The 115,343-nt window shown below is 60.5% G+C and carries 91 protein-coding genes (2 of these 91 only partly in view); 57 read left to right on the top strand and 34 right to left on the bottom strand.

Features of this window, described 5'->3' with window-relative positions:
* The 4 genes from ACQK2L_RS12170 to ACQK2L_RS12155 form a co-directional block, all read right to left on the bottom strand.
* Positions 1–8 carry the 5' end (the start) of a hypothetical protein gene (locus ACQK2L_RS12170; protein WP_425397243.1) on the bottom strand. It extends 265 nt beyond the left edge of the window, so 8 of the gene's 273 nt are visible here — the first part of the coding sequence; the start codon lies at positions 6–8; the stop codon falls past the left edge of the window.
* A gap of 180 nt (positions 9–188) precedes the next feature.
* Complete coding sequence (locus ACQK2L_RS12165; RefSeq protein WP_425397242.1) at positions 189–1,508, bottom strand: phenylacetate--CoA ligase family protein; 1,320 nt, start codon at positions 1,506–1,508, stop codon at positions 189–191.
* Between the two features lie 136 nt (positions 1,509–1,644).
* Positions 1,645–2,859, bottom strand: coding sequence for a PQQ-binding-like beta-propeller repeat protein (locus ACQK2L_RS12160; RefSeq protein WP_425397241.1), 1,215 nt, complete (start codon positions 2,857–2,859; stop codon positions 1,645–1,647).
* Positions 2,860–2,957: 98 nt separating this feature from the next.
* Positions 2,958–4,799 carry a sigma 54-interacting transcriptional regulator gene (locus ACQK2L_RS12155; protein ID WP_425397240.1) on the bottom strand — a complete coding sequence of 614 codons (1,842 nt, stop codon included), beginning with the start codon at positions 4,797–4,799 and terminating at the stop codon, positions 2,958–2,960.
* Positions 4,800–5,023: 224 nt separating this feature from the next.
* Here ACQK2L_RS12155 and ACQK2L_RS12150 point away from each other — a divergent pair, with 224 nt between their 5' ends.
* A complete protein-coding gene (locus ACQK2L_RS12150) occupies positions 5,024–6,529 on the top strand; it encodes a S10 family peptidase (protein WP_425397239.1) in 1,506 nt (501 codons plus the stop codon).
* A 67-nt stretch (positions 6,530–6,596) separates the two neighbouring features.
* Here ACQK2L_RS12150 and ACQK2L_RS12145 read toward each other — a convergent pair whose 3' ends face one another.
* Positions 6,597–6,761, bottom strand: a complete 165-nt coding sequence (locus tag ACQK2L_RS12145) for a hypothetical protein (protein ID WP_425397238.1) — start codon at positions 6,759–6,761, stop codon at positions 6,597–6,599.
* Here ACQK2L_RS12145 and ACQK2L_RS12140 point away from each other — a divergent pair.
* Complete coding sequence (locus ACQK2L_RS12140) at positions 6,760–7,221, top strand: hypothetical protein (protein WP_425397237.1); 462 nt, start codon at positions 6,760–6,762, stop codon at positions 7,219–7,221. The two genes, ACQK2L_RS12145 and ACQK2L_RS12140, sit on opposite strands and share 2 nt — an antisense overlap.
* 29 nt (positions 7,222–7,250) lie before the next feature.
* Here the strand turns inward: ACQK2L_RS12140 and ACQK2L_RS12135 are convergent, their stop codons facing one another.
* Entirely contained in the window at positions 7,251–7,640 is a 390-nt protein-coding gene (locus ACQK2L_RS12135) for a hypothetical protein (protein ID WP_425397236.1), read from the bottom strand.
* Between the two features lie 272 nt (positions 7,641–7,912).
* On the opposite strand from ACQK2L_RS12135, the gene ACQK2L_RS12130 reads away from it, so the two are divergent.
* Together ACQK2L_RS12130 and ACQK2L_RS12125 are read left to right on the top strand one after the other, a co-directional pair.
* A complete protein-coding gene (locus ACQK2L_RS12130; protein WP_425397235.1) occupies positions 7,913–11,092 on the top strand; it encodes a PEP-CTERM sorting domain-containing protein in 3,180 nt (1,059 codons plus the stop codon).
* Positions 11,093–11,497: 405 nt separating this feature from the next.
* Entirely contained in the window at positions 11,498–12,775 is a 1,278-nt protein-coding gene (locus ACQK2L_RS12125) for a lysophospholipid acyltransferase family protein (RefSeq protein ID WP_425397234.1), read from the top strand.
* A gap of 6 nt (positions 12,776–12,781) precedes the next feature.
* On the opposite strand, the gene ACQK2L_RS12120 is transcribed toward ACQK2L_RS12125, so the two are convergent.
* A complete protein-coding gene (locus tag ACQK2L_RS12120; RefSeq protein WP_425397233.1) occupies positions 12,782–14,566 on the bottom strand; it encodes a FecR domain-containing protein in 1,785 nt (594 codons plus the stop codon).
* A complete protein-coding gene (locus ACQK2L_RS12115) occupies positions 14,566–15,120 on the bottom strand; it encodes a sigma-70 family RNA polymerase sigma factor (RefSeq protein WP_425397232.1) in 555 nt (184 codons plus the stop codon). The genes ACQK2L_RS12120 and ACQK2L_RS12115 overlap by 1 nt, the downstream gene beginning before the upstream one ends.
* Positions 15,121–15,568: 448 nt before the next feature.
* Here ACQK2L_RS12115 and ACQK2L_RS12110 point away from each other — a divergent pair, with 448 nt between their 5' ends.
* The 6 genes from ACQK2L_RS12110 to ACQK2L_RS12085 all read left to right on the top strand — a co-directional run bounded on the left by ACQK2L_RS12110 (position 15,569) and on the right by ACQK2L_RS12085 (position 26,995).
* A complete protein-coding gene (locus tag ACQK2L_RS12110) occupies positions 15,569–19,582 on the top strand; it encodes a hypothetical protein (RefSeq protein WP_425397231.1) in 4,014 nt (1,337 codons plus the stop codon).
* Positions 19,583–19,666: 84 nt separating this feature from the next.
* Complete coding sequence (locus tag ACQK2L_RS12105; protein WP_425397230.1) at positions 19,667–20,452, top strand: PEP-CTERM sorting domain-containing protein; 786 nt, start codon at positions 19,667–19,669, stop codon at positions 20,450–20,452.
* A gap of 116 nt (positions 20,453–20,568) precedes the next feature.
* Positions 20,569–21,612: a DUF1559 domain-containing protein gene (locus ACQK2L_RS12100; protein WP_425397229.1), complete on the top strand. Its 1,044-nt coding sequence runs from the start codon at positions 20,569–20,571 to the stop codon at positions 21,610–21,612.
* A 22-nt stretch (positions 21,613–21,634) separates the two neighbouring features.
* Positions 21,635–22,114, top strand: a complete 480-nt coding sequence (locus ACQK2L_RS12095; RefSeq protein ID WP_425397228.1) for a hypothetical protein — start codon at positions 21,635–21,637, stop codon at positions 22,112–22,114.
* Positions 22,115–22,530: 416 nt separating this feature from the next.
* Entirely contained in the window at positions 22,531–25,566 is a 3,036-nt protein-coding gene (locus tag ACQK2L_RS12090; protein WP_425397227.1) for a PSD1 and planctomycete cytochrome C domain-containing protein, read from the top strand.
* A gap of 13 nt (positions 25,567–25,579) precedes the next feature.
* On the top strand, positions 25,580–26,995 hold the full coding sequence (locus ACQK2L_RS12085) for a DUF1501 domain-containing protein (protein WP_425397226.1): 1,416 nt from the start codon (positions 25,580–25,582) through the stop codon (positions 26,993–26,995).
* 31 nt (positions 26,996–27,026) lie between these two features.
* Here the strand turns inward: ACQK2L_RS12085 and ACQK2L_RS12080 are convergent, their stop codons facing one another.
* The 3 genes from ACQK2L_RS12080 to ACQK2L_RS12070 all read right to left on the bottom strand — a co-directional run bounded on the left by ACQK2L_RS12080 (position 27,027) and on the right by ACQK2L_RS12070 (position 30,857).
* On the bottom strand, positions 27,027–27,806 hold the full coding sequence (locus tag ACQK2L_RS12080; protein WP_425397225.1) for a response regulator: 780 nt from the start codon (positions 27,804–27,806) through the stop codon (positions 27,027–27,029).
* 266 nt (positions 27,807–28,072) lie between these two features.
* On the bottom strand, positions 28,073–28,495 hold the full coding sequence (locus ACQK2L_RS12075) for a response regulator (protein WP_425397224.1): 423 nt from the start codon (positions 28,493–28,495) through the stop codon (positions 28,073–28,075).
* Positions 28,452–30,857 carry a sensor histidine kinase gene (locus ACQK2L_RS12070; RefSeq protein ID WP_425397223.1) on the bottom strand — a complete coding sequence of 802 codons (2,406 nt, stop codon included), beginning with the start codon at positions 30,855–30,857 and terminating at the stop codon, positions 28,452–28,454. The genes ACQK2L_RS12075 and ACQK2L_RS12070 overlap by 44 nt, the downstream gene beginning before the upstream one ends.
* Positions 30,858–31,204: 347 nt before the next feature.
* Between ACQK2L_RS12070 and ACQK2L_RS12065 the strand changes: the two genes are divergently transcribed.
* Positions 31,205–34,480 carry a chemotaxis protein CheB gene (locus tag ACQK2L_RS12065; RefSeq protein ID WP_425397222.1) on the top strand — a complete coding sequence of 1,092 codons (3,276 nt, stop codon included), beginning with the start codon at positions 31,205–31,207 and terminating at the stop codon, positions 34,478–34,480.
* A gap of 38 nt (positions 34,481–34,518) precedes the next feature.
* Positions 34,519–38,535: a chemotaxis protein CheB gene (locus ACQK2L_RS12060; protein WP_425397221.1), complete on the top strand. Its 4,017-nt coding sequence runs from the start codon at positions 34,519–34,521 to the stop codon at positions 38,533–38,535.
* 197 nt (positions 38,536–38,732) lie between these two features.
* Here the strand turns inward: ACQK2L_RS12060 and ACQK2L_RS12055 are convergent, their stop codons facing one another.
* The gene (locus ACQK2L_RS12055; protein WP_425397220.1) at positions 38,733–39,605 is read right to left on the bottom strand and encodes a response regulator; all 873 of its coding nucleotides are present in this window, start codon (positions 39,603–39,605) and stop codon (positions 38,733–38,735) included.
* Between the two features lie 813 nt (positions 39,606–40,418).
* On the opposite strand from ACQK2L_RS12055, the gene ACQK2L_RS12050 reads away from it, so the two are divergent.
* Both ACQK2L_RS12050 and ACQK2L_RS12045 read left to right on the top strand, forming a co-directional pair.
* On the top strand, positions 40,419–41,384 hold the full coding sequence (locus tag ACQK2L_RS12050; protein ID WP_425397219.1) for a carbohydrate kinase family protein: 966 nt from the start codon (positions 40,419–40,421) through the stop codon (positions 41,382–41,384).
* Between the two features lie 45 nt (positions 41,385–41,429).
* Entirely contained in the window at positions 41,430–42,518 is a 1,089-nt protein-coding gene (locus tag ACQK2L_RS12045; RefSeq protein WP_425397218.1) for a DUF2817 domain-containing protein, read from the top strand.
* Between the two features lie 9 nt (positions 42,519–42,527).
* On the opposite strand, the gene ACQK2L_RS12040 is transcribed toward ACQK2L_RS12045, so the two are convergent.
* On the bottom strand, positions 42,528–43,925 hold the full coding sequence (locus ACQK2L_RS12040; RefSeq protein ID WP_425397217.1) for a phenylacetate--CoA ligase family protein: 1,398 nt from the start codon (positions 43,923–43,925) through the stop codon (positions 42,528–42,530).
* A 17-nt stretch (positions 43,926–43,942) separates the two neighbouring features.
* The gene (locus tag ACQK2L_RS12035; RefSeq protein WP_425397216.1) at positions 43,943–44,803 is read right to left on the bottom strand and encodes a helix-turn-helix domain-containing protein; all 861 of its coding nucleotides are present in this window, start codon (positions 44,801–44,803) and stop codon (positions 43,943–43,945) included.
* A 164-nt stretch (positions 44,804–44,967) separates the two neighbouring features.
* Between ACQK2L_RS12035 and ACQK2L_RS12030 the strand changes: the two genes are divergently transcribed.
* From ACQK2L_RS12030 to ACQK2L_RS11990, 9 genes are all read left to right on the top strand, one after another.
* Positions 44,968–46,314 (top strand): L-rhamnose isomerase, encoded by a 1,347-nt coding sequence (locus ACQK2L_RS12030; protein WP_425397215.1) that lies wholly within the window; start codon positions 44,968–44,970, stop codon positions 46,312–46,314.
* An 18-nt stretch (positions 46,315–46,332) separates the two neighbouring features.
* Positions 46,333–47,790, top strand: a complete 1,458-nt coding sequence (locus tag ACQK2L_RS12025) for a purine-cytosine permease family protein (RefSeq protein WP_425397214.1) — start codon at positions 46,333–46,335, stop codon at positions 47,788–47,790.
* A 14-nt stretch (positions 47,791–47,804) separates the two neighbouring features.
* Positions 47,805–47,999: a hypothetical protein gene (locus ACQK2L_RS12020; protein WP_425397213.1), complete on the top strand. Its 195-nt coding sequence runs from the start codon at positions 47,805–47,807 to the stop codon at positions 47,997–47,999.
* 67 nt (positions 48,000–48,066) lie between these two features.
* Positions 48,067–48,327 carry a hypothetical protein gene (locus ACQK2L_RS12015; protein WP_425397212.1) on the top strand — a complete coding sequence of 87 codons (261 nt, stop codon included), beginning with the start codon at positions 48,067–48,069 and terminating at the stop codon, positions 48,325–48,327.
* Entirely contained in the window at positions 48,324–49,799 is a 1,476-nt protein-coding gene (locus ACQK2L_RS12010) for a rhamnulokinase (protein ID WP_425397211.1), read from the top strand. Before ACQK2L_RS12015 ends, ACQK2L_RS12010 begins: the two co-directional genes overlap by 4 nt.
* 12 nt (positions 49,800–49,811) lie before the next feature.
* Positions 49,812–50,606 (top strand): biotin--[acetyl-CoA-carboxylase] ligase, encoded by a 795-nt coding sequence (locus tag ACQK2L_RS12005; protein WP_425397210.1) that lies wholly within the window; start codon positions 49,812–49,814, stop codon positions 50,604–50,606.
* A gap of 154 nt (positions 50,607–50,760) precedes the next feature.
* Positions 50,761–51,090 carry an OadG family protein gene (locus ACQK2L_RS12000; RefSeq protein ID WP_425397209.1) on the top strand — a complete coding sequence of 110 codons (330 nt, stop codon included), beginning with the start codon at positions 50,761–50,763 and terminating at the stop codon, positions 51,088–51,090.
* A gap of 60 nt (positions 51,091–51,150) precedes the next feature.
* Positions 51,151–52,395, top strand: coding sequence for a sodium ion-translocating decarboxylase subunit beta (locus ACQK2L_RS11995; protein ID WP_425397208.1), 1,245 nt, complete (start codon positions 51,151–51,153; stop codon positions 52,393–52,395).
* Positions 52,396–52,500: 105 nt separating this feature from the next.
* Entirely contained in the window at positions 52,501–54,318 is a 1,818-nt protein-coding gene (locus ACQK2L_RS11990; protein ID WP_425397207.1) for a biotin/lipoyl-containing protein, read from the top strand.
* Positions 54,319–54,325: 7 nt separating this feature from the next.
* Here the strand turns inward: ACQK2L_RS11990 and ACQK2L_RS11985 are convergent, their stop codons facing one another.
* Entirely contained in the window at positions 54,326–54,910 is a 585-nt protein-coding gene (locus tag ACQK2L_RS11985) for a DUF6940 family protein (protein ID WP_425397206.1), read from the bottom strand.
* Between the two features lie 29 nt (positions 54,911–54,939).
* Positions 54,940–55,446: a DinB family protein gene (locus ACQK2L_RS11980; RefSeq protein WP_425397205.1), complete on the bottom strand. Its 507-nt coding sequence runs from the start codon at positions 55,444–55,446 to the stop codon at positions 54,940–54,942.
* Positions 55,447–55,565: 119 nt separating this feature from the next.
* Between ACQK2L_RS11980 and ACQK2L_RS11975 the strand changes: the two genes are divergently transcribed.
* Entirely contained in the window at positions 55,566–56,387 is an 822-nt protein-coding gene (locus ACQK2L_RS11975; protein ID WP_425397204.1) for a hypothetical protein, read from the top strand.
* 43 nt (positions 56,388–56,430) lie between these two features.
* Here ACQK2L_RS11975 and ACQK2L_RS11970 read toward each other — a convergent pair whose 3' ends face one another.
* The 4 genes from ACQK2L_RS11970 to ACQK2L_RS11955 form a co-directional block, all read right to left on the bottom strand.
* The gene (locus tag ACQK2L_RS11970) at positions 56,431–57,531 is read right to left on the bottom strand and encodes a PfkB family carbohydrate kinase (RefSeq protein WP_425397203.1); all 1,101 of its coding nucleotides are present in this window, start codon (positions 57,529–57,531) and stop codon (positions 56,431–56,433) included.
* Between the two features lie 137 nt (positions 57,532–57,668).
* Positions 57,669–58,301, bottom strand: a complete 633-nt coding sequence (locus tag ACQK2L_RS11965; RefSeq protein WP_425397202.1) for a bifunctional 4-hydroxy-2-oxoglutarate aldolase/2-dehydro-3-deoxy-phosphogluconate aldolase — start codon at positions 58,299–58,301, stop codon at positions 57,669–57,671.
* A gap of 131 nt (positions 58,302–58,432) precedes the next feature.
* Positions 58,433–59,215 carry a 3-ketoacyl-ACP reductase gene (locus ACQK2L_RS11960; RefSeq protein ID WP_425397201.1) on the bottom strand — a complete coding sequence of 261 codons (783 nt, stop codon included), beginning with the start codon at positions 59,213–59,215 and terminating at the stop codon, positions 58,433–58,435.
* Between the two features lie 48 nt (positions 59,216–59,263).
* Positions 59,264–60,652 (bottom strand): glycosyl hydrolase, encoded by a 1,389-nt coding sequence (locus ACQK2L_RS11955; protein ID WP_425397200.1) that lies wholly within the window; start codon positions 60,650–60,652, stop codon positions 59,264–59,266.
* 197 nt (positions 60,653–60,849) lie between these two features.
* On the opposite strand from ACQK2L_RS11955, the gene ACQK2L_RS11950 reads away from it, so the two are divergent.
* Both ACQK2L_RS11950 and ACQK2L_RS11945 read left to right on the top strand, forming a co-directional pair.
* The gene (locus ACQK2L_RS11950; RefSeq protein ID WP_425397199.1) at positions 60,850–62,184 is read left to right on the top strand and encodes a hypothetical protein; all 1,335 of its coding nucleotides are present in this window, start codon (positions 60,850–60,852) and stop codon (positions 62,182–62,184) included.
* 33 nt (positions 62,185–62,217) lie between these two features.
* Positions 62,218–63,249: a PmoA family protein gene (locus ACQK2L_RS11945; protein WP_425397198.1), complete on the top strand. Its 1,032-nt coding sequence runs from the start codon at positions 62,218–62,220 to the stop codon at positions 63,247–63,249.
* On the opposite strand, the gene ACQK2L_RS11940 is transcribed toward ACQK2L_RS11945, so the two are convergent.
* The gene (locus ACQK2L_RS11940) at positions 63,192–65,156 is read right to left on the bottom strand and encodes a RecQ family ATP-dependent DNA helicase (RefSeq protein WP_425397197.1); all 1,965 of its coding nucleotides are present in this window, start codon (positions 65,154–65,156) and stop codon (positions 63,192–63,194) included. The two genes, ACQK2L_RS11945 and ACQK2L_RS11940, sit on opposite strands and share 58 nt — an antisense overlap.
* A gap of 152 nt (positions 65,157–65,308) precedes the next feature.
* Between ACQK2L_RS11940 and ACQK2L_RS11935 the strand changes: the two genes are divergently transcribed.
* A complete protein-coding gene (locus ACQK2L_RS11935) occupies positions 65,309–66,199 on the top strand; it encodes a UbiA family prenyltransferase (protein WP_425397196.1) in 891 nt (296 codons plus the stop codon).
* A gap of 99 nt (positions 66,200–66,298) precedes the next feature.
* Positions 66,299–66,523 (top strand): hypothetical protein, encoded by a 225-nt coding sequence (locus ACQK2L_RS11930; RefSeq protein ID WP_425397195.1) that lies wholly within the window; start codon positions 66,299–66,301, stop codon positions 66,521–66,523.
* Positions 66,524–66,606: 83 nt separating this feature from the next.
* Here the strand turns inward: ACQK2L_RS11930 and ACQK2L_RS11925 are convergent, their stop codons facing one another.
* A complete protein-coding gene (locus tag ACQK2L_RS11925; protein ID WP_425397194.1) occupies positions 66,607–67,878 on the bottom strand; it encodes a C1 family peptidase in 1,272 nt (423 codons plus the stop codon).
* A 419-nt stretch (positions 67,879–68,297) separates the two neighbouring features.
* Between ACQK2L_RS11925 and ACQK2L_RS11920 the strand changes: the two genes are divergently transcribed.
* From ACQK2L_RS11920 to ACQK2L_RS11890, 7 genes are all read left to right on the top strand, one after another.
* The gene (locus tag ACQK2L_RS11920) at positions 68,298–70,781 is read left to right on the top strand and encodes a sucrose synthase (RefSeq protein WP_425397193.1); all 2,484 of its coding nucleotides are present in this window, start codon (positions 68,298–68,300) and stop codon (positions 70,779–70,781) included.
* A 66-nt stretch (positions 70,782–70,847) separates the two neighbouring features.
* Entirely contained in the window at positions 70,848–73,061 is a 2,214-nt protein-coding gene (locus tag ACQK2L_RS11915; RefSeq protein ID WP_425397192.1) for an HAD-IIB family hydrolase, read from the top strand.
* Positions 73,058–73,948 (top strand): ROK family protein, encoded by an 891-nt coding sequence (locus ACQK2L_RS11910; RefSeq protein WP_425397191.1) that lies wholly within the window; start codon positions 73,058–73,060, stop codon positions 73,946–73,948. Before ACQK2L_RS11915 ends, ACQK2L_RS11910 begins: the two co-directional genes overlap by 4 nt.
* A 366-nt stretch (positions 73,949–74,314) precedes the next feature.
* On the top strand, positions 74,315–74,941 hold the full coding sequence (locus ACQK2L_RS11905; protein ID WP_425397190.1) for a hypothetical protein: 627 nt from the start codon (positions 74,315–74,317) through the stop codon (positions 74,939–74,941).
* Positions 74,942–74,945: 4 nt separating this feature from the next.
* Complete coding sequence (locus ACQK2L_RS11900) at positions 74,946–77,009, top strand: ATP-binding protein (protein WP_425397189.1); 2,064 nt, start codon at positions 74,946–74,948, stop codon at positions 77,007–77,009.
* Between the two features lie 67 nt (positions 77,010–77,076).
* Positions 77,077–77,448, top strand: a complete 372-nt coding sequence (locus ACQK2L_RS11895) for a response regulator (RefSeq protein WP_425397188.1) — start codon at positions 77,077–77,079, stop codon at positions 77,446–77,448.
* 61 nt (positions 77,449–77,509) lie between these two features.
* Positions 77,510–78,433, top strand: coding sequence for a hypothetical protein (locus ACQK2L_RS11890; RefSeq protein WP_425397187.1), 924 nt, complete (start codon positions 77,510–77,512; stop codon positions 78,431–78,433).
* A gap of 38 nt (positions 78,434–78,471) precedes the next feature.
* On the opposite strand, the gene ACQK2L_RS11885 is transcribed toward ACQK2L_RS11890, so the two are convergent.
* Entirely contained in the window at positions 78,472–79,740 is a 1,269-nt protein-coding gene (locus ACQK2L_RS11885; protein ID WP_425397186.1) for an NAD(P)/FAD-dependent oxidoreductase, read from the bottom strand.
* A 728-nt stretch (positions 79,741–80,468) separates the two neighbouring features.
* Here ACQK2L_RS11885 and ACQK2L_RS11880 point away from each other — a divergent pair.
* Positions 80,469–80,861 carry a hypothetical protein gene (locus ACQK2L_RS11880; protein ID WP_425397185.1) on the top strand — a complete coding sequence of 131 codons (393 nt, stop codon included), beginning with the start codon at positions 80,469–80,471 and terminating at the stop codon, positions 80,859–80,861.
* Positions 80,862–80,918: 57 nt separating this feature from the next.
* On the opposite strand, the gene ACQK2L_RS11875 is transcribed toward ACQK2L_RS11880, so the two are convergent.
* A complete protein-coding gene (locus tag ACQK2L_RS11875) occupies positions 80,919–81,710 on the bottom strand; it encodes a DUF932 domain-containing protein (protein ID WP_425397184.1) in 792 nt (263 codons plus the stop codon).
* A 313-nt stretch (positions 81,711–82,023) separates the two neighbouring features.
* Positions 82,024–82,995, bottom strand: a complete 972-nt coding sequence (locus tag ACQK2L_RS11870) for a hypothetical protein (protein WP_425397183.1) — start codon at positions 82,993–82,995, stop codon at positions 82,024–82,026.
* A gap of 199 nt (positions 82,996–83,194) precedes the next feature.
* Here ACQK2L_RS11870 and ACQK2L_RS11865 point away from each other — a divergent pair, with 199 nt between their 5' ends.
* A complete protein-coding gene (locus tag ACQK2L_RS11865; protein WP_425397182.1) occupies positions 83,195–83,602 on the top strand; it encodes a hypothetical protein in 408 nt (135 codons plus the stop codon).
* Here the strand turns inward: ACQK2L_RS11865 and ACQK2L_RS11860 are convergent.
* Both ACQK2L_RS11860 and ACQK2L_RS11855 read right to left on the bottom strand, forming a co-directional pair.
* Positions 83,582–83,932, bottom strand: a complete 351-nt coding sequence (locus ACQK2L_RS11860; RefSeq protein WP_425397181.1) for a hypothetical protein — start codon at positions 83,930–83,932, stop codon at positions 83,582–83,584. The two genes, ACQK2L_RS11865 and ACQK2L_RS11860, sit on opposite strands and share 21 nt — an antisense overlap.
* A gap of 106 nt (positions 83,933–84,038) precedes the next feature.
* Positions 84,039–85,355 (bottom strand): sigma-54-dependent transcriptional regulator, encoded by a 1,317-nt coding sequence (locus tag ACQK2L_RS11855; protein WP_425397180.1) that lies wholly within the window; start codon positions 85,353–85,355, stop codon positions 84,039–84,041.
* A gap of 512 nt (positions 85,356–85,867) precedes the next feature.
* Here ACQK2L_RS11855 and ACQK2L_RS11850 point away from each other — a divergent pair.
* Positions 85,868–88,723, top strand: coding sequence for a hypothetical protein (locus tag ACQK2L_RS11850; RefSeq protein ID WP_425397179.1), 2,856 nt, complete (start codon positions 85,868–85,870; stop codon positions 88,721–88,723).
* 242 nt (positions 88,724–88,965) lie between these two features.
* The gene (locus ACQK2L_RS11845) at positions 88,966–90,063 is read left to right on the top strand and encodes an endonuclease/exonuclease/phosphatase family protein (protein ID WP_425397178.1); all 1,098 of its coding nucleotides are present in this window, start codon (positions 88,966–88,968) and stop codon (positions 90,061–90,063) included.
* Positions 90,064–90,198: 135 nt separating this feature from the next.
* On the opposite strand, the gene ACQK2L_RS11840 is transcribed toward ACQK2L_RS11845, so the two are convergent.
* The 4 genes from ACQK2L_RS11840 to ACQK2L_RS11825 all read right to left on the bottom strand — a co-directional run bounded on the left by ACQK2L_RS11840 (position 90,199) and on the right by ACQK2L_RS11825 (position 91,610).
* Positions 90,199–90,393 (bottom strand): hypothetical protein, encoded by a 195-nt coding sequence (locus ACQK2L_RS11840; protein WP_425397177.1) that lies wholly within the window; start codon positions 90,391–90,393, stop codon positions 90,199–90,201.
* Positions 90,394–90,583: 190 nt separating this feature from the next.
* Positions 90,584–90,727 (bottom strand): hypothetical protein, encoded by a 144-nt coding sequence (locus ACQK2L_RS11835; RefSeq protein WP_425397176.1) that lies wholly within the window; start codon positions 90,725–90,727, stop codon positions 90,584–90,586.
* Between the two features lie 100 nt (positions 90,728–90,827).
* The gene (locus ACQK2L_RS11830; protein ID WP_425397175.1) at positions 90,828–91,259 is read right to left on the bottom strand and encodes a hypothetical protein; all 432 of its coding nucleotides are present in this window, start codon (positions 91,257–91,259) and stop codon (positions 90,828–90,830) included.
* Positions 91,260–91,367: 108 nt separating this feature from the next.
* Positions 91,368–91,610: a hypothetical protein gene (locus tag ACQK2L_RS11825; RefSeq protein ID WP_425397174.1), complete on the bottom strand. Its 243-nt coding sequence runs from the start codon at positions 91,608–91,610 to the stop codon at positions 91,368–91,370.
* Here ACQK2L_RS11825 and pgsB point away from each other — a divergent pair.
* The 5 genes from pgsB to ACQK2L_RS11800 all read left to right on the top strand — a co-directional run bounded on the left by pgsB (position 91,609) and on the right by ACQK2L_RS11800 (position 96,732).
* Complete coding sequence (gene pgsB, locus ACQK2L_RS11820) at positions 91,609–92,805, top strand: poly-gamma-glutamate synthase PgsB (RefSeq protein WP_425397173.1); 1,197 nt, start codon at positions 91,609–91,611, stop codon at positions 92,803–92,805. The genes ACQK2L_RS11825 and pgsB overlap by 2 nt on opposite strands.
* A gap of 1 nt (position 92,806) precedes the next feature.
* Positions 92,807–93,286, top strand: a complete 480-nt coding sequence (pgsC, locus tag ACQK2L_RS11815; RefSeq protein ID WP_425397172.1) for a poly-gamma-glutamate biosynthesis protein PgsC — start codon at positions 92,807–92,809, stop codon at positions 93,284–93,286.
* 88 nt (positions 93,287–93,374) lie between these two features.
* The gene (gene pgsW, locus ACQK2L_RS11810) at positions 93,375–94,532 is read left to right on the top strand and encodes a poly-gamma-glutamate system protein (RefSeq protein ID WP_425397171.1); all 1,158 of its coding nucleotides are present in this window, start codon (positions 93,375–93,377) and stop codon (positions 94,530–94,532) included.
* A gap of 74 nt (positions 94,533–94,606) precedes the next feature.
* Positions 94,607–95,908 carry a protein kinase domain-containing protein gene (locus ACQK2L_RS11805; protein ID WP_425397170.1) on the top strand — a complete coding sequence of 434 codons (1,302 nt, stop codon included), beginning with the start codon at positions 94,607–94,609 and terminating at the stop codon, positions 95,906–95,908.
* Complete coding sequence (locus tag ACQK2L_RS11800; protein ID WP_425397169.1) at positions 95,875–96,732, top strand: PP2C family protein-serine/threonine phosphatase; 858 nt, start codon at positions 95,875–95,877, stop codon at positions 96,730–96,732. Before ACQK2L_RS11805 ends, ACQK2L_RS11800 begins: the two co-directional genes overlap by 34 nt.
* Positions 96,733–96,753: 21 nt before the next feature.
* Here the strand turns inward: ACQK2L_RS11800 and ACQK2L_RS11795 are convergent, their stop codons facing one another.
* Positions 96,754–98,361 (bottom strand): HD-GYP domain-containing protein, encoded by a 1,608-nt coding sequence (locus ACQK2L_RS11795; protein ID WP_425397168.1) that lies wholly within the window; start codon positions 98,359–98,361, stop codon positions 96,754–96,756.
* A gap of 368 nt (positions 98,362–98,729) precedes the next feature.
* On the opposite strand from ACQK2L_RS11795, the gene ACQK2L_RS11790 reads away from it, so the two are divergent.
* The 12 genes from ACQK2L_RS11790 (at position 98,730) to ACQK2L_RS11735 (ending at position 109,838) form a co-directional block, all read left to right on the top strand.
* Positions 98,730–99,143, top strand: a complete 414-nt coding sequence (locus tag ACQK2L_RS11790) for a type II secretion system protein (protein WP_425397167.1) — start codon at positions 98,730–98,732, stop codon at positions 99,141–99,143.
* A 292-nt stretch (positions 99,144–99,435) separates the two neighbouring features.
* The gene (locus ACQK2L_RS11785) at positions 99,436–99,834 is read left to right on the top strand and encodes a response regulator (protein ID WP_425397166.1); all 399 of its coding nucleotides are present in this window, start codon (positions 99,436–99,438) and stop codon (positions 99,832–99,834) included.
* Positions 99,835–99,865: 31 nt separating this feature from the next.
* Positions 99,866–101,698 carry an ATP-binding protein gene (locus ACQK2L_RS11780; RefSeq protein WP_425397165.1) on the top strand — a complete coding sequence of 611 codons (1,833 nt, stop codon included), beginning with the start codon at positions 99,866–99,868 and terminating at the stop codon, positions 101,696–101,698.
* Positions 101,695–102,030, top strand: a complete 336-nt coding sequence (locus tag ACQK2L_RS11775) for an STAS domain-containing protein (RefSeq protein ID WP_425397164.1) — start codon at positions 101,695–101,697, stop codon at positions 102,028–102,030. Before ACQK2L_RS11780 ends, ACQK2L_RS11775 begins: the two co-directional genes overlap by 4 nt.
* Positions 102,027–103,805 carry a GspE/PulE family protein gene (locus ACQK2L_RS11770; protein ID WP_425397163.1) on the top strand — a complete coding sequence of 593 codons (1,779 nt, stop codon included), beginning with the start codon at positions 102,027–102,029 and terminating at the stop codon, positions 103,803–103,805. Before ACQK2L_RS11775 ends, ACQK2L_RS11770 begins: the two co-directional genes overlap by 4 nt.
* Positions 103,806–103,849: 44 nt before the next feature.
* Positions 103,850–104,980 (top strand): type II secretion system F family protein, encoded by a 1,131-nt coding sequence (locus tag ACQK2L_RS11765; RefSeq protein WP_425397162.1) that lies wholly within the window; start codon positions 103,850–103,852, stop codon positions 104,978–104,980.
* Between the two features lie 69 nt (positions 104,981–105,049).
* The gene (pilM, locus tag ACQK2L_RS11760; protein WP_425397161.1) at positions 105,050–106,129 is read left to right on the top strand and encodes a pilus assembly protein PilM; all 1,080 of its coding nucleotides are present in this window, start codon (positions 105,050–105,052) and stop codon (positions 106,127–106,129) included.
* Positions 106,126–106,686, top strand: a complete 561-nt coding sequence (locus tag ACQK2L_RS11755) for a hypothetical protein (RefSeq protein WP_425397160.1) — start codon at positions 106,126–106,128, stop codon at positions 106,684–106,686. Before pilM ends, ACQK2L_RS11755 begins: the two co-directional genes overlap by 4 nt.
* Positions 106,687–106,713: 27 nt before the next feature.
* Positions 106,714–107,307 carry a type 4a pilus biogenesis protein PilO gene (gene pilO / locus ACQK2L_RS11750; protein ID WP_425397159.1) on the top strand — a complete coding sequence of 198 codons (594 nt, stop codon included), beginning with the start codon at positions 106,714–106,716 and terminating at the stop codon, positions 107,305–107,307.
* Positions 107,304–107,846, top strand: coding sequence for a hypothetical protein (locus ACQK2L_RS11745; protein WP_425397158.1), 543 nt, complete (start codon positions 107,304–107,306; stop codon positions 107,844–107,846). Before pilO ends, ACQK2L_RS11745 begins: the two co-directional genes overlap by 4 nt.
* On the top strand, positions 107,843–109,645 hold the full coding sequence (locus tag ACQK2L_RS11740) for a type II secretion system protein GspD (RefSeq protein WP_425397157.1): 1,803 nt from the start codon (positions 107,843–107,845) through the stop codon (positions 109,643–109,645). The genes ACQK2L_RS11745 and ACQK2L_RS11740 overlap by 4 nt, the downstream gene beginning before the upstream one ends.
* 22 nt (positions 109,646–109,667) lie before the next feature.
* Positions 109,668–109,838 carry a hypothetical protein gene (locus tag ACQK2L_RS11735; RefSeq protein ID WP_425397156.1) on the top strand — a complete coding sequence of 57 codons (171 nt, stop codon included), beginning with the start codon at positions 109,668–109,670 and terminating at the stop codon, positions 109,836–109,838.
* Positions 109,839–109,884: 46 nt separating this feature from the next.
* Here the strand turns inward: ACQK2L_RS11735 and ACQK2L_RS11730 are convergent, their stop codons facing one another.
* The gene (locus tag ACQK2L_RS11730; protein ID WP_425397155.1) at positions 109,885–110,757 is read right to left on the bottom strand and encodes a hypothetical protein; all 873 of its coding nucleotides are present in this window, start codon (positions 110,755–110,757) and stop codon (positions 109,885–109,887) included.
* 298 nt (positions 110,758–111,055) lie between these two features.
* Between ACQK2L_RS11730 and ACQK2L_RS11725 the strand changes: the two genes are divergently transcribed.
* The gene (locus ACQK2L_RS11725) at positions 111,056–113,428 is read left to right on the top strand and encodes a DUF1553 domain-containing protein (protein WP_425397154.1); all 2,373 of its coding nucleotides are present in this window, start codon (positions 111,056–111,058) and stop codon (positions 113,426–113,428) included.
* Between the two features lie 286 nt (positions 113,429–113,714).
* On the opposite strand, the gene ACQK2L_RS11720 is transcribed toward ACQK2L_RS11725, so the two are convergent.
* On the bottom strand, positions 113,715–115,343 hold the 3' portion of the coding sequence (locus ACQK2L_RS11720; protein ID WP_425397153.1) for a redoxin family protein. It continues 237 nt past the right edge of the window; the window shows 1,629 of its 1,866 coding nt (coding positions 238–1,866); its start codon lies beyond the right edge, outside the window — the gene reads right to left on this strand; its stop codon occupies positions 113,715–113,717.

Genomic DNA, 115,343 nt, shown 5'->3' with positions numbered 1-115,343 from the left:
GTTCGCAATCGGTAGCGCAAGACGGTCCTTTCATCGTTTACGGCAGGTGAAGCGCGGCCCGGTTGCGGTCTCGGCCACACGCCGACGGATAGAGAGTTCTCTCCTCGACCGCGGGGTCATCACCACCTTATCACCCCGCCGTAAACGACGGGGCTGATGTCCGCGATCAATGGTCGCGGCTTGTATCTCTATCGCTCGTCCACGAACCGGCGGCCTTTGCCTTCGAATCTGGGGAGCGACATCGCCGGCACCAGCTTCACTTCGATCGACAGGCCCAGTTGCTTTTGCAGTTCGGCGGCGATGCGGTCGGTTTCTTCCAGGCGGTCTTCCACTTCGATCAGCACGCTGTCCATCTGGCCGCGCTTCTTGGCGGTCAGGCGGTACTCGGTTACCTCGGGGAAGCTGCGCAGGATCTGCTCGATGCTGGTTGGGTAGATGTTCACGCCGCGGATGACCATCATGTCGTCGTTGCGGCCGAGCACTCCGCCTTCGAGCAGCACGAAGTGGTTCGACTCGGCGGCATTCCAACGGGGGCGGACCAGGTCGCTGGTGCGATAGCGAATGAGCGGTGCGCCGACGCGGCCGAGCGTCGTGAGGATCAGGTGCGACAGTTCGCCATCGGTCGCGGGTTCACCGGTTTCGACGCTGATGAACTCGGCGATGAACTCGCTCTCGGCGATGTGCAGCCCGCGGGCCTGCTGGTCGCCGTATCCCCAAGCGCCGATCTCGCTGGCGCCAGAGTGATCGGTCAGCTTGGCATGCCAGGTGTCTTCGATCCGCTGGCGAATCGACGGAATCGACCCGCCTGGCTCGCCGGCCACGACAATCTTCTCCACTGGCAAGTGCGATAAGTCAATCTGGTTCTGCTCGGCCACTTCGGCCAGGTGCAGCGCGTAAGTCGGCGTGCAGAATAGCGCGGTGGTCTGCAGGCGCTCCATCACGTCGATCCGCGCTAGCGTGCTCATCCCCCCGCCGGGCGCGACCAACACGTTACGGGCGACGAGCGAGTCGAACGCGGTCCAAAAGCCGATGAACGGCCCGAACGAAAACGCCAGCATGGCCCGATCCGCCGACGTGATATCGGCTGCGTCGAGCACGTACTGCCAACTGTCGATCCACCACCGCCAATCGTCGGCCGTGTCGAACACCGGCAACGGCCGACCACGCGTGCCAGAGGTCTGATGGAAGCGAACGTACTGCTCGAGCGGGTAGGTGAGATTCGCCGGCCGCGGCGGGTGCTCGCCGGTGGGCAATAGCTCGTCCTTGGTCGTAAAGGGAAGCTGCGAGAGTTGCTCAAGGCTATCCAATCGTTGTGGCGAGCCAGCCAGCTTTCGATCGTAGAACTGGTTGGTGGGCAGGATCGCTTCGAGCAGCGCATTAAGCCGCTCGAGCTGGTACGTTTCGAGGCTCGATCGATCAAGCGATTCGAGTTGACGTCGGTGAATCTCACTAACATAACTCGATCTTGAACCGTCCCAGTTGCACAGCTTGCATCGACCTTCCAACATACGATGTTCACAGCGTGGATAGTCGTATAACAGATGTGCGCATTCCGGGCACAAACTATCCATCTCAGAGGCAGCTTCGTAGTAGAGGCTACCGCATTCATCACACGCATTCAGATTGGTGTGCGGAAGCACGCGGCTACTTCTCCTGCAGACAATACAGCTTCGACGCGGTGCGGATGAACAGTCGTCCGTCGGCCACGGCTGGGGTGGCTTGGGTGCCTTCGCCCAGGTCGGTGCGGCCGAGTTCCTTGAACTCGCGGCCGGCCGACAGCATGATGGCTTCGCCTTCCATGGAGATGCACAGCAATCGGTCGCCCAGGAGGATCGGCGAGCAGTAGTACCGTCCGCCCAGGCGTTTGGTCCAGACCTTTTCGCTCGTCGCTAACTCCAGGCACGACATGGTGCCCCGCTCGTGAATCAGGAACAGCAAGTCGTCCACGACGATGCCAGTTGGCACGTTGGGGACATTGCGATTGAGTCGGTAGAGTTCCTGAGGACCGTCGGTGGTCATCTGGTACGCGATGAGTTGCTTGCCATTGGTGCCGCTACCGCACCCCGCCACCACGATGTCGCCAGCGACGATGGGCGAATTGACCGTGCGGTCGGGCAGGACGTCTTCGAACTGCCACAGCTTCTCCCCGCTCTTGGCGTCCACAGCCGTGATGCCGGAGGCTTGGCTGGTGAACACGATGGCCAAGGTGCCGTCGGGCATGGTCATCGTGGCGGGCGTGGAGTAGGCGTGGCGGTGCGCGCGACGTTCGACGCGCCATGCTTCGTCGCCGGTCTTGGCATCGAGCGCCAGCAGGTAACCCGAGTTGTTGTCCTCGTTCTGCAGGTACAACATACCGTCGACCACGATGGGCGAAATCGAGAAGCCATGCTCACCGGTGAAGTCGCCGAGGTCTTGACTCCAGACTTCCTGGCCGTCGAGCGTGTAAGCAACGAGCGTGACGTTGCCCGGGTTGTAATAAGTAAAGTACACCCGCTCGCCATCGACCGTGGGAGTGGTGGATGCAAACGCATTGAGCGTGTGCATCCCGAGCGCCGACGCCTTGCCGGTGTTGCGCCACAAGCGATCGCCGGTGGCGACGTTGTACGACTCGAAGTACACGTCGCCAGTTTCCTGATCACCCGAGGTGATGAAAAGCTGGTCGTCCCAGATAACCGGCGAACCATGCCCCGTACCGGGCAGCTCGATGTGCCAGGCAAAGTCCGACTCGGTCCAGGTGTCGGGGATCGCCAGCGGCGGCGCGACGCCGGTGCCGTTCGGGCCGCGGAACCTCGTCCATTCTTCGGCCGTGGCCGGCAGCGTGCATAGCAAGATAGCGATGGCTGTAAGCGTTGGGTGCATCGGGTTCGTACTCCCCCTGCAGGGTAACGGGTGGGCGAATCGGGCGGGACGGCGTGGCGGTGGATGCCAACGGTGTGCGATCAAGCCGGGCAGATAGACTACCTCTCGATCTTGTATTGCTCGATCTTACGATACAACGTGGCGCGGCCGATGCCAAGCAACTTTGCCGCTTCCGGAACGTTGTCCCCGGTGCGATGGAGGGCCTCGACAATGAGTTTTCGCTCCCAATCGTCGATTGCCAGGGTATCCAAGTTGTCACTTCCGGTATCGCGGAGCGCTAAATCGGAAGGCTCGATGGCGTCCCCCTCGGCCATGACCACCGCGCTGTCCACCACATTGCGCAGCTGACGGACGTTGCCCGGCCAGCGGTAGGAGAGCATCTTGTTGAGCGCCGAATCGCTCAACTCGAGTCCCGGCCGACCATGTTCGCGCCGGAAGTGGGACAGGAAGTGGTTGATCAGCAGTTCGATGTCGCCCTCGCGATCGCGGAGCGGAGGAAGGTAGAGTTCGAACACGCTCAGGCGGTAGAACAGGTCCTCGCGGAACTTCCCCTCACCCACATACGTTTGCAGGTCGCGATTCGTGGCCGCCACGACGCGGACGTCGACGGTCACTTCCTTCGTGGCGCCGACCGGGAGGAACGGGTGCCCTTCGAGGATGCGGAGCAACTTGGCCTGGCCTTCGAGCGTGAGTTCGCCAACTTCGTCGAGGAACAACGTGCCGAGGTCGGCCTGTTGAAAGAAGCCTTCGTGGTCGCGGTCGGCGCCGGTGAAGGCACCCGCCTTGTGACCGAACAGTTGGCTCTCCATCAAGTCGGCTGGAATCGCGGCGCAGTTCACGCTGACCATCGGCTGATCGGCACGCGTGCTGGCGCGATGGATCGCCCTGGCTACCAGCTCCTTGCCAGCACCGCTTTCGCCGCGCACCAGGACGCAGCCGGCCGCGCGGCTGACGCGCTGAATCTTATTCTTCAGCGCCAGCATGGGCTTGCTCTCACCGAGAAGCTCGTCGGTGGCAGCGGAGCTGCTCAGCAGTCGTTGGTAGTCCTTCTGCAAACTGGTAATCTCGCGTGCGCGCACCAGAGCGATGGCTACCAGATTGGCAACCGTAATGATGAAGTCGAAATCGGATTGCCGGAACCGGCCATCCTCGAGGTATACGTGCACCGCGCCCAAAATGTTTCGCTCGTTCCCTTCCTGTCGTTTGACTAAGGGAGCACAGATAGCATCGGCGAAGTGATCGACGCTCGAGTCTTCGTCCGCCTGGTTGGCCACCCACACCGCGTGGCCCCGATTGCTCACCAGCTTGGTCAGGTTCGGGCTTAGCGTCACCTGGTCGGCCGCGTCGGCGGGCAGCACCGCTTTGGGTTTGAGGGTGCCGTCGTCGCTCATCCATAAGAAGCCAACCACGGAGGCCTTGGTGCGCGAGCGCAACAGCTCCAACGAAACGTCGACCACGCGGTTGGGATCGCTGCACCCCAGCAGCTTGATGCAGAGCTGATAAAGCAACATCAGCTCCTTGACTTGCTCGGCGTCGGGCAGGCCGGCGAGCGCATCGCTGCTGGAATCCGGCGGGCTCACGGCAACATCCTGCACGATGGTCTGCACGAGCGAGGTGCCGGTATCGGCGCCGGCGGTAGGCGGTTCCTCCGAGAGCTGGAACTCCAGCTCCGAGTCGCCCAATCGTACCACGTTGCCGGGCGCCAGGATGGCCTCGTCGACCTTCTGGCCGTTGACGAAGGTGCCGTTGCGGCTGTGGGCATCGCGCACCAGCCAGCCGTCTTCGCACCACACTAGGCGCGCGTGGACGCGCGAACAGAGAGCATCGGCCAGGGCGACCTGACAGTTGGTGCCCCGCCCTAACAGCGTCTCGTGCGCGGCATCGAGGGCGTAGTTCGTCCCCGCTTTTTCGCCAGTAAGCAACGTCAAATATGCGTACACGTCGATCAATATCCCACGCGCGAGTCCATGCCCAATTCCCTATTATCGCTGGAAACTGCTGATAATGCTACACCGCTGCTGGAATCGGCCACTGGCGGGGTGCGTTGCTGGAGTTTCGTGCGTCGGGCGATTACAATCGGCACTCGACGCTCACCGCCGCGCCCCCTGCGTTCCCACCCGGTCGCGGCATCGCTTTCCTTGCCCCACGTCGGTGATATACAGTCATGATCCTTCCGCGCCCTCTGCACTTGTTGTTCGTTTTCAGCCTCCTGCTGGCCACCCCGCTCGCCCAAGCGGCGGATGAGAAGGAGAAGAAGGACGAGGACAAACCGCAGCCCCCCAGCGTCACCGAGCACGAGACCACCATCGGCGGCGAGACCTTCAAGTACACTGCCACGGCCGGCAAGATGCAGATGAAGGACGACAGCGGCAAGGTGAAGGCCGAGATCTTCTCCATCGCCTACACGCGGCACGACACCGACCTGAACAAGCGGCCCATCACCTTCTGCTTCAACGGCGGGCCGGGCTCGGCCAGCGTGTGGTTGCACATGGGCATGCTGGGCCCGCAAAGGGTTCGCATTCCCGACGACGCCAGCACGCCGACTCCGCCCTACACCACCGAGCACAATCCTCACTCGCTACTCGATGTGACCGACCTGGTGTTCATCGATCCGGTGAGCACCGGCTACAGCCGCCCTGCCGAAGGCGAAGACACCAAGCAGTTTCACGGTTATGAGGAAGACCTGAAGAGCGTTGGCCAGTTCATCCACGACTTTGTCACCAAGCACGAGCGGTGGACCTCGCCCAAGTTCGTGCTCGGCGAGAGCTACGGCGGTGTTCGCTCCGCCGGGCTGAGCGAAACGCTGCAAGACCGCTACCGCATGTACCTCAACGGCATCGTGATGATCTCGCCAGTGGTCGACTTCGCCACGATCCGCTTCGCAGACAACAACGAGCTGCCTTACATCCTGTTCCTGCCGAGCTACACCGCCACGGCCTGGTATCACAAGAAGCTCGACAAGAAGCTGCAAGACCTGCCGCTCGAGGAAGTGGTGGCCCAAGCGGAGAAGTTCGCCTACGGCCCTTACTCGCGGGCGATGCTGCTGGGCTCCTCGATGCCCAAGAAGCGGATGGAGCAAGTGATCGCTCGCTACGCGGAACTCACCGGCCTGGACGCCGACTATGTCCGCGACGCCAACCTCCGCGTGCCGATGTGGCGTTTCGGTCGCGAACTATTGCGTGACGAAGGCTACACGGTGGGCCGATTCGATAGCCGCTTCAAGGGCATCGACCGCGACAACGCCCGCGAAAACTACGAATACGACGCCAGCGGCGCGGCCATGACCGGGGCGTTCGGCGCCGGCATGAACGACTACTTGCGACGCGTGCTGAAGTACGAGGACGAGCGGGTGTACGAGTTGGGCGGCGCGGTGGGCCGCTGGAACTACGGCCGGTTCGAAAACCGCTACGTCGACGCCAGCAACACGCTCCGCCAGGAAATGAACAAGAATCCGCACCTCAAGCTGTTCGTGGCGTGTGGCTACTACGACCTGGCGACGCCGCAGTTCGCGTTCCGCTACACCAAGGACCACATGATGCTGGTGCCGGAATACCAGGACCGCATCCAAGTCGAAAAGTACGAAGCGGGCCACATGATGTACATCCTCGACCCAGCCGCCAAGAAGCTGCGCGACGACCTGGTGGAGTGGTACGACTCGGCGACGCCGTAGTATCTCGTCAAGCCGAGCTTTGCAGTTAGCGACAAAGCTGTGGTACTTGAGCAGTGCTGCTATTGCTTCAATCGCACAACCGACGCACGCCTGCGGCGAGAATTCGCACGTCGATGTGCGTTCCGGCACAGTTGCAGACCATCGCATCACGATTTACGGCGGATAATACGCGGCACTCGATTTGCACGCTGAGTACCTGACACATCTCCTTACAGAAAGGAGCGAAAGTCATGGCCAGCGAACAAGTAAGAAATGTGTTAAGGTGCACGCGCGGCATCCATGAGCGAGCCGCCATTTTCTTCACCCATTTGGCGAAGCGGTGCCAGCAGGAGCGGGCGCGAATGCTGCTCGACTACCTGGCGGGTCACGAGCGGCACTTAGCGGACGCCATCCTCGAAACCGAGGCCGGCGCCGGCGACAAGATTCTCGGCACCTGGGTCACCACCACCAAGCCGGTGGCACACTTGGTCGACCAAATGGACTGGGACGAGGCACATAACGAGGGCGCTTCGTTCGACGAACTGGTGGAGACGGGACTCGAGATCGCCAATCGTGTGATCGAAGTGTACGACGACCTCGCCCGCCGGGCCGAGCCCGCTTGGGTGCAAGAGATCTTCTTCCAATTGCTCGACATGGAACAACAGGAAGAGAAACTGATGGCCAAGCAAACACTGAGGGCGATGGATTTGTAAGGCGGCCGAGCAGGCCACACCACCGTGGCCTACTCGCCCACCTCTTCCGTGCCGACAATCTCGCGGCCGCAGTGGTCGCAGATGGAGGGATCGTAAAGCTTGCCACCGCAGGCGGTGCACTCCCAGTTGCCGTCGACGCGCTCGTTGGGCGAAGTGACGCGACCTCCGTAAGGCAAACCCGCCTGGTGTTTCAGCAGGCGAATGATCTCGGCCAAGGCACGCAGCACCACCCAGATGAGAATCGCATTGATGACGATTCCCACTGAGGCAACGAACCCAATTGGGTTGATGAACAGCACGACAAGGGCGAGTAGCAGGCCCAACCAAAGCAGTGTCCACGCCACCCCGTCGAGCTTCCCCTCCAACCCTCCCAGGTACACCGGATTGGCTGTACGCCGTTTTTTGGCTGTCTCGGGCAAGTTAGTCGCCTTTTGCAATCGAGAGAGTGATAGAAATCGCTGGAAAGCGTAACAGACCCACTATTCGCCCACAAGCAGTGAGATTGGGCAATGGCCGTGCTGCCCGCCCCAGCGTCGAACTCCCCAACACCCGCGAAATCAAGGGTTCACCCCACTGCTATGCACACGTGTTGCTGGTGCTACTCCTGCGGCGCTACTAGAATGGCAAGCTGAACCAGAAGCCTCCTGCTGAATGCTGCGTCAACGCGTTCGCCATGTCGGAGTTAGCATCCTTGAATCTTCCTACGCGCCACATCGTCGTCGGGCTACTCGCTTGGTGCCTTTTCACGTCGGGTGCATCCGCCGACACGGCCATCTGGACCGGCCCCGCAACGGGCGACTGGGACGATCCAGCAAACTGGTCGACGGGCGTCGTGCCGACCGCCGGCGACCTGGTGTTGATTGACGACAACACGGGGCAGATGAGCAACGTGACCGCTGGCACGGTGGCCGAAGTGGACGAACTGCGCGTCGATGCGGGCGATACGCTTAGCGTGCTGGACTTCACGACAAACTCTGTCACGCTGGCTGGCGACCTGCTGGTGCCCGACGGTGGCAACTTCCGCAACGACAACTCTTTGCTCATCGAAACAACGGGACGTCTGCTACTGGGCAAGGACATGTCTGAAACGCAAGCAACGTCTGCACCGGATATTGGTAGCATCACCAATCTTGGCACGATCGAAGGCGCTGGGGTACTGGAAAGCCTCGGTTCGCTGGCCAACGAAGGAGTGATCTCGGCAAACATGGCTGGCAAAGAGTTGCAGGTGATTGCGAAGGTCGATTTCCAAAACGAAGTGGTGTTGATGACCAACACCGGAATGCTGGAAGCCACGAATGGCGGTGAGTTGCGAATCGGCGGTTCCCACCCACTCGCTCGACTCATCAACGAGAAAGATGGAGTTGCCGGTCAGATTGTCGCCCACCCGCAATCGTTGATAAAGCTGCAAAATATCCAAGTGGAAGGGGGATCGATTGCGACTCTTATCGACGAAACGGGAAGTGGGGTGGTCCACGTAAGCGGAATACTAGTAGACACGACACTATCCGGCACCATCGTGGTATCGCAATCTGGACTTGGCGGGACTATCCACAACACAGGGAAAATCGTCGCTTGGAGCTTTGGCCCCGCGTCATTGGAGGGCGGCAATCTAGTCGGCGGAGGCGTCGTCGAGCTTGGAGATGATGACGTCGGCGGTGGGACAATCGGTGGCCCTTTCATCAACCACGACAATGCCATACGAGGCCAAGGCGCCATCGCCAAAGGATTTGTCAATCGAGGCCTGATCGAACCTGGATACGGAGAGGGCTTGGAGAGTCCCTATCGCATCACCTTTCGGGGGTACCCTGTCGATCCCGACTATGTGACGAACGCAGGGACAGCTCGGGCCACAGCCGGTAATACAATCGGTCTCTCCGAAGCGTTGCTACGCAACTACGAAGGTGAAACGGATGGCCTCATCGAGGCCGCACCGGGTGGAGTGGTCACACTCAATCGTTCAGAAGTAACAGGCGGTGTGCTGCGTGCGGTCCCCGCTCCGGATGGTTCACCTCTGGCCGATGGGAAGTTTGAGTTTCTGTACACTGAATCAAAACTCACCGATGTGAAGTTGGACGGAAACTTCGGCGATAGCAGTTCTCAACTGACGCTCGAGGGAAAGATTGAACTTGATGGTTCGCTCGAACTTGGCACGTTATATCTCGAACATGATTCGGAAACTGAGATCGTCGGCGGTCAGCTGATCATCGGTCGAGACGATGGACGGATAACAACCATTCCTCCGTTTCGCGGACCGCTGTCTACTCTGACACTGAGGGACACCACGCTTCGGCTATACGACGGGAGCGTTGATGGGTATTTCAACATGCGAATCGTCAACGAGGGCAACATTGTCAGCTCCCAGGACGGCGACTTTGGACTTTTGGCGCCCATTGAGAACGCTGGGCTAATTCATGCCGAGCAAGGATCGCAACTGAGTTTGGGTAGCGTTGTGACGCAGGAAGACGCTGCAGCAGCTCGACTGCAAGTGGACGAAGATGCCTATATCGTTACCGGACGGCTGATCGGAGGAACCGTGCACACCGCGCCCGGCATGGGAGAGCATCCCTACAGCGGATACGTTGTCGTGTACGGTTCTTCCATCCCCGATTACTCCACGTTTCAAGATGTCACGAACTACGGGCACATTCTTCTTGATTTTAATCGACATCTGGTAGCTGGCGAAATCAAGAACCATGGCCTCATTGAGGTCCGCGCAGACATCTACCAGGGCAGTACAGTTCTTACTTTTAGCGGCGATGGAGAGACTGTGTTGCATGAAGATATGTTTGCGCCACCCACGGAGCCGGACTACATATTTACTAATGGCGCGGGCCACACGCTGCGGTTCATGGATGGGGACCTGATCGATTTCTCTGCTGCGACATTCATCAATAAGGGCACATTCCAGATTGATGGTCGGCGACCTGATATATCTACTAACCAGGGTGGACGTTTCGAACAGAGAGGCGTGCTACAGGTCGAAGGGTCCACCGAACTCACGCTACTTCTCTCTCAAGAGTCCTTCGACAATGAGGGGTCGATAGACATCGCCGAGCTGGCGAGACTAGTGATCGATGGCACTCCGCTCGTCAACAATCAACCGGCAAGCTCGCTTTCCGTGGCAGGCACGCTCGACATCGAGAGCGCCACCCTTCGCAACCATGCCGATGCGACCATCACCGGTAATGGAACGATTTCCGGCTACACGCATACTAGTGGAGTGATGAATCTGGCAAACGACGGCTTGATCGCCCCGGGTCCGGCGTTGGGCACTTTGCAAATCATCGGAGACTTCTCGCAATCTGCAACAGGTCGACTCCAAGTCGACGTCGATGGCTTCACAATGCAGGCACATGACAGTTTGAAGGTCTACCATACAGACTTTTACTATGGCGGAAACGCGACCCTCGCCGGCGCGCTGGAGTTCCAGTTTGCCGACGGATTGACGCCGCAGCTTGGCGATGAGGTCGAGTTCTTCTCGGCGGACTCGATCACCGGGCAGTTCGACACCATCACAGGCCTGCCAACCCTCGAAGCGGGTCTCGCCTGGCGGCTGCTGTACGAACCGACCAGCGTCACGGCGGCCGTCACCCTGGCTGGCGATTTTAATCTTGATGGCATAGTGAACCTGGCCGACTACACCCTGTGGCGAAACAGTGTTGGGGCGATGGGGCCGGCCTTGGCGGCCGATGCCAATGGCGACTCGGTTGTCGACACGGCCGACTACGATCTGTGGAGGACGTACTTCGGCAACACCACGGCCGACTTCCCAGCCGCGGCAAGCCAAGCCGTGCCGGAGCCTGGCGCGGTGTGGTTGCTGCTCGCGGGGTTTGTTGCGATGGCGGTCGCAAGACGTCGGTCTGTTCAATAGCGCCTCGCTTACTCTGCATCCGTCACGGCCGCGCCCGCCACGGCCAGATCCAGCGAAAACGCTGTAGAAACTGGACACTCGGCGCGGTAGAACGAGGCGGGGCAATCCAAGTTTTGCCACCACGCGCCCGGGACTGGGAACCGGCTCGCCAGGCTTCGCAGGTCGACAGGGGGTTTTGTCGCACCTGCGGGGAACCGAGCGCCAAAACTCCCTCCGCCCGAACGGCCCTGAAATGAAAACTCCTCGTAAAATACAGACCCAAACGCACTTCGACCGGTGTCGCGGAGGGTGAGTTTTGTCGCAGTGAATCGTTTTGCGACAAAACTGCGACAAAACCCCTGCCTGCGACAAAACTCCACCCCGACCCGCGCGACCTCAGCCGCCAGCCCTCGACTCATCGCCAGGATGGATACCTCCAAAACGCCCGACCCGCACGCGCGGCCCAAGCCGCACTCGTTTTATGCTCCGAAGCCGAACTCGCTGATCATCTCACTGGTGCAGCGTACGATTCGTCGCAGCATGCGTCGCAAGCTGCACGTGACAGACGTGGAGATTTCGGACGACGACCTCGCGAAGCTGCGCGCGCTGCAAGGCCGCCGGTGCCTGCTGACGCCGAGTCATTCCGGTGGATGGGAACCGCACGTGTTGATGTGCTTGTCCGCGATGCTGGGCGACTATTTTCACTATGTCGCGGCGCTGGAGGTATTCGAGCAATCGGCCGTGAATCGTTGGATCATGCCCCGGCTCGGTTGTTACTCGATCCTGCGGGGCACGGTCGACCGCTCGTCGTTCAGCATGACGCGCAAGATACTCGCCGCCGGAAAGCGGTGGCTGGTAATCTTTCCTGAAGGCGAGGCCATCGGGCAGAACGCCATGTTGGTGCCGTTCCAGCAGGGCGTGTTCCAGTTGGCATTCAAAGGCCTGGACGACGCGAGGAATGACGACTCGACAGCGTCGCTGTACTGCGTGCCGATGGCCATCAAGTACGTCTACCTACGCGACATGACGCAAGAGATGAATGAGTCGCTGGCTCGGGTGGAAGAGTGCTTGACATTTGCCGACAACGATCGCCCAGCGGACCTCCACGCCCGACTGCGGCGCGTGTGCGAGGCGGTGCTGGCGGCCAACGAAACAGCGCGCGGCGTGAAGCCTCCGGCCGACAGCACGATGGACCAGCGTATTCAAGCCATTAAACAGCGCACCATCGAGAAGCTGGAACACCAGTTCGACATCAAGCCTCCGATGAAACAGATGCCGCTCGATCGGATTCGTACGCTGTTCAACACCGTGGATCGCATCGTGCAAGACGATCCCCCCACCTCGGCGTACGAACAGCAACTGCAAACCGAAAGGGCACGCATGGCACGTGCGACCTACGACGAACTGTGGCGGCTGCTGAAGTTCGTCGCGGTGTACGATGGCTACGTCAGCGAAGCGCTGACCGTGGAGCGATTCATGGACATCTTGGGGCTCTTGGAGCACGAAGTGCTGAACAACCGCCGCACTTGGGGGCCACGCAAGGCGATCATTCGCGTTGGCGAGCCGGTGGATCTGGCGGATCGCTGGGAGAGCTACGAGGCCGATCGCCGCACCACGGTAACGAACGTCTGTGCGGAAATCGAATCGCAAGTCCGCGAGCTACTGGCGGAAATCGGCCGCGAGCGGGAGACGCCTATGACGTAATAACAGCTATAGCGTTTCACCATCCAACTGGGTATCGATGGAATACTTTTCGGCCAGGTACTGCACCACCGCGTCGATCTGCTTCTGGCCGAGCGCGCCGTTGTAGATGATGACTTCGGACATATCGCCTTCGAAGTAAGCCTCGACCAGTGGCACCCTGCCGAGCATCTTCCGCGAGACAATCGCCTGACCACCCGGCGCGGTTGCTTCGCCTTGCAACTGGCCGTCGAGGTACATGCGTGCGGTGTTCGAGGAAGGATGGTAGGAATAAGTGATGATCGCCGGCTCGCCCACTTCGACCTTGCGTTGGCACTCGACCGAACCCATCCGGACCGGGAACCTCGGCCCCAGATGCTGAGCGTAGACGCGCCCCCAATAGACGCCCGGCTCGAGGCGATCGCCAATCATCATGATGCGCTTGCGATTAGGAATCAGTGTATGAGGCGGGCCGTCGTAGTTGATCAGTTGCCGCGCTGCACTCATTGGTTCGTCCGGATCGGGGAACGGATTCTCCGGCTCGGCGCCGCGCTGAAACACGATGAACAACGTTTGATCGTCGGTCGACGCCAGTGGCGTGGTGACCAGGAAGTCGGACTTGCCGTCGAATCGAATCGTCGGTCGCCCACCGATCCCCTCCTCCACGAACTGAGGGCGTCGCCAACTTTCCTGCTGCAAGGCGTCCTCGGCAAACTGATTGTCTCCCACCAGAATGTCCTGCCATGACAAGACACCTTTCTCCGCATCGGTACTCACCAGCACGTCCGCCGCCAGCCAGAGAGCAAGATCCTTCGTCTCCGGCAAGGCGGGTAGGTCCGCACTGGCCAGGCGAGGCGAAATCTCGCGAACAAACTTGTCGGGCTGCGCCGCGATGCTTAAGGGTTCGAGACCCTCGCGGTCGAACACCACGCCTTGCTGCTCGGTGAGTTGAACGAGGTGATCGGCCTTCTCTCCATTGATGCCCAACGCCCGAGAAACCACTTCGCCTTTGAACACATGAACTTCGGTCTGACCGCTACGGCCCACCTGCAAGCCAAACTCCGTTCCCAAGTCGACCACTTCGGCGGTGGGAGTATCGACCGTGAACCCACGCGCCCGCACTGGTACCAACGCAGTGAGCTTGCCAATGCCCATGGTGGCCTCGTTGGACGACCGCACAACAAGCGACGCTGGACCTTGCAACACAACCTTGGCACCGTCTTCGAAGGTGAGCTGCGCAAACCCGGAGTTCAGACGCAACAACCGCCCCGGCTCCAGATGTTCTCCAAAAGTGGGAGTCTCCATGCCGCTCCACCAAGTGCAGTCGACCATCCCGGTCAGCGTAGCGGCGACCACGGTACGGCGCATCGGCATAGCGGCAGAAGGGTCCTCACCACTAGCGGATAGTTCGGCGGAGTTTAGTCCCTCGCGCAGGCTCGTCCACCACAGAGTGGCCAACACACCAACCAGGCAGGCCGCCAAGAGCGGCGCCGCGCGCCGCATGGCCCGCTGTGGCCAGGCGCGCTTCGACCAGGCACTGGCCAATGGCCGTAGTCGCTTGGACGACGTTTGCTGCGACTGCTCTTCCAGCATTTCGTCGATCCGCTCCAAAGCTTGCCGCGCGTTCAAGTCCGAATGAACCATGAACCGCATGCCCGAATGCAACTCACAATAATCAAGATAAAGCTGTCGCGCGATGGGATCGGCGTCCAGGCGGTCGGCGAAGTCCTTCTGCTGCGACGGCGACAACGTACCACTGCAGGCACCTTCGATGAGCTGCCAGAGGCGGTCGTCTTGTGGGGGGCGGTCACACATCACACTTCCTCAGTCGCCAGCGACGAATCCACACATCGTAGCAAAGCTGCGCGAATTCGACGCAATGAATTGCACACGCTTTGTGACGAACGCCCAAGCATCGCAGCGATTTCCGATACTTTGCGATCCTGCATGTAGTTGTGTTCGATGAGTTCCCGATCGCGCGTTTGGAGCTTCCCGATACAACGCTGCAGTGCCGCGAAACGCATGTCGTCGTGATTATTGGAGATGGCGGTCGCCTGATCTGTGTATAGCTTTTCGACGAGCGATTCGCAGAAGTAAATGCGGCTACGTTGCTGATTTCGCCTATATTTTAGCACTTCCAGGTGGGCGACACGAATCGCCCAGGCGGCAAAATTGCTTCCCTGCTCGAATTGCCCGAACTTTTTCCACATCGCCAGCACGGCCTGCTGGAAGATGTCGTCGGTGTCTTCCCAGTGCTGCACGAGCGCGTAGATGTAGCCGTACAGCCGATTCTGATACTGCGCCAGCAGTTCCGCAAACACGCGGCGATCGTGTTGGTCACTGAGATCGTCGGGAGAATCGATTTTCATGTAGATCGAGATACTGCGAGTTACTGATTGGTCTGAGAAGTTACATCCGCTTCGCCCTCTAAGCCTCGAGTCCGCAGCAACGCAGCGCGCCCCCGCAACGGTAACCCCCGAACCACTGAAACCTACACGCGAAAAAGCTGGAAAAGTTCGCAAAAAGATGGCCCCGACTATTTGACCATCTTTCTTTGTCTGAATCGACACTTCTTCGATGTATCTCGCCACATCGCGGGGGTATCAGGGCTGTGACATTGCAACGTCTTGCGCGCACGCAACGACCGCGCAGCCTGAGGGGCCCGACCGCATTCAGCGCATTCGGTTGGAACAGGGGGCAGTTCCATCCGGACGTCGGGGGGCCTCGCCAATCGCACACAGAGTTGGCAGCAACGGCAGGCGCCGTGAGCAGCAGAAGAGACTCCACTGGTTGACTTAATACATTGGAAGGTGACGAATGAAGTCTGTACAAGCTTGGCTACTTCTTACCCTATTAGCTTTGCTAGCCATTGGGTCTCCCGCCGAGGCCATCGTCGTGGCCGATCTGGCCGACGACTATCAGAACGCCACCGCCGTGGGCAACACAACCGAAGACGCAGGAATGTTCGGCGGCACCTCTGGACTCTCGGGCACGGTAACCGGCGCGTGGAATTACTACTCGGACGACGATGGAGTGATCGACGGCGACGAGCTGCTGCTGACGTTCGTCAACGCGGTGGGTGGCACCGCCAGCAATGGTGCTCCTGGCTTTGTTGGAACGAACAACCTGTTCGCCCCGGGTAACGGGCTGGGCAACTTTCCCGTGGTCAGTTCCGGTTTGGTCTTCCTGCCTCAGTTTGTTCCGGCGCTCACTCCAGGTGTCCTGCAAGTGCATCCAGGCGACCCAGGCGTACAGGGCAATCCCATCTTGGCCATCAAGTACGAAGCGACAGCGGGCTTGCAGAATGTAACGCTCAACTACCAGGTTCAAGCTGGCGCCGACGGGATCGCCCACACCGACCACCGCATCATTCAGATCATCGGTGGTAACACCAGCACAATCGTTGACACAACCGCCGTGACTGGGGGCAACGGCACCGGCATCGTATCTGTCGGGGCACAAAACATGTCGCCCGGCGATAGCATCTGGATGTTGCTCGACAGTGGCTTCTCGGGCAACCCGATCCCCAACGCCGACGCTACCAACTTGGGTCTACAGATCGTGGCCGACCCCACCGATGTGATGAAGCTGCGTGTCGACACGAACTCAGGATTGGCAACTCTCGTTGGTCCCGACAATGTGGCGTTCAGCCTCAATGGTTACTCGGTCAGCAGTCCTTCGGGACAATTGGCACCCGGAGGCTGGAGCAGCCTGGCCGACCGCGTACCCGACTTCGGCAACGGCTCGGACAGCGACCTGGTGGGCTGGGACCCACTGGGCAGTGGCTCGGCCAATCAAGTGGGCGAGTTCCGTCACGACGGTAGCGACGTGTTTGGCCTGGGCGGCACCAGCGAAATCTCCCTGGGCAACATCTTCACACCGGGAGGAACCCAGGACCTGCAACTCTCCGTATCGATCGACGGCATCGGCAATGTCGTGCTGGGCGAAGTGGAATACGTCTCCAACCCAGGCGTTGTCGGCGACTACAACAACGATGGTGTCGTCAATCTGGCCGACTACACCGTGTGGCGAAACAACTTGGGTGGCTCGTCGCTGCCCAACGAAGGCGCCACGCCCGGCATCGTGGACCAACAAGACTACGACGTCTGGAAAAGCAACTTTGGCCAGTCGGCAGCCGCAAGCCTCGGTTCGTCCCAAGTGCCCGAGCCCTCCACGCTGCTGATACTGCTGCCGCTGGCGGCTATTGCGTGGCAACTATCGGGCCGCGGCACGAGCCGACACCTCGTGCGAACCATCGGCGTAACCGCGGCGCTCGTGCTGCTCGGTGGAGTGGCAAACGCCGCGCGCACGCTCGATCGCGACTACCAGCTGGGTGACGACTCGGCCGAAGGTGCCATGGTCAACACCACGCTGACCGAGGATACCTTCGACACCACCGGCACCCAAGGCGCCGGCGACTTTCAGGACATCAGCCCCGCGGGCGACCCGCGTTATGTCGACGTCAGCGGACGTCCCTACGCTGGGGCCTCTCAACTTGGCATTGAGTTCGACGGAACGGACGATTACTTGTTCGGCCTGCAATTGGACGGCATACCTGGGCTGGGCTATCCAGGTGCGGCCTCGCCCCCGAACCCGAATGCCGACTACACCGGCATTTCCGAGCGTGGAATCCAAGCGTGGGTAATGCCCACCGCATCGGGCACCGCGCAGCGGCAAGACATTATCAACGACACGTACCAGTTCGGCATCCACATCACCGACGACGACACCTGGGCGATGACCTGGGGTTCGGCATCGTTTGCGACCACCGCGTACACCTTCGAGTCGTCCGAAGCGGTCGCCTTCAACACTTGGACTCATGTGCAACAACATTCGTTCGGCAACACGCTGGGCGTGCTGTACGTCGATGGACAAGCCGTGTTGGCTTCGTCGCAGGGGCTGACCTACTCGCTGTTCGCCGTAGCGGAGGCATCGTACGACATCACCGTTGGTGCAAGCCTGGCGTTGGACGGCGCACAACCGTTTACCGGCACACTCGACGACATCGAACTCTACGTCGCCGGCGAGAACACCGCCATGGACTACGGCACTTTCGACCCGGAAACCGACAACGAATACATCGCCGGCTTCCTGGCCGATGGGGGCTACTCGACTGGCGACCTGAACGGCGACGGACAGGTTACCGATGCCGATGTGAACATCTTCCTTAGCAACTGGAATAATCGCAACATGGTCAACGGCGCACAAGTGGGCGATCTCGACACCCGACTGGAGGGCGACTTCAACTACGACGGACTGATCGGTATCCAGGACTGGGCCGTAATTCGCGACAACCACGTGAACGCCGGATCGCTGGCAAGCCTTGGTCAACTTCTCAGCGGTCAACAAGTTCCCGAACCGGGCACGGCCGCGATTGCCGTTGTGGCCCTGGCCGCGGTGCTATCCGTGAGCCGATGCAAGAGGCTCGTCGTCGCGCTGCTGGCAGCGGTTCTCTGCGTCGCCGCTGTCGACAACGCTCTGGCGATTGACCTGTGGAACGTCGATTTCCAGGGCAATGCAGGGGGAACTACCTTCGGGCAAGACGGCCTGGCGCATCCCTATGGCCCCGACCCTCAGTACGGTGTGTTCAACCACTTTGAAGTAGAGTCGCTGAACATCGACGAAGGAACGGGCCAGCAAATTGCACTCTCCAACAACCCTTCGTTGAATCTGGTGGATAGCACCGGAGCCGCATCGAGCGTCACTGTGACACTTAACGGGATGGTCGGCGGCTGGAACGGCGCGGCAGGCCAGGACTTTCTCTCGGGCGACTACTTCGCTGTGCTGCCCAGCGGCGGTGACATTGGGTTCCAGACCGGGGCCCAAATGATGACGATCACCGGGTTGATGCCGGGCGAGCTCTACACGGTGCGTTTCGACACCGGTCCAGCGCTCGGCCGCGACGTACGAATGACGCTCGATACCGACGGTGATGGCAGCCTGGCAAACAACACGCCCACGGTCGTGCCCAGCTTTACGCAACTTTACGACTCTCCGCTGTTCTCCTTTACAGCCGACGCGACCGGTTCGTTCATCGCGGAGTTCACCACTCCCGACAATGCAACGGGCGAAGCCGACATCTCCGGAATGCAGCTCACCCGAGCGACAGACTTCGACATGAAACTTACCGTCGATCGTTCGACGGGAGGCATGGTCTTGTCGAATAACACGGTCAATGAATACCAGTTAACCACTTACAGTGTTCGTTCGGACGACGTCGGCGCTCTCGATCCATCCACGTGGCTGTCGGTGGCCGAGAACTACGACAGCAACAACGGTGGCGAAGTGGATGGCACTTCCAGCTGGACCGAATTCACCAACCCCGCCGACCGCGACAACCTGTCGGAGGGTCAGGACATTGGAGGTGAAGGGGCGCTGTTCGCCAATGGCGACTCCATCGACCTGGGCAATGCCTGGATTCGAAATCCCACGGAAGACTTGACGATGCAGCTGCTCGTTGAGAACGAGTTGGGCGACTCGGAACTGGTGGAGGTCGCCGTTGAGTTCACTGGCAGCGCAGCCCTGGTCGGCGACTTCGACTTCGCCAACGGCGTCGATCCGGCCGACTGGGCCATCCTGCAGAGCGGCTTTAGCTCCGACGTCAGCAATCTGTCGCTGGCCGAGAAATATCAAATGGGCGACATCAATCAGGACGGCGCGATCAATCTATTGGACGCCAAACTGTTTGCCGTTGCTTACGACGACTTCAACGGTCCTGGCTCGTTTGCGTCGCTTGGCAGCAGCGCCGTACCCGAGCCGGCGACCGTGTTACTCCTGGCCACCACTGCAGCCGCCCTGGTCATTGCCAGGACGCGCCATACCGAGTGTTGAATCGACAGTTTTCTGAACCGAGACGCTAGGCACTTTGTTTCTTTTCCTTTGACGGGCGTTTACTAATTCTGGGAGGTAGTACTAATGAAGGCTGTAGTTGGGTTTATTGTTGCTGTGGTTGTTGTTTGCGTACCGGCTTACGGCGCAACGGTCGTTGCCAATCTGCAGGCCGATTACGATGCTCACGCACCCGCGGACATGGATCCCGCGACTGGCATTGCGGACACCGAGGGGAACGGCACTTGGGCTTACTCCTATGCAGACGCGGAAGATTTTGGCACTGCCACCGGATCGCTGACACCACTGTCCTATGCCTCGGCAGGACTCGGTATTCTCCAAGCCACCCAGTACCGCGGCGTGAACTCGGGCCTGCTGCTGCCGATCGTGACTTCTGCCGGCGCGTTCACCGTGCAGCCGGATGCAGCCTCCGACGAACTGGCCATTCATCCCGGATACGAAGGACTGGCAGGCGACGAATTGTGGATGAGCTGGACTTCTGGCGTTTCCGGAGTCGTCGACGTCGATGGTTGGATTCACAACATCTCTACCGATGCGGGCCCCACCGACGGGGTGCTGTTGAGCATCTACAACAACGCAGGCACGTTGCTGCAGACCTACGACGTGCCGTCGTGGGGTGAGGACATTGGCAACGGGCTGGACGAAACCACCAACCACACCTTCATTGATGTCAACGGGATCGCTGTCAACACCGGCGAGACGCTCTACTTTCACATCGATTCGAAGATCGACGCCAATGGCGACAACACCGGGCTTCAGATCGTCATCACGCAAGTTCCCGAGCCCGGCTCGGTACTGCTGTGCCTGGTGGGCCTCGGCGGAATCCTCGCTTGGCGAAAGGGCCGGAACTAGAGAACCGTAGGCAACCCACCGACGAGGGAGTGGCCAGGGGGCCGCTCCCTCGTCTACAAAACAAAAGCGACCAACGTGGTTCGTGCGAAGGGGAAATGATGCGAAAGGAGCTAGCTATGCGTGGTACGCGTAGGAGGACCTGTGGTTTTACTCTGGTCGAACTGTTGGTCGTCATCGCCATCATCGGCATCCTCGTTGGCCTGCTGCTGCCCGCGGTGCAAGCCGCCCGCGAAGCGGCGCGCAGGGCTCAGTGCACCAACAACGTCAAGCAGTTGTCGCTGGGGCTGATCAACTATCACGACGTGCATGGTTCGTTGCCGGTACAAAAGTCGTGGACCTGCACGCAGAGCGGCGGCCCGAACACCAAAGGACCGGCCGAGGAAGAGCATCGCAGCTGGATTGTGTACATCCTGCCTTACATCGAAGAGCAGTCCCGCTTCGACCTGATGGATCTCAACAAGAGTGGACTGGACGCAACCGGCAACAGTGGTGAGGAAGATCGGCGGGGCAATAGGACGGGCGCGTCGAACCGCAGCTTGATTCAAATGCCGCTTCCCACCGCGCAGTGCCCAACGGACGCTACCGCAGGAACGATGAAGATTAGCGCCGACGAGGCCTCGCGCGATCAATTCGACGCCTGGTACCCGAGCAACGGCATCGAGCTAACCCAAGGCAGCTACGGGTGCAACGTTGGCGACCACAACACCGGCGACAAGCCACACATCGGCCACAACCCGCCTTGGGGGCAGTGGGTATGGGGCAACTGCTCTCCCGACAACGCCCTCACTGCCCGCGACGTTCGCGGCGTGTTCAGTCGTTCGGGCTGGAGCGCTGCGTTCCGCCAGGTGTCGGACGGGACCTCCAACACGTTCATGGTCGGCGAGATCATCGCTTCGGTCTGCCCCTGGCAAGATATGGGCTTCCAGGCCTGGGGCATCACCGGAATTCCCTTGAACCACTTGAACCAAGTGTTGGAAGAGCGAGAATACGAGTGGTACTACTTCAGTGAAAACTGCATCTCGTTTCGCAGCCGACATCCGGGCGGGGCAAACTTCTCCATGTGCGACGGCTCGGTGCACTTCATCACCGATGCGATTGATATCGACGTCTACAAGGCGATCTCCTCTCGATCCGGTGGCGAGCCGGTCGGCAAGCCATAATCTTTCCCATTTGGTGGACCAGGTGAATCCATTCGAACTTGCAGTGCGTGGTGAGAAGATGCAACATCGCTGGCGAAGATTGCAGTGGTGCCTGATGATGCTGATGGCCGCGATGCTCGCTGGTTGTGGCACTCGTGGTCCGAAGACGGTGCCCGTGGATGGGTCGATTACCTTCGATGGTACGGCCGAATGGCCCACCGGCGGCGAGCTTTACTTCCTGCCCATCCAGGCAGCCGAGGGCTTTCCAAAACGGCCGGGCACCGCCGAGTTCGATGAACGAGGCCGATTCACCGTTACCACCTTCAAACCGGACGACGGATTGCTTCCCGGCACTTATCAGGTGCAAGTCAACTCCTGGAAAGTGCGTCCCACGGAACGCAAGCCGCAGGGTGTGTCGTTTGTGCCGCAGCGATTTCGCGATCCCACCACCAGTGGCATCGAAGTGACCGTCGACCCCAAACAGCACATCTGCGAGATGTCGATCGCCGTGGAAAGCGATTGAACCGCCAGAACATGACTGCACTCCGTGCAATCTCGACCGCCGATTGCCTTCGCCTTACGCTGCTGGAACTACACCGATCGCATGATTGGCTACGTGTGTTGTTGAGTCCCTCGATGAACGTCGCTCCGCCCCGTGCGCCGCGATTTGCAATGGCGTTGGCCAACTCCGAAAAAACGTTGTCGGAGGACTTGAATATCGACAACACCAGTACGAATTTGCGACCGTTGTGGTCCCCCAATCCAACTGGATGCCTGGCCACGTTTAGAATACTGTATATTGCATGCTTCGGCCGATTTCCGTTCCTTGAATCAAGATTGAGTCAGTAGGCAATCGTGAGTTTGTTCAAGCTTTATCGAAACGAGTCTCTGCGCCGTTTTGCTCCCCGCTTCTGCGTCGTCGGTTCACTTCTGCTGCTTATGGCAGCTGCTCGCTCGGCAAGTGCCGATGAGCAGGAGACGGTTTCGTACGCGATGGACGTGCGCCCCATCCTGTCCGACAAGTGCTTCGCTTGCCACGGCCCGGATCCAAACTCCCGCGAGGCCGACCTGCGTCTCGACACCGCGGACGGCGCCACCAAAGACCTTGGCGGCTATGCGGCCATCGTATCGGGCGATCCCAAGGCTTCCGAAGCCCTCACGCGCATGCTGTCGGAAGACGAAAACGACCGCATGCCACCGGCCTATTCGCACAAGACCATGACGCCTGCCGAGATCGAAGTGGTTCGGGCGTGGGTTGCTCAGGGGGCGCGTTACCAGCAGCATTGGTCGCATCGCCCATTGAATAGACCTTCACCACCAGAAGTCGCAGGGCCACGGCCGTCCAACGAGATCGACGCATTTGTACGAGCCGCGGCCGAATCGCACGGCATCACGCAAATGGCGCCTCAGGCCGATCGCACCACGCTCGTTCGGCGGCTGTACTTCGATCTGCTGGGAGTTCCTCCAACGACCGAGCAGGTCAATGCGTTTCTGGCCGACAAATCCCCCGACGCCTACGAGAAGCTTGTCGATCGATTGCTGGCCGATCCGCGGTTCGGCGAGCGGATGGCCGTCTACTGGCTCGACCTGGTGCGCTACGCCGACACGATTGGCTACCACAGCGACAACTACATGGAAGTTTCCGCCTACCGCGACTACGTCATCGATTCGTTCAACGAGAACAAACCCTACGACCAGTTCACCATCGAACAACTAGCAGGCGATCTGCTGCCGTCGGCGACGCGCGAGCAGCTGATCGCCACGGGCTACAACCGATTGCTGCAGACCACCGAAGAAGGCGGCGCCCAACCCAAGGAGTACATTGCGATCTACGCCGCCGACCGGGTTCGCAGCTTTAGCGAAGTTTGGTTGGGATCTACGATGGGCTGCGCCCAGTGCCACGACCACAAGTACGACCCGTTCACCCAGCGCGACTTCTATTCGCTGGCGGCATTCTTCGCCGACGTGGCCGAGCAACCGATCGGGTCCCGCGACCCGAATCTAATGGTGCCCACCGCCGAGCAAGAAGAGCAGCTCGAGGAACTTGAGCAGCGTTTGCAAGCATCGAGCCTGGAGAACACGCTGCAATCCGACCCCAAGCTACGCGAAACGCTGGAAGCAGCCCAAAACGCGTGGGAAGAAGACTTCCGTCGCCGCGTTCGCGATAGCGAGTTCGCTTGGCTCAGCCCCGAGTTGGTTGCGTTCTCGAACGACAGTCGTCTTGAGATGGAGCAACTGCCGGACAACTCGCTGTTGATGGGCGGAGCACGACCCTACGAAGCCACCTACGAAGTCGACATCAAGGCGGCCGGGACGGTGCGGATGCTGCGTCTGGAAGTGCTGACGCATCCTTCCTTCCGTGGCGAGAAGCGGCTTTCGAACAACCATCGCGACTTCGTCCTGACGGAAGTGCGACTTTCGGTCGATGGCCAAGAGCTTCGATTGGCGAATCCGACCACCGAGTTTGAACAACCGGGTTACCCGATCGCCCAGGCCATCGACGGCAATGCCAAAACCGGTTGGGCGACGGCCGGCCGCCCGGCTGTGGATCGCATTGCCGCGGCCTTCGAATTGGCAGAGCCTCTAGAACTGCCAGAAGATGGCAAGACGCTGCGGATTACGATGGTGCATCGCTCCATCTTTGGCCAGCACCACATCGGTCGCTTCCGTATCGGACTGTCGGAAGAGACGGGCACTCCCGTGGACGGGCCAGACGCCGTGCCAGTGGAGGTGGTTCGAGCGGTCGAGACTGAACCATCCGCGCGTACCGAGCGTCAGCGTCAAGTGCTCGCGGACTACTATCGCACGTTCGCTCCTGAACTCGAAAAGTGGCGTGAAGATTACCACAAGCTTATCAAGGAGCGAGTGGCGCTCGAAGATCGGTTCCAAACCACGCTGGTCGCCGAATCGCTCAGCACGCCGCGGATGATGCGGATCCTCCCCCGCGGCAACTGGCTCGACGACTCGGGCGACATCGTGTCACCCGCCACGCCGGAGTTCCTTACGACCGGTGCCCCGTCGCAGGAACGACTCGATCGGCTCGATCTCGCGCAATGGGTCGTCGCACCGGAGAACCCACTCACCGCCCGCACGTTCGTCAATCGTGCGTGGATGTTGCTGTTCGGCCGCGGTCTCTCGCCTGACGTGGGCGACTTGGGCGGGCAAGGTCAGCCGCCCACGCATCCCGAGTTACTCGACTGGCTGGCCGTGGAGTTTCGCGATTCGGGATGGGACATCAAACGCCTGGTACGGCAGATGGTCACTTCCGACACGTATCGACGTTCGTCGGCGGCAGATGCGGAGCTAGTTGCCGCCGATCCCACGAACCGCTGGTTCGCGCGTCAGAACCGCTGGCGGCTCGATGCCGAGTTCGTTCGCGACACAGCGCTCAGCATCAGTGGGCTCTTGGACGACTCGCGAATTGGCGGGCTGAGCGTCAAACCGTATCAGCCCGAAGGTTACTGGCAGCATCTGAACTTTCCCACGCGTCGCTGGATTCAAAGCAACGGCGACGACCTTTATCGCCGCAGCTTGTACACGTTCTGGTGCCGAACATTCTTGCACCCTTCGCTGCAAGCGTTCGATGCACCCAGTCGCGAAGAGTGCACTGCTCGACGAGCCAAATCGAATATTCCCCAACAAGCGCTGGTGCTGCTGAACGACCCGATCTACGTCGAAGCGGCCAAGGTGTTTGCCGTGAATACCTCCGAGCAACCCGGTTCGAAGTCCGAGAAGATCGCCTGGGCGGTACAGCAAGCCACGTCCCGCGCGGCTCTAGACGAAGAGGTCGCCCTACTGGCCGAGCTGTTCGACGAGCAACTCAAAGTATTCCAAGCGCATCCCGATCGAGCAAAGCAGTTGCTCGCGGTGGGCGCAGCGCCCTCGCCGGAGACGATCGACCCGGCGGAACTGGCCGCCTGGACTCAGGTCACCCGCGCCTTGATGGCCATGTACGAAACAACGTCGCGAAACTAAAGAGAAGACTTTCATGCAGCCCCACCTATCGACCTTACTGAATCGCCGCACCTTCCTGCAGGGAAGCGCCGTGGGCATCGGCTCGCTGGCGTTGGCCGAGCAGCTCAAAGCCGCCGGCGGCGCGCAGATTGCCGCCCCAGCTGGCCCTCACTTCACTCCCAAGGCCAAGTCGGTCATCTTCCTGTGCATGGCCGGCGGTCCGTCGCACCTGGAGACACTCGACTACAAACCCGAGCTGGCCAAGCGCCACGGCCAGCCCATGCCCGAGTCGATCACCGCCGGGCAGCCGATCGCCCAATTACAAGGCGCAGTGCTTCGCTGCTTCGGACCACAATTCGGCTTCAAGCAGTATGGGCAGTCGGGGCAGTACTTCGCCGACCCGTTCCCGCACATGGCCAAGCTGGCCGATCAGATCGCCGTGGTGCGGTCGATGACTACCGAGCAAATCAATCACGACCCAGCCCACACGTTCATGAACTGCGGCACGCAGCTTTCCGGTCGGCCCTGCATGGGTTCGTGGGTACTTTACGGTTTGGGCAGCGCGGCGAAAAACTTGCCGGGCTTTGTGGTGCTGACCTCCGTGGGGGGCGGGCAGTCTCAGCCCATCGCCTCGCGGCAATGGCACAGCGGCTATCTGCCGAGCCGCCACCAAGGCGTGCACTTCCACTCCAAGGGCGATCCCGTCCTGTACATCAACAACCCACCGGGCGTGGATCGAGCCCAGCAGCTCAGCGTGATTGAAGCGACGAACAAGCTCAATCGACTCCGCAACACGGCGGTCGAAGATCCGGAAATCGCCACGGCGGTTTCACAATTCGAACTGGCCTTCAAGATGCAGGCGAGCGTGCCTGAATTGGTCGACATGTCAGACGAACCACAACACACGCTCGACATGTACGGCGCCAAACCTGGCGATGGCAGCTTCGCCAGCAACTGCTTGTTGGCCCGCCGGTTGGTCGAACGCGGAGTGCGCTTCATCCAGCTCTACCATCGCGGTTGGGATCACCATGGTGCAGTAAAGTCCGGCGTCGAGACCGTCTCGAAGTTGGTGGACAAACCGAGCTGGGCCCTGGTGGAAGACCTTCGCCAGCGCGGCATGCTCGACGACACGCTCGTCATCTGGGGTGGTGAGTTCGGCCGCACGCCGATGTCGCAAGGCGACCAGGGCGAACTCGGCCGCGATCATCACATCAAGGGCTTCTCGCTCTGGATGGCGGGCGGAGGTATCCGCCCCGGCGTCACTCACGGCGCTACGGACGAGTTCGGCTACAACGTGGCGGAAGACAAAGTCACCGTGCACGACTTCCACGCCACGCTACTACACTTGCTAGGAATCGATCACGAGCGACTGACCTACAAATTCCAAGGGCTCGACATGCGACTAACCGGCGTGGAGCCAGCCAGCGTCGTGCGGCCTTTGTTGGCGTAGCGCGATCGCATGTTCGCCAGCACGCCGAACTCTAGTTCAAGAGCGGCGCCACTTCAGTAGACTTGAACGGCTCGTGCATCGCCTCGAGCAGGAATTGCGGATTCACCGGCTTGCGGAACCACCGATCGATTCCTTCACGTCCCACTGGCAGCGGGCAGTCTTCCGGCGCACTGCCAGACACGGCGATGATCCAAGGCTGCGTCGCGCCGTTGGAGCGCAGGCAACTGACGATCTCCGAACCGTGCCGGTCGTGCAGCATCATATCGACCAGCACGATGGCCGGGGGAGCATTCGAGTTGATGTACTGCAGCGTATCCTCAACCGTGCCCAAACTAACCACGTGATAGCCACTCAGCCGCAGCAGACCTGAAAGCATCTCGCGTTCGTTGTCGTTGTCTTCGACCAACAGCACCGTACCCTCGACGGCATCGCCGCGACTCTTCTCGCCGTTGCGCAGAGCCTCGTTATCGTCGATGCGACGAATCGCATCCTGAATCTCGCTGAAAGTCAGATCGGCTTCTTCGATGTCGCCGTTGGCAACTTGCTGGCGATAGAGATGCATGCCAACGCTCACCATGTGAAGTTCGTTGCGAATTGCGTGACGAACTTTCTTCGGCAAGCGGAGCCACTTATCGCGAACCACCTTGGCCGGGGAAGAGTTGCCCGCCACCTCGTCGCGTACGATGTCGATATCGCGAGGCGCTTCGATGCCCACCTTTGCACCTCCGCCGCGTACACGGAGAAAATGGACAGTCACCCCGAATTGGGGGAAGGAGATCCGATCCGATGATCGTCGCGTAATGACCAACATAGCTCGCATCCTTTCCGGTCGAACAAAGCAACCATTGGAGCGTGCAGGCCAAACTCTCTTAGTGGGTGCGCTAACAATTCACGCTTAGCGCATCGTCTCTTCATAGAGACAGGGCCTCGACACAACACCTCTTGGTAGTGTGGAGATTCCATTTAACAACCTAAGCCTTTGGTGCTTGCACCACAATGTGCAAATCCCCATAATTCGCCGAAATTTACCCTTTTGGCCACCAACATTGGCGGCTGGGTCGACTATTAGGAAGCTAGCTAGTGCTCGGGTGGCAGCTCAACCACGCGCCAGTAGTGGTCCAAAAGCCCTATAAGCTTCATGAAGTCCTCACCTGCACGGGCCTTGACCATATACCCGGCAATTTGCTTTTCGTAAGCGGCCACCTTGTCGCGATCGTCGTCCGACGTGGTCAGAACAAATACGACGCTATCGTGAAGTTGATCGTCTGCGCGCAGTTCCTCGAGAAACTCAATCCCATTCATGCGGGGGAGATTCAGATCGAGCAATATCAAATAAGGCCTTGAAATATCACTTGAACGCAGCACCTCCAACGCCTCAATGCCGTCGATGACTCGTGTCAAAGGGTTCACAATCCGGGCACGTTGAAATGCCCTTCGGATACCCTCTGTGTCCACGTCATCGTCTTCGACCAACAGAATGTGCACCGTCTTGGTATCCATTTGATCGCTCCGAGTCCCCATTTTTGAACCAAGTCATCGAAACCGTTGTACCCCGCCCGGGAGCAGAATCAAGACAGACCTCTCCTCTATAGGTTTCGACGGTTTTCTTCAAGATAGTTAGACCGATTCCGCTTCCTTCAATCTGGTCACGCGATTGCAGTCGTTGGAAAATATCGAACACCTTCTCCTGGTAGGCCTCTTCGATACCGGGACCATCATCAGCGACTGAAATCCGCACCATGTCGCCTTCGTCTCGCACCGACACACAAACTGTTCCCTCTTGAGTGTCATGATGCTTGACAGAGTTGTCGATGAGGTTTCGAAGGCACATGGCCAGAGGGGCCGCGGGTGCGGTAATATCCGAAACTTCCACATCCATTTCCAACCGCATGGTATCCGACGCACCACAGAAGTCGTAGGCATCATTTATCATTTGGGGCAGATGAACCAACTCCATCTCGTAGTGAGCCGTTCCGACGCGACAGTAAGCCAGCAGGTCGTCGAGCAGGTGCTCCATTCGTAGCGCGCGGCTCTTAAGGAGTTCTAAGTGGCGATGCGAATCAGCCCCCAGCACCCCCTGAGTGTCGTCCAACAACCATTCGGCCAGGCTGCAGATGGCCCGGACCGGGGCTTTGAGGTCATGCGATGCGATGTAAGTGAAATCGTCCAGGTCTCGATACGCTTCTTCCAACGCCCCGGCGTACTTTCGAATTTTGTCCTCCGAACGCTGCTGCTCAGAAATATTGGTGATGGAACCCAGTAACCGCACGGCACGGCCCACTTCGTTGCGATGGATATGCCCGCGGCTCAGCACGGTGAGATAGTGCCCGTCGTTGTGCCGGATGCGAATGGTGTCGGTGTACTCCGCATCAGAACTTGCAAGCACTCGGTCCACTTCCGTTGTTACTCTCTCTCGATCCTGGGGATGGACCAGCTGGAGAAACTGCTCTTGAGAGTGGATCGGCGTACTCCGACCCAAGAGATCTCCCAATTGATCGGAAACAACCAGTTCGTCGCGATCTGGATACCAGTCCCACAGGCCAACCGTTCCGCCCGCCAGCGCCAGGTCGAGCCGCGCTTCGTCGATTACGCGCTGCGTCACATCGATCACGCTGGCGATCACAACTCTCCGCCCTTGCAGCGTGGTGGGGCTCAACCCTACCTCCACAGAAATCGAAGTCTTATCCGATCTGATACCGGTTAGATCCCTGTCACGTCCCATTTGTCGCGTTGCTGGGTGCTTTGAATACTCGAGGCGCTCTTGAACGTGGCGCTCGCGAAACTGCGGGGGGACCACGACCTCGATCGACTTGCCAACGATTGCATGGTCGGCATACTGGAACAACTTGCAGAATGCAGGATTAACCTGAAGGATCTCCCCGGATTCCGATACTACCACCAGGCCGATTGGCAACGCTTCGAAAATCCGCTCAAAACGGTCCTCGGTTTCAGCAACCTTCGCTCGCGCCTCCAACAACTGAAACGCTGCCCGACGTCGCCTTGCCAGATTACCTAGCCGTTCTTGTCCATTGAGTACGACGGCGAACCAGATGCAAAGCCCACCAACCAGGGCGCTAAATAGCACCCATGTGACATAGCGCACCGCCGAGCTGTCGAGGCCGACAACTACGGTAAGCACCCAGTACAAGGCGGCGTACGCTATCGGCAACACCAGAATCACCGGCAGCGCAATCCGCAACAGCAAGCCTCCGCCACGCGCCGAGTTGATGACCCCGAGGACACTCGAGCGGCCCGAACGAAGCATGACTCCCACCGACGCAGCCGCCATCGCGATTGCAGTGGGGATCGCGAGGCCGGTTGCGGGATTGTCGGGCAGACCCGACAACTCGACGGCTCCGCTCAAGTGACCGACACAGGAGGTCCAGGCAGTAATCAGTGCCAGCGTAGCAGCCGCGTCGGCCAACCAACGCACCGCAGGACCACTTAGCAACTGGACCATCACAACGCTACTGGCGACTAGAGCCAAACCAAAAGCTGTCTGCGGCGACGATCGACCTGGATAGACGGTATGGGCTTGATCGACCTGGAACGAGGCCCAGAGGCCCTCGGGCCCTGGGATAGCCGGAATGGCATAGCTTATCAGGGTCCAAATCGCCACCCATCCAACAAACACGGCAAAGGCACAGCCCAACACGGATACGCCCTCTCCGCGTCGGGGGCACCACCACAGGGCCGCAGCAAGCAGCAGAAACTGCGTCGCGGTAATTGGGGTGGTGGGCGGGAGACCTTTGCCAAATGAGGTAAGCCAAGTAAAGCCAGTCCACCAGCCCAGTAGAGTGAGCACCGCCATGGAAGCGACAATCGCGGAGGACCACCGCGTTTTCGTCTGTTGCTTGGGCACTGGGCTCTCAACCCACCTTTCACTCCGGGCGATATGGCAGCTACTAGGTAGTGTTTTGCGGCACTCGACTTTAATAAATCATATCGGGCGGCTCCGCCCGGCGACAGAGCTTCCCTGTTCTTTGCCGTGTGAAATGGTGATGCAAGTCTACTGGAAAGCCATTCTCGCGGCTTTTGTAGTCGCTAAGGCTTACCTCAACGAATCGAAATTCGTCGGAAGTTGCTACCAATTGGATGTTCATTGGCGACCAGAAACTCTAGAATCGAGGTCGCCGCAGTTGGAGTGGCGTACACCCTCATCCTTCGTCCTGTCCGAGCTTGATGGGATGCAACATACGGAGAGTCAACATGGCTCACGAGTCTGTCGGGGAATCGACCCAGGACGCCAGCCTCCCCCACACCCCAACGGCCGCCTTTCACGTCGTGGGTATCGGCGCCTCGGCGGGCGGCCTGGATGCCATCGAACGGTTGTTCGACCAGATGCCGGTCGATACCGGATTGGCGTTTGTCATCGTCCAGCACCTGTCGCCAGACTACGACAGCCTGATGGACGAATTGCTGGCACGGCATACGTCCATGAACATCTACGAAGTGGAAGACGCCATGGAGGTAGAGCCCAACGGCATCTACCTCATTCCCCCCCGAAAGAACATGGTATTGTCGCAAGGGCAGTTGCTCTTGACCGACCAGGACAAGAACGGATCGCTCAACCTGCCAATCGACATCTTCTTTCGCTCGCTGGCCCAAGATGCAGGCGATCGGTCCATCGCGGTGGTGCTCTCCGGCACCGGCAGCGATGGTTCGCGCGGCATTCAAGACATCCACGACGCCGGCGGCCTGGTAGTGGTGCAGGACCTCGACTCCGCTGGCTTCGACGGCATGCCCCGCAGCGCTTTGGCCACTCGCTTGGCGGACGTTGTCTGCCCACCGGAGTTGATGGCCGAACAGATTGCAAAGTACGTCTCGAAGCCCGCAGAGTTCAGCCCCTACCACTCTCACCCACTCGACCAGTTCGAAGGAGACGACGATCGCGTACAGATATTCCGCTTGTTCCGACAGGAATTTGGCGTCGATTTCTCGTTGTACAAACCGGCTACCATCGAGCGACGTATCGAGCGGCGTTTGCAGATCGCCCATGCGGCCAACCTGAGCGAATACGTCGAATTGCTCAGCAGTGACCGGGAAGAATTGGACGCGCTATACCGCGACCTGCTGGTCGAAGTGACACAGTTCTTTCGCGATACCGATGCCTATGAGCAGATCCGGTCGGAAGTGGTGCCGAAGTTAGTGGACAATGCTCCGGAGCGGGCGGAGTTGCGGGTTTGGGTCCCTGGCTGTGCTACTGGCGAGGAGGCCTACTCGCTGGCAATGTTGTTCTACGACTACATCTGCCGCAAGAACGCCAACCGGACGGTGAAAGTCTTCGCCACTGATGTGCACGACCGCTCGCTCGAAAACGCCAGCGCCGGCGTCTATCCAGCAGCCGCCATTAGCAATGTTCCCGACGAGCTGCGCAGCAAGTACTTCACCAACAATGGCGACTTGTACCACGTATCGCGCGAACTGAGGCAACTGGTGATCTTCGCGCACAACGACATCACGCGCGATCCGCCGTTCACCAACATCGACTTGATCAGTTGCCGCAATGTATTGATCTATCTCGATCCTCAGGTTCAGAAGCGGGTGCTGACACTCTTCCACTTTGGCATGAAAGCCAACGGCGTTCTATTCCTTGGCCCCAGCGAGACCCTGGGAGACCTGGCCAACGAGTTCGAGACCATCGACCGACACTGGAGGATCTATCAAAAACAGCGTGACGTCCGCTTGCCGGTCGCCAGCAAATTGCCGGCTTCGCCCAAGTTATCGCAAGTGGTTCACGGTCGGGCGCCGTTCGTCGCCCGAAATCCCCGCAGCTACAACGAAAAACTAATGCTGGGAGCTTTCGAGAGCCTGCTCTCCGAGTATGTTCCCCCCAGCTTGCTGGTAAATGAGTTTCACGAACTGGTGCACACCTTCGGCGACGCACGGCGGCTGCTGGAAGTGCCGGCTGGCAAACCAACCACCGAAGTGCTGAAACTGGTGCCCAACGAACTGCGAATGGCCCTGAGTTCCGCCCTGCACAAGGCGTCGCAGGAAGATCGTCCGGTCACCTACAGCGGTCTACGCGTCTCAAAGCCGGATGTCGAGGGACTGTATCGGCTGCGCGTGGAGCCCTATCGCCGGGGACCCGATCGCTTGAGTTTGATTATCTTCGAGCGCAAGGAGATCCCATCAGCGGCCACCAGCCCAGCACCGGAAGAGTTCGACGCCGGCGAAGGGAGCCACGAGCGGATCACCGTGCTAGAGCAGGAGCTGTCCTATACCCGCGAGACGCTGCAATCCACCGTCGAAGAGTTGGAGACCAGCAACGAAGAACTCCAGTGCACCAACGAGGAGTTAGTCGCGTCGAATGAGGAACTACAGAGCACCAACGAGGAATTACACAGCGTAAACGAAGAACTCTACACAGTTAACGCGGAACATCAGCAGAAGATCGAAGAGTTGATTCAATTGACGTCCGATATGGACAATCTGCTGAAAAGCACGCAGATCGGTGTCGTGTTCCTCGATCGCCAATTGCGGATTCGCATGTTCACGCCAGCAATCTCCGACACGTTCAACATGATCGACCAGGACGTTGGCCGCCCCATCGACCACATCGCCCACAAACTCGATCACCCGAACTTACTCGACGAAGTGAACCGAGTTCTGGAGACAGGGCAGAACTTCGAATGCGAGATTCCCAGCCGCGACGGCAAGACCATCTATCTCGAACGCATTCGCCCCTACCGCGACGTACACAACGAAATCGGCGGCGTCGCCCTGACGCTAACCGACATTTCGGCCGTCAAGCAGGTTGAGTTGGCCCTGGAACAGAACCGAGAGTTGATGCGGATCAACAACGATATGCAGGAATTCGCCTATGCGGTCTCTCACGATCTGCAGGCGCCACTGCGGCATGTAAAGATGTTGACCTCCGAACTCTTGTCGCAATACGACGACCTGGAAGTCGACGAACAGACAAGCCGGCTTACCAAGATGCTTCATCTCGCGTCGGATCGCCTGACAACGATGATGCAAGGCCTGCTGAGCTACTCGCGGGTGAATACCCGAGGCAAGGACTTCCGCAAAGTGGATATACAAGCCTTGTTCGAAGAAGTGGTAACCGACCTCACCCCAGAAATCAATCGCACTGGAGCCACCATTACGTTTAGCGACCTGCCAACCGTCAATGGAGACGATGCTCAACTGGAGAGGGCACTAACGTATCTGCTAGACAATGCAGTGAAGTATGGTGGCGAAGATCCCCCCGTTGTGAGCTTGTCGGCTACCAAGGATCGCGACCACTGGCATTTCTGCATGACCGACAATGGTGTCGGTATCGAGAGCCGCCACCTGGAACGCATCTTCATCGTCTTTCAACGCCTGGGCTTCAAGCCTGAGGTAGAAGGAGAGGGTCTGGGTCTGGCTTTGTGTAAGCGAATCATCGAGCGACACGGGGGGCACATTTGGTGCGAATCGACCCCCGGCGAAGGCTCGCAGTTTCACTTCACACTTCCGAACGAGCCCAACAGGCGAGATTAAAGGATTTGAATTCGTAGTCCTCTAAGGGATCGTGGTACATGATGTCCGATACTCCATTTGGCGGTTTCGACACCCCAGCCCAAACCCCGTTCATCGTAGGCGTCGGTGCTTCTGCAGGTGGCTTGGAGGCGTTGGAGGCCTTGTTCGAACATGCCCCCGCTGACCAGGGTGTGAGCTATGTCGTTATCCAGCACCTCTCTCCCGACTTCGAATCACTGATGGATCAACTGCTGGCTCGCCGCACCAAGATGCCGATCCATCTGATCCGCAACGAAGTGCCGATGGAGCCGAATTCGGTCTACCTGCTTCCTCCCAACAACGAAGTCATCGTATCGAGCGGGCGACTGCTGCTGGCCGAACGCTCTTCGAAGAAGGAATTGCACTTCCCAATCGACAACTTCCTGAGATCACTCGGCCAGGACGCCGGTCCCCGCGCCATTGGAATCATCCTCTCCGGAACCGGCAGCGACGGTTCGCGGGGCATTCAGGAGATCCATCGCGGCGGTGGGTTTGTGATTGTACAGAGCGAGGAAAGCGCCAAGTTCGATGGCATGCCACGCAGCGCCTGCGACACGGGGGTCGCCGACCTGGTGCTGGCGCCCGAAGAGATGGGCGACGCCATCTTTCGGTACGTCAATAGCCCGCTAGCTGCGGTCGGCACCAGCAACCCTGATGTAGAACATGGTCGCGACGGGCCAATCTACTCAATACTTAGCCAACTGAAGAAGCGGTTCGAGATCGACTTCAACTGCTACAAGATTGGCACCATTGCGCGCAGAATCGAACGCCGATTGATGCTCAACGGCGACAGCGACCTCGGCACGTACGCCGCGCGACTGCGGGTCGACCAGGGGGAATTGGACCGTCTCTATCGCGACTTGTTGATCGGCGTCACTGGCTTCTTTCGCGACCCAGACGTGTTCGCCGCGCTGCAGGATGACGTACTCGACAAACTGGTTGCCAAAGTGGACGTGATGCAGGATTTTCGGGCTTGGGTAGTCGGCACGGCGACCGGCGAAGAAGCCTATTCCATGGCGATCATCATCCATGAAGCCTTGCAAAGAGCAGGCCGCAAGGGAGGCGTGAAGGTATTCGCCTCCGACGTGCACCGCGAATCGCTTGAGTTCGCCGGGCGGGGCATTTACAGCGAGCAAAATCTCGCCGGACTGCCAGAAGAGTACAGGGAAAAATATTTCAAAGAAAAGGCCGATGGATTCCATGCCATCGCCGAACTGCGGCGATCGGTGGTATTCGTACCACACAATGCCATTGCCAACGCCCCGTTTACGAATCTCGATCTGGTAAGTTGCCGGAATGTCTTCATCTATTTTTCACCAGTCACTCAAAAGAAAGTGCTATCGCTGTTCCACTTTGGGCTAAAGCCGGGTGGAGTGCTGTGCTTGGGGTCGAGTGAGTCTACGGGAGAGCTCAGACACGAATTTGAATCCATCAGCGACAAGCTGCGATTGTACCGCAAGCATCGCGACGTTACGCTGCCAGTCTCAATGCGCATGCCTGTCGGGATACTTCCCGCTCCGACACATGCGGCCGACCAATTAAACATCGGACCGTCGTCGCCCAGGCCGTCGGAGTTGCTCGAATCGTACGACAAGTTGCTGGCCATGTTCATCCCCGCTGGCCTGCTGTTGGGCCCCAACCAGGAACTGCTACATTCTTTTGGCGACGCCAAGCGACTGCTAACCTATCCAGCCGGACGCCCCCCTGAGAATGTCTACGACTTGATTTCTCCTCAGTTGCGGACGGTCATTTCGGCATTGGTACGCCGCACCCGAGAACAACCATCGGCCGCGGCCGAGGTACCCGAGTCGGATTCGGACGGACAAGTAATGCGCGTCACCGTAGAGCGACTGGCCGACGCGGACGAGCGTCGATTCGTGCGAATCGATGCGGCGGCGACCCATCATGAGTCGTCATCTCCCGTACACGTCGATGTCACCAGCTTGAATTCTTCCGACTACGAGGAGTTGGAGCGCGAACTCACTATGACGCGAGCCACGCTCCAATCCGCTGTCGAAGAGGCGCAAACAACCAACGAAGAACTGCAAGCCACTAACGAACAGCTGACCGCATCCAACGAAGAACTGCAAAGCACCAACGAGGAACTCCATAGCGTCAACGAAGAACTCTACACGGTAAATGCCGAACACCAAAGGAAGATTGATGAGCTAGTTGAACTGACCGACGACATGGACAACCTATTGAATTCGACGAACGTCAACACCATCTTCGTCGATCGTCAGCTTCGCATTCGACGATTCACCCCAGGTATCGCCAAGCTATTCAACCTGATCCAGCAAGATGTCGGGCGACGCATCGATGCGTTCACTCATAGCATTCGATACGATAGCCTGGTCACTTCGGTGTCGCGAGTGCTGCGCAACGGCGAACAACTGGAAGCAGAAGTAACCGATAACGACTCCAACTGGTACTTACTGCGAATCCAACCGTATATTTCTCAAAGTCGGGTTGAAGGAGCCGTTATCACTCTGATCGACGTGAGTACGCTCAAACGTACCGAACAACGCCTAGCGGAACTATCTGAAATCGTTGCTCATAGCGATGATGCCATTTTCCGCTGCAGCGCCGACGGGATCATCACCACCTGGAACCAAAGTGCTGAGCGAATTTTTGGACTCGAGGAGCAGCAAGTGCTCGACACCCCAGCGTCCGGGCTGCCCTGGACCTTCGCCGGAGGGACGTTCGAACAACTGATGCAGGGACTCCTCGCCGGCAAGTCGCTGGACAGCCTGGACGCCGAATTCGAGTCCCCTGAAGGCGGCAATGGCATGCTGAGCGTTTCCATTTCTCCTATATACGATATGGAGAACACAGCAGTCGGCGTGTCGGTGGTGGCTCGCGACGTGACCAAGCAGAAACAAGCCGAGCAACACGTTCGCGAAGCAATTCGTCGGCGAGACGAATTTCTGGCAATGCTGTCGCACGAACTCCGGAACCCATTGGCGGCCGTGCTGAATGCCACGATGCTGATCAAAGAGCCCGACGCCGAAGAGAAGGAACGCATCGACGCCTTCGATGTCATCGACCACAACGTGCGGCACGTGGCGCGCATCCTGGATGATGTTCTCGACGTCGCCCGTATCACCAACGACAAGGTGAAGCTCCACAAAGAGGCAGTCGATCTCACGGCGCTCTCCATGGACGTGATCGACTGCGTACAACATCAGGTCGAGACACGAAACCAAGAGCTTCATGTCGACATTCCCTATAGTCCGCTGTACGTCGAAGGAGACGTGGGCAGGCTGCAACAAGTACAAGTCAACCTGTTGGTCAACGCCAGTAAGTACACCGGCGAAGGCGGCAGGATCAACTACTACCTCGAACAGGATGGCGACGATGCGCTAATCACTGTAAGTGACGATGGAGACGGCATCTCCCCCGAACTCCTGGACAATATCTTCGAACCGTTCGCGCAGGGCGAACAATCGATCGAACGCGCGCAGGGCGGAATGGGACTCGGGCTGGCTTTGGTCAAGAAGGTCGTGGATGCTCACAACGGCGAAGTGGAGGCTAGCAGCGGGGGCGTTGGAAAAGGGAGCTTGTTCCGAGTCCGCTTGCCACTTACGATGCTCCGCCCCAGCAGCGATGCCCCCAGCGAAGGGGAACCCTGCGAAGGGAAACGGCTGCTGCTGGTCGAGGACAACGACGGTATTCGTAGAATGCTGGCCAGGACGCTTCAACTCAAGGGGTTCGAAGTCGAAACTGCTGGCAATGGCGTCGAAGCGCTTGCACAACTCGAAGACTTTCCCGCCGAGATCGCGGTGATCGACATTGGGCTTCCCGATCTGAACGGATACGAACTAGCCGGTCGAATCCGTCAGACCGAGCAACACAAGAACATGCTGCTAGTGGCCCTCACCGGATATGGACAGTATCGAGATCGAGCCAAAGCAAAAGCAGCCGGATTCGATATACATTTGGTCAAACCCGTCGACCCGGTAGAGTTGATGCGGGCGATTCAGAGCTATCGCCCCGACACGGAGAGTGCCAATCCGACATCACCCACAGCCAGCTAGTGCGGGCGTGTAGCATCTATGGCGGCGAGTTTTGCTTAAATACACGCTACATTTACCTGTGCGCTCTATGTTGGTTGCGCCAGTGCAAACGGCACTCGCGTAGTGCAAATGAAGGGCGGAGGCCATGAGCAATCCCGCGCCATGGCCCCCGCTAATATGCCCGACCCGTTTCCCTGCGGAAATCGTGGCCTCCGTGCCTATCTTGGTATACCGGCCCCTTTCGCAAGTTCGCCTTCACCAAGTCCGCCTGCATGTTGGTATGCCGAGTCGGACAAACGATCGTTTTTTCTTACACCGCCGCGTGGCCTTGCCGAGTTATCAAACGCCACACGGAAGGCCAGCACGTCAGGATCGAGCGGCTTGGGAAACCACCCATCCACCCCTGCTGGCCCCAGTTCCAGTCCATAGCTTTGAGGATCACCACCACTCACAGCGTAAATTTTCAGGGACGAATGCCTCTCCGACGCGCGGATCCGCCGTACCGTCGCCGCGCCATCGAACACCGGCATCATCATGTCCATCAGCACCACATCGGGTGCCTCGTTTTCGTTTAGATAGTCCAACGCGCACCCGCCGTCGCCGGCCAGGGCGACATCCATGTTGCAATTTCGCAAGTACGCTGCCAGCAACCGGGCCTCGTTTACGTTGTCCTCCACCAAGAGCGCCTTCGTCCGCTGCGGCTCAGTCTTCGACACTGGCTCACTCAGCAATTCATTGGGCTGAGCGGCCTCGTCGATGACGCGCAACTGGCGGAAGAGCTCCATGATCTGCACTTCGTGGCTAGCGTCTAGCTCTCTGTCGACCAGTTGGGTCAGCTTCTGCAGAGCACTCATCGCGGACGCCACAGCTCCTTGAACCTTCGTGTTCGACTCCGCGTCAGCACCAACCTTCCGACTCTTGGCCAGTTGGTGTTCTTCGTGCGGCGTTAACTCGTGACGCAACACGGGCACTTCGCGCGGAGCATCGACACCCAGCCGCACCTTGTTTCCGCCCAACCGCAGAACGTGGACTGCCACCCCTAGTGTAGGGAAAACGATTCTATCTTGCTCCCTGCGCGAAAGGACTAACATAGAGGGTCTCCTTTCCAATCACTCGATTGACAACCGAGTTCTCCAAACCTGAACTGCAACTGAGGTGCAGACGATACCGCCGATCTAGTGCCGCATGAGCGGATCTAGCAAAGCGCCAAGCGGAAGCTGATGCTTTTTGCTCCCATCACTCGCGGGCTGACCGTCTTGAGGAACGGTGAAAAGACCGTCGGACGTCTTGTCCGCACAAACCGCGATGAATCAAGCACAAGGGACAAGGTTAATTCAGTACGTCAAGCTTTGGCAATACCAATAAACGAAAACTTCAAAAAACTCTACGCGATGCTGGCACACTTCGCCGCAAGCACCACCTCGGGTCTAGCCATTCGGCGGGCCTTATGCCACCGTTGCGATGGCACGAGGTGCGACGGGGTCGAATGAAGCGCGCAGACTCTGCGATTAAGTCAGGATCGCTCATAGAATATCTACGCACCATTCAAAACCGCGCTGGTCCGTACTCTGACCGATACCAGTTCGACTCTCCATCGGCAACGAGTTCGGCGATCATCCGACCAAGACCTGGGCCACGCGTAACGCCCCTTCTTGGCACACCGACATGAGATACTACGCACCGCGACCTCTCTGCCAAGAACTGCAGATGACCAGAAACTGCGGTAGAATTCCAGCTTGAACTTGGTCTATTGGCGGTACGCGGCGTGTGTGATGCAGTGGTTACTGTTTGGAGCGGTGTGAGACGGCAGATATATTCGCGCCACGCTGCAATCGGCTAAACCAGACAAACTCGCATCCAAACCTCTACGATTGGCCTTAATTCTACCAATGGAACCTTACTTCGTGGAAAAAACACTAGACGTGATTGCGTGTGGTTCGTGCGTCGTGGACGTCCTGGTGCGGCCGGTGGATCTCGACCGCGCCATCGGCCCAGGGCAACTGGTCCGCACCGAGCCACTGCTACTCACCACCGGCGGCATCGTCTCCAACGCGGGAATCACGCTCGCTCGACTCGGCATGCGCACCGCGGCGTTCACGTACCGAGGCAACGACGAGTGGGCGGACGTGATTCAATCCCGTTACGAAGCCGAGGGTATCGACACCTCGCACCTGCTCGCGCATCCTACGGCTCCCACCAGCACCACGGCCGTATTGATCGACGAAGCAGGCGAGCGGAGCTTTCTGCATGCGGTCGGTGCGCCGAAGCTGTTGGACAAGGACGCGTTCCTCTCGCAGCTTGATTTCTTTGCCCAAAGTCGAGCCATGCTGCTAGGGTACATTTCGCTGCTCCCTAACCTGCAAGATGATCTCCCCGAAGTGCTGCAGGCGGCGCGCGGTGTGGGATGCATGACGGCACTCGATGCCTCCGGCACTGGCGGCACGTTTGAAGAGATTGCCCCGGTGCTGCCACACGTGGATGTCTACGTCCCTAGCCTGAAGGAAGCCAGCCATCAGACGGCACTCTCGGACCCCGCCGCGATGATCGCCAAATTCCGTGCCGCTGGCGCCGCAGGAGTGCTGGGCGTGAAACTCGGCGAACGCGGCGCGCTGCTCAGCGACGCGGAAGGCAACTTGATTGAAGTACCACCGATTGCACCGCCGGGCCCAGTGAACGATACCACCGGAGCGGGCGACTCGTTCATGGGTGGACTGCTCTGTGGCCTTCTGCGCGGAATGACGCTTGCCGAGGCGGGTCGCTTGGCGGCCGCTTGCGGCGCAATCTGCGTCACGGCCCTCGGCGGGACTACGGCGGCAGGGGATTTCGACACCGCAGCCAAGCTTGCCGGCGAGGCGGAAGCGGATTCTTGAACTTGCACGGTTCGTTGTCCGCGCAGGACCGCACATAATAAGGTCGTGGCCACCACTCCTCCAACTCGCTACTTCTCAAGTGACTACTTCGAGTCGCGGCAACGCTTTATCGCAGCCTGCCAGGCGGTGGGCGCAGAGCATCACGCATTGGAGTTGTCGCTCGACGCGGCGATAGCGCAGCCACTTTCGATCGATGTTGCCGTGGTGGGCTCGCCGAACGCTTCGCGCGCCATCATCGTCTCCAGCGGCGTGCATGGCGTTGAGGCGCCGCTCGGTGCGGCCGTACAACTGGCGACGCTCGAGTGCCTCGATTCGTGGGGGCTGCGCCGCGATGGGCTCTCGCTCGTCCTGATTCACTCGGTGAATCCGTATGGCTTTGCTATGCGGCGACGCTTCAACGAAGAGAACGTCGACCTGAATCGCAACTTCCTCCTACCCAGTGAAGAGTACGTCGGTGCGCCGCCGCTGGCGGGCAAGTTCCGCAAGATACTCGGCCCGCCCACCAGGCCACTTCGCATCGCCACATCCACATTGCGGATGGGCTACCTTGCGGCGCGCCATGGGCACCGCTCGTTCTGGGAGACGCTGCCGGTCGGGCAGTACGAACACCCTGATTGGATCTTCTACGGCGGTCGGCAGCTCGCCCAGTCGGGCAGACTGCTCGAAGGTCTGCTCCCCAGTTTGCTGCCTGCGGTCGAACAGGTGATTCACCTCGACTTCCACACAGGGCTCGGCCGCTGGGCGAACCTGGAGTTGCTGCTCACCGAGCGCGAGTCGTTGGATGGCGCTACCTGGTGGCGCGAGAAGTTTGCTCCGTTCCAAGTGGTTGAGGCCGGCCAAGTCAGCCGGTACACGGTTAAGGGGAGTTTTGGCCCGTGGCTGCAATCGCTGTTTCCCAACACTCGCTACCACTATGCCACGGCCGAGTTCGGCACATACGCCGCGCTGCAAGTAGTCCGCTGCCTGGCCGACGAGAATCGTTGGACCCAGTCGCACAAGAATCTGCCACCGACCCACTGGTCGCGACAACGACTCTCCGAAGCTTTTGCCCCCAAGCGACCCAACTGGCGGGAAGCTTGCTTTACGACGGGCACGCGATTGGTGCAGCACGCCGCCGCGGTATTGAATCGATAAGCCTGCGTGTTACTGATCCGGCTCGAAGTTCGTGATCACCCGCTTGAACTTGCTCCCCTGGTCGTCGGAAACGAGCCGATCGACCACTTCGACCTGCACGTCGAGTTCGTTGAACCCCTCACCTTTCAACTCCTCGAGTACTTCCTGTCGCACCTGATCGGCATCGAGTGCCGCCGACCCGATCGGCTCGATCTTCACCTGCAACCTCTCGGGTTCGTCCTGCACGATCTGATACTCGCGTACTTCCATCGTCTGTCCAATGGCTTGCTCGACGATCGCGGGATGGACCGGCCGCAGCTGGCCATCGACCTTCGCGTAGAAGAGCTCTGAATTTCGCCCTTCGATCTCGGCGATCAGCGGCAGCGTCACCTCGCAGTCGCAATGCTCGCTGGCCATCACCACGATGTCGCCCACCTCGTAGCGAATGAACGGCTGAATGCGATTGGCCAGATTGGTGAGCAGAATCTTACTGCCGCGCTCGCCCGACGGGACCGGCCGGTTGTCGTCGTCCACCACCTCCAGGATCGCCCAGTCGGAGTTGACGTGCATCCCGCGGCTGGTCATGCAGCCGCTAGTGAGGAACAAGCACTCACCCATGCCGTAGTCGTCCAGAACCGGCGCGCCGAACAGCTCCTGGTATCGCTTTCGCGGCCCGGCCATGAGCTTCTCGCTGATGTTCACCACTTGCTCCAAGTGGTCGCCGAAGTCCAGCTCGCCCGACTCCACCGCCCGCGCGAGTTCGTGCAGGATGCTGGCGTAAGTCGTAAGGTGCGTGGGTTGGAACTCTTCGAGCCGAGCGATCAGGTTCTCATCGTTCAAACTGAGCTGCAGCACATCGATGAAGTTCCGCACACCGTCGGGCATGTACTGAAATGCCGAACCCGAGGGGAAGAATCCCGGCTTCAGCGTGACCGCCGCCAGTCGCACCGGTTCGGTGAAGCGAGTGATCATCTCCTTCAAGTCGAGCGACGTCCGGTGCCCGCGGGCGGCCTGCAGTGCGAACATCAACTCGAAGTCGATCGGCGACTTCACCAACAGGAGCGGCTGCCCCGTGCTACCGGAGGTATGACTGAGGACATACCGGTCCTTGAACAGCTTGCCGAGGTTCGCATCGTTGTCGAAGAACGCCTCGACTTCGTCCTGCTTCACATCGTCGACCGTCAGCCACCGATCGAAGTTCTCCATCACTTCCGACTTGTCGCACGTCGGCAGGTCCTCGAGCTGGCAGGTGTCGAGATCGACACCTGCGTACTTTTCGGCCAGGTAGGGCGAGTTCTCCTTGGCGTGCGCTACCAACCTCCGCAAGCGGGAAAGTTGCTTATGGGCGATTCGCTCCGGCGACGCGGTAGACATCGATTTCAGCAACAGCGCCCGAGCACCAAATCGAAGTGTTTCCCAAAGCTCCATCCTGCTGACTCCTGATGCTACTGCACTTGGCGATACGCGCGGGGCGAGGTTCCGTAGTGTTTGCGAAACTGTCGCGAGAAATAGTTGCTATCGTTGAATCCCACGGAGTAGGCGATGTCGGTCACGCTGTCGGTCGACTGTTGCAATCGTCGCGCCGCATAGGTCATCCGCAGTTGAATCAAATAGGCGATCGGCGTACAGCCAGTCGCGGCTTCAAACGCCCGCAAGAAGCTACGCCGTGACATCCCGGCCATCTCGCACAGTTCTTCAAGCCCGATCGTATCGGCAAAGTGCGTTTCGAGGTGCGTGATGCAGCGGGCGATTCGCAACAGTGCGCGCGAGTCGGAACTCTTCGATTGACCGTAGCATCGCGAAAGGTATCCGACCAGTTGCATGAAGCAAGCCATCGCGATGCAGCGGAAGCCGGGCGATCGTCGCAACAGTTCGTCTTCCAATTGTTCGACGTACCCCATGGCCACCGCCAATTCGTCGCGCGACAATCGCAATCGGCTTTGGAACTGGTGCCGCTTCCGCCAGGCGGGCTCGAGTCGGAACAATGCGTGGTAGCCGGGCAGCGAGCTAAGATCCATCGGCTCCATCGACAGACTGTTCTGGTCGAACATGATGTTCACCAGTCGCAGTTGGTCCATGTTCAAGTAGTCATGCGGCCGATCGCCGCCGATGGCGAACACGTCGCCGGTGGCCAGTTGCCACGAATCCTCGCCGGTAACGTGCAGCCCCTGCCCACCAGTGATGAGCACCACTTCCATGAACTCATGGGCGTGCAACCCGAAAGGCTCCTGCGGATCCCGCCGCTCGACGACGATGGGAAACCCATCGGGATGAAACCAGTCGTCTTTCTTCAGAGTGCGGATCATGTGTCCGTTGAACTACCTGCGACGAAGCTACCTCGCGGTGCAAAGTCTTTTACAGCAGCTACTTGCAGCAAGTATTGCAGTTACTGAGCCAAATCGGATGGCTGGCACTATTGTGCTAAACGCGGTCACGATCGTCAAGGTTTCGCCGCGCAGCGTGGGCTAGAATGCCAAATTCCAACTGGCGGCATCTCTTCACTTTCAACGTCTTGGCGGATTCTTCCATGCCTTCCGGCGATCAACGTATCGAGCAATCGTACAACTTGGCCCGCGACCTCTATGCCTCGTTGGGCGTCGACACCCAGGAGGCCCTCGCGCGGCTGCGGCGGATTCCCATCTCGCTGCATTGTTGGCAGGGCGACGATGTCGCGGGCTTCGAGCAGTCGGGCGACGAACTTGGCGGCGGTCTGGCCGTAACCGGCAACTACCCCGGCAAAGCCACCACGCCCGACGAGTTGCGCGCGGATCTCCAGCAAGCCTACTCGCTAATTCCAGGCAAGCACCGCTTGAACCTGCACGCCATCTACGGCGAGTTCGGCGACCATGTGCCCGAGCGAAACGAGATCGGCCCCGAACACTTCACTGGCTGGATCGACTGGGCCAAAGATCAAGAGTTGGGGCTCGATTTCAATCCCACCTACTTCGCTCACCCGCTGGCCGCCGACGGGCTGACGCTCTCGCATCCCGACCCGACGGTGCGCAGCTACTGGATCGAGCATGGCAGGGTCAGTCGCAAAATCGGTGCGGCCATGGGTGCCGCGCTCGGCACTCCGGCGGTGACCAACTCGTGGATTCCCGACGGCATGAAGGACACTCCGGCCGATCGCAAAGCGCCGCGCGAGCGATTGGCCGAGTCGCTCGATGCGGTGTTTGCCGAACCGATTGACCCCACCGAGAACCTCGATGCGGTGGAGTGCAAGCTGTTTGGCATCGGGTCGGAGAGCTACGTGGTCGGCTCGCACGAGTTCTACCTCGGCTACGCCATCACGCGCCAGAAGCTGCTGTGCCTCGACGCAGGACACTTCCACCCCACCGAGACGATCTCCGACAAGATCTCGTCGGTCCTCACGTACGTGCCGGAACTGCTGCTGCACGTCAGCCGAGGCGTCCGCTGGGATAGCGACCATGTAGTGACGCTGAACGAGGAACTGTTCGCTATCGCTACGGAACTGGTCCGCGGCGGCTACCTTGATCGCACGCACATCGGCCTCGACTTCTTCGACGCCAGTATCAACCGCATCGCCGCATGGGCCATCGGCACGCGTAACATGATCCGCGCGTTGCTCGCAGCGCTGCTCGAGCCGACCGACAAGCTGCGTGAGTTTGAGAGTCAGGGTGACTTTACGGCCCGGCTGGCCCTGATGGAAGAGATAAAGACTCTGCCGCTGGGCGCGGTTTGGGATTACTATTGTTTGCAGTCAGGAGTGCCGGTCGGCATGGACTGGCTGGAGCAAGTTCGCGAGTACGAGAAGAGTACACTCATCCATCGGTCGGCAAAGCCGGCCGCCCTCTAGTCTGCTGAGGAAACTTGCATGGCGGAAGAGCAATCGACAGGCGGGGAGTTCGAACGCGAGCCGGTGCCGGAATCCGCGCTCAAGGGCCCCGGCAAATTCTGGGGCATGTACGCAGGCGAGCACGCCGCCGGCACCGAGTTCATGATCGGCCCCTTGTTCCTGGGAGCGGGCGCGAGTCTGCAAGATCTCATCGTTGGTCTGCTGCTGGGCAACATTCTGGCGGTGCTCACGTGGCGGTTCCTGGTAACACCAATCGCGATGGCCAAGCGAATGACGCTCTACTATCAACTCGAGCGCATCGCAGGCGGTTCGGTGGTCAAGCTCTATAACGCCGTAAATGGAGTGCTGTTCTGTTTCTTGGCAGGAGCAATGATCACCGTGTCGGCCACGGCAACGGGAGTTCCGCTGGGCGTTGAGTTCGCGGTGCCAGATGAATGGTACGGACTGGGCAAGCCTTCATTCACTTTGCTGGTGTTTGTCGTAGGTGCAGTGATCGCCGTGATTGCGGCCGCCGGCTACGAGATGGTCGCCCGCGTGGCAAACATCGCCGCGCCTTGGATGATCGCCATTTTCGCTGCTTGCGGATTGGTATCGCTCGCTCAAATGGGCGTGAGCGACTGGGGCTCGCTATTGGGTAACTGGGATAGCGCCGTGGGCTTTGTTCAAGAACGCGATCCGCAGAGTTTCAGCTTCTGGCAAATCGTCGTCTTCGCTTGGCTGTGCAACGGCGCGATGCATTTTGGCATGGCTGACTTGTCAATCTTCCGCTTCGCCCGCGATAAGTCGTCTGGCTGGGCGCCGTCGATCGGCATGTTTCTCGGACATTACATGGCCTGGATTGCAGCCGCCTTGATGCTGGCAGCGGCCATTAAACTAGGTCAGCAATCAGGCCACCTCGAAGCTCTACTCAACAAGGATGGCAAGGTGGTGGCCAACCCCGGTTGGCTTGCCTCAGAGGCACTAGGGTGGACTGGCATCCTGTGCGTAATTATCGCCGGCTGGACCACGGCCAATCCCACGATCTACCGTGCAGGACTGGCGTTTCAGGGCATCTTCCCGAATAGTTCTCGTGTCAGGATGACTCTGCTTGCCGGCGGTGTTGCAACCGTTGCCGGAGCGTTTCCTAATCTGTCTGGGCAGTTGCTGGGCTTCGTTGGAACGTACGGCACCGTCTTGGGGCCGATGGGCGCGGTGATCTTCGTCGACTTCTACTTGATGCGCAAGTTTGGCTTGTCCGACGAGTACGCGACGCACGCTCACTCGAAATTCAACGTGGCGGTGTTGCTCGCTTGGGCGCTGCCCGTAGCAGTCGGGCTAGCATTTATATACGTGCCCGGACTCATCTACGAGAATGAGAAGGTCTTCCCCGCCTATATGGTCATCCCCTGCTGGATTGCTTGCGGTGTGCTGTACCTGGTGTTGTCGAAGTTCACCCAGCGGCCGGTGCCGCGGATTGATGAATTGGCGTCTAACTGAGCGGAGAATCGAACGTGAAAGTACTGAAACTAGTTTCGCTTGTCGCGCTCGCCGCTACGCTCGTACCGAGCCTGCTGTACCTGACTGGGGCGCTCTCGCACGATGTGGTAGGTTGGACGGCAATCGTTGGCACGGTCGCGTGGTTCGCTACGGCTCCGTTGTGGATGGACCGCACGCCAAAAGTCGACGACGCCGAAGTGCAAATCTGACATCCGCCAGACAAAACCTGAGTAGCTGTGGCAGCCATTGTTGCCGAAGGCCGGAGCAATCCTAGCTATGCCTGCTAACCTGAGATTTCGCGTTTGGCACTTGATCTTGGCGATGGCCTTGGTAGCCGTCTGGCTGCCGATGGCCAAGTGGTTGCTTGCCTTAGAAGCCCTGGACCACGCCAATCGACCGCACACCACCATGGACTTTGTCGGCTTCTATATCGGCACTGCGGCATTGGTTGTAGTTCCAGTTGCACTGGCAATTGCACTCTTCAGAAAATTGAACCTAACCGACTCGTTACTTAAGCGGCGCAAACAACTGCCATGACGCACCATTACATCGCTTGCGACCTGGGCGCCGAGAGCGGCCGTGTGATTCTGGGCACGCTCGAAGGCGACAGACTGTCGCTCGACGAAGTGCATCGCTTCGCCAATCACGCGGTCCGCATTGCCGGCACGATGCGATGGAACATTCTCGGCATCTTCGAGCAACTCAAAGAAGGCCTGCGACAGATCGCGCAGCGCGGCGTTCAACCAGCCGGCGTGAGTGTTGACTCGTGGGGCGTCGACTATGTCTGGCTCGGCGATGGTCAGCCGATGCTTACGCTGCCGCATCACTACCGCGACCCGCGCACCAACACCACGTACGAAGCAGCCCAACAGTCCATCGGCCGCGAGACCATCTTTGCCGAGACCGGCATCCAGTTCATGCCGCTCAACACGATCTATCAACTGCTGGCCGATGTGCAGCAAAGCCCCCAGGTGCTGCAGGTCGCCACGCAGTTCCTTCCCATCGCCGACTACCTGAACTACTTGTTCAGCGATGTCGCCAAGTGCGAAGTCAGCCTCGCCAGCACAACGCAGATGTACAATCCCGCCACCGGCGACTGGTCCACCAAGCTGATCGAAGCTTGCGGGCTGCGACGCGACGCGTTTCCCGAACTGGCTGGCTCCGGCACGAAGCTCGGCCCGTTGACCGCGGAACTGCAGGATGAAACCGGCCTCAACACCACACAAGTGATCGCCACTTGCTCGCACGACACTGGCGCCGCGGTGGCCGCGGTGCCGGCCGAAGGAGACGATTGGGCGTACTTGAGTTCCGGTACCTGGTCGTTGATTGGGGTGGAGTTGCCACAGCCACTCGTGAACGACACAGCTCGCGAAGAGAACTTCACCAACGAAGTCGGCTACGGCGGCACCATTCGGTTCCTTAAGAACATCATCGGCTTGTGGCTGCTGCAAGAGTGCCGTCGGGCGTGGCAGCGCGAAGGCCAAACGCTCGACTACGCCGAACTCAACAACTTGGCTGCCGAAGCCGAGCCGTTTCGATCGTTGATCAATCCGAACGATCCACGATTCCTGCAGCCCGAGCACATGCCGACGGCCATCACCACTTTCTGCCAGGAGACCGGCCAAGCTGCGCCAGAGACACCCGGTCAGTTCGCGCGGTGCATTCTCGAGAGCCTTTCGCTCATGTACGGCCAGATGCTCAAGACGCTTCAAACGCTGACGGGCCGCGAGATTCGCAAGCTGCATATCGTCGGCGGGGGGAGTCAGAGCAAGCTGCTCAATCAGTTCGCCGCCGACGCGACCGGACGGACGGTGCTGGCTGGCCCCGTGGAAGCGACCGCCATCGGCAACCTGTTGATCCAAGCCATCGCGCTGGGGCAACTCGACGACCTGTCAGCCTTGCGACGGGTCGTACGGAGTTCATTCGGCATCGAAACCTACGAACCATCGAATCGCGAAGCGTGGAGCGCGGCGCAAGCACGCTTCGCCGCCTTGCCAACGGCCCGCTAAGAGAACTTCGCGATGCTCGACAACGACTGCGAACCAATCGACCTGGCGCGGGTGACGCAGGAAACCGGCATCGAGCGAGTTCACTTCTTCGACGAGACCGACTCGACCAACACACAAGCACTCGCCCACGCTGCGCGGTCCGCTGAGCCACTGACCGAATTGTTCATCGCCGAACGCCAGACCGGAGGGCGAGGTCGCGGGCAGAATCGCTGGTGGTCTGCGTCCGGCGCGCTCACTTGGTCGGTGCTCACCCGTCCGCTAACGGTCCCCCCTGCCCACTTGCCGCAGGTGTCGCTCACCATGGGCCTGGCGATCTGCGAAGCGGTAGAGCAATTCGCGCAAGGCGACATCGCCCTGAAATGGCCCAACGACGTTTTCCTCAACGGCCGCAAAGTAGCGGGAATCCTCATCGAACTGCCCAGCGGCACGCCACCTCGGCTGGTGGTCGGCGTTGGCCTGAACGTGAACAACTCTGCGAACAGTGCTCCCGAGGAGTTGCGTGAAGCCGCGATCGCCATGTGCGACGTGCTGCCGACGAGTGGAATGTCTCTCGATCGGACGGCGGTGCTAGTGGCGTGTTTGTCGCAAATCGAAGTTCAGCTTGCGCGATTCGAGCGAGGCGATCCAACGCTCGCCAGCGATTGGCGCGGCCGATCGTTGCTCACCGGCCGAAACGTCCAGGTCGAAACGCCCCGCCAGAAAATTACAGGCGTTTGCGAGGGTCTGGCCGACGACGGCGCGCTCCGCGTGCGAACCTCCAGCGGCGTCGAGCAGCTATACGGCGGGGTGGTCATCGGTTTTCGATAATCACCCCTTGCCCGGATTCAAATTCGCACGGCGGGCGACTATCCTAGTGGTTCTAGTGCCAGGGAATTCCGAGTCGCTTGGGGGCTTGGAGCACTCGAATCACACGCAACTACCACCTTCCAACGGGATCGACCACGTGGCGGCAGTTCAGGAAATGGCCTTATCCACCGGCGTCTTACTCGCGCAAGCAGCGAACGAGACAACGAAGAATGGTTGGCAGGCAGTGGTCGATGGCAACGGCATCGCCATCTCGCTGATGGGTATGACCATTGTCTTTCTGGCATTGGTCCTCATCACGCTGTTCATTGCTTCGGTGCCCACGCTGCTGGCGTGGCTCGACCCGATCCTTCCCAAAGGCCATAGCCACCACCACGCGCCGCCTACTCCCGAAGAACAAACACCGCTGGACCAAGAAAAAGTCGTCGCGGCCATTGGCATGGTCTTGCATACCGAGTTTCAAAAGACGCTCAGCAATTCCAAGTAAGTTCCCTCGTCGATCCTCCTTCGTCACCGCCCACCACTCGCACCCAGCAAGCCCGACCAGATGGATATCCTCCAGCAGTTTCTCGATACCACTGGCTTTGCCAACATGACGTGGGGCAACGCCGGCATGATTTTGATTGGGCTGGTGTTCATCTCTTTGGCAATCATCAAGGACTACGAACCACTGCTCCTGGTGCCAATCGGATTCGGCATCCTCATCGGTAACATCCCCACTACTGCCGATATGGCGCTCGGCGTTTATGACGTGGGTGGCATCGTCGTCGAAGAAGGCCAACTGCTCACCGAGCGGCTGGATGAAGGAGGCAACGCGATCCCAGACGGCGGGTCGGCAGAGACGGTCGGCGAGCGAGTAAAGTACAACCCTGGCAGCGTCCTCAGCTACATCTATTTCGGTGTAAGCCAAGGTATCTTCCCGCCGCTGATCTTTCTGGGCATCGGGGCGATGACCGACTTCTCCACGATGCTCTCCAACCCCAAGCTCGTGCTCTTGGGCGCGGCAGCGCAGATGGGCATCTTCCTGACGCTCATCGGCGCGCTTTACCTTGGCTTTAGGCCCGATCAAGCCGGCGCCATTGGCATCATCGGAGGGGCGGACGGGCCAACTGCTATCTTCCTTGCTTCCAAACTGGCGCCAAACCTGCTTGGTGCAATCGCCATTGCTGCCTACTCTTATATGGCGCTGGTGCCAGTGATTCAGCCGCCCATCATGAAACTGCTCACCACCCGCGAAGAGCGGCTTATCCACATGAAGCCGCCGCGGCACGTGTCGCGTCGCGAGAAGATCATCTTCCCGATCGCTGCGTTCCTGATCTGCACGATGATCGCACCCGGCTCCATCGTCCTGATCGGCATGCTGTTTCTAGGCAACCTGCTAAAGGAAAGCACCGTGACCGAGCGGCTCGCCAATAGCGCCCGGACGGCGATGATCGACATCGTGACCATCCTATTAGGTTTTTCGGTCGGCGCGAGCACCGACGCCAGCCGGTTTCTGACGCGCGACTCGCTGATGATCTTCGGCCTCGGCGCGTTGTCGTTCGCCATTGCCACGGCCAGCGGCGTGCTGTTTGCCAAGTTCATGAATCTGTTCCTCACGCATAAGATCAACCCGCTGGTCGGCGCTGCTGGAGTGTCGGCCGTACCCGACTCGGCGCGAGTGGTGCAGATGGTGGGACAAAAAGAAGACCCGCACAACTTCCTGTTGATGCATGCCATGGCCCCCAACGTAGCCGGCGTAATCGGCTCGGCTGTTGCCGCCGGCGTGCTCTGGAGTGTGTTGGGGAATTGAGTGAGTAGGTAGATGCGTAGATAGCCCCGGCATCGATGCCAGGGACAACAGATAAATCCATAATTCCCAACTTGAGTCCTGGGATAACCTTTCAAAGAGCTTCTCGTGACTAAGAAAAGAGTTGACTTCATGTGCACCGCGTTTCGGGACGGGTTTCAATCCGTCTACGGGGCTCGCGTGCTGACCAAGGACTTCCTGCCGGCGCTCGAGGCAGCTCGGGACGCGGGGATCGACTACTTCGAGGCAGGCGGTGGTGCGCGGTTCCAGTCGCTGTACTTTTATTGCCAGGAAGACGCGTTCGACATGATGGACGCCTTCCGCGAGACCGCGGGACCGGACGCCAACCTGCAGACCCTCGCGCGCGGTGTGAACGTAGTGGGGCTCGAATCGCAGTCGAGCGACGTGATCAAGATGCACGCCGAGCTATTCAAGAAGCACGGCATCACCACCATCCGCAACTTCGACGCGCTGAACGACGTAAACAACCTGATCTACAGCGGCCAGTGCATCGCCGACGCCGGACTGCTGCACCAGGTGGTCGTGACCATGATGGAGCTGCCACCGGGTTGCGAAGGCGCGCACGATGCCGATTTCTACGCCGACACGCTGCAGAAGATTCTCGACGCCGATATCCCGTACGACGCGGTCTGCTTCAAAGACGCCTCCGGCACCGCTGTGCCCTCGAAGGTGTACGAGACCATCAAGCGGGCGCGGAAGATGCTGCCGGCCGATGCGTACATTCATTTTCACACGCACGAAACGGCCGGCGTGAGCGTGCTGGCGAACAAGGCGGCGCTCGACGCAGGTGCGAACGCCATCGATCTGTCGCTGGCCCCCTGCTCCGGCGGCACTTGCCAGCCCGACGTGCTGGTAATGTGGCACGCCCTGCGTGGCAGCGAGTACGAACTGGATGTCGACATCGACAAGGTTCGCGAAGCGGAAGAGATCTTCAAAGAGTGCATGTCCGACTACTTCCTGCCGCCCGAAGCGGTGGCCGTCGAGCCGCTGATCCCCTGGAGCCCCATGCCCGGCGGTGCGCTCACGGCCAACACGCAGATGCTGCGTGACAATGGCATCATGGAAAAGTATCCCGACATGATCCGCGCAATGAGCGAAGTGGTCCGCCTAGGCGGCTACGGCACGTCGGTCACACCGGTCTCGCAGTTCTACTTCCAGCAAGCGTTCAACAACGTGATGTTCGGCCCGTGGGAAAAGATCGCCGAGCCTTATGGACAAATGGTGCTGGGTTACTTCGGTAAGACTCCGGTTCCGCCCGATCCAAAAATCGTGGAGCTTGCGTCGAAGCAGTTGGAGCTCGAGCCGACGACCGATCCTCCGCTGGAGCGCAACGACGCTGATCCCAACAAGGGACTCGAAGCAGCCCGAGCGAAACTGAAAGAGAACAACCTGCCGGAAACCGACGAGAACCTATTCATCGTCGCCACTTGCAAGGACAAAGGCCTGGCGTTTCTTGAGGGCAAAGGTGAGTTCGGCGTGCGGAAGGTCGACAAGGAGGCCGAAGCGGCCAAAGTCGCCACACCACCCCCGCCCGGCCAGCCTGCCGAGTACACGGTCACTGTCGACGGCAAGGACTACTTCCTGGCGTTCAACGGCAACAACGTGGTGGTCGACGGCAACGTATATCAGGTTTCGCTCGCTCCCCGTTCTGGTGGCGGTGGCAACAGTGCTGCCCCGGCTGATTCCGGCGCGACGACCACCGTGAAGGCGCAAATGCCGGGCGTACTCCTCAAGGCCAAGGTGAATCCCGGCGACCGCGTTTCGTCGGGCCAAGCGCTGTTCATCCTCGAAGCAATGAAGATGGAAGTGCCGGTCGCGTCGCCCTGCGATGGAATCGTCAAGGAAGTCATGGTGCAGCCCGGCGAGCAGATCGCCAACGGGCAGGACCTGGCCATCCTGGGCTAGGTTACCTTCACGCCATCCGTTTGTACGCAGCGTGCCGATAGTACTTCGGCCGCGAGTCGAGTCGTACGTGCAACCAAGGCACCCCGCCCCCTGCCGTATTTACCCACATCCGCTTGTCGGTTAGTTGGTTCAACACGGCTGTAGCCAACGCCCTCCACAACGCGTCGGTTTGCTCCGCGGGCGCCTCGCGAAGAAAACTCGCCAAGTGGCAATAAGCCGAGTCGTCGCCCACGGGACAAGGCACGACGAGCGTCGCGTCGCCGCTCAGGTTCTTGAACACGGCCACATCGTCGGGCCAAGTCTTGGCAAAGAACTCCCGGAACGCCGTCCGCGACGCGGGGCGATCGAGCCCCGGACTGTCGAGCACCACACATTCAAAAGGCTGATCGGCCGTTGAAAGATCCAACGGCGGAGTTTCCCAGCGCACCGCGCGATAGCCAAACGACGTCACGAGCGTCGAGAACGCGTTGCGACATTCCTCGTGAGCAGCGAGTCCCTCGTAAAACTCGCGCACCGTTACAGGGCGGCCATCACAAGACAGCGCGATCTTCTGGCACCCCGCATCCAGACGGGCGACGTCTTCAGTCCACATGCCGATCTTCTCGTTCAGTCTTGCTTGACCTACCCCGCCGCTTCGTCCCCTGGCCCGTACATCCCAGGCACCGCGATTCCGTTGAGCCGCAAGTAGGTCAATAGGATCGCTCGGTGGTGGATGGTGTGATTCATTACGAACGAGCGAATCACCACGGCGCGGGGCATGGTGAACATCACCTCGCCCTGCTTTAGCAGCGACCAGGGCTTCATCATGTCTTCGTCGTCCACCTTCTCAATCGCCGCGCGGGCTGCGGCGACGTTCTTGTCGAACGAAGCGAGGATCTCCTGGTTGCTTTTCAGACTAGGCGTCTTGTACGGCTCGCTCCCTTTGGGGTGGACGTCGAACGAGTCGCTCTCGAGCGTCATCCCCGTCCAGGTGAGCAAGTTCACCATATGACTGGCATTCCCACCAATAGAAAGTGTCGTCTCTGTTGCCTTCCAGTCGAGTTTGTCGTCCGGCACGAGCTCCAATATCTTCCGGGTGTTGGCCATCTCCTGGTCGAACTCGGGTAGAATCGTTTGGGCGTAGGACATGGGTTGTTCCTATCGAAGTTTTGTTTTGCTAGTAGATCTCGCAACAAACAGATGATACATAAGTACACCACGTCGTCAATACTTGGTGCGTGGCAAGTCTGAACTGCAGGAGGAGAAAGATGGGCCGAAAGAATCCCAAAGTTCTATTGCCAACTGCAGGGGCTGCATTCGCGGTACCTCTAGAAGACGGACGTTACAGTGTTTGTCGAGTACTGCGTCGTGCAACTCCCGAAGAGACCCAATGGCATGGTTCTGAGAGCGTGCTTGTGGCTACTTCCGCATGGATTGGCGATATAGTTCCCGCTCCACAAGACGTGGCATTGCGCCCCATCTTGCTTAAGACGCATCACAATTGGGAAAACGAACCCGACGTTTATTGGGTTTCTGAGCCTCCGCCCTCTGATTTCCTTCCAATAGGGATCGTCGAACCTTCCGCTGAAGAAGTGAACCTCGAATGTGATGCGTTCAGCGGGTGGCTGTCGGCACAGATCCAATCGCTAGCTCAGTGGCAGTGGGATAACGATCGCGAATCTGTGCTGGAAGCGGGTAAGCTTAAGGCCATAAAGCAGCAAGAAGAACGTCAACGTGAATGCGAAGCGCGAAAAGCGCGTCTCGAAGCCACAACGCTTGAGAATCTACGAAACCGTCAGTTCTTCGAACATTGGGATGACTACCCAGCCAAGAAAGCAATACTTGGCTCACGTCAAATTATGCAGGAAACGGTAGAGCAACTCATTGAACTTGGCACTGCCGCGACTGAATCAGCACGATTAGCTGTCCTTCAAGAATGTATCGAAAGATTCAATCGGCTTGACGAAGAACTGGATCATTTCGTCTTGACTATCGAGCGCGAAGACATCTGTGAGGAGTTTGAGATGCTAGTACACGCGTGCGGGCTCGGTGCGCACGAAGACTTGGCCGACGAGTGGCGAGACTGGTAGCGACCTCTGGTCTGCCTGGCGAGCATGACTGGATCGACTCGGCTTACCGATCCACCCGCGCCGAGCCTCCACCAGCCAGCTTCTCCACTTCCTTGAGCGTTGCCATGGTGGTGTCGCCGGGGGTGGTCATGGCGAGTGCGCCGTGGGCGGCGCCGAAGTCCACCGCGGTTTGGGGATCGCCGGTGGTCATCATGCCGTAGATGAATCCGGAGGCGAAGCTGTCACCGCCGCCGACGCGGTCGAGGATCTCCAGGTTCTCGCGGTGCGTGGCCTCATAGAAGTTACCGTCGTACCAGGCGAGCGCGCCCCAGTCGTTCACGCTGGCCGACTTTACCGTACGGAGCGTGGTGGCCGTGGCGCGGAAGTTGGGGTATTCGTCGACCGCCCGCTCGATCATTCGCTTGTACGCTTCCAGCGGCAGTTCGCTCAGGTTCTCATCAACGCCGGCAACTTCGAGGCCAAGACACGCGGTGAAGTCCTCTTCGTTGCCGATCATCACGTCGACCAGCTTGGCGATGCGGCGGTTGACTTCCTGAGCGCGGGCTTGGCCGCCGATCGCTTTCCACAGCGACGGGCGGTAGTTCAAGTCGTACGAGGTGACCACGCCGTGCTGTTTGGCGATGGAGAGGGCTTCTTCCACCACGTCGGGCGTGGTGTCGGAGAGCGCTGCAAAGATGCCGCCGGTGTGGAACCAGCGTACGCCGCGCGTGCCGAAGATGGTTTGCCAATCGATGTCGCCCGCTTTGAGTTGCGAAGCGGCGGTGAGTCCGCGGTCGCTGCACCCCACAGCGCCGCGCATGCCGAAGCCCCGCTCGGTGAAGTTCAGCCCGTTGCGCACCGTGCGGCCGATTCCGTCGTACGGCACCCAGCGCAGGTAGGTGAGATCGACCCCGCCCTGCAGCATCAGGTCCTCCACCAATCGGCCGACTTCGTTATCGGCGAGCGCTGTAACGATGGCCGTTCGCATGCTGAAACACCGCCGCAGCCCGCGAGCGACGTTGTACTCGCCGCCGCCCTCCCAGGCTTGGAATTGTCGCGTGGTGCGGACACGGCCCTCGCCTGGGTCGAGTCGCAACATGACCTCGCCCAGCGAGACCTGATCGTAGGCACATGCATCCGCCGATTTGATTTCGAGTTTGCTCATCGTCTTCTATTTATTTGTCTGGTTGACCGACGAGGCGTAGCTCGTCGGCTATTGGCTTACGAATGGTTCATTCGCACCTACTCACCTACTCACCTACTCACCTACTCACCTACTCACCTACTCACCTACTCACCTACTCACGTACTTCTCACCAACTCCACAGCTTCGCGAACCGCTTTCTCGACTCCGCTGAAGTCGCCGCTTGCATAGAGCGCTGGTTTGACCATCCAGCTTCCGCCGCAGGCGACAACGCGGTCGAATGCCAAGTAATCGGTTACGTTCGCGGGGCCGATGCCGCCAGTGGGGATGAAGCGCATTTGCCGGTAAGGGGCAGCGATGGCTTTGAGCGTCGAGAGGCCGCCGAACGATTCGGCGGGAAAGAACTTCACCACTTCCAAACCGTGCTCGATGGCTTGTTCCACGTCGCTGGGAGTGCAAACTCCGGGGCAGATCGGCATGCCGATCGCCAAGGCATGCGATACCACGCGGGGATTGAAACCGGGCGACACCAGGAACTTCGCGCCGGCGGCTTGCGCCTGATCGACCTGTTCGGTGGTGAGCACGGTGCCCGCGCCGACCAGGAGGTCGCCTCGTTCGGCCATCAGGCGGATCGACTCCAGCGCGGCCGGCGTGCGGAACGTTACCTCGGCCACCGGCAGTCCACCGGCCACCAGCGCATCGGCCAACGGGTTGGCCTGCGAAGCATCGTCGAGTGCAATTACAGGCACCAGTCGGTGCTGCTTCAGCGTTTCATTGATCTGACTGCTCATCGATTCTCTCTCGATTGCTGAATGCGTTTAGGGCTTATCATGGGACAAGACGAGTCCTACCGCCTGCATGTCGTAGTCGGTGTACGTGTTAAGATTCATCAGAGTTGTCGGAGTTATTGGAGGAACTCTATCTACAGGCGGCGAACGGTCATGCCGCCATCGACTGGTAGCACCGCGCCGGTGGCGTAGGTCAACTGCCCCGTGGCCAGCACGGTTACCGCGCGGCCAATGTCCTCGGGCACGCCCCAGCGGGGCTCGACGGTCAGTCCTTCGGCCAGCATCTTGTCGTACTTATCTGTCACGCCGGCGGTCATGTCGGTGCGGATCACGCCGGGGCGAATCTCAAACACAGGAATGCCATATTCGCCCAGCCGCGCGGCCCACAGTTGCGTGGCCATCGCCACGCCGGCCTTCGAAATGCAGTAATCGCCCCGATTAATCGACGCTTCGGTGGCGCTCACGCTCGAAACGTTGATGATCGCCGCTTGGAACTCCGCGTCCGCCTGTCGCTGTTCGATCATCCACTTAGCGGCCGCTTGGGTGAGGAAGTACGGTCCGCGGAGGTTGATGGTGATCAAGCGGTCGAAGCTATCGGGTGTGGCTTCGAGCAGATCGGACCTCACGTCGGGCGCGACGCCAGCGTTGTTCACCAGCACGTCGAGCCGCCCCAACCGATCGCGAATCTCAGAGAGCATCCGCGCGTGGTCTTCCAGGTTGCCGATGTCCGCCTGGCAGTAGAGCGTCGCCGCGCCCAGCGATTCGAGTTCCGCAAGGGCCTCGGCGACGTCGTCCGCCGCACGGCGACCGTTGATCACCACGTCGAACTCGGCCGCAGCCAAACACTTGGCCACTCCCAGCCCAATCCCCCGGCTGCCCCCAGTCACTAAAGCTACACGCCTGTTTTGCTCGTTCATGACAGTATCGAATGGTGAATAGTAATGTGTTGCCTCGCGCCCGCGGTGCTACTGTTTTGTCGGCCCGAAGAACGTGTAATAGGTTTCGTCCTTCGCCAAACGGCCAACGTACAGGGCCGCTTCGCGGAGGTGGTAGTCGCCCCACATGCAGGCCTCGCCCACGGGCGCTTTGCGGCCCGGTGGTACGTGGTCCCAGCCGTTGGGTTGATGGTAAACCGTGTGTAGCAACAGCCCTTCGTGCTTACCGTCGGTCGACAAGTAGGGTTCATCGAGCAGCGAGTGCAGCACCTTGAGCCCCGCTTGCGTGTACCGAGTGGCGGCTGCCGAATCGCGCGTTTCGAGATAACGCCCCAGACGCAGCAGCCCCTGACAGGCGATCGCCGCTGCCGAGCTATCAACCGGCTCGACGTCGTTGAACGGATCGGCCGGCTTGTCGAGGTAGTCGCCCAACTGCACAAGGCCCGGCGCGCCGGTGTCCCAGTACGGAACGCCACAAGTGGGTGTGTGCTCGATATAGAAGTCGCACGTGGCGCACGCCGCGCGGAGGAACAGTTTTTCGATGGCTTCGCGGCCGCCCATTGGTTCCAGCTCGGCGTCCTCTCGCGTGGCCAGCCACTCGAGTTGCTCGGGAAATCCAACCATGGCCCAAGCCAAACCGCGTGTCCACGTGCTGAACGGCGAGTAGCCCTGCTGCGTGGAAGGGGCGCGGTAGTCGCCGTTGTTGGTGTTGAACAGCGACTCGTGCGCGGTGCGGCCACGAATGTCGTAGGTGTCGCGATCCTCGCCGTACCAAATGTTGTAGGTGGCGGTGGCCGTGGCGTGGTCGATGATGCGCTCCAGCAGGTTAATCGGCTCGTCTCGCTCGCCCATCAGCACATGGCCCAACTGGTGCGCGAGCGACAACGCGCGGCACGAGCGAATGGTGTCGACAAACAACGACTGCGGACCGTTGAACGAATAAATGTAGCCACCGTTGTCGCGGGTGGTCGACCACCGCGAAGCCTGCACCGCGCCAGAGGCCTTCATGGCCATCTCGTAGAAGTTGCGCTGCCAGGTGTCTTCTTCGATGCGGCCTTCGTTCATCAACCGCAACAGCGCGCCGTAAGTGCTGACGTTGTTGAAACCATGATCGTGCACGCCGATGTGCGTGACATGCGGCGCCATCACACCCACGGTCCGATCGCGCCCCACTTCGAGGAATCGCTCGTCGCCGGTGGCGTCGAACTGCAAGACCAGACTGCCGAATTGAAAACCTTGCGTCCACTCGGTCCAACCCTGCGCTTGATACTGCCCATCGATCGTGAAAACCGGACTGGGAGTTCCGATTTTCCAGCGACCTTCAATCCGATCCAAGCGATCGGCCGAGGCGGCCCACATGCGGTCGATCTGAGGGAGCAAGTCGGCGGGGCAAAGCGTTGACGAGCTAAGGTCGATCATACTGCGAGATTCCAAGCGGGTCCTGGGTTAAGCGGGGGCCGAAGATGTGCCAAGCCCCGATTGTAACCAACTCGCGTGCCCGCAGTGAGGGAGCCCACCATCGGGCTGCGTGGGTCGCTTGCCGCGCCCGATTCGTTTAGACTCAGAAGGTCTCCTTTCGACCGAGTTCCTCTAGCGGTTCCTCCAACCCAAGCGACATGTCCACAACGATTTCCGATACCCCACGCTGCGATCGAGCGCAACTAGCGCGACAAGTTGAAGAGATCCTGGACGCCACGCCGGCGTGGGATCTGCACACGCATTTGTATCCGGCCAGCTTTGGCACACCGCTCGCCGGAACCGGCGCCAGTGCGGCGGATCCGAAGGGTCTGATGCTGTGGGGCATCGACGAGCTGCTGACCTACCACTACCTGGTGGCCGAAGTGTTCCGCGTGGTGCCATCGCGCGTGCTGCCGTACGCCGATTTCTGGCGAATGAGCAAGCAGCAGCAAGCCGATCACATCTGGCAACACTTGTTCCTCGAGCGCACTCCCGTGAGTGAAGCCTGCCGCGGCGTGTTGACCACGCTCCAGCGACTGGGACTCGACCCGGCCGACAAGGATCTCGATGGTTACCGCAAGTGGTTCACCCAGCAAGATCCCAACGACCACGTCGACCGTGTGATGCAGGCCTCGGGCGTTTGTCGCATCACCATGACGAACGACGTGTTCGACGATAACGAGCGGCAGCGGTGGTTGACCGACCCAGCGGTTGGCAGCGACTCGCGGTTTGCTCCGGTGCTTCGATTCGATCCGCTACTCTGCGATTGGCCGAGTGCCGCGCGGCAGCTGAGCGCATGGGGCTATCGCGCCGACGAAAATCCTTCGCCCGAGGGCATTGCGGAGGTGCGACGATTTCTCTCCGACTGGCTCGATCGTACGGGAGCCATCTACTGCGCGGTCAGCCTGCCACCGACGTTCCGCTACAACGGCTTGGACGATACCCAAGTGAGCAGCGTGATCTTCCGCGAGGCGGTGCTGCCTACCCTGGCGGAGCGCAACCTGGCGATGGCGCTCATGATCGGCGTGTTGCGCGGCGTGAATCCTCGCCTGTCGATAGCGGGTGACGGACTGGAGAAGGCCGACGTGTCGAGCATCTGCCGGTTGTGCACCGACTTCCCGGACAATCGCTTCATGGTCACACTGCTGTCGCGCGAGAATCAGCACGAACTGGCCGTGGCCGCGAGGAAGTTCGATAACCTGTTGCCATTTGGCTGCTGGTGGTTCCTGAACAATCCTTCCATCATCGAAGAAATGACTCGCGTGCGGATGGAACTTTTGGGAACCTCGTTTGCCCCGCAGCATTCCGACGCCCGGGTGCTGGAGCAAATCGTGTATAAGTGGTCGCACAGCCGGGAAATCATTGCCAAGGTGCTCGCCGACAAGTACGCTGATATCATTCGCGCCGGCTGGCCCGTCAGCGAAGACGACATGCGACGCGACGCCAAGCTGCTGCTTCACGACAACTTCCAGAACTTTGTCGCTGGCCGCTGAGCCGGTGATCCTTTCGAAGGCCAGGTGACTTCTATGTCTGCGTATGCATATCGTGTGTGTTGTCTTGTCGGCTGTGTTTGCGTGGCTTTCGCGACGCTGCCCAACAGCGGCAACGCTGCCGAGATGGGCATGTCGATGGACGACGATGGGGTAACCATCACTATCGACGGCGAGGTCTTCACCCGCTACGTGATGTCGTCGGGCACGAAGCCGATCCTGTACCCCGTGATCGGCCCGACGGGAAAGCCGGTGACGCGCGACTTCCCGATGAAGCCGGTCGGTCCGAATGAAAAGGACGACCACCCGCACCACCGCTCCATCTGGTTTGGCTACGAAGGGATCAACGGGGTGAACTTCTGGCACGAAGCGCCGCGCCCCACACAGCACGACGGCCGACAGGTTCACAAGAAGTACAAGAAGGTAGAACTCGACGGCGACACCGTGGTTCTGGTGACCGAAAACGACTACGAGGACGGCAACGGCGATGTCGTGGCCAAGGACGAACGGACCTACCAGTTTGGCACCGATGGCGACGCCCGCTGGATCGACGTGACCATCAAACTCTGGTCGCCGAAAGGGCCATTGAAGATCGGCGACACCAAAGAAGGCGCTTTTGCCGTGCGTGTGGCCGGCACCATGAAGAACACGGCGGAAATGGGTGGTAAGTTCATCTCCAGCAATGGCGACGAGAACGGCCGGGCTTGGGGCAAGCCGGCCGCTTGGGTCGACTACCATGGCCCCGTCGATGGCGAGACTGTTGGCATCGCGATCATGGCCCACCCTTCAAGCTTGCAACCCGAGCCTCGGTGGCACGTTCGCGAGTATGGACTCTTCGCGGCCAACCCCATTGGTGCATCGGATTACTCCCGGGGTGAGGCCGAAGGTGGTCTGGAGCGTGAGGAAGGCGAGCCGATTGTGCTGCGGCATCGCATCCTGATTCACAAGGGCGACCACGTCGACGCGGACATCGCCGGCGCGTACGCCGAGTATGCCAAGACCGAGGCAGATCACTCGGAGAGTCCTAGCTCCTCGCAAGACGAAAGCACTTCGGCAAAGGGGACATGAGCCAGCCGGGCGAAGCTCGGATGCCCCCGCAACCTGGCGCGCGACGCGGCCGGCGAGGTCACGCCGCACAGGAAGCGCGCTAGCTGCCGCGCGGATGCCAATGCCGGCTTTCGCTCATCGATCACACCGCGCATGGCCGCGAGATCTTCTTCGGTAATCTTGGCCGGCACGCCGGCGAGCGGTGTGGCCTCCGCGCCCTGGCAACGATCGCAGTGGCCGCACGCTTTGCGGTCCTCGCCAAAGTAGGCCAACAGCGTCTGCGTCAAGCAGTCGGGCGACTCCGCCAGGTCGATCACGTTGTGGATGCGGGCGATGTCGTTTTGTTCGCGCGTCATGAACTGCTCAAGGAGCAAGTCGACCAGCGCCGACAAGTCGTCGACTCGTTTGGCGATCCGAAAGCCGTGCCGCACGCCAGATGTTTCGAGCACCAGATCGCCCTTCTGGTCGAGGTAGTCGAGCGCGGAGATGATGCGCTGCCGCGGCTCCTGAAGAACGTCCGACGCCTTGGCCACATCGATGGTGTACCAGGTCTTGGCCGCCTTGGATTGCTTGAAGACGTCCGCAATGAACTTCGCGCGCTCCGCGTCGAAGCGGGCGAGGATCTCCGCCGAGGGGCGAATTGGCTTAAAGCGGTACTGGGTGTAGATGGCGCCGGTTGGCCTGATCACACCTTCGAGTTCGAGGTAGGTAATCAGCGTCCGCACCACCAGATCGCGGACGTCGTGGTTGTACGAGAGATCGTAGAGCGACAACTCGATTTCGTCGCCTTCGGCGCCGAGCACTTCCTGGACGATGTTGGCGATCGCGGTGCGCGTGGGCGTATCGCCGTAGCTGAAGTTCTCGAGCGTGATCACATCGCTCGCGCAGCCCAGCAGTTCGCAATGCGCGGGCTCGCCGTCGCGGCCTGCACGGCCGATCTCCTGCATGTAGCTTTCGAGGCCTTTGGGCAAGTTGAAGTGATAGACCGCGCGGATGTTCGACTTGTCGATTCCCATACCGAAGGCAATGGTCGCCACGACCACCATGTCGTCGGCCGCCATGAAGGCATCCTGGATCTCGGTTCGCTTCTCGGTACCCAACCCGGCGTGGTACGCCTGGGCGTGGATGCCTCGGCTGGCGAGGAACGCGGCGACCTGCTCGGCCGTTTTTTGCAGCGTGACATACACGATCGCCGGCCCCGTCGGTCGCTCTTTTAGCCGCTGCAGCAGCAGATCGTAGCGCTGCTGGTCGCTGGCGCAGGGCGTAGCGTGCAGGTGCAGGTTTGGGCGGTAGAAACCGGTTTGCACCACGTCGGGCGGTTCGATCGAAAACGCTTCGGCAATGTCGGTGGCAACCTCCGGTGTGGCCGTGGCGGTGAGCGCCAGTACGCGGGGAATCTCCAGTTTCGCGGCCAGCGAAGCGATCCGCAGGTAATCGGGCCGGAAGTTGTGCCCCCACTGGCTGATGCAGTGCGCCTCGTCGATAGCCAGCATCGAAATGTGAATCCGCTCGAGTGTCTTCAAGAAGCGCTCGTTGCCAAACCGTTCGGGCGAGACATACAACAGCCGCGTGCGGCCGGCGTGCAGGTCGTCGAAAACCTGGAAGTTCTCCTCGCGAGTCAAACTCGAGTCGAGCCGCGCGGCCGCCACGCCGCGCTGGGCGAGGAAATCGAGCTGGTCCTTCATCAGCGCGATCAGCGGCGAAACAACTAGCGTCACCCCGTCCAGCACCAAAGCCGGTAGCTGATAACAAAGGCTCTTGCCGCTGCCGGTGGGGAAGATGGCCAACGACGATCGCCCCTCCAGCAGGCAAGAGATTACCTCGCCCTGGCCGGCGCGAAGCTGCTCGAACCCGAACACTTCCTCTAATATTCTGCTAGCTTCGCCGGAAATCGCCATCGCGCTGCTCGGGGTGATCGTGGCGGTCATGGTAGGCTCGAGCGTGGCTGCGGGAATAGTGTACGTTTGTTTACATCACTATATTACCGGTCCTCGCGCCGAATGCAAGCTTATTTTTTTACAGGTCTAGAGATGGCCCGTCCGTGGCTAGCGAGTGCAACTTCGGCTAAGCTTTGGGGCAATTGTCCCCGACGCACTGGAGTTCGGCCATTACTGCTCGCCAACTTATTCAGGTCACTCGCCCAGGGTTGTGGTCCACGCAGTTGTGGTTTTACCTGCTGCCACTGGGTGGGTATCGTCTGCTCGATACGGCCGGGTTCTGGCTCGGCGCTGTGTACGTGACTTTTCCGCTGGGGCTGCTGCTGTACGGCTGGAACGACTGGGCTGACTTCGAAACCGACCAGCTCAACCCGCGGAAGGGCAACCTGCTATTCGGCGCGCGGTTGTCGGCCGACTCGCTGGCGCGGTTGCCGTGGATCATTGCGGCAGTACAGGTTCCGTTCTTCATTGCCTTCACGCTGCTGGTCGGCGCGAAGTTCCTGCTCTGGATCGCCGCGGCGGTGGCGGTCAACGCTTGCTACAACCTGCCAGCGATCAACTTCAAGGGCCGGCCGCTGCTCGACGCGCTGAGCCAGGGCGGATACCTGTTGGTGTTTGTGCTGGCCAGTTGGGTGAACGACGTGCCGCAGTTGCCGTGGCAGGTGTTCTTGTTCGGGTTGCTGTTCGCGGTGCACTCGCATCTATTGGCCGAGGTAACCGACATCGAGCCCGACCGCGCGGCGGGCCGCCGGACGACGGCCGTGGTGATCGGCTCCGCGCGAACCAAGCTGGTCGTCGCCGCGCTATTGTTTGCCGAAGCGGTCGTACTTTTGGCCTATCTTCACCAGAGTGCCATGGGAAGGCTGGCGGCCGGTTTCTTGCTGCTCGCCGGGCTTGGGTTCGCCATCGATTTTTGGCTCCGCGGCGACCGGACCATCGCACCAGGAGCCCTGGCAGGAGTGCTCGTGGCCTGGAATATTGTGGCCATCGCGAGCATGTATCTGGTGTGGCGGAGCGGGCTTTTCGTGCAATAGCACTGCGCAAAACAGGACCCGCATCTAGGAACTCGCCCAAGATTCTGTTTATTATAGACACTTCGAGATTTTGTTTCCCTTTTTGCAGGAGTAGTTGCGATGCGCAAATTTGGTTTTTGCCTGACACTCATGGCGGCCTTGGGCTGCGGACTCGGCTGTTCGCAGAAGACCGTGGACGAGGCGGGCGAGGCTGCCGAAGCAACTGGCGATGCTGTTGAGAGCGCCGCCGACGATGTTGCTGATGCCGCTGGAGAAGCCGTCGATGAAGTCAAGAAAGCTGCTGATGATGCTGTGGATGCAGTAGACGGTGACTCTTCCGAGTAGTTGGAAGATACAGCAGTTCTCATTGGCTACGGTATTAGTGACTCAGCGGTGGGCTGAGTCACTAATACTGTGCCAAGTGTATCTTAGAGCGACCGCTCGCCCGTAGTGCTAGAGCGCTGCGAGACTGACGGCGCTTGCTCTTCGGCTGGCAACAGGTCGAACGTGTCGAGACCAAAGTTGTAGTTTCTAGCCAGCTCATTCTTACCCAGCACGGTGACTCTCACACGGTGCTCTCCCGCTTCCAATCGATGGACGCCTAGCTCCAGCGAAGCGCCTGGCGAGACCTTGCCGGCGTAGAGGTCCATCGGCTCCGTAGGCGCGTGGTCATTGAGTTGCGCCTGGATGATGCCGTATCGTGGTCCCGCGGTGGTCGTGAACCGCGCGCGATACACGCCGGGCTGTGCGACCTGGAACTTCCACTCGGCCGTGGCGTCGGCTTCAGCGGAGGCAAACAACTGCCGCCCCTCGCTCCACATCCCCTGGCCGAACCTCCGCATCGAAAAGCTGAAGGCGTGGCAGCGGTTCTCTTCGACTAGCTCGAGCGACTCGGCCTCGATCCGCACACTCGGCCTCTCGGAACCAGCCGCGCCGAGTTCAATCCACAATGCGTCGTTGCCGTACTGGCGGGCGTAGTCGTAGGCCATGCGGCCGTAGCCAGCTTCCTGCCACTTGGGCCCGTAGCTGTTGCGGAACACCAAGTACCCTCCGCCGGGCGTGTGGTCGTCGTCCTGGTAACCGACAAACACAATGCTATGCCCGTCGCGCACTTCAGCAGCCGTGGGGACTTTGAGCAAATCCTCCGGCTTCTTCGAGCGCGGCCATCGCAAACCACAAGCTACCGGGCGCCCAGCGGCGAGCGTTTGCTTGATCGAGGTGAACTGCTCCTCAGAAAGTCCCGACTGAAGCGACCATAGCTTGATCCAGTGTGGTCGCCACCGCCCGCTGGTCTGCTGGGCTTCGGCAATGGTCGACTCGGCAGGTCGCGAGGTCTCGCCGGTGCGATGGTAACTGCAACTCGACTCGCTAGGGATACCAAGCTCGTTGAGCCCCTGCACGGCTTCGTAGAACATAGCCTGATCGCCCCGACGCCCGGTTGCTTCGTTGGCGGCCCACACCAGGAACTCTTCGGAGAGCGATGGCGAAGTGGTCTCGCCCGCGGTGAGCCAGGCGTAGTTTGCACAAGCGGTGATCGCAAACAGCGAGCAAGTGTTGCGCTCGCCCTGATGCCAGCACTCGAGACCAAAAGACTCGAACTGCGATCGCAAATCGACGGAGGCCGGCAACTGCTCTGCACTTGTGGTGGGAACACCAACCAAGAGCGCCAACAGCGCGAGAGGAATGCACACTCGACTCATGCTAGCTCCGAAGAATGCGTGCGTGGTAGAAGGCTCAAGGAACCTGCGGGGTGGGACGTCGCATTATAGACTCACGGCGTCGCGCGCAGCAAACGCATCTCACCGAGCAAGTGACCGTTGATCGACCGGCGTGGCAGTCGCGGCACCAGGGAGGCTTCGCGGGATGTTGAAGCAGTGCAACATCGGCACCGCAAACCTTGCGAGAATCGTCACCGATTTTGCGGCGCGCAACTTGCTATCGACAGTGGCTACTGTGGATTTTCACCGAAAAACATCGCTCTGCGCTGCTTCCACAGCGATTGACCGGCTGCCCATGCCGCGCGCGGTACTGTACAATAGAAGACTATTCGAGGTACCGGTTCGCGCGTTGTTTGCAGCGGTTGCTGCACCGAAACCAGACCTCAACCCCCTAGAGGACCATGCCTACCGACAGCTCGACCGCGACTCAAGACAAACCGCCTGCGCCCTCGGACCCCAACCACAGTAGTGCCGCTGTAGCGCAGAACGGCAATGCTGCCGAAGTGCTCAACGACGAGCCAACGGCGCCGCCGGTGGTCGAAGCGACCAAGCGATTCTTCGCTGGGCTCAAAGCATCCGGCGATAAGCTCTTTCTGGGGCATACCCTGGCTGCGCGGCTCGACGAGTTCCTCAACCAGCCGCACGCACCGCCACAACCGGTGGCGCGGCAATTGAAGAAGTTGCTGCGAGGTTGCCCCGAAGTGGTGATCGATGGCGATCTGACCTACGCGGTGCTGCGCCCCTCGGTGGGCACCAAGCAAATTGTCCGCTTGCATCCCTCGGCCCATGACTTTGAGAGCGTCTCGCGGGGCGACTACTTGCAGCTCAAGGACGCGCAGATCCAAGGTGGGGAAGAAGCGGACAAACCGGGTTTGGTGATCGACTTCACGCCGTACTTCCGCGACCTGCCACTGGTGACCGACGCTGGCGAAATGGGCAGCGGCATCTCGATCCTCAACCGGCACTTGTCGGCGCAGATGTACCAGAACCCGGAGCGGTTTCGCAAAGCCCTGGTCGACTTCCTCAAGGAGACCCACCTCAACAGCCACAACATCCTGCTCAACGAGCAAATTCGCACTGTCGAGGAGTTTGCTGCCGAATTGGCGACGGTCCGCTCGCTGCTGGACGACTACGACGACTCGACTCCCTACGAACCAGAAGTAGCGCACGAGATTCGCGCTCATGGATTCGAAGCCGGTTGGGGCGCCAACGTGGGGCGGATCTCCGAGACACTCCGCTTGCTCGAACAAGTGCTCAACTCGGCCGACCCGGCGCGGTTCGAGGAACTGCTCGCGCGATTGCCGCTGGTGCACAACGTGCTGATGGTCTCGCCCCATGGATGGTTCGCGCAAGAAGGTGTGCTAGGCCGGCCCGATACCGGTGGCCAGGTGACCTACGTGCTCGATCAAGCCAGGGCGCTGGAGCATGAGATCAACCAGCGGATCGCGCATAGCGGTCTGGACGTCGCCGCCAAGGTGATTGTGCTCACGCGACTCATCCCTGAAGCCGATGGCACCACTTGCAACGTTCCGCGCGAGAAGATCTACGGCTCGGAAAACGCTTGGATTGTGCGCGTGCCGTTCCGCGACGAGTCGGGCGAGGTTGTGCCGCAATGGATCTCGCGGTTCCAGCTGTGGCCGTACGTCGAGAGCTTTGCCGAAGAGTCGCGACAAGTCGTTGTGACCGAACTGATGGGCAAGCCCGACTTTATCATCGGCCACTACACCGACGGCAACCTCGTGGCACACTTGCTGGCCGATCGTTTGGGCACGACGCATTGTGCGTGCGTGCACGCCTTGGAGAAGACCAAGTACCTGCTGAGCGACGCCCACTGGGGCGACCTGGAAGAGCAATACCGCTTCAGCATGCACTTCACGGCCGACCTGCTGTCGTACAACTCGGCCGACTTCATCGTCTCGAGCAGCTTTCGTGAGATCGCTGGCACACGCGACGAGATGGGGATGATCGAGTCGTACGAACTGTTCAGCTTGCCGGGACTCTATCGGGTTCAGTCGGGCTTCAACCCGCGGTTGGCCCGCCATAACATCGTTCCGCCGGGCGCCAGCGAGGAGTTCTTCTATCCCAACCATGACCACGCGCGGCGGGTGCCGCAGATCACGCAGTCGCTGGCCGAACGGTTCCTCCAGGCCGAACCGAGCGAGGGAAATGTCGGCCATCTGGAGAATCCGGAACTGCCACCCATCTTCGCCATGGCGCGGATGGACAAGGTCAAGAACCTCTCCGGCTTGGTAGAGATGTTTGGCAAACACGAGAAGCTCCGCGAGCAAGGCAACCTGCTGCTGGTGACCAGTCTCAACAGTGTCGAGGCGTCCAACGATCCCGAAGAGATCGAAGAGGTCAATCGCACGTACGAGTTCATCGACCAGTACGAACTCGACGGTCACATCCGCTGGTGTGCAGCGCGCCTCGACAAGACCGAAACGGGTGAGATCTATCGCCTGATCGCCGATCGTCATGGCGTGTTCGCCCAGCCTGCGTTCATGGAGACGTTCGGCTTGACGGTTATCGAAGCGATGGCCTGCGGCTGTCCGGTGATCGCCACCTGCTTTGGCGGGCCATCGGAGATCATCCTGCCGGGCGAGTGCGGCGACATTGCCGACCCCAACGACCAACAACACTTTGCCGACTTGCTGCTAGGCGTGATCGGCAACGATGAACTTTGGCAACGATACCACGAAGAGGGCATCCGCCGCGTCGCCTCTGCGTACACCTGGCGACGCCACGCGTCGCGGCTCTTGAGCCTGGCCAACGTTTACAGCTACTGGAACCACACCGACGTTATGAATCGACCTGCTTTAGATCGCTACATCCACACGCTCTATCACACGGTTTACCGTCCTCGCACACAGTCGATGGTGCAATAGGCAATGATGCAATAGGAAAGCGTCAGGCACAGTTAATTCAACGGTTGGAGGCCGACAAGCACAATCATGTATATCCAATTGGTCAGTATTCACGGACTGGTCCGCGGGCAGAACGTCGAAATGGGCGCCGACGCGGACACGGGCGGTCAGATTCGATACGTCCTGGAACTCGCCAGCACGCTCGCCCAACACCCGGGGGTCGAAGCGGTCGACTTGTTTACGCGCCGCATCCGCGACAAGCGCGTCTCGGCGGACTACGGTCAGGACATCGAACAGCTCTCGGACAACTGCCGCATCGTACGGCTGCCGTGCGGCGGTGGGCGGTACATTCGCAAGGAGAAACTGTGGCCGTTCCTGGAAGACTACATCGACGCGATGATCGCGTTCACCACCCGCGAGGGCCGCACGCCCAGGGTGGTGCACGGTCACTATGCCGATGCGGGCTACGTGGCCAAAGAGGTGGCCTGCGCGTACGGCGTGCCGTTTGTGTTCACGGGTCACTCGCTCGGTAAGCCCAAGCTCGACTACCTGCTCGAGGAAGGCTGGTCCATGGAGCAAGCCAACAAGGAGCTTGCCATCGAGCACCGCATCAACGTCGAACAAGAATGCTTGGTGGCGGCCGATTGCGTGATCACCAGCACCCGCCACGAGCGCGATCAAGGCTACGGCAAGTACCACAAGAGCGAAGAGCTGCCGTTCCACATCATCCCGCCCGGCACCGATCTCGATCGGTTCTTCCCGTACTACGACTACGAGATGCCGAACGTGGAGATCGACGAGCGCTTCAAGCAGGCGCGCGTTCGATTGCAGGCGGACCTTAGTCGCTTTTACAAGGACCCCGACAAGCCACTGATCCTGGCGCTCTGCCGACCCGATCGCCGCAAGAACATCGGCGCGCTGGTCGAAGCGTACGGCACCAGCAAAGAGCTGCAGGCGATTGCCAATTTGGCGATCTTCGCCGGCATTCGCGACGACATCGAATCGATGCCCGAGAACGAGCAGCGCGTGCTGACCGACATGCTGCTGGCGATGGACCGGTTCAACCTGTACGGCAAGCTGGCGATTCCTAAGAATCACGACTCGGAGTACGAAGTTCCCGAATTGTACCGTCTGGCGGCCGCCAGCGGCGGGGTGTTCGTCAACACGGCGTTTGTCGAGTTGTTCGGACTCACGGCCATCGAGTCGTCCGCCGCCGGGTTGCCGTTCGTGGTCACCGAGAACGGCGGCCCGCAGGACATCGCCGAGAACTGCGAGAGCGGACTGTTGGTGAACGTGAATGATCAGGAACAGTTGACCAGCTCGATGATCGAACTGCTGACCGATCGCCCGAAGTGGGACACTTGCTCGTCGAACGGCGTCAATCGCGTTCGCGAGCATTACACCTGGGAAACGCACGTGCGGCATTACGTCGACGCGGTGAGCAACCTGCAGTCTCCGCCCCCGGTAAGCAGCACCAACGCACCGAAACGCCAGCGACTCGCCGCGCTCGATTGCGTGTTGATCACCGACATCGACAACACGCTGATCGGCGACGACGCCGCTTGCGAACGGCTGCTTCAGTTGCTTCGCGACAACCGCCATCACATGGGCTTTGGCATCGCCTCGGGGCGGTCGCTGGAGCTGGTGCAGGAAGCCCTCGACGAGCACGGAATCCACGACATCGACGTGATCATCTCGTCGGTCGGCTCGGAGATCTACTACGGCCCCGAGTTCGCTCCCGACCGCGGCTGGGCGAATCAGTTGCGTTCGAAGTGGAAACCGGACCGCATCCGCGCGGCGCTCGACGCGCTCGACTTCCTGAAGTATCAGGAGCGCGACTTCGCCCAACGCGAATTCAAAGTCAGCTACGACCTGGTGGACGACATCACGGCCGAAGAGGCCGAGCCGCTGTTGCACGAGGCCTTGGATAGCACCGAATCGGCCTACTCGCTTATTATGTCGCATGGCGCGTTCGTCGACGTGTTGCCACATCGGGCCTCCAAGGGCAAAGCGGTGCGCTACCTGGCTCGTAAGTGGGACATCCCCATCGAGCGCGTCGCCACGGCGGGCGACTCGGGCAACGATCGCGATATGCTGCAAGGCCGCACCGCCGGCATTGTGGTCGGCAACCACGACGCCGAGCTGGCGAATTTGAAGCTCACCAAGAACGATCGGATCCATTTCGCCAAGGGTTGTTTTGCGGAGGGTATTATTGAGGGTTTGCATCACTACCAGTTGCTCACGAGCTCTCCAGCAGCACCCACCAAGCAGCCAGCCGGACAATTGGAGAACGTAGTATGAGTGGCCCGCTCTATGGCGCGGTGGAGGCCGGTGGAACCAAATTCATTACCATGGTCGGCTCCGGTCCCGATGGTATCGCCGAGCAAGCACGGTTCGACACCGCCACGCCCGAAGTGGTGATTCCACAAGTGGTCGATTTCTTCCGCCAGGCCCAAGCCAAGCACGGCCGTCTGCATGGCGTTGGCATTGGTTCGTTTGGACCGGTGGACCTCGACTTGAAGTCTTCCACCTATGGCTACATCACCGCCACGCCGAAACCCGGCTGGTCGAACACTGACCTGGTTGGCCCGGTGCGCGAAGCGCTCGACGTGCCAGTGGCGTTCGATACCGACGTGAACGCTGCGGCCGTGGGCGAGCACCGCTGGGGCGCAGCGAAAGGGCTCGATACGTTTGTCTACATGACCATCGGCACCGGCATCGGTGGCGGCGGCATGGTCGGTGGGCAAATGCTGCATGGTTTGGTACATCCCGAAATGGGTCATATGCGGCTGCCTCGCAATCCCGAGGTCGATCCGTTCACCGGCGCGTGCCCGTTCCATGGCGACTGCCTTGAAGGTTTGGCCAGCGGCCCGGCCATCGAAAAGCGGTGGGGCACGTCGGCCAAGTTGCTCGACGCCGACCACGATGCGTGGCGCCTTGAGGCCGACTACCTTTCGCTGGCCGTGGTGAACCTGGTCACTACACTGTCGCCGCAACGCGTCATCCTGGGCGGCGGCGTCATGCATCAGTCGTTCCTGTTGCCAATGATCCGCGAGCGGGTACTAAAACTGCTGAACGATTACGTGCAATCTCCCGCCATCCTGAACGACATCGACTCGTACGTTGTTACTCCTGGTCTCGGCGACAAAGCGGGCATTCTTGGTTCGCTGGCACTTGCATTGGATTGAACGCAATTGCCATACGTGGGGTGGTTGAAATCAAACTCCGCGCGGTGCGATGTAGCGCGATCGTTGCGATCCGCACTCTCCTCAGGAATCTTCTCGCAGCGTACTAGGTAAACCGCAAATCTGGCTCTGCGCCATTTTTGTCCTGTGCAGCGTCTGCATGAACCTAACCTGTGATGACGAGTGGAAGTGCGCAAACACTTCGCTTGTCTATTCGGGGCAACGTGATCACCCACTCTGTGGTACACCGCGCTGCGAATAGCTCCTGCGCCGCCGCTCCAACTATGGCAAGCTTGGCGGCCACAAGGCAGAGCGACAATCCATAGTTCCCGCCCGGCAACTGGGCCGGCGTTTGGAAGGTAGATCGACATGGGCAAACTGGCAAAAAGTGTATCCACAATACGACAGTGGGCGGTGGGCAGTGTCCTGCTGGCTTGGGCTGGGTTAATGACCGTGCTGGTCTCGTGCCTGATGGTTGGTCACTGGGTCTCGCTTCCTCACCCCACGACGGACAACTCCGATTGGGCAGTCAAGCTGAGCGACACCGCCTATGGCAGTGCGACGCCACATTGGCTTGCGCTGCACGTCCTCTACGCCGATTGCCCGTGTTCGATTCGCATCATGAAGCAAGTCGTCCAGCGCGAACCCAACGAGGGTATTCGCGAACGCGTTGTCCTGATCGGCGAGAACGACGAGTTGGCGCAGTCGGCTCGGGCCAAGGGGTATGAGGTCGACTGCGTAACTCCTGCCCAACTCATGGAGCAGTATGGTTTGGAGTCGGCGCCGATGCTGGTCGTGCTCGACCCCAACCGCCGCCCGCAGTACGCCGGCGGCTATACCTCGCGCAAACAAGGGCCTGACATCCAGGACACGGCCATCATCGAAGCACTTCTGGCCGGCCAGAACGTCGAGTCGCTGCCAGTGTACGGCTGCGCCGTTTCCAATGGCCTCAAGTCCATCGTCGACCCCTTGGGTATGAAGTACGCAAAAGAGTGAACTCATGAAATTCCTGATCAACTATCTGGTCCTCCCCAAGACTCGAAGCAAGTTCGAAGAGAGCTACCTGAGCCGCATGAACAAGGTGGCCATGTGGTTCTTTGTGCTCCACGTACCCGTCATTACGCTCATTGCCGGTTTGAATGGCACGGGGGCGTTGTTCGCACTGGTATCGACCTCCGCTGTGCTCGCCGGTCCGTTGCTGGCGATCAACACCCTGCAGGACAAGCGATCGGTTTCCATCGTGATGGGCGTGAGCGCCATGCTCATGGGTGGGTTGTTGGTGCACTTCGGCCAAGGACCCATCCAGATCGAGATGCACTTCTACTTCTTTGTGCTGCTCGCTCTCCTGGCGGTGTTTGCGAACCCCATGGTGATCGTCGCTGCGGCAGTAACCGTGGCCGCTCACCACGCATTGCTGTGGTTCTTTCTTCCGGCGAGCGTATTCAACTACGATGCGCCCATCTGGGTGGTAGGCGTCCATGCGTTGTTCGTGGTACTCGAATCGGTGGCCGCGTGCTTCATTGCTCGCAGCTTCTTCGACAACGTGGTGGAACTCGAATCGAAAGTCGCCGCCCGCACGGCCGAGGTGAATGCTCGTAACCGCGACATGCGAATGCTGCTGGACGCGGTGGAGCAAGGCTTCTTCACCATCGATAAGCGTGGCGTGCTGAGCGACGAGCGTTCGGCCGCGGTCGACCGCTTGCTGGGCGCACCCCAGCCCGGCGAGACGCTGCCCGAGCTCCTCTGCATTTACGATCAAAAGGTTGCCGACTGGACGGAAATGGGCATCGAAGAGGCGTTTGATGGACTCATGCCGATTGAGGTCACCATCGACCAAATGCCCTCGCGAATCGAAGCCAACGACCGCACCCTCGAGATCAAGTACACGCCAGTGGAGATCGACGGCGAGGTCACGGCGCTGGCGGTGGTTGTCAGCGACATCTCGGCGGAAGTGGAGAATGAGAAGCTCGAAGTCATCCAGCGTGAACTGCTGGCGATGATCAACCGGATCTCTGAGGACAAGTCGGGCTTCCTGGAGTTCTTCCGCGAAGCAGACGACATCGTGGCTGCGCTGCGCGACGAGTCGCGCGACGACCTGGTGCTCACCAAACGGCGCGTTCATACACTCAAGGGCAACACGAGCATCTACGGCCTGGAACGCATTGCCGATGTCTGCCACCAGATGGAAGACTATATCAGCGAGAACGACCAACTGCCACTCGAAGGCGAGTGGGCCACACTGTTCGAAACCTGGCAGTCGGTGTGCGATGACGTGCATCGACTGATCGGCGAGAATCGACAAGGCTTTGAGATCTCTGACGAAGAGTATGCCGGCATCCTCGACGACGTCGTCAAGCGGAAGTCGCGTGGCGATTTGGCGGTTCGACTCGCCTCCTGGAAACTCGAGCCCACCGCCCGTCGACTCGAACGGATTGCCGAGCAGGCACAAAAGCTCGCCGCACGGCTTGGCAAGGGTCACGTCGAAGTGGTCATCCAAGACAACAACTTGCGGATCGAACCGAATCAATGGGCCGAGTTCTGGTCCTCGTTCATTCATGTGATTCGCAACGCCATTGATCATGGGGTCGAGTCCTCCGAAGATCGCATCTCCATGGGCAAGTCCGAGCGTGGCACGCTTGAGATCAGCACCAACATCGAAGATGCGCGGTTCATCGTGACCGCTCGCGACGATGGCCGGGGAATCGACTGGGACCGCGTTGCGGCACTGGCAGCCGAAAAGGGTCTGCCGAACGAAACGGAAATTGATCTTTGCAATGCCCTGTTCGCCGACGGCTTGAGCACTGCCCTGTCGGTGACTTCCACCAGCGGCCGTGGCATCGGCATGGCAGCGGTCAAATCGTCGTGCGAAGCACTCGCGGGCCGCATTGTCGTCGAGTCGCAAGTGGGGCAAGGCACCACGATTCGATTCGACTTCCCGGTCGAAGCTATGGCGCCAGAAGCAACCGAGATGCTGCTGCTGCACGAGATTGAAGAGATCAGCGATTTGATTGTCGACTCCCGAGTAAGAACCGATTCCGCGGCCACCGATACCATCGCCGTCTAGGCATGGACCGTGGGCGGTGCCTGCCTCCGATGACCTGTACCTTGAACATGAAACCAGGAGATAGAACATGAGTGCTACTGTGTTAGTCGTCGACGACTCGGCCACCGTTCGCCAGCAGGTGAACGTCGCGTTGAGCCAAGTGGGATTGAAAGTGATCGAAGCGGTCGACGGAGCCGACGGTGCAGCGAAGATCAAGGCGGGCGGTATCGACGTGGTGGTGAGCGATGTGAACATGCCGAACAAGAACGGCATCGAAATGGTCGCCGAAGTCAAGAGCGACGCTCGCTTCTCTTCGCTGCCGATCATCATGCTTACTACCGAAGGTGCGCGGGAATTGATCGCCAAGGCCAAAGCGGCCGGCGCCAGCGGCTGGATCGTTAAACCGTTCAAAGCCAACATGCTGATCGCCACGGTAAAGAAATTAGCAGGCGTTGCTTAAATAACACACCAAGCGGCGCGTCGCGCGCCGCGATCGCGAAACGAACTGGGATTATTGCTACATGCGTGCCAAGCCAAAAGAAATTGACTGGTGTCGACAGGTTACCGATGGCATCGTTCACGACATGGAGAAGATGCGATCTTCGACCGAAGAGGCTGCGCTCCGCATCGGCGATCTGCTGGTGGAGATCGTGCGTACGGCCACCGAAGGGAATAAGGAGATCAAGCAATCGATTGGTAACCTCGTTGGGGACAGCGATCAGGAGGAAGACCAGGACTCGCAGAAGTCGAGTCTGAACATGCCGAGCATGCTCGACCAGCAAGGAATGCTCATCGATCGCTTCCTTTCCATGATGAAAGACTTCCTCGACAGGCACCTCGCCATGTCGCGGTCGGCGTCGGCGGCCACGACGGAAATCAACGAATTGGCTCAGCAGGTGTCGCAGTTGATGCTCGCCAGCCGCATGATGGCCATTAACATTCAAATCGAATCGGCTCGCCAGGGCGGCAACGGCAAGACCTTCCAGGTCCTGGCCGACCAGGTCAGCAGTTTCAGCGACCAAGTCGACCACGCCAATAAGGCGATCGCCGCAGCCGTCGAGGAGTTTGTGGTAGAAATGCCCAAGCTCGAAAACGAAGCGGTAGCCATGTCCTCCAAGGTGGATGAGTTCAGGGATAGCATCAACGGCGAGATGTCGGAGATGCGTCACAACGCGCATGAAATGGTGGGAATTGTCCGCCAAGCACTGCAAGCCACCGAAACCAACAACGGCAAGATCCTCGGGTTCTCCCAAGACACCTTGTCCCACTTGCAGTTCCAGGATCCGGTCTCCCAAGGCCTGCGCCGCGCTCAGCACGAAGTGGGCAAGCTGCAGAAGCTCGTCGAAACCGGTCGCATGGACAAGTCGTCGCTAGCCGACATCGAAGAGGACGTCGGCGAGGACGGTAGCGAAATGGTCGAGTCCGGCGAAGTGGTCATGTTCTAGCGCTTGCAGTCATCAGTACTTGAACTGCTGCCAACAACTCACGGTGGCTTACCCGGGCGTGTGGTAATCAACCGCGCCGAGCGGCCGCGCGTGATGTAGCTCCACATCCATTGCATCAACACCAGCAGGCGGTTCTCGAACGCCACTAACTGCATCAGGTGGATGAACAACCACAACAGCCATGCAAAGTGGCCGGAAAACTGCAGCCGCCCCAGCCGCGCCACGGCCGCCGAGCGGCCGATAGTCGCCAGCGAGCCGAGATCGCGATAACGAAACGCCGGCAAACTCTGCCCCTTGAGCTGCTTGCCGATGAGCTTCGCCACGTACTTGCCTTCTTGAATCGCAGCCGGAGCGACGCCTGGAATCAGCTTGCCGTCGGTGTCCTCGAGGTGCGCCATGTCGCCGATCACGAACACGTCGGAGTGCCCGGCGAGCGACAGGTCGGGCTCGACCATCACGCGGCCCGCGCGGTCGGTTTCCGCGCCCGCCGCCTCGGCCAGCTTCTTACTCAGCGGCGAGGCTTTCACGCCGGCTGCCCACAGCACGGTGCCCGCCTCGATGCGTTCACTCCCCTGCTCCGCCTCGAGCGTCACGCCGTGTGAATCGATCTCCGAGACGCGCAGCCCCGTGCGAACCTCGACGCCCAACCGCTCGAGCGACTTCCGCGCTTTGATCGATAGCTTCTCGGGGAACTGCGAAAGCACGTGCGGCACCGCGTCGACCAGCACCACGCGGGTGGTCGGCGTTTTGATGTGGCGAAACTCCTTGGCCAGCGTGTGCCGGGCCAAGTCGGCCAGCGTGCCGGCCAGTTCCACGCCGGTCGGCCCGCCACCTACCACGACGAAGGTCAACAACCGCCGCCGCTCGGTTTCGTCCTGCTGCCACTCCGCCTGCTCGAACGCACTGAGCACGCGGGCCCGGATTTCGGTGGCTTCGGGTATCGTCTTCAGCCCCGGCGCCAGCTGCTGCCAGTCGTTGCCAAAGTAGCTATGCGCCATGCCGGCCGCCACGACCAGCTTGTCGAACGGTACCCGCCGATCGGTCAGCACCACCTCGCGGGCCTCGAGGTCAAAATCCACCACGTCGCCCTGCAGCACGGTGGCGTTCTTCTGCCGCTTCAGCACATTCCGCAGCGGCGCACAGATGTTAGCCGGCGACAAGCTGCCGGTTGCCACCTGATACAGCAGCGGCTGAAACAAGTGGTAGTTCTCGCGATCGACGAGCGTGACCTCACAGTCCGCCCGCCGCAAACCGATAGCAGCATTCAAGCCACCAAAACCACCGCCGACGATAACGACTTTCTTCATGAGGGGTCAGGTTTCAAAGCTGGGGGTGAGAAATCTGTCGCCGACACGGTTTTGCCCCAACGGGTTTTGCCCCAACACACGATCCATTGGCCCAAAACCCCAGGGGTGCCGGTCCCCCTCACACGCCAAAAGTGCTTGTTTTTACGTTGTTTTTCGAATTAAAGGGGCCAAAAGCCGCGAACGTTGTTCCCCGCATGTTTCTGAGGGGACCAAAACTCCCTGCGTGCCCTCAGGCGAGCCGGAAGCGTCAGCGACCGGAGCGAATCCGCGAAGGGCAAGCAAGTGGAACAAATACCCAAATACCCAAAATGCTCACCTACTCGCTTCCTCACCAAATCACACAAAGCCACGCAAACCCATTAGACCACGCGTCCGCGCAAGTTCAACGGCCATTATTTTACACCAGCGGTTTTGCGGAACGTGGGTCATTCGGAACCAGCGATTGATTGAACAGTAGGCCGCAAAGGAAGCAGAGAACTCAGCGTCATACTGGTCATCCTAGGCCCGGCGTTTACGCCGGGTTGATGCGTCAACCATATCGGCGGTCGAGCGGCACGCCTTCCACCAGCCGGAGCGCGACCGAGACCGCAATGAGGCCGACATTGGCCCACGCGAATCTACTAGAGCGTTTTGAGAATTAGCTTGCGAAGTCCTTCGGACACGCTTGAACGCTGGGTTGCTATACTGCAACACCCCGACGCACCAGTGTTCCAAGGATTCCCCCCACAATGCACGAGGGTTCGCCCAACCCGTACCAGGCGCCGACTTCCGCGGGACAACCTCAGGCCTACACGTTCAAGACCGGCGTCGTCGTGGCCTGCATCCTGTGGGCTTTGCTATCGGTGGCCACCTGGTTGGGAGGTGCAATCCTGAGCCCCTTGTACCAAGACTGGGAGCTAGAACTGCCGCTCCTGTCCCGCATGGTGCTGCACCCCGCGTTCCCCTTGGCATTGGCCATCGCCACGATCCTCCTCGGACTGGCTGCGGTCTATGCCAATCCTCGCCAACGCTACTGGATGGCCAACTTGTCCTTGCTATTCGTGTTCGCCTTGGCCCTTGTGACCGTCATTTCCATGTTTGCGCCCTTGGTGATGCTGATAGTCGGACTGAGCGAGTCCTGAGTGGCGACAGCGCGCCAATGACCACCGAAGGCCTCAGCCGAGGGAAATGCTATCCGGCTATCGCGAATATGCGGCATCGAAAGCAGGGAGGTTGTGATCACCCCTTAATATCTCACCTGCAAGCCGCTCGATCTGAAACGCCCGTAGCCACTGGTCACTTGCGCGATAATCATGCGCGGATTGCGTGACAGCGTTGATTAGACCGTATAAGGTGAGATCCGCATTCTCATCGAAAATCGCTTGGATTTCGGATTGTTCGTCATCAGTGATCAATTGCTGAGCGGCCAGATGACAAAGAAACTCGTATGGAGTTACGAGCACTTGCTGGCCAGTTACTTCGAATCGTCGGAAGTCAAGCTTCAGGGCTCGATCATCAAAAGACCGCTGGACTACCTCTGTGACTTGCGCTGCCCAATTTGTTGGTGGATTGTCAGCAATGGATACGGTGAACGATTGTTCTTTGTCGCATTCCATCAACATCCCGTTGGAGCACACAACACGGTAGAGTCGAGTACAGATCAACGTCTCGAATCGGCAGGACTCCGAATTTCGTATGTACAAACCGCCACGGATCTCATCGCCAGCGGTGACATGGTGGCCGTGACCGGTTGCAGCAACAGAAAGGTGAAGATCGCCGCCAGACTCATGGCAGTGCGTGACATAGAACGGCGAAGTGATGTCGCGGAGAGCATCAGTTACCGTATCCAGCAAATCAGGATTGGCGATCGCATTACTCTTCTGCTGCCGCGGGCGCGAGGCTAGCGATTCGCGAATATCGGGTTTCGGTTCGTGTGGCATCTCGCCAACGAATTGAGGCTGATCTGGAAAAGGATGGAGAGAGTAGTTCATGTGCGTGTTTCCTTTGGCAAGTCACTTCCAACCTGGACAGAAAGTTGCTGTTTAATCCGCACTCTCACGGGACACTGCTCAATCGGCACCCGCAGATGCCGCCGCACAAGGCGTTTCAGGCTAGCCATCTTACTGATTCCTGTTGCTCGCTCCCCAGTGTACTCAGTCGGGCTAAGGAGTAGTTCGCCCAGATGGCCGATATCATTGCATAGCTTCGCACTGGGGTCCACAACGGCTAGCATGGCAAGATGCTGATAGTCGGACTGAGCGAGTCCTAGTCATTGCATAGGGAGCAGAGAACTCAGCGCCGCGACTAGTGGCACTTCACGTAGGTCTCACTTATCGGGTTCCAAGCTCCTTTGGTGGGAGACAACCGCAACAGGTCATCTCCATCGCGCGTGGTTTCAAAACGGACTTCGTACGGCCACCCTTCGGTAACGAACAGGGCTTGCGTGACCGGCAGCAGGCGAACTTGGCGAAAGCACCCCAACGGGCCGCCCGCTACGTCGATGGTCGGGGACTCCGTGAGCGCGATGAGGCACCCATCGGCCGCCACGATTTCAATCGTCTTGTCCTCCACGTCACGCTTCGAAGTATAGAGACCAGCGAAAGCTTCGAGCTCGCTTGAAGGCAAAGCCATCGTGGTTGCCGATAGCCCTAAGAAAGCCCGCAGGGAATCCAAGGTTGCATTCCGCGAGTTTGCATCGACCTCTACCCGAAGCTTCGATTGCTCCACATCATCGAATACCTTGGTGGTGATCGCATCGAACTGTCGCCAGAATGCGATGAAACCCGCGTGGCCGCTCAATCCTGCATTCGTGGTAAACGGATAGCGGTCGTGAGCTTCGATCCACAAGTCCAGCATCCGCTGGCCACGTACTTTGATAATGCTCTCAAAGTGAGCGGTGATGTCCCTGGGAGATAGATAGATCCACCGTGGAAACAAGTCGGCCGCGATGCCCTCTATCGCGCTAGCGGTTTCAAAGACGGCCTCTTGGTCGATGTCAAAGATAAGTAGCGATCGAAAGTGATTCTGCAGGACCGCCGAATCGACCACGATAACTTCGTTGCCATTCGACACCTCACTGGCGAACGCCTGCCAGCGATCGATGACCTCGGCAAGGTAGGCACGCCAAGGTGTATGTCGATCCGGGTCGAAAAACAGCTGCAACTGGTGCTCAGATTCTTCGTGCAGCCAACGCGCTGGCACACCCAAGGCAAGCAAGTCGCGGTAAATCGCCTGCGACACGCTCGACTTACCGGTTCCCGGCATCCCTTCGAGCAAAACGAGCCTACACTGGGAATGGCTGGGTTCGAAGATGTTCGGCCGGGCATCCATAGTTGCGCAAGATTAGCCGCGTTGCGGGGAGAGCTCAAGCCAGATCTAGCTGGCCGTCTGTGAGGTTAGCGCTGTAGTATATTAGAAGATCGAACTGCATCGCGAACACTCGTTCCCATCCATCTAGCCCATTCACGAATCACCCATGAAGCGGCGCGGCACTTTTCTGCTCATCTTGGTTGTCATCGCTTCTTTCGCGATCTGGGGAGTCTACGCCTTGCCGAAGCATCTGGTTGGCATTCACCAAAGCGCCGTGACGCAGGAGCTTGCCCAGTGGAAGGACGAGTACAGCGTCGTCGATTCTCATGCCAGCGCCGTTCGTACCGCGGGGATGATCGAGTACGTCGGGAACTACTACGTCCCTAGCGAAGGGTATCGCGGCACGCCCGACACCGAGAAGGCACTTGAAACGCAGCGGCAAGAAACCATCGACGCCATCGTCGAGGCGTTATGCGCCTACACCAAGGAGGATTTCGGAGAGGATTCCGAACAATGGCTCGAGTATCTTGAAACCGCCAAACCACTGCCAAGCTCAGACGATCGTCAGCTTTAGCCTCTCGTGTGCTAACTCGGTAGCGATCTTCTGTAACAGGGTCTGAAAGTACTCGTCGAGAATGTCCGAGAACGGGAGGGATTCGGGATTGTCTTCGAAGAATCTCGCCGCGCTAGTGATCGCATCGATCACCAAATTCCGGTCCAACCACTCGGCATCGGATCGATCAACAAGTTCCTGTACCTCGGTAAGCTCCGCTTTGCGAAGTCGGCGATCGATCATCGACAGATTCGCGGTCAAAGGCGCTGCCTCCACGTCGACATGCGGCGATGGCTCACCTTGTGACTCCGCCCACGTGATGCGAATCACTCGACCGCTACGCTTAGCCATGGTCCTCACCTCTCGCTGTGTTTTACCCTGCAGCCCCGTTGGGCGGTCGACCCGTAGTTAGACCACGAGCGCTACGCCTTCACAAGCCAAAAGACAGCGACGCCGCTCACCGCCCCAGTCCTTCCAGCCACTTCCTATCAATCTTACCCTTCACCGTCCGGCGGTCCAAACCTAGCTTCGCGGCCGTGGCTTCGTAGGTGCCAAGTTGCGAATAGACCCACGTAGCGTAGGCCGACACGAGTTCCTCGGCGGTCAGTTCGCTCGCTTCGGCGGCGGCTAGCCAGCCGGTTCGCTCGGTCACCGGTTCATTGCGCGGGGTGTATTCGCGGCGGACTAGAATGTTGCGAACGCATTGCTCCAGTTCGCGGATGTTGCCGGGCCAACTGTACCCCGGCGGCAGGTTGCCGTCGATCCATTCCAGCGTTTCGGAGGCCACCGACGTCGACTCGCCGGGCGCCACGCGCTCGGCGATGAAGTGCACCAGGCCGCCGAGCGCCTGTGGGCGTTCGATCAGTTGTTGGCTGAGGCTGGGCGTTTCGATGCGGTCGGCGCACAAGCGGTAGTACAGGTCGTGGCGGAACCGGCCCGCGTCGATCTCCGCGGCGAGGTCGCGATTCGTCGCGGCGATGATCTTGCCGGCGAACAACCGCTCCTCGGAGTCGCCCAGCCGCGTGTAGGTCCGCTGCTGCATCACACGCAGAAGTTTCACCTGGATGCCCATGTCGAGTTCGCCGATCTCGTCCAGGAACACCGCGCCGTGCGGACGGCAGGCTTCGAACCATCCGATGCGATCGGCATCCGCCCCGGTGAACGAACCGCGGCGATGCCCGAACAGTTCCGACTCGATCAACGTGGGCGACAGCGCGGAGAGGTTGATCGGCGTAAAGGCCACGGCCGGGTCGTCGATGAACTGCTCGGCCGCCGGATCGAAGTCGAGGTACTGCGAACAGGCGATCGCCCGGGCGACGAGTTCCTTGCCGGTGCCCGACGGTCCGGTGATGAGCGTGGGCAGTTCGCGGAGCGAGCGAAACAGCGACCGGCGATAGCGGCGCATGTCGTGCGTGAAGATCGATTGCCACACCGCCTCGCGCAACCGCCCGGCCGGCGCGGACTCGCCGAGGATGCAGTCAAAGATGTGCTTGAAGGCGCGACGCACCTGACACAAGCAGCCATACAGATGCGCGGCCGAGTCGATGTGGTAGCCATCGAATGCCGGCGCGGCAAATAGCCGCGCGTAGTCGTCGGAGAACTTGCGCCACGCGACCTGGCCCGACTTGCCGCGCGACGTGTTGAACAACTGCTCGATCGTCCGATGTGCGATGTGGCGGTAGTAGAGTACGTAGGTCACCAGGTCGTCGTACAGTTCCCGCGTGCGCGCGTCGAGCGACGTCCAACGATCTGCGCCAACCAGTCCCGCTCCCATCGTACAGTTCCCGCGTGCGCGCGTCGAGCGACCGCCGCGCGGCGAACTTCTCGCCAAGCCGCTCCACCAATTGCTCCGCCCGCTCGTTGATCGCCAACACACTCGGCCGCTCGGTGTGGTCGGTCTCCTGCGTGCGACTCCAAACCTCTTCGGTCAAGCTCGCAGCATCACGACCGAGTGCTAACTGCTCCAGTTCCAGCCGCCGGGGACTGAACGGATTGCAGTACGCCAACTCGGCGAGGGACTCGAGAAACGAACGGTCTTGGCTGGTAATCGAATCCGACATACCGCGATCCCCATGGACATTGAATGCACACCGCCACATGCATTGATTGTACGTTGATCGCCGTCCCCACGGCGACGACATTCTCACCGACGTTCGTAAACCGTTTCAATAAAACAACTTACAACTTTCTCTCAGTGCTGGCATTCTCCTTGCTCTAGGGACTGCTGTCGGACCGGGTGTGCTCTGTAGGTCCTCCACGCTTACCAAGGGAAAAAAGGGGAAAGTAATGACCGAATCGTACCAGGAACTGGTCGCGGCGATCGAAGAGCTAAAGCGGCAGTTTGCCGTTTGGCGCGACGCGGACGTCGTATCGTTGCCGCAACATGCTCGCATCGAGCAGCTTTACAACCACTGGACTGCGGAGCTAAACCCGTCGCTCGACTATTCCAGCGTGCTGCCCTCACCGCGGGCAGTATCTGATTCTCAGAAGCCGCTGGAAGTCGAGCGGCGGCGGCTCCGATTCATCGAGCAGGAAATCCGCCGCCAAGGAACGCAACAGCGACTCACGCCAGCACAAACCGAGTCGATGGTAGCCGAGATCGCTGGTCGTCGCGAGAAATTGGAGCGGCAATTCAACGGCGACGGGCTGAGTGAAGTGCAGCCCACCCCAGCCCAGACCGATACGAACGATGCCCCCAAAGGTCGCTCGCTCGTCGAATACGTGCTCGACCCGCGGAGCCTGCAAGCGCTGATGGCCACCGGCGGGGCACTGTTGATGCTGGGTCTGGTGATCTGGCTATGGTCGATTGGCGTGTTCGCGAACCCCATCGTCGTCGCAGTGTGCCTGGGCGGGGCGAACCTCGGTTTGCTCGCCGTCGGGGCTTCGATGGTGCGCTACTCGCGCTACCAGACAGCCGGGCGGGCGATCACGCTGCTGGCGTGCTTGGTGTTGCCGCTTAACTTGTGGTTCTACGACGCGCAAGGCCTGATCACCATCAAGCACGGCGGCCACTTATGGGTGCCGGCCCTGGTGTGTTGCGCCATCTACGCTGGCGTGGCCAGGCTGCTGAAAGACTCGATGTTCGTCTACACGCTGGTGGCTGGCGTGACGATGACGGGTCTATTGTTCCTGGCCGATCAGTCGATCAATCGGTTCTGGGAAATCCTCGGACCCTCCGCGTTCATGGTGGTGCTGGGCGCCGCGTGCGTGCATGTCGAGCGACTTTTCCAATCGGGCGATGGTCCGTTCAGTCGTGAGAAATTCGGCCGCGCGTTCTTCTACTCGGGCCACTTGGTGATGGGCGCGGGTTTGATCGTGCTGCTCGCCGGGCGATTGGTGGGCGACTTCTACGACCCCGTATTCGCCGATTGGGTTTCGTTCACGGCACCTCACGTGGTCACCGAAACCAGCGCGAAGCTGATCGCGCTGTTGCTCACGCTACTGGCCACCTACACCTACGCTTACTCGCAGATAACCATCGCCCCCACGAAGCGACGTTACGCCTACCTATCGGTCTTCTCGCTCTTGTGGAGCGAGGTGATCCTGCTGCACTTGCTGAATGTGCCCACGACCGAAGGACTGTGGCTACTGGTGCTGGCCTCCACCGGACTGGTTGCCGCCGTGGCGTCGCTGCTGTGGCGCAAGGGTGGCGAGGCGGTGGAGCAACTGAGCCGCGTGTTCGGCAGCGTCGGTGCCGCGTGCACCGGCGTGGCCGTGGCTTGGGGCGCCTTGGCATTGGCGCGTGGGTTGTTCGTACCCGCCGAATCGATCGTGGCATTCCCGCTCGACATGCTCTACCTGGTCGGCATGGTGATCGCCACCGCTGGCTGCGTGATCGGCGGACGAATGGCTCAACAGCGGCGTCACGAACACACAGCCGAGTGGCTGCAATACGCAGCCGGCCTGCCGCTGGTGGGCGCTGTTGCGGCGCTGATCGTAACACTGGGCGTTACTTCGCTATCGGTACTGCTGCCGCTGGCGGTGATCGCACCCGTGGGGCTGGCCGTGGCGTCTCGCTTTAGCAGAGACAAAGAACTGGCCAATTCGCTTCGACGCCCCGGCACCGCTGGCACGTTGCTGCTGCTGGGTCTGTCGATTGGCGTAATTTCTGGATTTGCCGCAGCTCCACTGGTCGCGTCCACCAGCGAGCACCTGGCGCTAGCGGCGTTCTATGCAGCTGCAGCAGGTTTGTTGGGACTCGGTGCGGTGCGCGAGGGTCGCAACCTTCCGCTCGCCGTCGCAGGCATCAGTGCGTGTGCGTCCGTGTGGCAACTGCTTTCGGCCGCCGGCCTGGCCGAGTACGCACCGCTGGTGGCCGCCAGCACGGTGGGCCTAGCCACGATGGCCGTGGCGCGGCGCAAGGACCGCACCGACGGCGACCCCGTCGACCGTCTGGCAACGGTCGGTGCTGTGATCGTGCTGTTTGGTTCGCTGGGCGGACTGTTGATGACCTTGAGTCGGCTGGTTTCAGGCGAGCAGGAATTGGCCCTGATCGCGCTGGCTGCTGGGCAAGGTCTGGCCGTGCTGTTGAGTTCCATCGTCAGCACCTCGCGCGACTGGAAGACCACCTCGCGCACGCTTGCCGGAATGCACGTGCTGGCCGGCGTGCTGGTGGCCAACGTGATGGCGCCGCTCACCATGTGGGAGCGAACCGAGATCATCACCGTGGTCGCTGGTCTGTTGCTGCTGGCCGCTGGGCACGTTCGCTGGCGGCGTGAAGGCGAACGCCGCGACCCAGCGGTCGACCTGCAACTGCTGGCCGGCAGCGTGCTTTCCGCCGGCCCGTTGGTGTTTGGCTTGCTCGCTCAACGGTTCACCGACTATTCCCCCGTGTGGGGCATAGCGATGCTGCACGAGCTGGGCGCGCTGCTGGTCGGCCTGGTGTTGCTGGGGGCTGGTGTGTTGTGCCGAGTGAAAGTGACCACGTTTACTGGCTCGGTATCGCTCACCGCCTGGATCGTCAGCCTGGTGGCGCTAGTGCACCTGCCCGAACTGCAAAGCGCGGCGGTGTACATGATGATCGGTGGCGGAGCCTTCTTCGCCGCGGCGGTGCTATTGAGCATCTACCGCGACCGCTTGCTCGCGTTACCGCAAAAGGTTCGCGCCCACGAAGGCGTGTTCCGAGTGCTCGACTGGAGGTAGATGGAGGTGACTGAATGGTGGCAAGGGCAGGTGTCGAGTGAATCGTGGTGGTTACCAACTCGACACCTGCCCGCCGCCTTTGTCTGTAGCGTGGAAGCCCGTCGGTGGGGTGTGATTTCCCTTCGCCCCGTCGGCGGGCTGTCCTATGCGCGGTGCAAACACCGAGAGTGACGATTGGGCGGATGGCATCCGAGTTGCTAGAATCGTGACGTCGCCCACACTCCCCCTGCCCTGCACTTGGTATGTTTATCGTCTCTCTCGCTGCCCGCATCATGATCGGTCTGTTGGTCGTCGCTTCGGTGCTGCCACTGTTGCCGGTGGGCGCGTGGATGGTGCGGCTGTTCGACTTTCCGCGGCTGCAGATCGCCGCGCTGGCGACCCTCGCCCTGGCGGCGGTGCTGATGTGCAGTTCGCACAGCGGATGGTCGAACTCGCTGGTGGCTTGGGTGGTGGCAAGTCTCGCCATCGTTGCATGGCAGGTGGGCCATGTGGTTCCTTACACACCATGCTGGCCGCCAGAGATACAGGCCGCAGAAGGAGAAGCCGACGTCACGCTCACCGTGGCCGTAGTGAACCTGGAGTTCGACAATCCCAAGAAGCAGGAAGCGCTGGATACCCTCCGTAGGCAGAATGCCGACTTGCTTCTGCTGATCGAATACAACCAGGCATGGCAGGAGGCGCTCGCACCGCTGAAAGGGGAGTTTCCCCATCGCCAAGGAGTGGTCGCAGAGAAAGGACTGGGACTGATGCTATGGAGCAAGCTGCCGCTGATCGACTCGAAAGTGCGCTACCTGGTGTCGGACGATCGACCATCGGTGTTTGCCGACGTCGAGTACACCGATGGCCGGCGAGCGCACTTCATTGGGCTACACCCCACGCCGCCGGGGCTCGAAAAGCGTCAGGACGATGGTCGGCACGACAGCCGCATCCGCGACGCCGAATTGATGCTGGTCGCCGAGCACGTGGCCGAACACCCAGACGACGATTGGATCGTGACAGGCGACTTCAACGACGTCGCCTGGAGCCACACCACGCGGCTGTTCAAACGCATGAGCGGCCTCAAGGATCCACGCATCGGCCGCGGGCTGCTGAACACCTACCACGCCCAGTACCCGGTGATTCGTTTCCCCATCGATCACGTCTTCCTGCCCGCCAGCGCCCGCATGGTGCGTGTCGAACGCTTCCACCCCACCGGCTCGGACCATTTCGCGATCGTGGCCGAGTTCACCCTGAACGGCAACGAGCCCACCGAGCCCGAGCCGCAGGGGAATGATGAGGAAGAAGCAGAAGAGTTGGTAGACGAAGGGATGAACGACGCGGAGGAAACAAGTGAGCCATAGGCGCTAGCCTTGGGTTGCGTTGCCAGTTCGGTTCGTAAGCGCACGAAAAACCCCTCGCACCACAAAGTAGTGCGAGGGGCCGTAGGTTTCAAACTAGCGAACCGCGGTTAGCTGGCGTCGGGCGTGGCGGTGGTCTCACCGTCGCAGCACTTGCAGGCCGAGCAATCGCAGGCGTCGCACGGGCAATCCTCGCCGCATTCGCCGCAGTCGCACAGCGGGCATTGGCAATCGGTGCACTGGCAGTCGGTACAGTTGTCGCTGCCACAGCCAGGGCATGTGCAAGCGGCAAGCGCGGTCGCGTCCGACTTCGGACACTTGCAAGGATCGCACTTGCAATCCTCACCGCACTTCTCACAAGTTGCCGCTACGGCGGTTGCGTCCGACTTCGGGCACTTACAGGGATCGCACTTGCAATCCTCGCCACACTTCTCACAAGTCGCCGCGACGGCAGTTGCGTCCGACTTCGGGCACTTGCAAGGATCGCACTTACAGTCCTCACCGCACTTCTCGCAAGTCGCCGCTACGGCGGTTGCGGCGGCGTTCTGGCAACAGCCAGCACAACAAGGTTGCCAGGCGTGGCAGCGCCGGAATCACCACTACGCAATGCGTAGGCGCCGGTGGACGCAATAGCGGCCACGGCGGCAATCAAGAATATCGATTTCATAGAATCCTCGTTTGTTAGAAACACAAATCAAATCGCAAAACATCCTGCACACCGCGCAAAGCTACGAACACAACGGTGCTCATGGCGCGCGGCGGGCGATTCAAATGATCCAGCGACAGAGGTTCGCTAGACGAGGCGGGTGGTAACCATCGAGTTGCCCACACCGCCAACCTCCGGTGGCGACGGCGGGGCTGGTGAACAGATTGGTGTAGTCAGCGGCCTCCAAGAACAAATCCGCACCAATATCGACCGGTTGCGGGACCTTGGCCAAATCAAGGATCAGCGGCTGGTCGGCGTGCGAACTATGGCAGCAGGGGCACTCGCAATCGCTTTGGGTAGCGCCGCTACAGCCTTGCTGGCAGCACGACTGCTCAACCGCTTTCGCACAATGAGGACACGCTGGCTCGGCCGGCTGCGTGTCGCTGAGCGAGCACCTGCAAGGCGGGCGGACGGCAAACACCGTGAGCGCCATTCCAAGTGCGGTGGTCCACACGAGGAGAGCCGACAGCGTTTTGAGCCGCTTAGGGAGCATAGAACCCTATACGTGGAAAGTGCCGATTTGGTTGGCGGATCGCTTATAGACCCGCACGCGGAGTTCGAACAAGCCCAATCCTTCGGAAATGATGCTACCTATAGCATTTTAGATCCCTATCCGCTTGGAGTCGACTACCTCTGGCTGGCGAATTATTTCTCCCACCTTGGCAAAACGTCCTAAACAACCGCTTGTCAGCGGGGTTTCCGGCCGATACATTCTGCGCAAAGTTTTGGACAGTCCAGCGATCCTTTTTTCTGGTCGTCGCTTCCATCCCCCCGTTCTTACGGTTTCAGCCTGCTTTTTCAAGCGGCTGGGATCGGCACCTTTGCCTGTAAAACGCTCGTCCATGTCTGCTGCTGCTATCTTGTTGGCCACCACTGGCTTGCTCGCCGCGGGGGGTCTGGTGGAGTCGATGTCGCACCGCCGCCGGCTGTCGCAGATCCCGACCCGGGTGCACGTGAACGGCACCCGCGGCAAGTCGAGCGTCGCGCGTTTGATCGCCGCGGGCATGCGGGCGGGCGAGATCCGCACCTGCTGCAAGACCACCGGCACCCTGCCCCGCATGATTCTGCCCGACGGCACCGAGTACCCGGTGTTCCGTCCCGCGCGGGCGAACGTGATCGAGCAATTGCGAATCGTCGAGGCCACGGTCGAAGCCCAGGCCGAAGCGCTGGTGATTGAGTGCATGGCGCTCATTCCCTACCTGCAGTGGCTGTGCGAGAACCGCATCGTCCGCGCGACGCACGCGGTGATCACCAACGCCCGCGAAGACCACCTCGACGTGATGGGCCCCACGGAAGTCGACGTGGCCAAGGCACTGGCGGGCATGATTCCGATCAATGGCAAACTGTTTACTGCCGAGCGCGACCACCTGGGAGTGTTTCAGCAGGTGTGCGACGATCGCGGCACTAAGCTCATCGCGGTGACCGAAGAAGACGTCGCCAAAATCACACCGCTCGACCTGGTCAACTTCCCTTACGTCGAACATGCCGAGAACGTGGCGCTCGCCCTGCGGGTGTGCGACGACCTGGGCATCGAGCGCGGCGTGGCGCTGCAAGGCATGTGGAACGCCAAGCCCGATCCCGGAGCGATGACCGCTCACGAGATGGACTTCTTCGGCCGCCGCATCAACTTCGTCAATGGCTTTGCGGCGAACGACCCCGAGTCGACCGAACGCATCTGGAACATGGCCCTCGAGCGCTACGCCGACGTCGAACGACGCATCGCGGTATTCAACTGCCGGGCGGACCGTCCCGATCGGTCGCACCAACTAGGAAGAATCATCGTCGACTGGGCTCCGGCCGACTACTACTTGTTGATCGGCAGCGGCACCTACATCTTCGGCAAAGCGGCCACCGAAGCCGGGCTCAATCCGCTGAAGCTGGTGATGGCCGAGAACCGCCGCACCGAGGAGATCTTCGAGACCATCATCGAACTGTCGGGCCGATCGAGCCTGGCCATGGGCATGGCCAACATCGGCGGCGTCGGCCTCGACGTGGTCCGCTACTTCGCTAATCGCAGTACCCAAACAGTCTTTAAGTAACATGGTTGAGATGCTCAGCGTCGCCATTGGCATCGGCCTGGCGGTCAGTTTGTTGTTCTCCGAGTTGTTCGGCCTGGCGGCCGGCGGCATGGTGGTGCCGGGGTACTTCGCCCTGGCCCTAAGCCGCCCGATCGACGTGGTGCTCACCATCCTGGCGGCCCTGGCCACCTACATGATCGTGTACCTGATGAGCACGTTCATCATCGTCTACGGCCGTCGCCGAACGGTGCTGATGATCCTGGTGGGCTACCTGGTCCGCATGCTGTTTAACTACATTCCGATGGAGCTGATCACCTCGGTGGAGATCTACGCCAGCGAGCAAACTGAGTTCCAGGTGATCGGCTACATCATCCCGGGCCTGATCGCCATCTGGTTCGATCGGCAAGGCTGGCTCGAAACGCTGTGCGCGCTGCTCACCGCAGCGGTCGCCATTCGGCTGATCCTGATCCTGCTGTACGGCGTAGAACTGAATATGTATTGAGAGAAACGTGAGCCGAACGCGCTAGCGCCTACGGCTCACATGGTTCGACCTTAGAACTTGTCCTACTTCCGCGACAAATCAACTACCCATGAAAAAAGTCATCTGGCGTCCCAAGGCAGTTTCGCGGCCCGCGCTGGGGTTGATCGCCCTGTTGTCGGCAATCGGCATGCTGATGGTCGAGCAGTTCCGCGTCGAGCGGCAGCAAGACTATCACCAGGAGAAGCTGGAAGCCGCCAAAATGGCCGAGCGGGCGTTTAAGGTGATCTACGATGCGCGGATGGCGGAAGAGGAGATCGTCCCCGAGTTCGATCCGCTGGAAACGGGACTGATTGGCGTCGTGCGGTCCAACATTACCAGCGTCCATGGCGTGCTACCCTCGAAACAGACGTCGGTGAACCCCAACTTCGCCGCCGTGCTGGTCGACATGCTTAGGCGGGCTGGCGTGAAAGAAGGCGATAAAGTGGGCGTCGGCCTTTCGGGGTCGTTTCCGGCGCTGAACATCTGCACGCTAGTAGCCATTGAGACCCTGGGCGCAGAACCAGTTAGCATCAGCAGCGGAGCGGCCTCGCAATGGGGCGCCAACCTGCCTGAACTGATGTGGATCGACATGGAAAAGCTACTGTACGATCAGGGCATTCTGGAGCATAAGTCGATCGCGTGCTCGATTGGCGGTGAGGAAGACAGGGGCGAGAACCTCTCGGACGATGGCCTCGTGGAAATTCAAACCGGCATCGCCAGGTGTGAATTGCAGACGCTTGCGTCGGAGTCATTCGAGGAGGCGGTCGACCAGCGAATGAAACTGATGCGCGACGTGGCCGGCCCCCAGGGCCTGAAGTGCTATGTAAACGTAGGCGGCGGGGCCGTTTCGGCCGGCACCAGCGTGGGTAAGAAAATGTTCGACGAGGGCCTGAATATGCGGCCCCCTCTCCGAATGCCACCCGAACTGGACGGCGTAATGCCCCGGCTCAGCCGCCAGGGGATTCCCGTGATTAACATCATCAACATTGTCGACTTGGCCGAGCGGTTCGGTTTGCCGGTTGCCCCCCAGGCCGACCAGCGGGAACTGGTCGAGGTGGGTAAGGGCGCAGTTTTCAGAGCGCCCGACTATAATAAACCACTGGCCTTCGGGGTACTGGTGGTCATCGTGGCCAGCCTGTTCGGCTTCATCCGTTCCGACATCGGGTTCCGGCTGCTGCAAGGCGGGCACACCCGGAAACCTTCGGGCCACCCCGAACCCATGGTATGATTTAAAGGAGGAAGGGAGTTGGCTGCTTTAAGCCGGCTCGCCTTCCCCCTTCCGCCTACTGACTTTTCAACCGTATGTTTCGCGCTCGTCAGCGATTTGGCAAATACATCATCGAACGCAAGATCGCCGAAGGCGGTTTTGCGGTTGTGTATCAGGCTCGGGACACCATCGAGGGCATTCGCGTTGCGCTGAAGATGCCCTACTCGCATCTGCTGAGCAAGGAAACGCTCGATGAGTTCCGCCAGGAGGTTCGCCTGGTCGCCAAACTCGATCACCCCAACATTCTGCCGCTCAAGTACGCCGACTACATCGACGGCAAGTTTGTCATCATCCAGCCGCTGGGCCAGATGAGCCTCGACGACCGCTTGCAACGCCGGCTGTCGCCCAAGCTGGCGCTCGACTACGCCGATCAGATGATCTCGGCCGTGGCCTACGCGCACAACGAGCGCATTGTGCACTGCGACATCAAGCCCGACAACTTCCTGCTGTTCCGTGGCGACCGGGTGCGACTGACCGATTTCGGCATCGCCCGCGTGGCGCTACACACCCTGCAAGGCTCCGGAGCGGGCACGCTGGGGTACGTCGCGCCCGAGCAGGCGATGGGGCACGTCTCGCCGCGCAGCGACGTCTTCTCACTGGGCATCACGTTCTATCGCATGCTCACCGGAAAGCTACCAAGTTTTCCGTACGAATGGCCTCCCACGGGATTCGATCGGTTGCGGGCGAAGGTGCATCCCGATTTCATCGACCTGTTGCGTCGGTCGATGGAGTTCGATGCCCGCAAGCGATTCCGCGACGCGGTGCAGATGGAAGCCGCCTACGACGCGGTCCGCGGGAAGGCCTTGAAGGTAAATGGAAAAACATCCTCCGCCACGAAGACGCAGCGGATGCGCGATTGGCGCGCTGTGCAGCGGAAGCAGTTTCAGCGACTATACGGCGCGGAACTCGAGACTATCTACGAGTGTCATCACTGCGAAGGCCCCGTGTCCGAAGCAATGTGCGCCTGTCCCTGGTGTGGCAAGAAGCGGAAGAAACACCCAGACGACACCAAGTTTCCACAATGTTGCCCGCGTTGCCACCGCGGCATGAAGCTCGACTGGATCTATTGTCCCTGGTGCTACGGCGCTGGTTTTGTGCCCGAAAGTGAGCGACAATACTCCGACAAGCGTTACACGGCCAAATGCACCAACAGCAATTGCGATCGCAAGGTGCTGATGCCGTTTATGCGTTACTGCCCGTGGTGCCAGACCAAAGTCCGGCGTCGTTGGCAGTTGCACGGATCGAAACAGAGTTGCCAGCGTTGTGGCTGGGGCGTGGCGGGTGATTACTGGAGTTACTGCCCATGGTGCAGCAAGGCGATCAAGACAGTCCGTTAGCAGCGGGCGCTGCGGTCGACAAATCCATCGCCCGGGCGAAGCTCTACACGGCGTCCGACATGGACGCGCCGGACGCGGTGGTCGTGGCTGGCCGTCGTGTGGCGGTGGTGTCGCAACGTTCGCCGGGCAAGGAAACCGCCAACGAAGACTCGGCCGCGGTCATTCCCTGGGGCAACGAGTCGGCCGTACTGGTAGTGGCCGACGGGCTCGGCGGGCAAGCACTGGGCGAGCAAGCCTCGGCCCTGGCGGTGCGGCGGATTCGTCTGAGCCTGCAGCAGGCCGACCCATCGTTCGCGATGCTCCGCTCGGCGATCCTCAACGGCATCGAAGCCGCCAACCGCGACGTGCTCGATTTGGGCCGCGGCGCGGCCACCACGTTGGCCGTGGTCGAGGTGACCGGTTCAACCATCCGCCCCTACCACGTTGGCGACTCGGGCATTCTGGCATTTGGCCAGCGCGGCAAGATGAAGTTGCAAACCACCGCGCACTCGCCAGTGGGCTACGGCGTCGAAGCCGGCCTGATCGACGAGACCGACGCCATGCACCACGAAGATCGCCACGTCGTGTCGAACGTGGTCGGCACGCCCGACCTGAGGATCGAGATCGGCCCCGAGCGCAAGCTGGCCGCCCGCGACACGCTGCTGCTGGCCAGCGATGGTTTGTTCGATAACCTGCACTTGCCGGAGATTGTGGAACTCGCGCGCAAGGGGCCCGTTCACAAAGCGTGCGAAGCGCTCCGCAGCACCGCCCGCTCGCGTATGGAAACACCAGTGGATGGCCAACCTTCGAAGGCCGACGACCTGACAATCGTCGTGTGCCGTTAGTGCATACCGCAGAGGTCGGCTTTACACGCAACTACCGCGCTGCCGGAGCGGGCGTTGGCGAAGTTGGTACGAGTTGCGAAGTTCTTCGATCTTCTCGAAAGCAGCGAAGAACTGCTCGATCAGTTCCGCGTCCCACTGGGTGCCGGCCCCGTCGCGCAGGATAGCTTGCGCCTTCTCCGGCGGCATGCCCTTGCGGTAGGGTCGGTCGCTGGTCATGGCATCGTACGAATCAACGATCGCCAGCAGTCGGCCCTCCAGCGGTATTTCATCCCCCGCCAACTGGTCGGGATAGCCGGTGCCATTGACCTGTTCGTGGTGGTACAGCACACCTGGCAGCGCGTACTGCAACTGCGACAGGTCGTGCAGGATGGCCCAACCTTCGTCGGGATGGCGGCGGATCTCGGCAAACTCTTGGTCGGTCAACCGACCCTCTTTTTTCAATACGGCGTCGCTCACGCCGATCTTGCCCACGTCGTGCAGCAGCCCGGTCATGTAGATTCGGCGGCAGGCGTCTTCGTCCATGCCGATTTGCTCGCCCAGGATTCTGGCGTACTCGGCCACGCGTTCGCTGTGACCGCAAGTATATTCGTCTTTGGCATCGAGCGCCGAAACGAGCGATCGCACCACGCTCACCAGCAACTGCTCCTTCTCGCGAAGTAGGTCGAGGTTGCTGGCGTGGGTCGCCAGGATCGACGCGGTGGTGCTCAACAGCGATGCTTCGTGAGTGCCGAATTCGAGGTTGCTCAGCGGCCAAGGGCTGGCCGAATGGTCGCCAATCGAGGTATCGCGGTTGATGGTTACCAACCAGCCGAGTTGGTGATTGTGTGAAATGAGCGGCACCAGGATGAACTCGCGAACGCCCGGCAGGTCGCTTTGCTCGCTCTGCAACGAAAGGAAGTTTCGCACCACGGGCTGGCGGAGCGCCAGGGTGCCGAACTCTTTGGTGATTCGCAGCACCACCTCATCGTCGAACGCTTGTTTGCCAATCCGCAGCGTAGGCACGGCCAAGTGGGGATCGCCGCCGTCGGGTGCCATGAGCAGCACGGTGCACTCGGCCTTTACCGAGTCGTTGAGCAGCGGCAAGGTGCCTTCGGCCAGGGCCAACAAGTCGTTGGCCGCGTCCGACATGTCGAGGTTGCGAACGATGGCCCGCAGAAAGGTCAGTTCTTCGAGTCCATCGCACAGTTGTTCAGCGAAGAAGGCGTTCTCTACGTGGTACTGCTCTGCTTGCGCCTTGGAATCCGAAGCGGTCATCCACAATTCTGCCATTCGCTCCAGGCAGCCTGGCGTGCCTTCCACTCGTTCGGCAAGCGCGACCTGATTGTTACCCCCAGCGTCGATCACTGGCACGGCGAGGCGCGCCGAGTTGTCGGAGTCGCTGGAGACGCTCGGCCAATTCGAGCTGGCAACTGCTACACATGACGCAACAAGCGCTGGACTCAGCTCACCTGCTTTCAGGCTTTGGTTTCCGTCTTTGTCGAAAGCGATCCACCGCCACTCGCCCTGGTCGTCCTTCTTGGCAAGACGAAACGTCGCTGCGAAGGTCCGCTCGAGCCACGACAGCACCGGGTGCCGATGTTGATCGGACACAACGTCGGCTTGTAGCAGCGTGGGGTCTGGGATCTGCATAGCGCGAAGGCTCAATGGGCTGCGCACCGTCGGCGCAGTCGGATGTGAATGTCAATCGTGTGTTCGCTGTTTCAACAGCGGTCGCCCCCCGGCTACATGCCAAGAATAGGTCGCCACCTAGGCGGGTCAACGAGATGTTGCCTTGGGGTGAGGTAGTTAACGGTTATGACGGCCAGACACGGCGTTTGCCGGTAACCGCATTTCCGTTTTCCACAACTAGGGTTTCCCTGAAGGCAATCTAGCAACCTAAGCTTGCTCAACATCGGGCCCGTTCCCGGCAAGTTCAGCACCTGGATTGCTGGCAAAGCCTCGCAGCCTGAAGCCGTACAACACGTTAGTTACAAATTGGGGCTAGAGGAACTCAAGTTATGCTATGGAGAAAAGGTTTTACGCTCGTCGAGCTGGTGGTAGTCATCATGATCCTGGGAATCCTGGCTGGTATTGCCGCTCCCAAGTTCCTTGGCACCTCGGCGGACGCCACCGACAATAGTCTCAAGCAAAGTTTGAGCATTATTCGCAACGCGATTGAGATGTACGCCGCCTACAACGGCGGCGACCTGCCTCCTTCCGACGACGCGGACACCTTTAAGACCGCCCTTTCGGAGTACCTGCGGGGAGAGTTCCCCAAGTGTCCGGTCGGCAACACGAATGCTGACATCGCCTTTGGCTCGACCGACACACCGGCCGACAGCGAGGGTTGGCGATTCAACACCGACTCGGGAGCGTTCTTCCCCAACACCACCGAAACGGACTCGGCCGGCACGGCCTACAACACCTACTAAGCCGGTCGCCCATCTGGCTCGGCCCTATGGCTTACAGCTAGCACCTGCAGATGCTATCAAGAAATACCCACATGCCAGCGGCCGAAATTCGGCCGTTGGCATGGTTCGTTTGTGAGGCTGCGCAACATGGAAACAACAGGACCCATGGGGGAAACGCTGAAACTTTGCGGCCTGCACTTACTTTAGCGGATGGTGCGAAGTTATGCGTTGTAGGGGGCCGATGAATTCTATCAAGACGTGCGCACAGGTTGCGCGCCGTCATGAATCCCCAGAATAACCCATATTTGGATCGATGAGCACAACACCACAGAGAATCCTGGTCGCCGAAGACAACGCCGCATTGTCGCGCGTACTGCAGTTCACGCTGACCAAAGCCGGCTACGAAGTGTTGCAAGCACCCGATGGCAATGTCGCCTGGGATTTGGCACAAGAGCAGCACATCGACCTGGTGCTCACCGATCAGCAGATGCCCATGATGACCGGCACCGAGCTATGCAGCCGCTTGCGAAGCTCGGAGCGCTACGCCGACACGCCTGTAGTGTTGCTCACCGCCAAAGGCCTGGAGATGGAGCTGCCACATTTGTGCAAGGAGCTAGGCATCTCGGCTACATTCGCCAAGCCCTTCAGCCCATCGCAAGTGCTGGCCACTGTTCAAGAAATTCTCGGCAAGAAGATCGGCTCCGCCAACTAACTTTGGGCCACTACCCCCATACTCGAACACTTTGTCCCATCCACGACGACAAGTTGGCTTCCCACGACGCGTGGTCGCTTGCTACCTGCTGTTCTGCATGGTGGCGGTGGCCTGGCTGTCGGTGGGTGTCGTGTACGCGGTGCACACGGTGCTCTCGTCGCGCACCGAAAGCCGATGTTTGTCGCTGCTGGGAAAGGCGGCTGCGCAAGCGGAGATCGACTACGTACGGTCGGGCACCGAGACATTCGGCGCTTTGGTCGAACAAATCGCGCGGGAGCACCACCTGAGCTACAGTGGGATCGCCAATGCCGAAGGGACCTTTTTGGCCCACACCGATCTCAAACTCGTTGGTACAAAAGCGTCCGAACCAACGGGGCAACCGGTTAGTTGGGGCGATGTGAAGGCCATCGAGTTTATCGACAACGGCGGACATACGCTGGTCGAAATGCGCGTGCCGCTACATGTGCACTCCGGCCCCCTCGGCGAACTGGTGATTGCCACCCCACGGCCCGAATTCTGGAGCACAGCCCTTGCCGCCGCCGAAGCGGCTCCACCGGCAATCCTGGTGCCGCTGGTTCTGGTCGTGGTCGGCGCGGTGCTGCTCCGCAGGCTCGCGCAACCACTGGGCGGCGTCGAGGCGCAACTTAGCGACATTGCCACGCGGCCGGCCACGGCTCCGCTGGTGTGTGAACGATTGCCTTCGAACTCCGCGGTGAACGTCGGGTGGAACCGCCTGGTCGACGAACTGCGGCACGCCGACGAAGCCTCCAATCGCCAATCGCTCACCGAACGCGTTGCCTCGGCCATCCAAGGCCGCAAACAGAAAGAATCGCTGGAAGTACTGCAAAGCCTGGCCGAAGGCCTGGCCATTACCGACATCGATGGCCGCGTCACGTTCGCCAACCGGGCCATCGCCGCACTGTTGGGCGAGACCGGACAAGACGCCACGGGCTCGCCGCTGTACGACTACCTGTCAGGCAACGTGGACGATCCGGAGACGCTGGTGGAACTGGGCACTGCCAGCCCCGAGCGCGCGGCCCGCGCCGAGGTCACTCGCTCGCACGGCGACCGTCGGCGAGTGATTCGCGTCGAGCGACAACCGCTACAACATGGCAAGGACGGGCACATCTGGTCGCTGCGCGACGTGACTCAGCAAAAGCTGGCCGAGGAAATGCGTGGCCAGTTCATCGACTCGGCCACCCACGAACTGCGTACGCCGCTGGCCAATATTCGTGCCTACTCCGAAACCTTGGCGCTGATGGACGACGTGGACATCGAGCAGCAGAAGGAGTTCTGCAACACGATCAACAGCGAAGCAACCCGCCTGGCGCGGTTCGTGGACGATCTGCTATCGGTCAGCAGCATGGAAGTCGGCTCGATGAGCATCAATCGCCAGAACGTGAACCTGCAGAGACTGTTCGACGAAGTCACCGAAAAGGTCCGTCCCCTGGCGGCGAAGAAGTCGCAGGAGTTCGGCGTCGACCTTCCCGAAAAGCTGGACGAGGCATTGCTGGACAAGGACAAGTTCTCCGCCATGCTGGTGAACCTGCTCGGCAACGCATCGAAGTACACGCCCGAAGGAGGGCGGATTGGGCTGGTGGTTACTACCTCGGACGATTCGCTGGTGGTGAGCGTCGAGGACTCGGGTGTCGGCATTGCGGAGGATGAACTACCGCACGTGTTCGAGAAATTCTTCCGTAGCAAGGATCCCCGCGTGCAGGGCGAAACCGGCACCGGGCTCGGCTTGTCGCTGGCCAACGAAATCGTCCGCCTGCACGGCGGCGAGCTGGAAGTCACCAGCACCGTCGACCAAGGTAGCACATTCACAGTCACCATCCCGCTGCTCGAGGAGGCCCGACTGTGATCCACACCGAAACACAAGGCGCGGTCGACGTCGTGAAGGTCGACGGCACGCTGAACGCAGAGAAGATTGGCGAGCTAGCCCAAACGCTCGAACGATTGACCAAAGCAGGCGCGCCGATGGTGGTCTGCGACCTAGCCCACACCCAACTGGTCGACAGCGACGGCCTCGAGTGGCTGCTCGACGCCAGCGATCAGGTGGCCTCGTGCGGCGGCACCATAAAGCTGTCCGGCTTGTCACCGCTAGTGGCCGACATCCTGCGGTTGACGGGAGTCGCCGAGCGGTTCGAGATCTTCGAAACGGCTAAAGCCGGTGTAGGGAGTTTCTCACGATGAGTAATTCCAACACGCTCGATCAGTCATTTACCGACCTCACCGCCCCGCTCGAAGGCGAGGCGACGCCCGAGGCCATTGCCGCCAGCGCGCACCGCCGCCCGTTGGGTCAGCAGCTCATTGGTGCGAACCTGCTTAAGCCGGAGGACCTGGAGCGAGCACTCAACCAGCAGGCTGAGAACAACCAGCCGCTCGGCGAAACGCTGCTGGAAATGGGCGCCATCGGCGAAGAACAACTGCTGCCGTACATCGAGGCCCAACTCGACGTGCCGGCGGCTCGACTCCGCGAAGGCTTGCTCGACCCGGCCGCGGTGCGGCTATTGCCCCGCGAGCTGGCTGAGAAACTCAACGCGCTAGCACTTTTCCGTGTTCGCGACACGCTGGTCGTAGCGATGCACGATCCGTTCGATCTTGACCAGATCGACACGATCGAGCGAGTCGCCAAGCTGAATGTGCGGCCGGTGTTCGCCTTCCGCACGGCCATCCAGCGGATGCTGAAGCGCGGCTATGAAGACGACTTCGCGGTCGACGCGGTAACGGCCGACATGGACGACGATGCGGTCGAACTGCAGACCGACATCACGGCCGTCGACATCGCCTCGGTGCAGGACCTGGTCGAAGGCAGCCCGGTCATCAACCTGGTGAACTACCTGATCCTGCAGTCCATCCGCAAAGCGGCGAGCGACATCCACGTCGAACCGGGCCGCAATTTTGGCGTGGTGCGATTCCGCATCGACGGCCAACTGGTCGAGATGCTGCGACCGCGGCGCGACATTTACCCGGCCATCGTTTCGCGTATCAAGGTCATGGCGAAGCTCGACATCGCCGAGCAGCGCACGCCGCAGGACGGCCGCTGTCAGGTGGTGGTCGACGGCAAAGAGGTCGACCTGCGTATCTCCACCCTGCCCACCGTGCTGGGCGAGAAGGTGGTGATGCGTGTGTTGGATAAGGGACGTTTGACGTTCAACCTCGACCGCTTGGGCATCCCCACCGAGATGCTGCCCACTATCAAAACACTGCTCAACCGCCCTTACGGCTTGTTCCTGGTAACCGGCCCCACGGGTAGCGGCAAGACCACCACGCTGTACTCGGCGCTGGAACTGATCAAGAGCGTCCATCGCAACATCGTCACCGTGGAAGACCCGGTGGAGTACCAGATGGAGCTGATCAACCAGGTGCAGATCGACGCGTCGCGAAAGGTGACGTTCGCATCGGCGCTGCGGAGCATCTTACGGCAAGACCCCGACGTGATCCTGGTGGGCGAAATCCGCGACGACGAAACAGCCAAAGTGGCCGTGCAGGCGGCGCTCACCGGTCATCTGGTGCTCAGCACGTTGCATACCAACGACGCCGCCGGCGCGATCACGCGTTTGATGGACATGGGCGTCGAATCGTACAAACTGGCTTCGGCCCTGGTGGGCGTGCTCGCGCAACGGCTGTTGCGAACCATTTGCCCCAAGTGCCGAACGTCGCACTACGCCAGCGAAGAGATGCTGCGGATGCTGCACTACCAAGGCGACATGCGGCGCACTTTCTCCCGAGGCGAAGGCTGCCGCGACTGCTTCGACACAGGTTACCAGGGCCGCCACGGCATTTACGAACTGCTGCCCGCCGAGTCGGAACTTCGCTCGCTGGTCGCCCGTCAGGCGAGCTTGGAGGAAGTGGAAAAGTACAGCCGCGCACAAGAATTGCCCACGCTGCTCGACGGCGGCTTGGAACTAGCCAAACGTGAGATGACCAGCCTGGAGGAAGTCACCCGCGTGGCATTATTCGAGTGAGTAGGTGAGCCGACGGCGCTAGCCGCGGGTGAATTGAGATTCAGATGCAAATCGATACGGCCAAACCGAAACGCGAAGTCGCACTGCCCCGCAGTGTGCCGCAGTCGGTTGCGCGCACGTCGAAGCGGCAACCGCGCGTGCCCGAACGGGACGTGGTTAACCTCACTTCGCAACTGGCGATTATGATCCGCTCGGGCGTCGACATTGCCTCGGCGCTGTCATCGGCTTCGCGCCAATGCCGCCGGCCGGTCCTGGGAGAGGTGCTCAACGAGGTCCGCGACGCGGTGCTCGGCGGGCAGGCGTTCTCCGAGGCGCTGAAGCGGTACCCCAAAATATTCAGCCCCGCCTACGTCGCCACGGTCGCCGCGGGCGAGGCGTCGGGTCACATGGCCGACGTGCTGGATCAGTTGGCCGAACTCGAACGCAGCCACTTGCGCCTGATGCGCACCATCCGCGGTTTGCTGGTCTATCCCGTGTTGTTGGCAACCGTGTCGATGGGCGTGATCGGCGTGCTGCTGGTGTTCGTGCTGCCGCGGTTCTCGCAACTGTTCACCGACTACGAGATGAGCCTGCCGTGGCTGACCGAGATGCTGATCGTCGTGGCCGACCAGCTACGACTTCGGTGGTGGTTGTGGCTACCGCTGGCGGTAGCGGGCGTCGCCGGACTCGTGGCGATACCCAGCACGGCCGCCGGTCGCCGATTTCGCGACCGCATGTTCCTTACGCTTCCGATGCTGGGCGACGTGACCAAGACCCTACTGATCGGACGCAGTTGCCGACTGATCGGCATGCTGATGGAAAGCGGTGTGCCGCTGCTGGACAGCGTGCAGTTGGCCCGCGAAAGCTCGAACAACAGTTTGTACAAGGAAGTGTTCCTGCAGGTCGAGGATGCGGTGGTCAACGGCCGCACGTTCGCCGGCGCCTTGGCCGCCAGTGCTTACATTCCCGATGCAGCCACCGAAATGCTGACCACCGCGGAACAGTCGGGCAAGCTCGGCGAAGTGTCGCGAATGGTGGGCTCCTACTTCGAAGACGAAGGCGAAGCCCGCGCGCGGCAGATCGTCACCGCCCTGGAACCAATGATCACCGTCGGCATGGGCATCATCGTCGCCACGGTGGTGCTGGCGGTAATGCTGCCGGTGTTCGACCTGTCGTCGTTTGCCGGCAAAGGATAACCGCTCACCAAATCACCACGCACCTTTACCAACCAACGCTTAACGCCTAATAACCTGACACCACGAACCATGTTCGCACGCACGCATCACGGATGGATCGGGCTCGACATCGGCGCCAGCAACGTCAAGCTGGCGCAGGTGGTGCGGCGTGGGGACCGTCTGGTGCTGGAAAACGCCGCCGTGGTGCCGCGCAACGTGGTGTGGCAGGAAGACAACCTGGCCGAAGCGCCGGCCGTCTCCGCCGCCGAAGAGATTGCCGCCGCCCTGGTGACCGCGCCGCAGATCGCCGGCCGACAAGCGGCCGTGTTACTGCCCTCGACCGCCTGCCAGTTGAACACCGCGCCGGAAGCCAACGACCACGGCCAAGTCACGGCGATTGTCGAGGGCCTGGCCGCTGTGGGCATCCGCCTCGAAGGGCGCGTGTTCGACTTCTGGCCGGCGCTGCCCAGCAAGCGGGGCGAGCACACGGTGAACGTCCTATCCACGGGACGCGGCTGGCCCGAAACGGCCGTGGCCGACCTGCAGCGCTCGAAACTATCGTGCCAGACCATCGACGGAGTGCCCCACGCGCTGGCGCGGGCCGTGTCGCACGTCCACCCGCCCGGACCTCATCCCGTGGGCGTGCTCAACTGGAGCTTTACCTCGGCCACGTTCGTGCTGGTGGATCAAGGCCAGCCGGTGTACGTCCGCAGCATGAAGAATACCTCGCTCGCCAGGGCGTTGGTGGACGTCGCCCAGCAGTTGGATTTGGAGTTCGACGAAGCAGGCGAGTTGCTGCGAACGGTGAATCTCGCGCCGCATCCCGCCATGCCCCAGGACGAAGTGGCGGAGGTGCTCAGCGAACTGCTGGAGCCCACCATCAAGAGCCTGGTGGCCGAAATGGAGAAGACGCTCGAGCACTTGCACAACCTGGGCAAGAACATGACGCCCAAGCGGTTGTTCCTGGCGCCCCAGACGGTGTACCTACTGGGCGGCGGAGCAACACTGGGCGGCGTCGACCTGCTGCTCACCCAGAGGCTCCGCCGACAAGTCCGCATTTGGACGTTGAACGACGAGTCGGAGTCGGTCGCCGCAGCCCGTGGCGTTCCGCTGTGCCTGTTGGGACAAGCCATCGCGCTGTCCGCCCTGCGATGGGAGGCAGCCACATGAAAACCAGCTTGAACCTGATGACCGACGACGATCGCCGCCGACAGATGCTGACCGATGCACGCCGGCTGTGGATTCGCGTGCTGGGCGGCACCGTGCTGGCGCTTACGGCCGTGGGGCTGTTCGAGTGGTGGCAAGGCTCGGCGACCACGCGCAAACTTGCCCAACTGGAAGAGCGTTACGAGCCCGTGCAAACCATGAAGGACGAGTGCGTGCAGATGCGGCGCGACATCACCGCCATGCAGCAAGCGCAGCAACTTACGCTCAAGCTGGTCGACACCCGACCAACCGTCACCTTGCTGGGCGTGGTGGCGGGGGCCGCCGCCGAAACCAACGGCGGCGTGTACGTCGAAAAGCTGGAGCTGCTTCCCGAGAGCCGCGGTCAAGAGCAGCGCACCGCGGTGCTGGCCGGAATCGGCCGCGACCACGGCGCCATCGCCAAGTTCACCGATTCGCTCCGGTCCAGCAACCTGTTTGTCAATGTAACCCTCAGTTCAAGCGACTCCGGCGCGCTGGGCGATTCGTCGGACCACGCGTTTCGCATCGAGTGCGACCTGTAGGAGAACCCCTCGAGTAGACCAAGTACGATGAGTATGTCGCTTCCCAACAACCGTCATATTGTTCGGCTGACCACCACCACGGTGGGCGCGGTGATGTGGGTTGCGCTGTTGGCGGGGTTCTATGTCCTGGTGCACTGTCCGCTGCATAGTCACGAAAAGCAGCAGGAAGAACGCATCGAGCACTTGCAAAAGCTGCTGGCGATCGACAGCAACGTACACACGGCACACCGTGAACTGCGGAAGCGCGTGGAGGAACTCAACGCGAAGATCGATACGATCCGCCGCCGCATTCCGGTCCGTCCGCTGGAAGAGACCTTCCTCAGCCACACCACCGACATTGCCAAAGAAGAACGGCTGGCCATCGGCAACTTCCGCCGCGAGGATAGCAAGGACTTTCCGGATTACTCGGAGGTCGACGTCGTGATCAGCGGCCAGGGCAGCTACGGGAGCATCTGCCGGTTCCTGCATCGGGTGAGTCAACTCGAACGGCTTTCGACGGTGCGCAAGCTCTCGATCGAAAGCGACGCAGACGACGGCAATTACCCGTTCGAGGTGATCTACGCGCTGCAGTTCGGCATGCAAACCGCCGTGGACGCAAAGCAAGGGGAGGAAGTGCTATGACGGCTGCAAACAACCACCCCGAGTGGATGAAACGCGTCGGCGCAACGCCAGGCAAGCTGGCGCTGATCGGCGTGCTGGCGGCCATCCTGGGGTACGTGGTACTCAGCCAACTGCCGAGCGGCGGTTCCTCGTCCGCCGAATCGGCGCCGTCGAGCCCTCGCTTGCCACGCAGTGCAGCGAAGGCCAATAGCAACAAGTCGAAGACGCCGGTTGCCGAGCGTCAAGCGTGGCCCAAGCCCAACCTGGAGCAAGCCGTGGCCAGCGACCCGTTTGCGCGACCTCAGTGGGCTCAAGTCGCACAGGCCGAGCCTGCAGAAACTGCCGCTAGTGATCGACCCATGACGGCCCAAGCGGCCGAGTCGCAGGCGCTAGCCAAGCTGCGGGCCGAAGGTGCCGCGGTGATCGTGGTGCTGGATGGAAAGCCGTTGGCCCTGGTGGGCGAAAGGCAAATCCGCATCGGCGATCGATTGGAAGGATTCTACGTGCAGGACATCACCGAATCGGGGATTGTTCTGACCAGCGAAAGTCACTCGCAATGAGCAACATGGACGCAAGAACCAACACAAAGCCACGCTGCCTGCCACCGCCGGGCCTTGCGCTACGGTGCTGTGCGCTGGCGCTCGCGATTCTACTAGGCGCTACCGGTGCGCAATCTCAGGAGCAATCGCTGCTGAACCTGTCGGAGATGGCCAAAGGACTCAGCCGCGAGATGGACCTCATCCCCGCGATGACTGGCCAAGGGGCGCAAGCGCAAGCCAACCAGAACACACTACCAGCGCCCCCGCCCGAGCACATCATTCCCATGCGCCGCGCCGGGGATCCGGGCTCGGTGGAAATACAGAACCTGGGCGGCGAGGTGCGGCTGGTGGTTCGTGATGCTCCGTTGCGGCAAGTGCTCGGACTGCTGGCCGAGTCGCAGAAGCTCAATTTGGTGTTCGCCTCGGTGAGCGACGCTTCGCTTACCGTTTCGCTCGACCGCGTGCCGCTCGAGACGGCGCTCGACGCCATTCTGTCGTCGTGCGGCCACACTTGGACCATGCAAGGCAACATCATCCACGTGACCCAAGTGGCCGAAGGCGTGGCCGTGGGGCCCACCGCGCAAGGTCGCCGCCTGGAGGTGTTCGACCTGAACTACGCGGCAGCCGCGGACGTCGACCTGGCGGTCAAAGGCCTGCTGTCGCCCGTCGGCAAGTCGTGGATCACTTCGAGTTCGCCCACCGACAACCGCCGCACCCGCGAGTCGATCGCGGTGGAAGACCTGCCCGAATACGTCGAGCGCATCGCCGCGTTCATCGCCCAAAGCGACCAGCCGCCACGGCAAGTGCTGGTGGAAGTGCAGTTGCTGCAAGTGGAATTGGACGGCGATCGCCGGGTGGGCGTGAACTTCCACGAACTCGGCCGCCTCGGCGGCACCGGCATTCGCTTCGAGTCGACCGGCTTCGCCGATAAAGACAGCCCGCAAGCGTTCTTCATCGAACTGGCGGGTGGCGACCTGACCAGCCTGGTCGAATTGCTGCAGACCACGTCGGACGCCAAGACGCTCGCATCGCCCAAGCTGCTGGCGGTGAATGGCCAGCTCGCCCGTATTCAAATCGGCGAGAAGCTGCCGTACCGATTGACTACCACGACTCAGACCAGTACGCAGGAGTCGGTGCAGTTCCTGGATGTCGGTATCGTGCTGGAGTTCACGCCTTGGATCACGCACGACGGTCGCGTGTTGATGCGGATCAGGCCGAAGGTCTCGAGCGGCCAGGTGAACGCCACAACCGAGTTACCCGAAGAACGCACTACCGAAGTGGAAACCAACGCCTTTTTGTCCGATGGCCAAGGCATTGTGATTGGTGGTTTGATCTCGGAGGAAACGAACGTCGACCAAAGCAAACTGGCCGTATTGGGCGACATCCCGTACGCCGGCGCCTTGTTCCAGCGTCGGGCGGAGAAGCGACTGCGCAAGGAGATCATCGTCGCCATCATGCCGCACTTGCTGCCGTACAACTGCGAGATGCAAGCGCAGAACGACTTCGAAGTCGAGCGTGCTCGCGATTCGCTGACCTACGGTCCCTTGTGCAAGAACCCGCGGCCCTACGAACCACGCCTGCCCGACCCGACCGGAGACCTTTGTCGCAAGTTCCCCACGGACCGTGCGTGCAGAGAGGGCGGAAACTGCAACGACGGGCACGCCCGCCCGCGCATTTTCAATCCCTTCCGCCGCGACACCATTTACTACAACCCCGACGGTGAACAACTCTTCCAAGGCGGCGACCAGCCGAGTCCCACTCTCGCGCCCGAGAGAATGGAAATCGTCATGCCTGATAACCAACAGCGAATGCGCCGCTAACCCATTTTAAGGAACCCGTCCCATGTCCAATCGTCTCGAACTGCCCGATGACTTTCAGCACCTCATCGAGAAGCGTGAAGGGGAACGCCGCCAGCAAACCGAGCAAGACAGCACAGTCGACCCGCAGCAACTGCCCACCGGCGAAGAACGCCGCAAGGGTGAACGGCGGAAAGAGGATCGAAGTAGTTCCTAGAGGGCACGGCTGAGTGAACTCGTAGGCCACGACGAGCTCTGCGCTGTTACGGCAGCGTGCGTTCTGCTTCGAAACCCGTCCTCGCCGCCCAGTCGGTTCTTCCACTGCCCGTCGGTGCACTCCGTTCGCCGCGGAAGAACCGCGAGCCGGTCTGTTGCTGAAAGACGTCGCGAATCGGATTGAACCCGCGCACCGGCACGGCGGCAGAACTGGCCATGCGGCCATGGCCGAACGCGCCGACTTCTACTTGCAGAATCGCACCGGCGCAGATGGCCAAGTCGACCTCAGGCCGAATCTGGCGGAAGGGCAAACGAAACACGGCCGGGCCGTGAGTGAACTGCGCGGTCTCGATGCGATCGCTCCACCGCTCGAGTTCCACCGGCTCGACCGCCACGCCGCGATTGTCGGTTTGCTCGCCAACCAACGTGGCGCTCAAAGTGCCGCGGACCGCCATCGACACGCCACACTGGTCGTACACGGTGACCGCCACCAAGTAGCCGTCGGGTTCGACATCGCTGTCCCAGTTGGCAAGCTCCGCAGCGAAGCTGCACGAAGTGGCCCGCTGAGTGTACGGTTCGGTCGTTGGAAGGGGCACCACCTGCGTGTCCGACTCGCCCGGCACTGCCACCTTTGGCTCCTGGGCGGCAACGTTGTCGAGTTGTGCAAGCAGCTGGTCTCGCTTAACCGACTCGCCATCGATCTGAATCGCTGCGACGTCCGTCCAGGCGTACGGCACCGATAGCCAGACGTTCTGCGCGGAGCGCTGCAACCACAGCGACTGCTGATCGGTGCGCGAGTCGATCTGCCCCGCGACCGTGCGTCCATCGGCCAGCTCCACGACGGCTTCGCCGGCCGCACTGCTGGCGAGAAGCATGGGAACAAGGACCAATGCTGCGAATACGGAAGAAAGACGGGCCATGGGGCAAACTCGACGAAGCGGGACGAAAAATTCTCCTGTCCCACTTCACGCAACCGCCACGCCACAGCCACAAAGACTCACTCGTGATTGACGCAAACTACTTGTAGCAAAAGACTTGCGCCGCATGACAATGCTCGGCCGCAAGTTGACAATTCGCCACATGTTGCAGAAAGGCCACCCGCAGTGCTTTTGTGTTCTCGGAACAAGGAATGCCCAAGAAACGGTAGTCGTCGAGCGACATTCGGTTGATAATGGAATGCTTCGGTACACTGCCCGCCAACCGACCCCACCTCCCCTTATGCTCAACCGTTCCTGCCTGGCCCTGCTGGCCGCCACGACTATCTTTGGATGGTGCAAGTCCGCTACTGCGGACCAATCCATCGAGTTCAATCGAGACATCCGGCCGATTCTCTCGGACCGCTGTTTCACTTGCCACGGACCCGACTCGGGCGATCGCAAAGCCGATTTGCGGCTCGACACCCGCGAGGGTGCGACCGAGTGGACCATCGTTCCCGGCAATGCCGACGAGAGCGAAGTGATCGCGCGGATCACCTCGGACGATCCCGACTTGGTGATGCCACCCCCGGAGGCCGAGCGCAAGCCGCTCACCAAGCAAGAGATTGAAACACTGCGCAAGTGGATCGACGCCGGCGCGGAGTACCAGAGGCACTGGTCGTACCTGCCGGTCGAGCGCCCCGATGCGCCCCAGACCGATGGCGATAAGTGGTCGCGCAACGACATCGACCGTTTCCTCTACCAGCGCTACCAGAGCGAAGGCATCGAGCCTGCTGATGAGGCCGATCGGAGAACGCTGGTGCGGCGGTTGTACTTTGACCTGACCGGCTTGCCGCCCACGCCGGCAGAAGTCGCGGAGTTTCTGGCCGACGAACGGCCGGACGCCTACGAGCGATTGGTCGACCGCCTGCTGACCTCGCCGCACTACGGCGAACGGATGGCGCAGTGGTGGTTCGACCTGGTACGGTTCGCCAACACGGTGGGCTATCACGGCGATCAAGGTCACGCGGTGGCGCCCTATCGCGACTACGTGATCAAGTCATTCAACGAGAACCTGCCGTTCGACCAGTTCACCATCGAGCAACTAGCCGGCGACCTGCTTCCCGAGCCCACCATGTGGCAGCGCGTGGCCACCTGCTACAACCGATTGCTGCAAACCACGCACGAAGGCGGCGCCCAGAACAAGGAGTACTTGGCGATTCACATGGCCGACCGCGTCCGCAACGTGGGCGAAGTGTGGCTGGCCTCCAGCACCGGGTGCGCTCAGTGCCACGACCACAAGTTCGATCCGATCTCGACCAAGGATTTTTACAGCTTGGGTGCGTTCTTTGCCGACGTGGACCACTACGGCTCGTTCGCCGGCCCGTCCGGCAACACCCTTGAGACCGAGCGACCGCCCGAGATCCTGGCGTGGACGCTGCCGACGTACGAACAGATCCAGTCGGTCGACAAGAAGATCGCCAAGCTCGAAGAGCAGCTCCAAGGCAATATCCCCAAAGACTGGCGTGATTTGCAGAAGCAGCTCACCGCCTTGAAGGCCGAGCGCGTCGACCTCGAAGGCAAGTTCGTGCGCGTGATGGTGACCGACCCGATCGACGAACCGCGCATGGTGCGCGTGCTGAATCGCGGCGACTGGATGGACGACACCGGCGAAGAGGTCGCGCCCGCGGTGCCGCACTTCTTGGAGCAACTCGACACAGGCGACCGCCGCGCCACGCGGCTCGACCTGGCTCAATGGCTGGTCGATGGAGACAACCCGCTGGTGGGTCGCACGATGACCAACCGTTTGTGGGGACTGTTCTTCGGCCGCGGCCTGGCCGAAGGTCTGATCGACCTCGGCTCGCAATCGGCCGCGCCGGCGCAGCCGGAGTTGCTCGACTGGCTGGCCGACGAGTACGTCCGCAGCGGCTGGGATACCAAGCACATGGTGCGGTTGATGGTCACATCGAGCGCTTACCGCCAGTCGTCCGTGGCGAGCGCGGAACTGGTGGAGCAGGATCCAAAGAACGAGTGGTTCGCCCGACAGGGCCGCTGGCGCTTGGACGCAGAGTACATTCGCGACAACGCCCTGTTGGTCAGCGGGCTGTTGAACCTGTCGATTGGCGGTGAGTCGGGACGGCCTTACCAGCCGGGTGGCTACTACGCCCAGTTGAACTTCCCCGAGCGGGAGTACAAGCCGGCCAAGGACCAACTGCAGTACCGCCGCGGCGTCTACACCCACTGGCAGCGGCAATTCTTGCACCCGGCGCTGCTGGCCTTCGACGCCCCCAGCCGCGAAGAGTGCACCGCCAAGCGAGCGGTGAGCAACACGCCGAGCGGGGCGCTGGTGCTGCTGAACGACCCTTCGTACGTGGAGGCGAGCCGCGTGTTGGCTCAGCGATTGCTCGCCGAGTGCGATGGCAAGGACAACGAGCGAATCAACTGGCTGTGGCAACAGGCACTGGGCCGCGACGCCACCGAGGACGAACAGCAAGTGCTCGAGGCGCTGCTCGTCAAGCATCGCCGCGAGTACCAGGACGACCCGGCGGCCGCCGAGCAAATCACCAGCATCGGCCTGAGCGCCGCGGCCAGCAGCGAACAAGTCGTCGAGCAAGCCGCCTGGACCAGCCTCTGCCGCGTGCTGCTGAATCTCAGTGAGACGATTACGCGGAATTAGCGCGTGGTCGGCGGGTAAGATATGTAGCGCCAACTCGAATGGCGACTCTTTGAATTAGCCACGGATAGGCACGGACGAAACACGGATTCTCGTGCGTCGAACTGCGGGCCGATTGCGTTCTCGGTCGCGCTCCGATTGGTAGAGAATTTGTTCCTCGACCGCACGGAAAGACGCTTTAGGAAACCCCGCCGTAAACGACGGGGCTAAGTCTGCGCTAGGATCGCTAATCGAATCTCGTCCGGGGGAGCTCAATGGAGTGCACATCTACTCGCCACCATGCGCGTTGCTACTCGCCGCCCAGTAATCCGTTGAGCAGTCCCTCGGTCTTCTTGGCACCGCTTTTGGTATCGATCTCGAGTTCTAACTGCTCGTTGTCGTGCGTGTAGAACACGAAGCCGTACATCATCTCGTCGATGGTTTGCTGCCCGTCGCGCACCTTGCGGGACGGGTCGGGGTTGTACGGGTTGAAGGTCGAGTTGTCGAAGTGTGTGACGCATTCGAACTTCGTACCGGCCGGGTACTTGATCGCGCCGGGTTCTAGATAGTACGGCAACTGCCAGTCGAAGTTGTAATTGGGCGCCATGAGCAGCGTATCGGTCTCGCCCGCCGGGGTGTGGGCCAGGATCGATGTGTCCTTGCCGCGGAGGTGCATGTGGGCAAAGAAGCCCACCAAGGTCACGTCTTCCCGGACGCTCTTGGTCCGCGAGACCAGATGGTGCGGCGAATACGGCTCGATGGCGAAGCGGGTGTTCGAAAGTTGCAGGTACCGCAGCTCCTTCTGCACCTTGTAGCGCGGGAACTTCAGCCCCACGCGTAACCGGGCCTTTTCCGGTTTGCCGGTGGTGGTGAGATGAATCTGCAGGCCGAGCACCGAACCGGCGGGCACCTTCGAGGCGATGCCGTTCTCCAGCACCATCGGCCCCACACCTGGCACGTAGCCGGTGATCAGTTTGGCGCGGCGAATGTTCTCGCCCACCGTGGCAAAGCCCAGGTTCGCGTGGTGCACCACCCGCGGGTTGTCGGGTTGCACTTCGGCCACCGCGATCCACGTGTCGCGGAGGAACACCGTGGGCAGCACCGCGTAGCGGTAGTCGACGTAGCCGTCGGCGGGAACTTCGTACGTGCCAGGCACGGTGAGCACCAGGTCGGGCTCGCCCATCTGCCAGCGCTGGTCGCCCCAGTTTTCGTCCGGCGGCGAGCTTTGTGTGTCTTCCACCACGGCCTCGGTCGACTCGGGCGGCTCGCCTTTGGGCATGCCGGCGCGAACCCAGTCGACAATCATCTGGCGCGTCTGGCGATCGAGTGTGCGGTCGTTCATGAACGTGCCATGCTTCCCGCTGGCGTACCAGGGTGGCATTCGCCCTTCGGCGACCACTTCGGCCACCATCTCGCCATTGCCGGAAACTTCGTCGTAGTCGAGCAACGTGAACGGCGCGACCGTCCCCGGCTGGTGGCAGTTCTGGCAGTGCTTGGCGATGAGCGGCTGGATATGCTCGTGCCAGGTGTAGTTGCCGGGTTCTTCGTCGGTGGCGAACGAGGTAATCATGCAACCATCCACCGGCGTCTGGGGCGTGGAAACTTCCTTACCAGCAACCACCGCTTCGATGGCTTCGCGCAAGTAGAACCGCCGCGCCTTGGGCAGCGCGCCGCCCAAGCGATACTGGTCGTCGATCCGCCCGCGGTACTTGAGCCGCAACTCCGCGTCGAGCACCACCACCTCGGGCGTGCGATCGACGCCACACGCGGCTACGGTGCTGCCGTCGATGTCCTGCACCGAGTGGAACGGCAAGTCGTACTCCACCGCCTGCGTGGCGACGTCCATGATCGTCTCGGTTGGCGAGACATTCACCGACACGATCTCCACGCCCTGCGGACGGAACTCCTCGTCCAGCTTCTTCAGCCGAGGCAGATACTT

This window comes from Aeoliella sp., assembly GCF_965227375.1.
Lineage (GTDB): Bacteria > Planctomycetota > Planctomycetia > Pirellulales > Lacipirellulaceae > Aeoliella.
This window is presented reverse-complemented; position numbering and strand designations above follow the sequence as displayed.

Coding starts and splice junctions, on each gene's coding strand:
- ACQK2L_RS11770 (WP_425397163.1), top strand. CDS start 102,027: ATGAGTAATTCCAACACGCTCGATCAGTCATTTACCGACCTCACCGCC.
- ACQK2L_RS11860 (WP_425397181.1), bottom strand. CDS start 83,932: ATGGCTAAGCGTAGCGGTCGAGTGATTCGCATCACGTGGGCGGAGTCA.
- ACQK2L_RS11915 (WP_425397192.1), top strand. CDS start 70,848: ATGTATATCCAATTGGTCAGTATTCACGGACTGGTCCGCGGGCAGAAC.
- ACQK2L_RS11930 (WP_425397195.1), top strand. CDS start 66,299: ATGCGCAAATTTGGTTTTTGCCTGACACTCATGGCGGCCTTGGGCTGC.
- ACQK2L_RS12010 (WP_425397211.1), top strand. CDS start 48,324: ATGACGCACCATTACATCGCTTGCGACCTGGGCGCCGAGAGCGGCCGT.
- ACQK2L_RS11955 (WP_425397200.1), bottom strand. CDS start 60,652: ATGATCGACCTTAGCTCGTCAACGCTTTGCCCCGCCGACTTGCTCCCT.
- ACQK2L_RS12015 (WP_425397212.1), top strand. CDS start 48,067: ATGCCTGCTAACCTGAGATTTCGCGTTTGGCACTTGATCTTGGCGATG.
- ACQK2L_RS11910 (WP_425397191.1), top strand. CDS start 73,058: ATGAGTGGCCCGCTCTATGGCGCGGTGGAGGCCGGTGGAACCAAATTC.
- pilO (WP_425397159.1), top strand. CDS start 106,714: ATGAGTATGTCGCTTCCCAACAACCGTCATATTGTTCGGCTGACCACC.
- ACQK2L_RS11975 (WP_425397204.1), top strand. CDS start 55,566: ATGGGCCGAAAGAATCCCAAAGTTCTATTGCCAACTGCAGGGGCTGCA.
- ACQK2L_RS11960 (WP_425397201.1), bottom strand. CDS start 59,215: ATGAACGAGCAAAACAGGCGTGTAGCTTTAGTGACTGGGGGCAGCCGG.
- ACQK2L_RS11790 (WP_425397167.1), top strand. CDS start 98,730: ATGCTATGGAGAAAAGGTTTTACGCTCGTCGAGCTGGTGGTAGTCATC.
- ACQK2L_RS11895 (WP_425397188.1), top strand. CDS start 77,077: ATGAGTGCTACTGTGTTAGTCGTCGACGACTCGGCCACCGTTCGCCAG.
- ACQK2L_RS11995 (WP_425397208.1), top strand. CDS start 51,151: ATGGATATCCTCCAGCAGTTTCTCGATACCACTGGCTTTGCCAACATG.
- ACQK2L_RS11745 (WP_425397158.1), top strand. CDS start 107,304: ATGACGGCTGCAAACAACCACCCCGAGTGGATGAAACGCGTCGGCGCA.
- ACQK2L_RS12100 (WP_425397229.1), top strand. CDS start 20,569: ATGCGTGGTACGCGTAGGAGGACCTGTGGTTTTACTCTGGTCGAACTG.
- ACQK2L_RS11945 (WP_425397198.1), top strand. CDS start 62,218: ATGTCTGCGTATGCATATCGTGTGTGTTGTCTTGTCGGCTGTGTTTGC.
- ACQK2L_RS12060 (WP_425397221.1), top strand. CDS start 34,519: ATGATGTCCGATACTCCATTTGGCGGTTTCGACACCCCAGCCCAAACC.
- ACQK2L_RS11855 (WP_425397180.1), bottom strand. CDS start 85,355: ATGGGAGCGGGACTGGTTGGCGCAGATCGTTGGACGTCGCTCGACGCG.
- pgsC (WP_425397172.1), top strand. CDS start 92,807: ATGGTTGAGATGCTCAGCGTCGCCATTGGCATCGGCCTGGCGGTCAGT.
- ACQK2L_RS12090 (WP_425397227.1), top strand. CDS start 22,531: ATGGCAGCTGCTCGCTCGGCAAGTGCCGATGAGCAGGAGACGGTTTCG.
- ACQK2L_RS12040 (WP_425397217.1), bottom strand. CDS start 43,925: ATGGAGCTTTGGGAAACACTTCGATTTGGTGCTCGGGCGCTGTTGCTG.
- ACQK2L_RS11735 (WP_425397156.1), top strand. CDS start 109,668: ATGTCCAATCGTCTCGAACTGCCCGATGACTTTCAGCACCTCATCGAG.
- ACQK2L_RS12005 (WP_425397210.1), top strand. CDS start 49,812: ATGCTCGACAACGACTGCGAACCAATCGACCTGGCGCGGGTGACGCAG.
- pilM (WP_425397161.1), top strand. CDS start 105,050: ATGTTCGCACGCACGCATCACGGATGGATCGGGCTCGACATCGGCGCC.
- ACQK2L_RS11795 (WP_425397168.1), bottom strand. CDS start 98,361: ATGCAGATCCCAGACCCCACGCTGCTACAAGCCGACGTTGTGTCCGAT.
- pgsB (WP_425397173.1), top strand. CDS start 91,609: ATGTCTGCTGCTGCTATCTTGTTGGCCACCACTGGCTTGCTCGCCGCG.
- ACQK2L_RS11830 (WP_425397175.1), bottom strand. CDS start 91,259: ATGCTCCCTAAGCGGCTCAAAACGCTGTCGGCTCTCCTCGTGTGGACC.
- ACQK2L_RS11875 (WP_425397184.1), bottom strand. CDS start 81,710: ATGAACTACTCTCTCCATCCTTTTCCAGATCAGCCTCAATTCGTTGGC.
- ACQK2L_RS11800 (WP_425397169.1), top strand. CDS start 95,875: ATGGTGCAGCAAGGCGATCAAGACAGTCCGTTAGCAGCGGGCGCTGCG.
- ACQK2L_RS11725 (WP_425397154.1), top strand. CDS start 111,056: ATGCTCAACCGTTCCTGCCTGGCCCTGCTGGCCGCCACGACTATCTTT.
- ACQK2L_RS11835 (WP_425397176.1), bottom strand. CDS start 90,727: ATGAAATCGATATTCTTGATTGCCGCCGTGGCCGCTATTGCGTCCACC.
- ACQK2L_RS11970 (WP_425397203.1), bottom strand. CDS start 57,531: ATGAGCAAACTCGAAATCAAATCGGCGGATGCATGTGCCTACGATCAG.
- ACQK2L_RS11880 (WP_425397185.1), top strand. CDS start 80,469: ATGCACGAGGGTTCGCCCAACCCGTACCAGGCGCCGACTTCCGCGGGA.
- ACQK2L_RS12115 (WP_425397232.1), bottom strand. CDS start 15,120: ATGAAAATCGATTCTCCCGACGATCTCAGTGACCAACACGATCGCCGC.
- ACQK2L_RS11925 (WP_425397194.1), bottom strand. CDS start 67,878: ATGAGTCGAGTGTGCATTCCTCTCGCGCTGTTGGCGCTCTTGGTTGGT.
- ACQK2L_RS12120 (WP_425397233.1), bottom strand. CDS start 14,566: ATGTGTGACCGCCCCCCACAAGACGACCGCCTCTGGCAGCTCATCGAA.
- ACQK2L_RS12065 (WP_425397222.1), top strand. CDS start 31,205: ATGGCTCACGAGTCTGTCGGGGAATCGACCCAGGACGCCAGCCTCCCC.
- ACQK2L_RS11785 (WP_425397166.1), top strand. CDS start 99,436: ATGAGCACAACACCACAGAGAATCCTGGTCGCCGAAGACAACGCCGCA.
- ACQK2L_RS12140 (WP_425397237.1), top strand. CDS start 6,760: ATGGCCAGCGAACAAGTAAGAAATGTGTTAAGGTGCACGCGCGGCATC.
- ACQK2L_RS11920 (WP_425397193.1), top strand. CDS start 68,298: ATGCCTACCGACAGCTCGACCGCGACTCAAGACAAACCGCCTGCGCCC.
- ACQK2L_RS12080 (WP_425397225.1), bottom strand. CDS start 27,806: ATGTTGGTCATTACGCGACGATCATCGGATCGGATCTCCTTCCCCCAA.
- ACQK2L_RS11825 (WP_425397174.1), bottom strand. CDS start 91,610: ATGGACGAGCGTTTTACAGGCAAAGGTGCCGATCCCAGCCGCTTGAAA.
- ACQK2L_RS11985 (WP_425397206.1), bottom strand. CDS start 54,910: ATGTGGACTGAAGACGTCGCCCGTCTGGATGCGGGGTGCCAGAAGATC.
- ACQK2L_RS12165 (WP_425397242.1), bottom strand. CDS start 1,508: ATGTTGGAAGGTCGATGCAAGCTGTGCAACTGGGACGGTTCAAGATCG.
- ACQK2L_RS11740 (WP_425397157.1), top strand. CDS start 107,843: ATGAGCAACATGGACGCAAGAACCAACACAAAGCCACGCTGCCTGCCA.
- ACQK2L_RS11805 (WP_425397170.1), top strand. CDS start 94,607: ATGTTTCGCGCTCGTCAGCGATTTGGCAAATACATCATCGAACGCAAG.
- ACQK2L_RS11865 (WP_425397182.1), top strand. CDS start 83,195: ATGAAGCGGCGCGGCACTTTTCTGCTCATCTTGGTTGTCATCGCTTCT.
- ACQK2L_RS11980 (WP_425397205.1), bottom strand. CDS start 55,446: ATGTCCTACGCCCAAACGATTCTACCCGAGTTCGACCAGGAGATGGCC.
- ACQK2L_RS11940 (WP_425397197.1), bottom strand. CDS start 65,156: ATGACCGCCACGATCACCCCGAGCAGCGCGATGGCGATTTCCGGCGAA.
- ACQK2L_RS12125 (WP_425397234.1), top strand. CDS start 11,498: ATGGATACCTCCAAAACGCCCGACCCGCACGCGCGGCCCAAGCCGCAC.
- ACQK2L_RS11755 (WP_425397160.1), top strand. CDS start 106,126: ATGAAAACCAGCTTGAACCTGATGACCGACGACGATCGCCGCCGACAG.
- ACQK2L_RS11885 (WP_425397186.1), bottom strand. CDS start 79,740: ATGAAGAAAGTCGTTATCGTCGGCGGTGGTTTTGGTGGCTTGAATGCT.
- ACQK2L_RS12000 (WP_425397209.1), top strand. CDS start 50,761: ATGGCCTTATCCACCGGCGTCTTACTCGCGCAAGCAGCGAACGAGACA.
- ACQK2L_RS12150 (WP_425397239.1), top strand. CDS start 5,024: ATGATCCTTCCGCGCCCTCTGCACTTGTTGTTCGTTTTCAGCCTCCTG.
- ACQK2L_RS11765 (WP_425397162.1), top strand. CDS start 103,850: ATGCAAATCGATACGGCCAAACCGAAACGCGAAGTCGCACTGCCCCGC.
- ACQK2L_RS12035 (WP_425397216.1), bottom strand. CDS start 44,803: ATGATCCGCACTCTGAAGAAAGACGACTGGTTTCATCCCGATGGGTTT.
- ACQK2L_RS12085 (WP_425397226.1), top strand. CDS start 25,580: ATGCAGCCCCACCTATCGACCTTACTGAATCGCCGCACCTTCCTGCAG.
- ACQK2L_RS11950 (WP_425397199.1), top strand. CDS start 60,850: ATGTCCACAACGATTTCCGATACCCCACGCTGCGATCGAGCGCAACTA.
- ACQK2L_RS12145 (WP_425397238.1), bottom strand. CDS start 6,761: ATGACTTTCGCTCCTTTCTGTAAGGAGATGTGTCAGGTACTCAGCGTG.
- ACQK2L_RS12075 (WP_425397224.1), bottom strand. CDS start 28,495: ATGGATACCAAGACGGTGCACATTCTGTTGGTCGAAGACGATGACGTG.
- ACQK2L_RS11730 (WP_425397155.1), bottom strand. CDS start 110,757: ATGGCCCGTCTTTCTTCCGTATTCGCAGCATTGGTCCTTGTTCCCATG.
- ACQK2L_RS11850 (WP_425397179.1), top strand. CDS start 85,868: ATGACCGAATCGTACCAGGAACTGGTCGCGGCGATCGAAGAGCTAAAG.
- ACQK2L_RS12105 (WP_425397230.1), top strand. CDS start 19,667: ATGAAGGCTGTAGTTGGGTTTATTGTTGCTGTGGTTGTTGTTTGCGTA.
- ACQK2L_RS12025 (WP_425397214.1), top strand. CDS start 46,333: ATGGCGGAAGAGCAATCGACAGGCGGGGAGTTCGAACGCGAGCCGGTG.
- ACQK2L_RS12110 (WP_425397231.1), top strand. CDS start 15,569: ATGAAGTCTGTACAAGCTTGGCTACTTCTTACCCTATTAGCTTTGCTA.
- ACQK2L_RS12055 (WP_425397220.1), bottom strand. CDS start 39,605: ATGTTAGTCCTTTCGCGCAGGGAGCAAGATAGAATCGTTTTCCCTACA.
- ACQK2L_RS11845 (WP_425397178.1), top strand. CDS start 88,966: ATGTTTATCGTCTCTCTCGCTGCCCGCATCATGATCGGTCTGTTGGTC.
- ACQK2L_RS12160 (WP_425397241.1), bottom strand. CDS start 2,859: ATGCACCCAACGCTTACAGCCATCGCTATCTTGCTATGCACGCTGCCG.
- ACQK2L_RS11965 (WP_425397202.1), bottom strand. CDS start 58,301: ATGAGCAGTCAGATCAATGAAACGCTGAAGCAGCACCGACTGGTGCCT.
- pgsW (WP_425397171.1), top strand. CDS start 93,375: ATGAAAAAAGTCATCTGGCGTCCCAAGGCAGTTTCGCGGCCCGCGCTG.
- ACQK2L_RS12030 (WP_425397215.1), top strand. CDS start 44,968: ATGCCAAATTCCAACTGGCGGCATCTCTTCACTTTCAACGTCTTGGCG.
- ACQK2L_RS11900 (WP_425397189.1), top strand. CDS start 74,946: ATGAAATTCCTGATCAACTATCTGGTCCTCCCCAAGACTCGAAGCAAG.
- ACQK2L_RS11890 (WP_425397187.1), top strand. CDS start 77,510: ATGCGTGCCAAGCCAAAAGAAATTGACTGGTGTCGACAGGTTACCGAT.
- ACQK2L_RS11905 (WP_425397190.1), top strand. CDS start 74,315: ATGGGCAAACTGGCAAAAAGTGTATCCACAATACGACAGTGGGCGGTG.